Genomic DNA, 114369 nt, shown 5'->3' with positions numbered 1-114369 from the left:
GATTGATGTGGCATGGGAAGCCCTCAAGGCCTCTGTCTCCCACACGCTCGGTAAAGAAGAAGACAGCAATTCCTTGGTGGTGGCCAGCTAAGGGTTGGCAGCGGTTATCAACGTTCCTGAGTGTCCAAGAAGGATTAGGTATCCCGTGTTTGATCCACCCATTGTCTTGCTACTGGCGGGTATTTTTATGGGGTTGACCAGTGGTAAAGCCTTTGAAGCCACCCTCAAGCAGAGCGTCCAAGAATGGAACCGCAGTCGCTCCACCCGCGTTCTGAGTCAATTGCGCGGCCCCCAACTTCAGTTGCCCTACTTGGGGATTTCCATTGGTATCTGGCTCTTCCTGATGGCGGGATTGTGGACCTATGGCTTTGGTGCAGGGCTGAGTATGGTCATTGCCTTTGTGCTGACGATCGCCACCGCCCTTTTGGTGTGGTATCAACTGGGGAAAGTGCTGACGATTTTAAGTACGGGTGGCTCTCGTGCCCTTGATCTCGATGCCCTTGAGGCCAAGGAATAGTTTTTTATAACTCCTAAAGGAGGCGTTGTGGATTTACTGACCCAAGTGGATGAACTGATTGCCAACGCCCCCGATGACCCTGCGACTGTGGCGGCGGTACAGGCGATCGCCCCCATTCTCTACGAGGAAGCCCAGCGCTACGGGCAAACGGTTTACTACGTCCTGCAAACTCCCGATGGTCAGTGGCAGGTGATTACCCTTGAGGAACAGCACCCCCCCCACCAGCAAAAAAACGTCATCCACGCCTATGGTAGTGAAGCCATGGCTCAAGAGGCCTGTGATGAACAAGTGATCCCAGTGCCCATGCCAATTATTCCCCTTTTGTTTCAACTGTTGGCGGCAGAGCCAGTGGATAGCCTGATGATCCTTGAGGCGGATGGCGAACGAGGCTGGGAAGTGGGGCGAGAATGGTTACTAGCTCAAGTGCGCGCAATCCTCAGTGCCCCCCCGGATATAGCCTAGGACGGAAGCTGCTCACCACGAATCGCCAAGTCTAGCAGTTGCATCGGGTGGTAAATGGGCACGGAGCTACTCTGCTCTTGGAGATACTGCCGCAATTGCACGGTGCAGCCCACATTGGCTGAGACAATGACATCAGGGCGAGTATTCAGCAGGTTGCGTACCTTTTGGCGTCCCAATTCCGCCGCCACATCGGGTTGAAGAATGTTGTACACCCCGGCACTGCCACAGCACAGGGCTGCATCGAGGGGTTCGCGCAGTTGCACTTGGGGAATTTGTCGCAGCAGTTGCCGCGGTTCAAGGCGAATTTTTTGGCCGTGGATCATGTGGCAGGCATCTTGATAGACCAAGGTCAAGGGGCGATCGCCCAAGGGGTGGAGCGGTGTCACCAAGCCCTGTTTGACCAAAAAGACCTGCACATCCTCCACCTTTTGCACAAAGTCACGGGCGCGATCGCGGTACTCTGGATCGGCAGCCAAAAGGCGATGATATTCCTTGAGGGTGTGGCCACAACCCGAGGCGTTGATTAAAACCGCATCCACCTTGGCCGCTGCAAAACAGTCAATCATTTGGCGTGCAAGGGTTTGCGCCTGATCCTCCTCCCCTTGGTGATGGGGCAGGGCACCACAGCACCCCTGTTGTGGCGGTAGCACCACCTCAAAGCCATTGGCACTTAAGACGGAGATCGTGGCTTCATTAACTTCCGGCAAAAAGAGCCGTTGGACACAGCCAAGAATCACCCCCACGCGGCCACGCTGTTTCCCTTGGGCAGGCACGACTTCAGGCCAGCGATCGCGAAATGTTTTGGCTGAAAGGGGCGGTAGCATTTGATACATGGCCGCAAGGGACTTGGGCAAGAGCCGTTTCAGGAGTCCCAGCCGCTTTTCGAGATGTGCCAAGCCGAGTTTTTGGTAGAGCCAGAGCGGCCACAGGAGGGCACGCAGCCGTTGGGGATAGGGCAGCGTTTGGAAAATCAACTGCCGCAACCAGCGATCGCCCACAGGCCGCTGATAATGGCGCTGCACTTGAACCCGCGTGGCCGCAATCAACTTATCGTACTCAACCCCCGATGGACAGGTGGTGACACAGGCCAAGCAACCCAAACAGGAGTCAAAGTGCTGTACGACATCCGCCAGTTGCACCTGTTCCTCATGAATGGCATCCATGAGATAGATACGACCACGGGGAGAGTCCATTTCAGTACCCAACACCCGATAGCTAGGACAGGTGGAGAGGCAAAACCCGCAGTGGACACAGGCATCAATCAGGTGTGGATCAGGGGGTGACTGGGCATCAAAGCCAGCCACAGGATCAGTTGCAGTCATTCGTAAGTATTGAAACTTGTCTAGAGATTGCCGACAAAAACGCCAGTGCCAAAGACACCCGTTGCATCCAATTGTTGCTTAAGCTTCCGCATCAATTCAAGGGCGTTGCCGCGATAGTCCCAAGGATCGAGTTGCTGCTTGAGGTTCAGGGGGGCGGCTAAGACGGTGACATAGCCCCGTGGTAGCCCTTGGCGCAGCCTGAGAATGAGTTGACCGAGATGCTCCTCCTGTCCGTGGAGATAGGCGTAACCGACCCCTGCACTCATTTCGCCTCGGCACTCGCAGGCCAATTCCCTTGCCAACTGCTGAAGCTGGGTGAGGGCGGGCAACATTTCGCTTAGAGGCACACCGATTTTGAGAATCACTTGATCGGGGGTGGGGTTGAGGGTAATGCCTAGGGGGGCTTGGGGTTCCAGTTGCAGATTATGGGTCTGGGCAATCTGACTCAGGCGATCGCCCAACGTACCCGCAGCAATCACTTCCCGCAGGGTATGGAATTCCAATTCCAACAGCAGCGTCCCCCGTGGTTCAAGGCGCAACACACACCGCGCGGGCGCAAGGGAACTCGTCAAAATCACCTCAAGTCCCTTGGCCAAAGCAGAGACTTCCCCCCGCAACTGCCAGATTTGTACCGCATCCGGCAGGGGATAGACCCGCAACGTCACCTCCGTTAGGATGCCCAGCGTGCCATAGCTGCCGATCAGGAGTTTCATCAGGTCGTAGCCGGCAACATTTTTGACCACCCGCCCTCCCGCTTTGACGATTTGGCCATCACTGCGAATGAACTTGACCCCCAACAATTGATCGCGCCATGACCCATACCGCTGCCGTAGGCTGCCATTACTTTGGGTGGCCAAGCAGCCGCCAAGGGTGGCCGTTTCTCGAAAGAGGGGATCTGCGGCAATCCACTGTCCTGCGGGTGCTAGGTGGTGCTGGAGCTGCTGAAAGGGAATACCCACTTGGGTGGTGACGGTCATATCGGCAGCCGCATGATCAATGAGCTTCTGCCACGCCGTTGTCCGCAGAAAAATATCTGCCTTGGGGGTGTTCCCGAGCCAATTGAGTTTGGTGCCTGCGCCAATGGGCAACACTCGCCAGCCTTGGCGCCGGGCATAGGCAATCACTTCTGCCCCCGCTTCTGGGGTGGGGGGAGTCACCAGCAGGGCATACTCAGGAAGGTAGGGACGCAGGTGGGGAGCGCGATCGCCCAATTCAGCAAGGGAGTGAACCGCTGCATCCCCCAACAGGGCGCTCAGGGTTTGTTTCATGGATTACGGGTGGGCAGTTCAAAGACAAACCCTTCGTAGTACAGGAGTTGGCCATCCTCACTCTTGACGGGGCGGGCGCATTCACAGATGGTTGTGATGCTGTGGTCAGCGCGATACACCTTGGAAACCAAGTTGCGCACAAAGCCACGAGTTTCAATTTGCTGTTGGAATTTTTCCCAAGCGCTGTCATCCACGTAGGGACGATGATTATGGTGTTCTATATCCGCTAGCCAGTCTTCAGCATCGGCATAGCCATAGATGCGTGCCAAGGCATTGTTGACTTTGAAGTAAACCCCCTCGGGCGAACTTTGGTAAATCCCGACCACGGCTTCCTCAAACATCTGCCGATACTGTTCTTGGGCTGCTTGCAGTGAGGAGACCAAGTCACGCCGCTCCTCGACGATTTCCTGCAACTGCTGGTTTTGCTTTTGCAAGAGGGCATTTTTTTGCCGCAGCTTCCGCTGTAGGAGAGCGATCGTCAACTGATTTTTTACCCGTGCCAGCACCTCCGCCTGCTGAAAGGGTTTGGTGATGTAGTCGGCGCCGCCAATCTCAAAGGCCTTGACCTTGTCAAAGACATCATCGAGGGCACTAATGAAAATAATGGGGATATGCTTGGTCTTGGGATTCTCCTTCAGGGTTTGACAGACCTCGTAGCCATTCATATCAGGCATCATGATGTCCAAGAGAATGACATCCGGGGGTTCGGCCTCAATCCCCATGAGCGCCATTTGGCCACTAATGGCACCGCGCACATCGTAGCCTTCCAGTTGCAGCAGTGTGGTTAAAACTTCAACATTTTCGGGGGTATCATCGACTATCAGAATGCGACCAGCCCCTGAATCAAAGAGGTCGGTGGTCATGCACGGGTCTCCCAATGGCGATCGTTTGTCAGCGCCCTGACACTCCCCATCCTATCAAAGTTTTTTCTGAGCGCCGGCGATCGCCGGCCACTTCCCAATTGGCAAGATCTCCAATACTTTATTTTTCTATAGTAATGATGATGGTGGCACACAGCGGTAAAGATAATCAAGGATAATCAATGACAACAAATTGGGAAAATTTTCGCAAAAACCTTGGGGAATGGCATGGCTCCTTTACGGCGGTCAGCCCTACGGGAGACGTGGGAGCGTCAGTGCCCTCGATTTTGATCCTTGCCGATACTGCTGACGGTCAACGGGTGCGCTTTGAACTGCGACGCTTTGGCAATGGTCTCGATCAGCCCCCCACCAGTGAAACGGTGCAGGAGTATGCCACCATTGGCCGCCAAAATGTCTTTTTTCCGACGGGGGCTTTTTCTAAGGGATCGTTGCAGGTGGCGCCCTTTACCGAGTTTGGTGCGGAGTATGGCTTTGTCATGGGCGATCGCCGACTGCGGTTTGTCCAACTCTTTGACAAAAATCAGCACCTCCAATCCATGACTCTGATTCGCGAGTTTCGTGCCCACAGTAACGCCGTTGAACGTCCTCCCTTAACCGTGGATCAACTCCTAGGGGAATGGCGCGGTACCGCCTACACCGTCTATGCCGACTGGCGATCGCCAACGGAAACCCCGACCCATCTGAGCCTTTGGCGCGAGGGCGATCGGCTCTACCAACTGCTGCAAACCCCCGACCACGAGGTGAAAACAACGGCCACAATTGCTGGTTCACGGCTTCTCTTTAGCGATACGGATCAACCCAAGCAGCTTGTCCTGCTCCCCGATGGCACCTCTAGCCTGACGCCCCTACAGGTGTCCTTTCGTCAACCCTTCTTTGTTGAGGTGGGCTGGTTGTGGGCAGAAGGGCAGCGGCAGCGCCTCATTCGCACCTATGGCGATCGCGGCGAATGGGTCAGTGCGACACTCGTTGTCGAAGAACGGATAAGCTAAGCATCCCCAGCAAGAGGGGTAGCAACCAATCCCCATAGCGAGTGTAGAGGGTCTGGGTTTGCCGCCGCAAAATCGTTGCCGCATGAATCACAAACTCATCAGCATTGGAGAGCCAAACAGTTTCCCCCGTAGGCGCAATCACCGCAGAAAGGCCCGTATTCGTGGAGCGCACGAGCCAGCGATCGCCCTCGACGGCACGCAACACATCATGCCCATGGTGCTGGGTCATCAGTTGGCGACGGTAGGGATCATTGTTGGCAACACTGAGGATAAACTGGCCCCCATGAACCAGTTGCCAGCGGCTGCGGTGGGAAAAGGCAGATTCAAAGCAAATCAGGACAACGGCCTTGCCCCAAGGGGTGGTAAAGACCTGATCAGGGTTCCCCGGCAGGAGGCGCGATCGCAACGTGGATAACCGCTGTACTACCCCCGCCAGCCAATCGGGAATATATTCCCCCAAAAGAACAAGGTTGACTTTGTTGTAGCGACTGTAAATCTCCCCCTGCCCATCGAGGGTCAGGAGCACCTGATGATGCCCCCCTAGCGTCTCCATGAATGTCCCTAACCACAGGGGAACCCCTGCCTCGCGAACAGCGCTGGTGATGGGATTGACTTGGTGTGGTTGCCACAAAATCGGCAGTGCCCCTTCCGGAGTCAAGACGGCATCAACCCCTAGAGCCACCAGTTGGCGATAGCCACGGGGATAGTCCTGCCAAGCGCGGCGGATACCCTCTGGCGTGAGCTTTTCCCGTGTCGGGATATTGCCTTGGATCAAACCCACCCGTAGGGGTTCCCCTTGATCCGCAGTGACACTGACGCCTAAAACAGCATTGAGGGCGATCGCCCCCAAAAGAGTAACAACAAGCCATTGCTTTGCCCATGTGTGCCGCCGCAGACTGAGGGTGACTAAGCCATTCACTGTCATCACGACTGCCGTAATCGTGGTGGGTCCCGCCAGACGACCCAGTTGAAGGAGTCCCGTTGGACTTTGGGTCAGGGATAAACTAATCCACCACAGGGGCGAATAGCTCCAGAGGGCTTCAAGGGCACACCAAAGGGTGACACCCCATAGAAGTTGCCAAGGGGCAGATTGCCGCACCCCATAGCGTGCCATCAAAAAAGCCCAACTCCCACTCAGGACTGCCCCCCAACCACTCAGGAAAAGCCAAATCCCCCGCGAGATTAGCCAACTGGGCACTGGCGCAATGCCAATCCACGTCAAGGGATGCAAATCCCACACCCAGACTAAGCTACTGCCGTAGAACCCTAGTCCCCAACACAGGCCGGCGATCGCTGCCCACAGTGGCGATAAAACCTGACACTGCCACCACAGGGGCACAATTCCTATGAAGGCCAAGAACCACCCGCTTACTGGCGGTAGCGCCAACTGCGTTCCCCAGCCCGCGATGCCTAAACCAACACACAGCAGCCACCTAGGCAATACTTTGGCGTTTGCGTTGCTCTTTGGGGGAAGGAGCCACATGCCAGTGTCCTGCTTTAATCAGTTCCCGTTCCAGTAAAGCAAAAAAGCGTTGGCGATCGCTGCCGCGCACAACGGCTAAATTGTGGGCTTCTGCTAATGCCACGGGGTAACCCCGCCCTTTTTCAATTTGTGCTGCCGTCAACGCAACTGCCTGTTGCCACAGGTCTGCATCCCGCGCCACCCATTGAGGAACTTCCAAACGCACCACTTCCGAGCCACCGTGGAGGTAGGCAACGTAGATGTGATGGTCGCCGTAATGTTCCAGAATGCGACTGCGGCTCCGCCAGAGGGGACTATACTGTTGCGGTGCCAAGTGTGCTTGCCAGAGGAGCACATCCCGCAGGGGATCAAAGACTTGACAAGGGGGGCGATCGCGAGTCGCCTCGAGGCCAGTCTGACTCGTCTGACCACAGTGGAGGGCACAGTTGGGTTCAGGGTAGGGGCAAACCCCCAAGCGCAGAAAATTCACCGTTTCATGACTGCGGGAGGCACTGACATAGCCCACCAAGGGAATTCGCTTCGCACGCAATTCATCCCAAGCAGCTAAGATGGGCGTCAACAATTCCTCACGCACCATTGGCGGCAGTGATTCCCACGCCCAGAAAATCAGTGAACCATCCACGAGTGCTAGGCTGGGGGCTTTCTTGTTTTGCGCTTGAATGAGTTCAACAAGGGCAAGAATTTCCGCTTGAGTGCGGCGGTAGCGTAACCAATCCTCTATGGTGAGTCCCCAGCCCCGCGATCGCCCCAATTCATCGGGGTCATAAACCAACTGCGGCACACTATCTAAATGGGGGCGTTGCCCTTGACCGTAGGCGATCGCCACCCGTCCCACATTAATCAAATAGCAATAGGCAATTTCGTGGTGACTGGGGGCAATTTGCGAGCCATCGGTGGCAAAAATTATGTGTGACCTTGGGGCAGGGGGGACAGCGTGCTTCACCGTCAGGGATTCAATGGGTTCAGCAGCATTAAAGGGAAAGGACTCGCCCCACGCTTGGATGGCTTGGCGATAGTGCTCTAAATTTTCTGCCATTACTGTCAACACTTCGAGGGCACGGGCTTGTTTTTGTTGGCTGGCGATCGCCCCTTGGCGGATCACTTGACCCACCGTTCCCATTTGAGCAGCTACTTTGACGAAGTCCAACACTGTTTTCGTATCTGGAGATACAGCTGTCCTGAAGACCTGCTCCAATACTAAATCTAAACAACATCTCAATAATTGCTCATGGGTACTGAGTTACAGGTGAGCACACTGCCAATCGTTGGAGTCCGTCCCTATACCGAAGACTCTGTTCAAAGTGGATCTGACTAAGCCCATGGATCAGCAAGAACTGCCGGGGCATAATCGCTGGCATCCAGAGATCCCCGCAGTGGTTTCAGTCAATCCCGGTGATGTGTTTCGCATTGAGTGCAAGGATTGGACGGACGGCCAAATAATGACAGCAAAGAAAATGGGGGCAGTTTCCTGACGGATCACTTCCCGAAGGCCGCAAAGGCAGTTTGGGACTAATCTAGTGAACCCGCCTTTTGTCCAGAGTGTCAGCAGCTTGGCCGACGCATTTTTTCAGTGCCAGCGGTAAATCTCTCTTCCGCCTTGCCCCGACCCTCGCGGGGGAGTGACCCAGAACTGGTGCAGCGATCGCCCCAAGAACCCAAGCCTCCCCGCTTTCAGCAGCAATCCTGCGGTCGCCGGTGGATGCTCAATCACTAATTAACCGCTCACACAGGATGAGGTGAGCATTTTTGCCGCTTTTTCAGCCTTGGCTAAACTGACATCCGAACATCTAGCTTCTCTTAAAAGAGCTCTACTGGCCACGCTGAATTCGTGTGAAGAGATCCCTCTGAAAAGAGCTGTATTAAGATTTGTTACAATTAGGAGTTTCGCGTAACTTCAGCTATTGTGAGAGGTACTGTCAAGAGTAACGGATGTATGTCCTTGAAAAAACGGCAGCCCTTTTCTGAAATATGTCATAACATATTGTGCCTAAACACAATAAGCACAAAAATGTGTGACCCGTCCTACAGCGGCGTTGGCTGCTGCAAGGATGTTCGATCCCTGTGAAAGGGGCTTTACCCAATTGATGTCCCATTGTTGTTGAAAGTTGATGATTTTCTACTCGTAGGGGCAATCATGAGAATTGGTGAATTACTACTCAAGGCGGGGTTAATTACACGAGGCCAACTCCAAGTCGCCTTAATGGAAAAAAGCATTTATACCAACTTGCGCTTTGGTGAAATTGTTGCCCTCCATGGTTGGTTGCCCCAAGAAACCATTGACTTTTTTGTAGAAGAGTGGCCAAAACTGATCCAAGACAAGGAAAAACGGCCGATTGGTTTTTACCTGAAAAAGGCAGGCTTATTGACGGAAGAGCAAATAAAACAAATTCTCAAGGAGCAGTGGCAGGTGAACTATCGCTTCGGTGCCTTGGCTGTCCTCAATGGCTGGGTGAAACAGGAAACAGTGAACTTTTTTCTGCAATCCATTAACCCCAATGCCCTCAAAGAAAGGACGCGCATCGAGAAGGCCACACTGTCGGATATCAAGCGCCCAACTCCCCAAAGTCGCAAGCCTTCAAAACAATCCCTTGCCTCCCTGAAGAAGGTGGCCGATCCAGAGGACTTGGCGGAGATCGATCTCGACTTGATTTTGATCTTAATGAGATTGAATGGCTAACTTAGGCCAAGTGCAGCCATTGCTTGACGCCCTAGGCTGAAATAAAAAACTCGCACCAGAGATAACTCCCATGCGAGTGCCGTTACGAATCAGTCTTGAGAGAGGACAATCACACCCCTGTGCTAGCTCATCGTGGCATGACTGCGATCGTAGCTTGTCCAGACATGGGGCTTAATTTTGCCCTGAATTTGGTTCCAATAGTGACCTGCGGCCGCAGGCAATCCCATTTGGGCAATCATTCGCGTGAGGAGGGATTGTTCGCGGTTTTTGATCACTTGGTGGTGATGGGTGAGAATGACCCGCGAAAGTTGATTGAGATCAAGCGCTGGCATATTCACTTCCTTGGCTGTGTTGGCAGCAGTAGTTGCCGTCGTATTCACAGCTTCCGTTTGACCCGTACGGTAGGCAACACCGCGATAGATTAAATCCCGCACAGGTTGAGCTGGGGGATTCACTGCGTGGGTGCAGTGGTAATTCCAACCCCGATATTTGGCTACAACATCGGTTGCTTCACTACGGACTGCCGGAGGAACGTAGTCGTATTGAACGCCGCGATAGGTGAGTGTCGTTGTCATCATCATCGCCCCAAATGATGTACTGGCTAGTTGTTGTCAGCTGAGGCGCGTTCCTTCGGGACCATTGCCCTACTTCCGTCTTCGCTATTCACCCAAACTTTTTGGTGGTTCCTAGCAAAGATGAACGATTTATTTCTGTATCTAATTTAACAGTTTTGCCACCATGAGTGCAAGTGGTTACAAAAATTTACACTAGAAACCTTCTCTTTTGTGCCAGAGGTGCCCTGATCAGGGGAGAACTAACCTAAATCACCTAAACCTGAGCGGCGTTGGTGAGAATGATGTGGCGATCGCGATCGTAGGTGAGCCACTGCTCCTCTTTGAGTTTGCCCAACAGACGTGTGATGGTCACTCGACTTGTGCCAATCGCCGTTGCCAGTTGTTGATGGGTAAGGCGAACAGTGTAGCGTGTGCCCAAGGGATGGGGCTGACCAATTTCTTGCTTTAAGAGCAAGAGTAAATGGCGTAATCGCTCCTCAATCCGGCGATGGCTGGTAATTCCTAAAAGACCTTCCGCTTGCCGTAGGCGACGAGCCAGACCCCGCACAAGGCTTTGGGTCAAGTTGGGTGAGGATTCTACCTCCACCAGTGTAAAGAGCATCAACTCTGCCTTGGAAAGTGCCTTGGCTTGGTAGGCCGTTAAACTGGTCAAGGGTAAACCAAAAGCAGTACCGGGGGTGGCCAGTCCCACCACCACTTCTTCACCATCGGGGTGCAAAAGGTTTAACAGCACGACGCCCCGGCTCACTAGCCAAATGCGCTCTGGCTCCATCCAGATGCTGTCCCCCATGCCAAACGTGTGTAGTCGAGAGGAGGAACGCCAGCGTTCCTCCACGGGGGGAGTGATGGCAGCAAGGGAGACGTTTGCCATGGCAGCAGAACCTCAAGCAAAAGAAACCAATACTTAGGCACATCCCCAAGAAATTGGTAGTTCTTCCAACATTCCCAGTGCCTGTGTTCTGGGTAACGTTAGCAACAACCGCCTATTAGACTAAGGGGTAAATGTAAAAACCAGATGATGGCTCCTTGATCATTTGGTTAAGGCTTGCCGCCCAGCGCAGAGATGGCCTCCAATAAACCGCGAGCTTTGTTCAAGGTTTCTTCGTATTCCCGCTGCGGATCGGAATCCGCAACAATACCAGCACCGGCTTGGACGTGAATGAGGTGTTGGTGGTCGCTTAGCAGTTGCACCACCATCGTGCGAATAGCGATCGCGGTATTGAGTTGACCTTCAAAGTCATAGTAACCATAGGCACCAGAGTAGGGGCCACGGCGGCAGCCCTCCAATTCATAGATAATTTCCATGGCCCGAATTTTGGGCGCCCCACTGACGGTTCCAGCCGGAAAACAAGCTTGGAGCAGATCCCATGCCGTTTTATCGGGCAATAGTTCGCCCACCACATTACTGACAATGTGCATGACGTGGGAGTAGCGTTCAATCACCATAAACTCCTCGACGGTGACACTCCCCTGACGACACACGCGCCCCAAATCATTGCGCCCCAAATCAACCAGCATGACGTGTTCGGCCACTTCTTTGGTATCGGCGAGGAGTTCTGTGGCGAGCTGCTGATCTTCGGCGTAGGTGTGCCCCCGCTTGCGAGTGCCAGCAATGGGACGCACTGTGGCAAGGAGAGACCCACGTTTTTCAGGGTGGTGCTCTGCTTTAACCATGACTTCTGGACTAGAGCCAATGATCTGCCACGTGCCAAATTGAAAGTAGGCCATGTAGGGGGAAGGGTTAATCAGGCGCAAGGAGCGATAGAGGGCAAAAGGATCACCACTGTAGGGGGCACTGAGGCGTTGGGAGAGAACGACTTGGAAAATATCACCGGCGCGGATGTAGTCCTTGGCGCGCTCCACATTGGCACGGAAGGTTTCTGGGGTGGTATTGCTGGTGTAACTGGGGGTGTGGCGACTGGGTTGCCAGGGCAGCTGGGTGGCCTCAGCAGGAATACGGGTTTGCAGTGCGTTCAAAAGCCGCTCTAGGCGATCGCTGGCATAGGTATAGGCCGTTTTCAAGTCCATCTCACGGGTATCAGCATAGACCACCGCCCAAATTTTCCGCTTCACCTGATCAAAAATCAGGATTTGATCCACCTGCATCCACACGCCATCCGGCAAATCCTTTTCAGTGGCAGGATGAATCGGAACCCGCGGCTCAATCCACTGAATCAGTTCATAGCCCCAAAAACCAAAAAGACCGCCAATGCCCCCCGGCAGTTGTGGTAGCTTCACGGGTTGATAGGGGGCAAGGCAATTGGCCAAAATTGTGAAGGGATTGCCCGTAAATGTGGTGACTGAGCCATCGCGATGGGTTTGGGTGGTTTGGTTGCCCCGCGTTTCTAGTACCCACAGCGGATCACAACTGAGGAGGCTGTAGCGAGCCAATTGTTCACCCCCCTCGACGGACTCGAGCAAAAAGTTGTAGGGGCGATCGCGACAGACCCGATACCAAGCGGACACGGGCGTGTCCATATCCGCCACCCACTCCTGATAGATGGGGATGAAGTTACCCTGCTCGGCAAGCTGACAAAAGGTCTGAAAATCGGGGTGCATGGTCGCGTCTGTGAAAACCTTTCTATTTTCTCCCTAAAGGGGGGCAACAGCAATCTCGACGCCAAGGGTAAGGTGCTTCTGTGGTGGCACGTGCAGGAGATCTACCCCCGTATTCAAGGCATTGCGGGGGGCAGTCCAAGGTTCTAGACAGTAGTAGGGTTTGCCCTGAACCGTCCAAAAAACGAGGGTTGTAAACGCTGTATCGTAGCGCAGCGTCAGGCAGTACTGTTGTTGCAGATCACAGACGCGAGCCACTTGACCCGTGAGGGGACGACAGGCCAAATCCAGTTCTGCCGCATGCCAGTCAAACGTGCCGCTAAAGGTGAGGGGTTGTTGCGTTTTCTGATCCACCATGGCATGGATTGGCAGGTCAAACTGCAATTGCTGCTTGTCAGCAACGGCAAAGTAGGGATGTAAGCCAAAGCTAAAGGGCAAGGGGGTGTCACCGGGGTTAGCCACCTCAAGGGCGATCGCCAAGGCATCAGCAGCAAGGGTGTAGGTTAAGGTCAGATGAAAGGCAAAGGGATAGACTTGGCGCGTGGCTGGCGTATCCTGCAATCCCAGCTTCAAGAGATGTTCCTGCTGATCTAACACCTGCCATGGCAAATCCCGTGCAAAGCCATGCTGCTTGAGGGGATAGGTTTGGCCATTGTGGTGAAATGTATCCTCGGGCAAATTGCCACAAATGGGAAAGAGAATGGGAATACCGCCACGCACGCTTAACTGCGGGTTGGCAAAGCGCTCCCGATCCAAGTACAGCAGCTCATGACCTTGCCACTGCCAGCGGCTAATCAGGCCACCGCGCTCTGGAATCACTTCAACGCGAGTACGTTCGGCGTGGAGAGTATAGGGCATTACCATAGCTGGACAGTACGCCTGCTTTTTAGGATACACTCGCGACTACGCTAGAATAGCGACAATGCCCTTGGAGGGAGGCCAATGTCCCTAAGATTTACCCTAAACCCCACCTTACGTTTTTGGTTCAGTGTGTTGCTGGTAACTTGGTTACTGGGGCTACTGGGGCTAGGCTGGTTAGTGCAATCCTTTCTGGTGCTGTTTTTCATCTTGATGTTGACCCCTGTACTCCTTTTTGCAGGGTTACAACTTTGGTTTCGCTGGAAGTTGGTGACGGCGGCTTGCCCAGTGTGTGGCTTTGAATTTAGCAGTTTGAATAATACCCAAACCCAATGCCCCGCCTGTGGCGAAATCCTGATGGTGCGCGATCGCCAGTTTCAACGCTTGACTCCCCCCGGCACCATTGATGTCCAAGCAGTGGAAGTCAGTCATTCAGTGATTGAAGACTAGCCACAGTGGTATGATTAGCCCAAGATTGTTGGTCGCTGGCAAGAGGCCCGATGCGACAATCCCTGTCTATGACTAAATTTGTTGACTAGATTTGCTACAGGATGCCCTATGCGACAACTGAACTTCTTGATGATATTTGTCATTGGCTTGGGCTTAGTTCTCTTTAGTATTCAAAATACCGAACCCGTTAGTATTAAGTTCTTTGAAGGGAAAGTGATTCAAGCCCCATTGTGCATTGAACTCATTGTGGCCATGGGCATTGGTGCCGTCTTTGCTTGGGTCTTTAACGTCTGGGTACAGGTGCAGCGCATCTTTACGATTCGCGTGGAAATGGAAGCCCGCGATGAGCAAATTGCCCACCTTGAGGAGGATGTGGAACGCTACAAAGCTGCCCTTGAGGAGCAACAACGCCTCCTGCCCAGTGTCAGCAGTGCCTCGACGGAAAAGTAGCCGAGAGCCTTGAAAATTCGTTAGGCTAGGAAATGATTAACTTTTGTTATTTTGTGTTAACTCGGCGTGTCCTATGGCTACCTCTCTGGCTGTTGAAAAGAAAAAGTTAAAAAATCCGCCCCTGCAATTGCACTATTTGGGCGATCGCGTGCTGCGTCAACCCGCCAAACGGGTCAGCAAAGTGGATGACAGTATCCGCGATATTGTGCGGAAAATGCTGCAAACCATGTACAGTGCCGATGGCATTGGCTTGGCGGCACCCCAGGTGGGCATCAATAAGCAAATTCTTGTCATTGATATTCATCCCGATGACCCCGAGGCAGAACCGTTGGTGATGATTAACCCGGTCATTAAGGACTTCAGTGAAGACCTTGAAGTCTGCCAAGAGGGCTGCCTGAGTATTCCGGGGGTGTACCTAGAGGTGCGTCGTCCGGCCATGGTGGAGGTGGCCTACAAAGATGAGTGGGGGCGTCCCCAAGTGATCATGGCGGGTGGGCTACTGGCGCGGGCGATCCAGCATGAAATTGATCACCTGACGGGGGTGATGTTTGTGGATCGCGTCGAGAACCAAGCCCTACTGCGCCACGAACTCAAAGAGCATGGGTTTACCGCCAGTGCCGTGCGTCCCATTGCTGCCTAACCCTGAGGATCATCGTCTGTGGCCAAGAGTTATCTATACCTATTGGGTGCCTGTGTGGCAGCGATCGCCACGGTGGGTTGTGTTTTTGAACTGAGTTCGGGAGAAGCCCAGTTGGGAACCATTCCAACTACCGTGATTTTGCTCCTCAGTGTGCCCCTTGGTTTAGTAGCCTTTGTAATGGCGGTGCGCCTTGCCCGTGCCAGCGATCGCCCCTGATGGATTGGAATCTGCTATGACGCTCACCTACCCTGACGACCTGCAATATCTCGACAGCCATGAGTACCTGCGCCTTGAGGGCGATACAGCCACCCTCGGCATTAGTGCCTTTGCCGTCGATCAACTGGGGGATATTGTCTTTGTTGAGTTGCCTGCCGTTGGCGATGTCCTAAAACCCGGCGAACGCTTTGGCACCATTGAGTCGGTCAAGGCCGTTGAGGATCTCTATGCACCCCTCGCAGGAACCGTGATTGAGGTCAATCAAGCAGTCCTTGACAACCCCGAGCAAATTGCTGCGGATCCCTATGGGGAGGGGTGGTTGGTGAAGGTGCAAGTCAGTACCCCCCCTACGGGACTCCTCTCAGCAGCGGATTATCGTGCCCTTGTGGAAGGAGCGTAGGTGGTAACAAGCGGCCTGCAAGTCCTTGTGGATGGATTGGCCACAGGGAGTGTTTATGCCATCTTTGCCCTCGGCTATACCCTTGTCTTCTCGATTTTGGGCATCATCAACTTTGCCCACGGTGCTGTTTTTGCTATTGGCGCTTATCTCACCTATGCCCTCTTAGGGGGACGCTTTGGCTTTAATGGTCTGTTGGCCAATGGACAGCTTCCCGTTGCCTTACCCTTTGCGCTGGCCTTAGTTCTCAGTGCCCTTGGCTGTGGCCTGTTGGGGGTTGGCATTGATTGGGTCGTCTTTCGACCCCTGCGGCAACAGCGCGCCGATACCCTCTTGACCGTGGTGGCCAGCCTTGGGGCGGCTGTTCTCCTCACCAACCTGATCCAGTATTTGGTGGGTGCCGAAGTCTATACCTATCCCGATCAACTCTGGGGGGGATTGCCCCTCACCCTGCGATTGGGGGACATTGCCCTGCGCACTAGTCAATTTGTCATCTTTGCCGTGGCCGTGGTTTTGATGATTGCCCTGACCTATTGGGTCAAAGGGACGCGCATGGGGAAAGGATTGCAAGCGGTGGCCGAAAATCCGACTGCCGCGACATTACTGGGCATTGATAGCGATCGCATTATTCAAGTGACGTTTTTTGTCAGCAGTGCTTTGGCTGCCGTTGCTGGTACCCTCGTCGCCCTGAGTGTCGGGATTACGGGGCCGCAGTTTGGCGTGATCTTTGGTCTCAAGGGGTTAGCGGTGATTGTTCTGGGGGGCCTAGGGAGCTTACCGGGGACAATGTTGGCGGGCTTTTTGCTGGGACTAGTGGAGGCAATGGTGCCTGCCGCTGCTTCGGGGTTTCGGGATGCTGCGGCCTTTGCGATTCTCTTTCTGGTGCTGCTTGTGCGTCCCCAAGGGCTGTTGGGGCAGCCCCCAGTGGAAAAAGTTTAAGGCTGTTGAATTAGTAGTTGACTGCTGTGGCTAGAGCCGTACTGCTGGTGGGCACTAATTCCACCTTCAAACTGACGCCAAATTGGCTTTCAAAGGGTTCTTTTTTGTAGTTGACACTCCAAATTTCCAACTCACAGCGATCGCTAGGATCTGCCGGGTGCACCTGCACACAAAACTCCCGCTGGGAAGCGTGCCACTCACAGGTAATGTGATCCACGGCCCCGATTTGCCGCCGATCCAACGCTGAGGCCAACCGTAGAATCGCACTCAGTTGCTCGACAATTTGCCGTTCTCGCCGTCCCACCAATTGGCGGAAGTTCTCATGCTTTTTCTTAGGGGGGCTTTTGCGGTGATAGCGACAGAGGTTGGCAATGATCTCAATTTCCGTATCGGTGTAGCCGAGCAGACCCCCATGGCGCACAAGGTAGTAGGAATGTTTGTGGTGGGCAGAATGGCTAACGTAGTGGCCAGCATTGTGGAGGATTGCCGCTGCCCAGAGGAGTTCCCGTTCCGCTTCTGTCCAGTTGTGAAGAACCCCTTGGGTGCGATCAAAGAGCGTTAGGGCAAAATTGGCCACCCGTTCACTGCTGGCAAGATTGACATGGAACTTTTGCGCCAAACTGTAGGTACTGCGCTGACGCACCGAGCTTTGATAGCGGAGGCGGTCTTCAATCAGGCCGTGGGTGAGCATCCAGTCCACAATGATGCCTTCCCGCAGGGCGCGATCGCAGGTGATCAGGCTGGTTTGACCCAGCATCTCCATGGCCTCAGCGAGAATCACTGCCCCTGCAACAATAATTTCAGCGCGCCGCTCCGACATCCCCAAGAGTTGACAGCGCTGGTTAAAGTTTAGTCGCCGCAATTTGGCCACAAGTGCCTTTAAGTCCCCTAGCGTCAGTTCATAGCCGCGTAGGGAGGGGGGACAAGCACCAAGGCGATCGCAGGTGTGAATCATCATCAGGCTTTCAATCGTGCCTGAGGTACCCACCAATTGCGGTTTTTCATGGGGGCTGAGCTGCTGCCGCAGGTCTTCAACGGCACGATCCAACATTCCCCGTACATAGGCGCGCAGAGCCGCGTAGTCCTGATCGCTAATGGGATCGCTTTTGACAAATAAGTCCGTCAGGCGTACTGCCCCCACTTTGGTGCTGCTGAGGTAGCGGGGTTCATGACCATCCCCCAAGATTAACTCTGTGGAGCCACCGCCAATGTCAATGATGATGTGGGGCTTGCCGTTGAATTCTAGCCCCGAGAGCACCCCCAAGTAGATGCGCCGCGCTTCCTCTTCGCCGGAAATTAGATCAATGGTCAGGCCGGTCTCTTCCTTGACCCGCTCTAAAAACTCGCGACCATTGGGGGCTTCGCGCACCGCACTGGTGGCCACGCCAATAATTTCTTCCGCCTTGAGACCCGTGGCCAATTCGCGACAGCGGCGCAGGGTGGCGATCGCCCGATTCATGGCCTCTTCCGTCAGTTGGCCGGTAATTTGGCAGCGTTCCCCCAGCCGCACCATATCTTTTTCGGCAGCAATGATTTTGAAGCTGGGTAAACTGGGCTGAATTTGCACCACCACCATGTGAATTGAGTTTGTCCCGACATCAATGGCCGCCAGAATGCGATCGCTGAGATTCACTGCTCGCCACAGGTGGAGATGTTGTTCAGCAGCCATTGGACTTGTATCGAAGGGGACAAACACCCCCTATCCTACCCTAAGTGTTTCCCGTTAGATGATCCTTAATCTTGGCAGCAATACGCGAGCCTAAATAATCAGGAATCACACTGCCATTCGGTCCTAGCAGATAGAGCAATAGCCGCACCCGGCCCTGCCAAAGCATAAAGTTGATATTCACCACCAGCAGTTCCTCTTGCCAAATGGCATGCATCACCTTGTAGAGCAACGCCGGATGATTGGTGGACTCCACCAACAGTGCCGGCAGATGAAAGACCTGATCCTGATAAAAGCTGGTGGTAATTTGCGGCAGGCCTTCGTTGAGGTTAAACTCCATGGCCAGCATTTCCTCAACGGCAAATTCACCACTGAGGGTCTGTTGGAGGGCACGGCGCACGCTTTCACTGCGCTTTTTCGTCAGGGGTTTGCCCTGCTCTGAGAGCACCAGTTTGACAAACACCAGCATCGGTGGTCGCACATGGCCATAGAGCGAGACATTGTGAATTGTCAGCTTGTAGGCGGCCATCACCCCAAAGAGATCACTGAGCAGGTAAGAGTGATTGCGGTGGGCAAAGTGGAGAACGGAGCGATCGCCCTCGGGGACAATCTGAATCACCGCCTGATTGGTCTTATGAATTTGAAACCCCAGTTTCAGGTTTTGCAGTTGGACATCCCGACCAACAAATTGCTCATAAAAGTCCGGAAAGGAGCGGTTGAATCGCTTCAGGACATCAAGGTTACGCAGTTGAAAATCGGAAACCATGGGTGAGAGTCGCTATACTATAGCCTAGGCCGGGTTACACTTGGTCATTTTCCCATCTCCAGCATACTTGCATGAGCTTCTGGAAATCGCTGTTCAATTCGCAACCGACTGCCAGCACCACCACGACGTCCCCTAGTTTAGGTTCTCAGGTAGAGCGGGACAATGGCAGCGAAAGCCAAATTATTTTCAGCAAAGAAAAAGATATTGATGTCTATGAACTCGAAGAACTTTGTGATGCCGTGGGCTGGTCGCGCCGTCCCATTCGCAAGGTGAAAAAAGCAATTCAGCATAGCTTTTTGGTGATCTCGATGTGGGAGCAGCGGGGTGCCTATCGTCGTCTGATTGGCTTTTCCCGTGCTACCTCTGACCATGCCTTTAATGCCACGATTTGGGATGTGGTCGTGCATCCAGAATTTCAAGGGCGGGGTCTGGGCAAAGAATTAATGCGGCAGATAATCAAAGAACTGCGCAGCGAGGACATCAGCAACATTACCCTCTTTGCCGATCCCCATGTGGTGGACTTCTACCGTCAGTTGGGTTTTCGCCCGGATCCCGAGGGGATTAAGGGGATGTTTTGGTATCCCAATTCCCGCTAGGCTCGATAATCAATAACGTAGCCGAAATAATCCTTTGCCATGAGCCAACCCCCCCTCGTCACTGAGGCTGAGATTGCTGCTGCAGGCCTCAAGCCCCAAGAGTACACCGAAATTGTCCGCCGCCTTGGCCGCCATCCCAACCGCGCGGAATTGGGCATGTTTGGGGTGATGTGGTCAGAGCATTGCTGCTACAAAAACTCCCGTCCCCTGCTCAAGCAGTTTCCCACCCAAGGGGCACGGGTACTGGTCGGTCCCGGTGAGAATGCCGGCGTCGTGGACTTAGGGGATGGCTTGCGCCTTGCCTTTAAGATTGAGTCCCACAATCATCCCTCGGCCATTGAACCCTTTCAGGGGGCAGCGACCGGCGTGGGGGGGATTCTGCGGGATATTTTCACGATGGGGGCGCGTCCCATTGCCCTGCTGAACGCCCTGCGCTTTGGCGATCTCAAGGAAGCCAAAACCCAACAATTGGTGAAAGGAGTCGTGGCGGGTATTGCCCACTATGGCAACTGTGTCGGTGTGCCCACAGTGGGGGGCGAGGTCTATTTTGACCCTTGCTATGCCGGTAACCCCTTGGTGAATGCCATGGCCTTGGGCCTCATGGAAACCCTAGAAATTGTTAAATCGGCAGCCAGTGGCATTGGCAATCCGGTGCTGTATGTGGGCTCTACAACGGGTCGTGATGGCATGGGAGGGGCTAGTTTTGCCAGTGCCGAACTCACTGATGAATCAATGAGCGATCGCCCCGCCGTCCAAGTGGGGGATCCCTTCATGGAAAAATGCCTCATTGAAGCCTGTCTGGAAGCCTTTCAAACCGGGGCAGTGGTGGCCGCCCAAGATATGGGGGCAGCGGGCTTGACCTGCTCGACTGCGGAAATGGCTGCCAAAGGCGGTGTTGGTATTGAACTGGACTTGGACAAAGTGCCCGTACGGGAACAGGGGATGGTGCCCTACGAGTTTCTCCTTTCGGAATCCCAAGAACGGATGCTCTTTGTGGCGGCGCAAGGGCGGGAAGCGGAACTGATTGAGATTTTCCATCGCTGGGGCTTGCAGGCGGTGGTTGTGGGTCGCGTCATTGCTGAACCGCTGGTGCGGGTGCTTTACCGGGGCGAGGTGGCCGCAGAGGTGCCTGCCCGTGCCCTAGCGGAAGATACCCCTGTCTATGAGCGGCAGTGTCCCAGTGAGCCACCTGTCTATGTCCAACAGGCGCGGCAATGGTCGGTGGATCAATTGGCGTTACCGGCGCGATCGCCCGCGGAGATTTTGCTCACTCTTCTCGCCACCCCCAGTATTGCCTCTAAAGCATGGGTCTATCGTCAGTACGATCACGAGGTGCAAAACAACACCCTCGTCTTCCCCGGTGATGCTGATGCAGCGGTGATTCGCCTGCGGGGTACCCCAAAAGGGATTGCAGCAACCGTGGATTGTCCCAGCCGCTATGTGTATCTGGATCCCTACGAAGGCGGCAAAGCAGCCGTGGCCGAAGCGGCTCGTAATCTGAGTTGTGTTGGAGCAGAACCTCTGGCCGTTACCGATAACCTTAACTTTGGCAGTCCCGAAACGCCCGTGGGTTACTGGCAGTTGACCCATGCCTGTCGGGGTCTGGCCGAGGCTTGTCGTGCCCTACAAACGCCGGTCACCGGGGGCAATGTCTCCCTCTACAACGAAACGATTGATAGCAACGGCCAACCACAGCCGATTTATCCGACCCCCGTGGTGGGGATGGTGGGGTTGATTCCCGATTTGCAGCGGGTTGTCGGTCAGGGCTGGCGATCGCCCGGAGATGCCATTTACCTATTGGGGTTGCCTCTGACCACGCCCTTGAGTGATCCGCGCCTGAGCCTCGGTGGGTCGGAATACCTTGCCCAGATCCATGGCCTTGTGGCGGGGCGTCCACCTCAGATTGATTTAGACCTAGAGCAGCGAGTGCAGGCGGTGTGTCGCTATGGCATTCAGCAGGGGTGGGTTGCCAGTGCCCACGATCTCAGCGAGGGGGGCTTGGCCGTGGCCTTGGCGGAAAGCTGTCTCAGTGGCCAACGGGGGGCAACGATTCAATTGCCAGCGGGCACCTATCCGCGGTGGGATGTGCTGCTGTTTGCTGAAGGGGGGGCGCGCATTCTGGTTTCGGTGCCGCCAACGGCACAGACGGTGTGGGAAACCTATGCGCAGGCGCAACTGCCCAATGCTTGGACACGCCTAGGGGTTGTTAATGGTGAACATACAGAACTGTGCATTGACACCTGTGACAATTCTCCGCTCATCAAGGTTACGATAAAAGAGTTAGGTATTGCTTGGCGATCGCCCCTGCCGAAGTATTTGGACTAAATGACAGAACAACAATTTGCTGATAAGCCGGAAGAAGCCTGTGGTGTGTTTGGGGTCTATGCCCCGGGGGCGGATGTGGCTCGCCTCGCCTACTTTGGTCTCTATGCCCTGCAACATCGAGGTCAGGAATCGGCGGGAATTGCCACATTTGCGGGTAACACCGTCCACTGTTACAAGGACATGGGCTTGGTCTCTCAAGTCTTTGATGAAGAGATTCTTGGAGGGCTGGTGGGAGATTTGGCTGTCGGCCACAACCGCTACTCGACCACGGGTTCTAGTCGCATTGTCAACGCCCAACCAGTGGTGGTGGACACTCGCCTAGGGCCTTTGGCCTTAGCCCACAACGGCAACTTGGTGAATACCTACGCTCTGCGCGAACAAGTCCTAGCCTGTGATGCCCCTACGGCGGTGTTAGCAAGCACAACGGATTCGGAACTCATTGCCTGGGCGATCGCCCAAGCGGTGGCTACTGGTCAATCCTGGTCAGAGGGGATGATTACTGCGGCTCAACAGTGCCAAGGGGCTTTTAGTCTAGTCATGGGTACCCCAGCGGGATTGTTTGGGCTGCGGGATGCCCACGGCATTCGTCCCCTAGTGATTGGCCGCCTAATGATAGAAGGGACACTCCACTATGTCCTTGCTTCTGAAACCTGTGCCCTCGATATTATTGGTGCGGACTATGTGCGGGATGTGGAGCCGGGGGAACTCGTCCACATTACTGCTGAAGGCATTGGCAGTGTGCAATGGGCAGAATCCCAACGCAAGCTGTGTATCTTTGAGATGATTTACTTTGCCCGCCCCGATAGTGTCATGCAGCGGGAGAGCCTCTATAGTTACCGCCAGCGCCTGGGGTACCAGTTGGGGCGTGAAGCCCCCGCCGATGCCGATGTGGTGATTGCTGTGCCCGATTCGGGTGTGCCAGCGGCCATTGGCTTTTCCCAAGCGACGGGGGTGCCCTACGCCGAAGGCTTGATTAAAAATCGCTATGTGGGGCGCACGTTTATTCAGCCCACCCAGTCGATGCGGGAGTCGGGAATTCGGATGAAGCTGAATCCGCTGCGGGATGTGTTGATGGGACAGCGGGTGGTGATTGTGGATGACTCGATTGTGCGGGGCACCACTAGCCGCAAAATTGTCAAAGCGCTGCGGGATGCCGGTGCAGTGGAAGTACATATGCGGATTTCCTCGCCGCCGGTCACTCACCCGTGTTTCTATGGTATTGACACCGATACCCAAGATCAACTGATTGCAGCCACCAAGTCCGTGGCTGAGATTGCGGCTCAGATTGGCGTGGATTCCCTGAGTTACCTCAGTTGGCAGGGGATGATTGCCGCCACCTACGATACGGGCGATCGCTTTTGTTCCGCCTGTTTTACAGGCAAGTACCCGATTAGCATCCCGGAGCCAGTGAAACGGCAAAAGTTGGTGCTTGAGCAAATTCCCCAATGAGTCTGGACTACGGTCACTGGCCTTCCATCCTCTCTGCCACCGCAGTCAGTGCTGCGGCCACCAGTCTCAGTGAATTGCGCGCCACTCCCCTAGGTTTGGTGTGGTTAGAGCGGCGTCCCCAAGAAAAGGGGCGAGTAGTGCTGGTGCGTCAAGGGCAAGAACTTTTGGCTGCCCCTTGGAGTGCGCGATCGCGCGTGAATGAGTATGGCGGCGGTGCCTACTGGTACCACGGTGATCAAATTTACTTTGTTAATGATGCCGATCAGGGGATCTACGCCCTTGGGGAACCCAGCCCTCAGTTAATCTATCAAGCGGCGAATACGCGCTTTGCCGATGGTTGCGTCGATCCCTGGCGCGATCGCCTGCTATGTGTCGAAGAGGCACATCTGCCAGAGGGTAGCTCACGGCAATCCCTTGTTGCCATTTCCCTATCGGGGGAGCGGACGTCCTTGATCACTGGGGCTGGCTTTTATGCTGCGCCACGCTTGAGTCCAGAGGGTCATACCCTTGTCTGGTTGCAATGGTCAGCACCGCAGATGCCTTGGGATGGCTGTGAACTGTGGGGAGCCATGGTCAGTAGTGACGGTTTCCTTGGTACGCCCTACCGCATTGTTGGCAGTAGTGAGGAATCTGTGCAGCAACCCCAATGGCAAGGAGAGACCCTCTACTACATCAGCGATCGCTCTGGCTGGTGGAATCTCTATCGTTACCGTGATGGCCACCATGAACCGGTTTGGCAGGCCAACTATGATGCCGGTGTGCCCCTGTGGGTCTTTGGTCAATCCACCTATGCTCTTGTGAACGCTGAAACGGCAGTTTTAACCTATAGCGATCGCGGCCTATGGCGATTGGCAGTGGTTTCCCTCACGACGGGGGAATGGCAAACTGTCCCGACGGACTACACTGAGATTCATTCTCTCGTTCGCCTGAGCGATCGCGCCGTTGCCTTGATTGGCAGTTCGCCCCTGTTACCCCCCCATCTTGTTGAGTTCAATCTGGATGACGGCACCACCACACCGCTGCAACCCATTGCTTCTCCTCTGCCACGGGAGTGGATTTCGCAGCCCGAGGTGATGGAATTTCCCACAACTGAGGGTGCAACCGCCTACGGCTTTTTCTACCCGCCCCAAAATCCCCAAGTACAACCCCCGGCAGACTCACGCCCCCCCTTAATCGTGAGAAGTCATGGCGGGCCAACGGCAGCCAGTGGCACAGGTCTCGATTTGCGCATCCAGTTTTGGACCAGTCGCGGCTTTGCGGTGTTGGATGTCAACTATCGTGGCAGTACGGGTTATGGTCGTGCCTATCGCAATGCCCTGCGGGGACAGTGGGGCGTGGTGGATGTGGCGGACTGTAGCGCTGGGGCAGAGTATTTAGTTCGCCAAGGAAAGGTGGATGGCGATCGCTTAGCCATTCGCGGCAGCAGTGCTGGGGGCTATACCACTCTGTGTGCCCTGACGTTTACGACAACCTTCCATGTGGGAGCAAGTTACTACGGCATTGGTGATCTCCTTAGCCTGCTCAAGGAAACCCATGCTTTTGAAGCCCATTATTTTGATCAACTGATTGCCCCCTATCCCGCAGGGGCAGACCTCTACCGCCAGCGATCGCCCCTCTACCATGCGGATCGCCTCACCTGTCCGGTGATTTTCTTTCAGGGGCTAAAGGATGTCGTTGTTCCCCCCAGCCAAGCGGAACAGATGGTAGCCGCCCTTCAGGCCAAGAGCATTCCCGTAGAATATTACACCTTTGCCGAAGAGGGACACGGCTTCCGCCAAAGCAGCACGATCGCCACCGCCCTTGAGGCAGAATTAAAGTTTTATCAAAGGCATTTACTCAACGGCTAGAAGAACAATGTTTACCGGCATTATTCAGGCGATCGGTGTCCTCCAGCAACGCTCCGAGTTCCAGTTGGCAATTAACGCTACCGATGCCCCTTTCCTTGCTGAGGTAGCCATTGGCGATAGTATTGCTGTGGATGGGGTCTGCCTCACAGTGGAAACAGTTGATGCCACCGGTTTTACCGTCAGTGTCTCCCCCGAAACGCTGCAACGCACCACATTGGCGGCCAAAGCGGCAGCAGGCGCAATGGTGAACCTAGAACCTGCCCTGCGGGTGGGGGATAAAGTGGGAGGGCATTTTGTGACCGGCCATGTGGATGGTGTCGGCACCCTACTGGCGATCGCACCCACAGGCACGAGTTGGGAATTCACCTTCTCTGCCCCTGAAGCGGTAGCAACCTACATTATCCCCAAGGGCAGCATTGCCATCAATGGCATTAGCCTCACCGTTGCCCATTGCAATGAAAAAGGGGATGAATTCAGCATTGCTGTCATCCCCCATACCTACGCAGAAACGGCGTTGCAATTTCTTAGGGTTGGCGATGGCGTGAACCTAGAGGCGGATCTGTTGGGCAAATATACCCGCAAGTTTCTCCAGCCTCAAGACGCCTCAACCGCAGTCGAAATTGACCTCGCCTTTCTCCAAGCCCATGGCTACGCCTAGGGTCATTATTTTTTCTTCTTGGCAGTCCGAGACTTGCCACCAGATTTTTTGGTAGCAGCACCAAATCCCTTACTTTCAGCCGTAGGTTCAGCGGCTGGCTCAGGACTTTCGGCAGCAGGCTCAGCCACTGGTTCCACTGTCTGCTCAGAAACTGCGACAGGTTCTGGAGCTGGCTCGTCAGGTGTTGTTTCCGCTGCTGGTTCAGGGGCACTCACTTCAGGCGTTGCAGTTTCAGCCACTTCTGCGGGTGCTTCGGCCGTTTTTGCGGCGGCACTCATGGCTTGGGTTTGGGCGGCCACCTCTTCAGCAAGGTTGGTTTCTTGCTTCTCAATCCCCTCACCGAGGACAAAGCGTTGGAAGCGGCGAATCTGGATATTTTCCCCCAGTTCGGCAATGTGCTCTTTGACCAACTCTTCAACGGTCTTGGACTGATCGCGGATGAAGGGCTGGTTGAGCAGGCACAACTCTTTGAGGGTTTTCTCCAGTTTGCCAGCAACGATTTTCTCCTTGACTTCCGGGGGTTTCCCCTTGAGAGCATCGGAGCCAAGGGCAATCTGGCGTTCTTTTTCCTTGTACTCAGCGGGAATATCATCCACTGAGACAAATTCCACATTGGGGCAAGCGGCAATTTGCTTGGCAATGTCTTGGACAAGGGCTTTGAATTTCTCGTTGCGAGCCACAAAGTCGGTCTCACAGTTCACCTCCACCAGCACGCCAATGCGCCCGCCAGTGTGAATGTAGCTATCCACTAGGCCTTCACTAGTGACGCGCCCGGCCTTTTTACCCGCAGAGGCTAGACCCTTTTGCCGCAACCAAGCAATGGCGGCTTCCATATCGCCGTTGGACTCCTGCAAGGCTTTCTTGCAGTCCATCATGCCGGCACCGGTTTTGTCCCGCAGTTCTTTGACTAGTTTGGCTGAAATCTCTGCCATGATCTGTTCCTCAAGGATTAAGCGTCAGAGTCATCTGGAATATCTAGGGCTTCAGCATCACCATCGTCGCTGGCGGTCATCCCATCGTCGTCCTCATCACCGAGATCCGCTTCTGGTTCGTCCAACTGACCATGGCGGCCTTCGTAAATGGCATCGGCTAGTTTACCCACAATCAGCTTAATCGAACGGATGGCATCATCGTTAGCGGGAATGGGAATATCCACTTGGTTGGGGTCACAGTTGGTATCCAGCAGCGCCACGATCGGAATCCCCAATTTGTGACACTCGGCAACGGCGTTGTACTCGCGCTTGACATCAACAATAATCGCGACATCGGGCAGCCGCCGCATTTGTTTAATCCCGCCAAGGTATTTTTGCAGCCGTGCCAGTTCTCGCCGCAGGGCTGAGGCCTCCTGTTTTGGCCGCAGATCAATGAGGCCATTTTCCTCCATGCTTTCTAATTCTTTGAGGCGATCGACACGGGTTTTGATGGTATTCCAGTTGGTGAGCATCCCCCCCAGCCAGCGCTGGTTGACGTAGTAACTGCCGCAGCGGAGCGCTTCCTGTTCGACAATGCCGGCGGCTTGGCGCTTAGTACCAATAAACAAAAAGCGTTTGCCTTTTTCAGCGGCGTTGCGGATGTAGTTGTAGGCTTCATCCACCAGTTGGGCGGTTTGCACGAGGTCAATGATGTGCACCCCATTGCGAACCGTGAAGATGTAGGGTGCCATCCGGGGGTTCCAGCGGCGGGCTTGGTGGCCAAAGTGAACCCCTGCCTCCAGCATTTGGGCAAGGCTAAGAACTGCCATTGAGTTGTACTCCTATGGGTTAAACAACCATCCGTCCATCATCCGGTGAGGACACCCAAGGGGACGAATGTGAAAGATTTGCAGATTTATTATCATAGCCAATGATCAAGGCTGTTGGAAAGCCCAATCCACAGTGATTTGGTAGCGTCGTGATCTTGACGCTCAGGGGTGGCCAAACTATTCTGAAAGATTCAAGACGGCTGGATGGTGCTGAACGTTGGATATTTCCCGCTTGCGATCGCAATGGCAACAAATTCACGGTGACGAAACCTCTGAAGCCGTTATTGAGCAGCACTTTGTGCAACCGCTCCTGAGTGTGTTGGGCTTTGGCGATCGCGATCGCCTCTCTTCCTTTGACACAGGTGCAGGCATTGCCGATGTGGCAGCCCGTTTCCCCCGCGAGCATCAGCCTCCTTTTTGTCAGACTCAAGTTGACCCCGATTTAATTGTGGAGATTAAACCCCCTGCCCGTCGCTCCCGCAATACCCCCAGTCAAACCGTGGTCTTGAACCTTGAGAATGGGTCTGCCCATCATAGCCGCGCTCTGCAACAACTCCGCCAACTTTTCAGGGGTTGCCATTGCCAAGGAACCGCTTGGGGGTTGATCACGAATGCCCGCCATCTACAGCTTTTTCAACGCCATGGTCACTTGGTCTATCCAGTGACGCCCAACTATGAACTGACGGGCGATCGCCTTGAGGGCATTATCGAAAACCTCAAAACCTGCTTGCGATCGCGCCCCCGTGCCACCACCCTCTGTCTCTATAACCATAAGGGGGGAGTGGGCAAAACCACCACTACGATTAACTTGGGCGCCACCCTTGCTGTGGCAGATGCCGCTGTCTTGCTCGTTGATTGTGACCCCCAAGGGGATCTCAGCCGCGCCCTTGAGCTAACCCCCACCAGTACGACCCTTGCGGCTTGTCTGCAAAACCCTGATGAGCCGATTACGGCTACGATTCGCCCTTTTGACCTGCGCATCCGCACCAGCAGCAGTATCAAATCTGCCCATATTTTTGACGTCATTCCTGCTGCGCCACAACTGCAAAGCATCCTCATTCAGGCGATGCAAACCCAATATCCACCCATTACCCGCCTGCGGGAACTCCTTACCCCCTTGCGCGATCGCTACGACTACATCCTCATTGACTGCCCCAGTGCTTGGCTCTTTTTAAGTAAGAGCGCCGTGTATGCCAGTGACGCCGTTTTGATTCCCACCCGCCACACCGATCTCTCCTCCCTCAACAATGCCGCTCAGGTGATTCACCAATTTCTCTTTAATGAAATTCACACCTTGCGCCGTGAAGGCGGCCCCCTTCCTTTGCCTATTTTCTTTAATGGTGCTCCCACAACCGACAAGGCAATGGCCGTTGCCCAAACAGAAATTGAACGGATTCTCCAGAAACTCCCCCACCTCACTCCCTACTTTTGGCCACAGTATCAAGCCAACGACACAAGCGTATTTGCCATTCCTGAATATGCCATTATTTCCCGTGCCGCCTTTGCCCGTGTTCCTGCTGTCTTCAAAGATAAGCGCGTCTTAGGCTTTTATCAAACATTGGTGCAGACCTATCTTCGCCCCTTAGCTGCTGTCAATGACCTCCCCTAACCAACAACCTTCCTAACAAGATTTATAAAAAATCTGAAAACAGAAATTGCTTGCTCCCCTAAAATGAAATTACCCCTCCCTGAGCAGCCGTCATGACCGAGCCTGTCACCCAATCCCAACTAGCCGAAGTTCTGGAAACCGTCAAGGCAATCCAGTCGCAGTTGACAGAACTCACCCTTGAAGTGAAGGTGGGGCAAGCAGAAATCCGTGAAAAGTTCAACACCATGGAGGCCAAAATCGAGGCCGTTCGCCTAGAAGTACAGAACAATCGCGAGCAGTTAGTGGAGCTAGGGAAACGCCAAAGTTCAACGGACAATCGCCTGTGGGCATTACTGGTGGCACTGTTTTTGATGGTGGCAGGACTCTTGGCCAAAATTACACTGTTTGACAGAGTTTAGAGGAAAATTGCTGTGACTCAGTCCCAATTGGCCGAAGTTCTAGGGCGTGTCATCAGATAGATTGACCATCGAGGCAGTGTTTTGCTGAGGCATTACTGGCGGACAAAGCCTATGCTGCAGATGAGCGGGTGCTAAGACGGCTAGCGGAGAAAGGGTGCGAGGCTGTCATCCGCGCAAGTCTTGTCGTAAACAGCGTCGTGGTTATGACAAAGAACTGTACAAAGCTCGGCACTTGATTGAGAATTTTTTTGCTAGGCTCAAGCCGTATCGAGGGATTGCTACACGTTACGATAAGACAGCGCGAAACTTTTTAGGTGCGATATATCTCGCTGCCGCTGTTATCTGGCTTAACTGATGACACACCCTAGGCCCCACCCCACAAACCAAGTTTTAGTTGGCACAAAACAACCTCTGACGCTGAACTCAAAGCAGGCCTAATGTTGCAAGTAACTGGGTACCAAGGGCAGTGCATCCTGAAACAGGGGTGTGGTTAAGTAGCGTTCACCAAAACTCGGCTGCACCATGACAATTAACTTGCCCGCATTTTCGGGTCGTTGAGCCACCTGAATGGCAGCGCAAAGGGCAGCCCCACTGGAAATGCCTGAAAGAAGGCCTTCTTCACGGGCTAGGCGGCGACCAAAATAAATCGCTTGGTCGTCAGAGACGGGGATCACTTCATCAATGAGTTCTCGTTTAAGAACGGGGGGTACAAAGCCGGCGCCAATACCTTGAATTTTGTGGGGGCCTGGTTTGCCTCCTGAAAGGACAGGACTATTGCTAGGTTCGACAGCGATCGCCTGAAAGCTGGGCTTCTTGGCTTTGATCACTTCTGCCACTCCCGTAATCGTACCTCCAGTACCCACTCCAGCCACCAAAATATCCACTTGACCGGCCGTATCTTGCCAAATTTCGAGGGCAGTGGTTTCACGATGAATCTTGGGATTGGCGGGATTTTTGAATTGTTGCAGCATGAAAGCATCTTCAAGGGAGGCAGCAATTTCTTCGGCGCGACGAATGGCACCACTCATCCCCTCTGTGCCGGGGGTCAAATCCAGCTCTGCTCCATAGGCACGCAGCATAGCTCGCCGCTCTGCACTCATGGTCTCTGGCATAGTGAGAATCAGGCGATAGCCCTTTGCCGCCGCCACCATTGCTAAGGCAATCCCGGTATTGCCCGATGTGGGTTCCACCAAAACCGTCTTACCGGGGGTAATAAGACCCGCTGCTTCTGCCTCCTGAATCATACTCAGGCCAATGCGATCCTTAACCGAGGCCGCAGGATTCATGCTCTCTAGCTTGACAACAATTTGCGCAACGCAGCCTTCCGCTTGGGGAATGCGGTTCAGGCGTACGAGGGGCGTCCGACCAATGAGGGCAGTAATATCGGGGGCAATGTTCATGGGATATCAATCTCCAATTCAAGACAAAAACCTTAGAGAAATTAGATGAATGTCAACCCCAGCCTAGATGTAGTACATGACATCCACTTGCTGGTAAGCCTGCCGCCGATCGCACAAATCTTGAAGGGTATGCTTTTTCAAAACATCATTGGCTGCTGCGCAGGCTTCTAGCCACACTGAACGGATCAGACTACGCTCCAGATCGCCCTTTTCAGGCGGCTTTTGGGCGAGCTTGGACTCAATCCCCTCGATACAGTTGAGCACGTCCAAAATTGAGATTTGCCAAGGTGCTTTTGCCAGCAAGTAGCCACCCCGGGCGCCCCGCTGACTGCGAATCAGCCCCTTGCGGCGTAGGGTCGCCATCAGTTGCTCCAAATAGCGATCGGGAATGTTATGCAGGGCAGCAATTTGGCGAATTTGTAGCGGCTCCGCCTGTTCATAGGCCGCTGACATTTCCAAGAGCGCCAAGAGGGCGTACTCACTTTTGGCAGACAGTTCCACAAGACGTTTGGCACACGCACGACATTGAGCAGATTGCCCAACCCATAGTATATCCTACTTCTTGATCGGGATTTAGGAGATTCTTAAGAATCTTCACCGTGGCGCAGGTTGCAACCTCGAGAATTCACGGCATTGCGCAAACGCCCTTCAGCAACTTCACTCGAAAAACCGGCTAGACTGAAAAGAGGCTCTAGCTTCATGCCCACGTCTGCCCGATGGTCAGAATTCTAGCCATTGAAACCAGTTGTGATGAAACGGCTGCTGCCGTAGTGCGCGATCGCGCCATTGAAAGTAATGTGATTGCCTCCCAAGTGCGTGCCCATCAACCCTTTGGCGGTGTCGTACCGGAAGTTGCCTCCCGTGCCCACTTGGAAAACATTAACGGCGTGATCACAGCAGCGATGAGTGAGGCCGGTTGTGATTGGTCTGCCATTGATGCCGTTGCTGTCACCTGTGCTCCCGGATTGGTGGGGTCGCTGCTCATTGGGGTTACGGCGGCAAAAACCCTTGCCCTTGTGCAGCAAAAACCGCTCTTGGGAATTCACCACCTTGAAGGCCACCTCTATGCCTCCTACTTAGCGGAACCGACCCTTGAACCACCGTTTCTCTGCCTCTTGGTATCTGGCGGGCATACCAGTCTCATTGGCGTTTATGGCTGTGGCGAGTACCAACTCTTTGGCCAAACGCGGGATGATGCGGCGGGGGAAGCCTACGATAAGGTAGCACGCCTACTGGGCTTGGGCTATCCAGGGGGGCCAGTGCTCGATCGCTTGGCGCAGCAGGGCAATCCAGAGGCCTTTGATCTACCAGAGGGAAATATCCGCCTCCCCGATGGCAAGGTGCATCCCTACGATTCCAGTTTTAGTGGGCTGAAAACCGCAGTGGCACGACTCGTGGAGGAGCTGCGTCAAACCCATGATGAATTGCCGGTGGCTGACCTTGCAGCCAGTTTTCAGAAGGCGGTAGCACAGGCCTTGACCAAGCGGGCGATCGCGGCAGCAGTGGATCATGGATTCAAAACCCTCGCCATTGGGGGAGGCGTAGCGGCAAATTCTGGACTGCGACAACACCTGACTGCGGCTGCTGAACCCTTGGGGCTACAGTTGATTTTTCCGCCTCTGCGGCTATGTACCGATAATGCGGCGATGATTGGTTATGCGGCAGTGGATCATTTCCAGCGGGGCGATCGCTCCCCCTTGGAGCTGACAGCCCGTTCACGCCTCAGCTTGCTGGAGATTTCTGCCCTCTATGCAGCCACGCCCCTCGCAGTGAGTTAATGGCGATCGAGCCTAAAAAGAACACCAGTTGACAGACCACAATACTCGGCCCCGATGGCCAATTCATCCCTGCTGACAAGAGCATACCAACAATGGCACTGCCTACCCCTACTAGGGCCGCCAAAACCACGTACTGCGAAAATTGCCGACTCCACAGGCGAGCGCCACAGGCGGGAATCACCACAAAGGCACTAATGAGCAATACCCCCACTGTCTTAATCGAGACGGCAACCACCAAGGCCAATAGGGTGATAAACAGCAGCCGCTGAATCCCCACCGCCGCCCCCCGCGCCACCGCCAAGGCCTCATTCACTGTGATTAACAATTGCACCCGTAACGTGAGCAGGATGAAAGTGCCGACAAGGGCGCAGAGCGTGCCACTCATGACGAGATCGGCTGGGCGCACCGCCAAAATATCGCCAAACAGTAAATTATTTAGCCCCCCCTGATAGCGATCGCTGATACTGAGCAAAATCACCGCCACCGCCAACGAGGCCGAATAGATGATATTCAAGAGGGCATCCGTCCACAGTCGCGTATGCTCGAGCAAATACGTCACCCCGAGGGCAAACACCACGGCAAAGGGCAACAACATCACGGAGGGATTCAATCCTAAAATAATTCCTAGGCTAATTCCCAGTAGCGCGGAATGCCCCAAGGCATCACTAAAAAAAGAAAGTTGCCGCAGGATTGTAAAGCTACCGAGGGCACCCGCCATCCCTCCCGTAAAGATCCCTGCCCACAGTGCCCGCTGCATAAAGGGCAACTGCAACAGCTCAATCATTCGTTCCAAAATCATGGGGACTTCTGTTTAGCGCCTGCCAAAGAGGAATAGAAGAATAATATGCTATTGAACGAGGTGGTTGTGAGGATGGGGCTGCGTGTATCGTCTGCTGGCACCTGCCAAAATTAATCTCTTTTTACAAATTGTTGGCAATTGTTTAGATGGCAGTGGCTACCACGAGCTGGTAATGGTCATGCAGGCGGTTTCCCTCATGGATCGCATTGAACTCATCCCGCGGCGCGATCGCCAAATTAAAGTCCATTGCACCAACCCGGCTGTCCCCTGCGATCAACGAAATCTCGCCTACAAAGCAGCGGCCTTACTCCAGCAGCATTTTCCCGATCGCGATGGCGTTGAAATTTTCATTGAAAAACGAATTCCTATGGGGGCAGGCTTGGCCGGGGGATCCACCAATGGGGCAGCGGTACTGGTGGGCTTAGATCTCCTGTGGCAGTTGGGTCTGACGCAAGCGGAATTGCAAACCTTTGCAGCGCAATTGGGGGCTGATGTGCCCTTCTGTCTGCAAGGGGGGACCGCCTTAGCCCTAGGGCGCGGTGAACAGTTGACGCCCCTAGCGGATTTACAGGGATTAACTGTGATCCTAGGGAAGTATCGCTCCCTTAGTGTGGCTACCCCTTGGGCCTATCAAACCTATCGGCAGGAATTCGCCGCTACCTATGCCCAAACCCCCAACGAGCAGGAAAAAGCCCGCCAAGAGGGGGGATCCGCAACCCTGTTACAGGCCATTCAGCAGCGTGACATCGCCAAATTGGCCGCCAGCCTCCGTAATGATTTAGAGAAGGTAGTGTTGCCCCGCTATCCCTTGGTGGCAGAGTTAAAGGAGCAATTCCTCGCCGCTGGGGCGATCGCCAGCATGATGTCAGGATCCGGGCCAACAGTGTTTGCCCTAGCGCCCTCTGCCGATGAAGGTTACAGCATCATGCAACGGGTACGGCGCGCCCTACCAGACCCCGACCTTGATCTATGGATCTGTGAGTGCTGTCCCCACGGCATTCAGTTGGAGACGCCCTAGGCAAACTCCTCAAGATAGTCTTGAATTTCTCGGCGCCGTTGGGGCTGCCGCAACTTTTGCAGGGCACGGTGCTCAATTTGGCGAATCCGCTCCCGACTCAGTCCCAGCAGTGCCGCAATTTCCGCCATCTCAAGGGCGGGCTGCTCCCCGAGGCCATAGCGCAGTTCCATCACTTGCCGCTCACGGGGCGATAGATCACTGAGGAGTTGCTTCAAAGTAGTACGCAGGGACTCACGCATGATCACTTCATTGGGGGTGGGGGCAGTGGATTCAATTAGCTCCTGCAATTCCGTTTCTTGGTCGGAGCCAACCCGCTGTTCCAAGGCCACGGATTTGGGAACAGCCATGAGCACTTCCCGCACCTGTGACACCTCCAGATTCAGTTCTTGGGCAATGTCCGCTAGACTGGGCATCGCGCCTTGTTGAGCCGCAAGACGCCGTTGGGCACGCTTAATTTTATTGAGTTTTTCCACCATGTGAATGGGCAAGCGGATTGTGCGGCTTTGACTAGCAACAGCACGGGTGACACTTTGGCGAATCCACCAGTAGGCATAGGTGCTAAAGCGAAATCCCTTGGTCGGATCGAATTTTTCAACGGCACGTTCTAGACCCAAACTCCCCTCTTGGATCAGATCTAAAAATTCCACGCCGCGATGTTGATATTTTTTGGCAATATTCACCACCAAGCGCAGGTTGGCTTGCAGCAATTGGGTTTTTGCCCGCTGTCCTTGCCGCTCAATGTGCTGAAGTTCACTTAGGGTCATATTCGCTGCCTTTGCCCAAGCTTGACGACCCGCCTGCACACAGGTTTGCAATTCAGCCACACTCATCTTAAGTCGCGCAGCCCATTGGGTACGGGTAAGGGGACGCCCCAACTGCCGCTGCTGGCGATCGCGCTCCGTAACAGCCGCCACATAGCGCTTGATCTGGGGGTCATCGGACTGATCTCGCACTGCGAGCAGGGCTTGGTACTGCTGAACCTGTTGGGCAAGGCGCAGTTCTTGGCTAGGGGTGAGCAAGGGCACACGGCCAATTTCCTGCAAATACTGCCGCACCAAATCCGTTGTCAATGGACGGTCGGACACGGGTTGAATGGGGGTAGCCACCATAGGACAACTCAACTCACAATATCGAGAATTCAGCTCGATAGTGGTATTCTCTGCCCTTGGCGAGGGGGACGGCAGTGATGGAGCTGGTGCTTAAGTTGTGATATTGATCAACCTTCTGTGCTTTCTGAGGCACCCGTCATAAGCTTTGTGGCTGAAGACGGCTGTTCCTTGAGAATCGTGGTATCAATCACGCAGGGCAACCGGGCAGCCTTGAGACCGCGCTTGATCACGGCAAGGGTTTCTTGAAAGAGGACAAAGAGGGGAAACTGACGATTGGCGCCCTCACTAAAGACATCCCGATGCTGCAAGGGCATATCCCAGCTATAACTGCGACTAAGGAGCACTTGGGATTGGCGCCAGCGGGTCAGCAGTTCCGTAAAGCTTTCCCCTGGCCGATGGATAAAGACCAGCAGTTCAATGTCGGTTTTGACTTTCCACTCGGGATCGCACATGACAAAGACCAGATCACAGGGCACCATCACCGACTTCACCTGGGGACGTTGGTTCGAGGTTGTGGCGGCAGGAACCTGAATATGGGCGATCGGCAGCGGAATCGGAATTAAACTCTCTTGAGGTCGCCGCATACTGGGAATCATTTCTAGGTATGGGCGATATTGCCGCAGGAGTTCTGTCGCATGCAGCGGATCCGTGTAGCGAACCAAGGTGTGTTCGTAGAGGTTGGGGGCGATCGCCATAGCAGAAAGAGCTTGCAACTATTGCTATCCTAGGCGAGGTCACTGCTCCTCAACAAGCCAACAGAACTTTAATTCACCGCTTGCTGTGCCAATTGCTCTAGTTGCGGCAAATTGAGAATTTGGAGTTGTTGCTTGGCCGCATCAATCTTGATCCAGTTTTTCGCCACCAGTTTATCCAGCAGTTGATGGGCTTCATCAGGGCTAATGTTAGCCACATCCGCTAAATCCTTGATGGGCACATTGAAAATCACGGCTGTGTTGGCATTGCCCCCTGGATGCTGACCATAGCGCCGTGCCAAATTCACCAAGACATGGGCTAGTTTGACGGCAGGAGGTTTGTGCAACAGTTCAATGCGCGTATTGGTCAAGCGTAGCCGTTGTGCCATCAATTGCAGCATCCGATAGTGCAGATCCGGCTCATGGCGCAGGACATGGACAAATTTTTGCGCCGGCACAGACAAAACTTCCGCTGGACACAGCGCCACCACATCTGTTGAGCGGGGTGATTGGTCAAGAATGGCCATTTCACCAAAAAAATCCCCCGGCCCAAGGATCGCTAGGGTCATGAAATCCCCATTGGCGAGCAGTCGTCGCACCTTCACCCAGCCTGCGAGGATAAAGTAAACTGCATTGCCCCACGCATCTTCAATTAGAATGGCACGCCCCGCCGGGTAGGTGTTATGCCAAGCCACTGAGAGCATCGAGGAAAGCGCCTCTTGGGAACTGGCACCAAAAAGCGGAAAGAGTTGACTAAAGTTTTCGGTCTCAATACTTGACATAACAACCTTTAGACACCGATGACATATTTCCGCCACTCTTGATGAGTGCCGGTGCGCACGTGTTTCGTGACTTCGAAGTACAAACTACTAATGGGACGACGCGGTGTTTGCCGTAGGGGCATATTTGCTTCTTTAGGGGTGCGATTCCCTTTCTTGACGTTACAGCGAACACAGGCGGTCACAATATTTTCCCAAGTTTCACCGCCACCGCGCGATTTGGGGATGACGTGATCAAGGGTGAGCTCATCCCCGGTATAGCCACAGTATTGGCAAGAATGGCCATCTCGATGCAGGATATTGCGGCGAGTAAGGGGAATTTCTTTGTAGGGAGTGACGACATAATGCCGCAGACGAATGACGGTCGGCAAGGGAAAATTGTTGTAAACCATCTTGCCGTTGTGCTCGACTTGCTCCGCCTTGCCCTTGATTAAAAGGACAACTGCCCGTTGCCAACTCGTAATATTGAGTGGTTCATAGGAGGCATTGAGTACCAGAACCTTCGCCATATCCGTTGACACGCGGCATTCTCTCAGATGGTAGCATATCCTTTGTGATTGGAGTAACACTAGGAAAGATTTTTGCAGTTCCCACTCTCCCCTGGGATCGTGATAGTCTGGCAGAAGCTTCTTCTTCGTTATTTGCGTTTTCAATGGCCACTGGGTCTCTAGCAGCACTGCTGCAACCGGATTTAATTCTTGAAAGCACCATTGAACAGTTGCACCCCAGTCTGTTGGAAAAATATCATCTGCGGGGCATGGTGTTGGATGTGGATGATACGCTCCTCCCCACGTGGGATGAAGATCTGCCGCCGAAAATTTTGGCGTGGCTACTGGAGATCAAGCATCAGATGCCGATCTGGCTAGTGAGCAATAACTTGAACCATCGCCGCATTGAACGTATTGCCCAGCAGGTGGAGTTACCCTTTTTGATGGGGGCGGGCAAGCCCTCGCGGCGTAAGATTCGTCAGGCCGTGCAAGCCATGAATTTGCCCTATGATCAGGTGGCCATGGTGGGCGATCGCCTGTTTACGGATATTCTCGTGGGCAATCGCTTGGGGATGTTCACGATCTTGGTGCAACCCGTTCTTGTCAAGCGCCTTGATGGTAAATCTTGGGTACGCAATCTGGAATTTTGGCTGGCACGACAGTTGGGAACACCGCTGGCGATCGCGCGCCCCGCTGAGAATTAGCCTTTTGCTTGTAAATAATTGACCAGTGCCCGTAACCCCAACAAATAACTATCAGCACCAAAGCCAGCAATTTGACCGATCGCCACCGGCGCAATGTAGGAATGATGGCGAAAAGTTTCCCGTTGATGAATGTTACTCAGGTGAACTTCCACAGTGGGCAGGGCAACCGCAGCAATCGCATCTCGTAGAGCTACGCTGGTGTGGGTATAGGCGGCGGGGTTAATTAAAATGCCTTGGGCACGCCCCATTGCCTCTTGAATCGCATCTACCAAGACCCCTTCATGATTGGATTGGAGGCACTCAATGGTTACCCCTAACTCCTGCGCCAAGGCTGCCAAAGATTGGTTGATGCTCGCTAGTGTCACAACCCCATAAATCCCCGGCTCCCGTTGCCCTAACAGGTTTAGATTGGGGCCATGAAGCACCAAGATATGAAAGGCCAAGCTTAACCTAACCGTTCAAAACTGACTCAATTTTGTTGAATGCTGTCGCTCTATCGGCGATCGCGCACGGGAATCGGAATTGGCTCCAGCTCAGGGGTGGGCTCGGCGCCACCTAGAAGTTCCAACAGTTTTTTTAACCACGATTTGAGGGTGTCAAGCAGGCTCTCTAGATAATCCATTGATGTCCCTACTGTATCGCTATAGAACTTGCAGATGCCCTGTGTCCTGAATAAAGACAAAAAAGGCATCGTAACTTTAAGCTAGCACAATCTTTTTGAATCGGCACCCGATCAATTTAAGACTGGTTAGGACTTCTGGAAGCCAAGGCCATGGCTGGCAGCGTAGCGATCCATAAAGCGAATAAAGCGATCCCACTCTTGGGGGCTGCGCATCGTGTAGGTGGCCTCAATGGCAACGGGCTGACCGTTAATGAACTTGGCATTGACATCACGGGTAACAATTTCGCCTTCTTCGTCCACCATGTACATCCCCGTGATCTCCAAATTGCCCTCTTGGACGATTTTCGGGTTATCAAAGTAAAACATGGCTTGACCACTGCTGCCATCCCGTGCCCGCGTCAAACGCACATCGGGAACCACTTCTTCATCAACGCCACGGATAAATTGAATTTCTGCCATTGCACCAACACTTCAAGCAATACTTCTAGGATACCTGTATCGGGAACAACTTAAAGCAAGAAATCGCGCCGCAGGCTGTAGATCACCCATTCGGGTTGCTCCAGATGGGGTAAGACCCCTGCGTTGGGGATCACGTGAAACTGTTGCAGGCGATCGCGGGCGGTGGCATAGAGTCGCTGACCTAGAGAAAGGGGCGTGAGCTTGGCCTTTTCTCCCCAGAGGATCACGGTGGGGATCGTTAACTGGGGTAAATACTGGCTGAGATCAAAGGAGAGATTTCCCTTCAGGGTCGCCAGAGCTGCCCATTCGGCATTGGGACGACAGGCGGCATCCAAGTAGGCTTCAACAGTTTCCGAGCGTAGCCGCTGCGGATCGGCAAAAATAAATTGGGTGAGGAAGTTGCGCACCGCCAAGGGGTTAGCAGCAGCAACGGTGTAAATGAGGCGATCAAGAATCGGCACCCTCAGCAGGGCATTGGCGATCGCCTGTCCTTGATCTTCACCAAAGTCATTGAATCCACTGGGGCAGACTAGACACAAACGCTCAAAAAGATGGGGTTGTTGAATCGCCAAGCGCACCACAATGCCCGCCGTTAGGGAGGAAGCAACCACCGGCACAGGGGAACCCAGCATGCGCAGCAGTTCAGCAATCATCAGCCAGTAGTCGCTGCTGGTGTAGTCACGGGCGGGGTGATCCGACTCCCCCCAACCAATCAGATCCGGGGCAATAACGCGGTAGCGAGCCGCAAAGGCAGGATACACCTGCGACCACTCGTAGTGGCTAGAACCACCCCCCAAACTGTGGAGAAAGACAAGGGGAGGGCGAGATTGCACCTGACCCCAGTAGCGATCGCTGGGGGTGTAATAGACCATACGGCCACTGCTGGTGCTGAAGCTCTGCTGGACAAAGGTGGGCGGACAAAAGGCCATGCTACTTCAGAGGACGAATCAGGTAACCACAGCGATGTTCACCATCCACAAGCCAATGGGTGCGCTCCACAGCACAATCCCCAAGGGCGATCGCAAACATCTCTAACTCATGATTACAGACGGTGGGAAAAGACTGGGCAACGGCGGAAATTGCACAATTGTATTCCGTAAACAGATAGGCACCTTGGGGTTCACTCACAGGGTAAAACTCTGCCATATACCCTTCCTGTCGCCGCAGGGCCACCAGTCGTGCCAAGCGTTCCGCCAAAGTACCGCTTCCCATTTGCTCGCGATAGGCCAATGCCTTGCGCTGCCAAGCTGCCTGCAATACGTCCTGCATCTGCTCGGGGCCCAGGGTTGCTGCTACGGATTCCAAGAGTTCAACGGCAAAGCCCTTTGTCTGACTCGACTGTTGCCGCAGTTGCAGTTGCCGTAGTTCCTCTCGTCCCGCCTCGCTAATCGTGTAACGGTATTGGGGACGCCCCACCGTACCCGACAGGACTTCATAGGTCACTAGTTGCTCCGCCTCTAGATCTTTGAGGTGCCGCCGCACCGCTTGCGGACTAATCGCCAGCTGTGCCGCCAACTCCTGGGCACTGAGGTGACCATCGCGGAGAAGGCAGTGTAAGATGTCCTGTTTAGTATCCGATGTGAGCGTCACGCAACGCCCCCTTGACTAAAACAACCGTTTTGTTGCTAAATTAGACCTAGGGATAAAGCAACCATCTTGTTGCTTAATATACTCTAAATTTTGGCCATTCCTTCACCCAAGAGAACACTCGATGTCGGCAACGGTACAATCCCTCGTCAATCAGCCCTATAAATACGGCTTTGTCACCCCAATTGAGACGGAAACCATTCCCCGCGGTCTCAATGAAGACATTATCCGCCTCATCTCTGCCAAAAAGAACGAGCCAGAGTTCATGCTGGAATTTCGCCTGCGCGCCTATCGCCAATGGCTGAAGATGAGCGAACCCACATGGCCACGGGTGAGCTATCCCCCCATCAACTATCAAGACATCGTCTATTATTCAGCTCCAAAACAAAAGGAAAAGCTGAAGAGCTTGGATGAAGTAGATCCCGTCCTGCTGGAAACCTTTGAAAAACTGGGGATTCCCCTTTCCGAGCAAAAGCGGCTGACCAATGTGGCCGTCGATGCCATTTTCGATAGCGTGTCAGTGGCTACCACATTCCGTGAGGAGTTGGCCAAGCAAGGGATTATTTTCTGCTCTATTTCTGAAGCGCTCCGCGAATATCCCGAGTTGGTGCAGAAATACTTGGGCAGCGTTGTCCCCATTGGCGATAACTTCTATGCTGCTTTGAACTCCGCCGTCTTTTCCGATGGCTCTTTTGTCTATATTCCCAAGAACACCCGCTGTCCGATGGAGCTATCCACCTATTTCCGCATTAACAATGGGGAGTCGGGGCAGTTTGAGCGCACGCTGATTATTGCTGATGAGGGCAGCTATGTGAGCTACCTTGAAGGCTGTACTGCTCCCATGTTCGATACCAATCAACTCCACGCAGCAGTCGTAGAACTGGTGGCCCTTGACAATGCCGAAATCAAATACTCCACGGTGCAAAACTGGTACGCTGGCGATGAAAACGGCAAGGGGGGCATCTATAACTTTGTGACCAAGCGTGGACTCTGCCTTGGCCGCAACTCCAAAATTTCTTGGACACAGGTGGAAACGGGTTCAGCCATTACTTGGAAGTACCCCAGTTGTGTCTTGGTGGGGGATAATTCCGTGGGTGAATTCTACTCCGTTGCCCTCACCAATCATTACCAGCAGGCGGACACGGGCACCAAGATGATCCACATTGGTAAGAATACCCGCAGCACGATTGTCTCCAAGGGGATCTCGGCAGGGCACTCCCAAAATAGCTATCGCGGCTTGGTGAAAATTGGGCCGAAGGCCACAGGGGCACGCAACTATTCCCAATGCGATTCGATGCTCATTGGTGATACAGCAGCCGCCAATACCTTCCCCTATATTCAGGTGCAAAACCCCACGGCACAGGTGGAGCATGAGGCCTCAACCTCAAAAATTGGTGAGGATCAACTCTTCTACTTTGCCCAGCGGGGCATTTCTGCCGAAGATGCGGTCTCAATGATGATTAGTGGCTTCTGTCGCGATGTCTTTAACCAGTTGCCGATGGAATTCGCGGTCGAGGCCGATCGCCTGCTGAGCCTGAAGCTCGAGGGGAGTGTTGGCTAAAGAAGATTCAAGCCGTTGTTCTCCGTGGCTAAGATTCTTGGGCATCTTAGCCGTTTTTTTTGCTTCGCAGTTGAGACATATAAGTTCTCTATGAGCTTCCGGGAAAGAGGCGCCACACCTTAATGGTTCGGTCTTCACTGGCGGAAATCAGTTGATCTTGACCAAAGACGACACTGTACACCGCGCCCGAGTGTCCCTTGAGGTTACGTAATGGCTGACCAGAGAGAGACCAGAGTTTGACGGTTTGATCGCCGTGGCCACTGGCAATGGTGCTGCCATCGGGACTCACCGCCACGCTAAAGACTTGCCCACCTTCGGTGCCAAACTGATGCTGGAGTTCTCCTGTGGCTAGGTTCCAGACTTTGATACCGTCTTTGTCACTGCCGCTCACTAGTTGGCTGTTGTCGGGGGTGAAGGCGAGGCTATTGACATCGCTGGTGTGTCCTTCGAGGGTGCGCAGGAGGCGGCGAGAGGGCAAATCCCAAATGCGGATCAGCTTATCCACTCCGCCAGTGGCTAAAAAACGCCCATCGGGACTAATGGCAACGCTGAGCATGATGCCCTCATTGCCCTTTAGGGTAGTGATTTCCTGACGGCTAGGGAGATCCCACAGTTTGACGGTGTGATCATAGCTGGCACTGGCAAGGGTGCGGCCATCGGGACTAAGAGCTAAGCCATTCACAAAATCTTGGTGGCCACTGAGGGTGGCTTGGAGCTGGCGATCGCTCACACCCCAGAGTTTGATGGTTTTGTCTTTGCTGCCGCTAATCACGGTTTGACCATCGGGAGTGATCACAAGGGCGTAGATCCAATCGGTGTGACCGGTGGCTTGTCCGAGGGCAGTTCCCGTAGCCAAATTCCAAAAATACAGCTTGCGATCGTCGCCACCACTGACGAGTAAATTGCCATCGGGACTGAGGGCGATCGCGTTCACTTCATCTTGATGGCCGCGCAGCGTCGTAGCGAGGGCAATTTTTTGCCACTTGGAGGTGGTTTCTGTGGGGGAGCCACCATTCTGATCGGGGGAGGGCGTCCAGCGTTGACTGAGTTGCCAATAGGCTAGTCCTGCGACCAAGCCGCTGATGACAAGTGTGCTCAAAAGAAGCCGAAGATCAGAACTGCCTTTGTTACTCATCCGTCCCGTACCCCAATAGCTTGCGAAAGGGCTGTACCCTACATTAACAATAAAGGCTGTGGCACGTTTTTGCGTATGACTTGTGTTGGGCAACCCTATGGGATGGTCATCAATGGATACAACACCCCTTCGCGACTATGAGCGCACGGTTCATTTTGCTGACACGGATGCCGCTGGGGTAGTTTACTTTGCTAATCTGCTGCGGTTTTGCCATGAGGCCTATGAGGATGTCCTTGCCCAGTTGGGGGTGGATCTGCGGCAATTTTTTAGCAACAATGGCCTGATTGTGCCGATTACGGAGGCGCAGGTGCGCTTTTTGAAGCCCCTCTACTGTGGCGATCGCCTGCGGGTGACCATTGACCCCCAAAGACTGGATCACAGCCGTTTTCAACTCACCTATACCCTCTACAATGCGGGGGGCGATCGGGTGGCCATTGCCCAGACACAACACATTTGCCTGCAAGAACGCCAACGGGTCGCCATCCCTGAACCTTTGAGCCGCTGGCTAAAGTCCGCACTAGAGGAAACCAGCGATCGCGAGGATTAGGGGGATAATAGGAAAGATGTTGCGTCATAGCTCACTGCAAGAATGACCCAAACCTTTCGTGTTGAGATCCTGCACCAAGGACAAACCTACACGTTTGAAGCCAGTGCCGATAAACCGATCCTGCGATCGGCCACCGCTGCTGGCATTGATCTCCCCAGTTCTTGTAATGCGGGAGTGTGCACTACCTGTGCCGCCCAAATTCAAGAGGGTACCGTTGATCACGGCGATGCCATGGGGCTGAGTCCCGAACTGCGGGAAAAAGGCTATGTGCTCCTCTGTGTGGCTCGCCCCTGTTCAGATCTCAAACTCATCTCTGAAAAAGAGGAAGAGGTCTATAACTTCCAATTTGGTCAATTCCAGAAAGCGTAGGCCTATGGAGGAGTCCCCCCTGCCCGATGAGCCTCTGAGTCGTACGCAGGTCTTAGTGGCCATGGCGTTGACGGCCATCCTGTGGTTGATTTTGGCGCGGGTGTGGTTATTGACCCCCTTTTCCGCGGGACTTCTGCCGCTGCGCTGGGATGGTTGGGCAGTGGTTTTAGGGATTGTCCTCTGCTTAGGAATTACGGGGATGGGAGCTATTTTGTATCGGCTCTGGCTCGCCTACCGCCATGCGTCGGATACCTACCTGAAACTGGTACTTTCACCGCTGCTGTGGCCTGATTTATTTTGGATTGGCATTCTGCCCGGCCTCAGTGAAGAGCTGCTCTTTCGCGGGGTGCTCCTACCAAGCTTGGGTCTCAACTGGGCAGGGATTATCGGTAGCTCGGTGTGCTTTGGTATTTTGCACGCTGGATCGCGGCAGCAGTGGCCCTATGCCCTGTGGGCAACCATTGTGGGCGGGCTGTTTGCCTATAGTGCCGTCGCAATGAATAATTTACTCCTAGCGATCGTCGCCCATACCTGTACTAATTGGCTGGCGGCTACGCTTTGGAAAGTCTCCTTTTTGCGATCGTCTCCCCATCAACCCTAGCGCTGGTGCCCCAGCACCCGAAAGACCTCCTGTTGCTCAAAGAGTTCAACGAGATCGGGATTAATCTTAAATTCCTTGGCCTCCTGCCACAGAATCTCTAGGGCCGCATCCACGGGTAGGCTCTTTTTGTAGGGGCGATCCTTGGCCGTCAGGGCATCGTAAATATCGGCGATCGCCAGCATCTGGGTTTGCAAAGGAATCTCCGCCGCCCCAATACCTCGCGGGTAGCCACTGCCATTCAATCGCTCATGGTGACCATAGGCAATGATCGGCACATTTTTTAGGTGGGGTGTCCAAGGAATGCGGCAGAGAAACTGGTAGGTATGGGTGACGTGGGCCTCAATGAGCCGCCGCTCCTGTTGGGTAAGATTCCCTCGCCGCACCAAGAGTTGTTCCAGTTCGCTGGCCGTAATCAGGGGATGGAGTTCGCCATCAGTCCCGCGATAATAAAACTGGGTTAATTCCTGAAGGCGGGCAAGGGGTTCTTGATCGAGAATTTGCGGCTCATTGGCCTGCTCGAGCAACTGCCAATAGGCTTCGAGGGTGACCAGTTGTTGGCGGAGTTCCTCATCGAAGTGACGCAAAAAGGCGCAGTGGTGACAGGCCTGTTCTGGGCTATGAACCGTGTGGGGATGACACAGGAGATAGTTCACCTTGGCTTGAGCCGTTTCCATTTCTAGGGTGCGGCGCACGAGGGCAAACCGTTGGCGAATCACCTCCAATTGTTCAGGGTAGAGTTTCTTTTGCTTGTTGAGAATAGCCTCCGGCACACCCACCTTGCCAAAATCATGGAGCAGCGCTGCATAGCGAATCTCTTGCAGTTGGCGATCGCTAAAGGAGACTTCCCGAAAGACCCCCCTTGAGGTTGCATGGGTGATCTCCGCTAAGCGTACTGTCAGTGCTGCCACCCGTTCCGAATGTCCCGCCGTCGTGGGATCCCGCACCTCAATTGCTTGTACTGAGGCGGTGACAAAGCCCTCAAAGAGCTGTTCAATACTTTCCAGCAGATGGTTGCGCTCAATAATCACAGCGGCCTGACTGGCCAGCGATCGCACAATGTGTTCTTCCCAAGGGCTATAGGGTTGGGTGAGAGCCACAGTGGTTTCTGGCGTCAGCAGGGTGTCGGGCGATCGCTTGCGATTAATCAGCTGCAGCACCCCAATCACCTCACCACTGACATTTTGCATTGGTACCACCAGCACCGAGCAGGTTCGATAGCGCAGGGCTTCATCAAAAGAACGATTGAATTGGTACAGCTCGTTTCCCGCTAGGGCATACACATCGGGAATATTCAGGGATTCCCCCGTGAGGGCGGCATAGCCCACCAAGCTATCAGGGGTGAGGGGGACTGTAGTGTCCTGTACCTGCTCAGGGAGAGCAACACTATCATTTTGAGCCGCCTTAAATTCCAGAACTGCCCGTTCGCCCTGAACTAGAAAAATTGTGCCGGCATCGCTAGCAGTAATTTGGCGACTTTTCGTGAGAATGAGATGCAGTAGTTCCTCTAGGGATTGGCTCGCGGAAAGGGCAATGCCAATTTCCAGAAGCTGATCGACCAGCGTTTCGGCACTCGATCCAAGCACCGCTCGTTCAAGGGGACTGACAATCATCGCAAAAGACCCGTGAGGAATGCGCCCATTATAGATGCGTTGCCAGCATGGGGTTGTGATCTAATTGCGGTGGTTGTTGTGGTAAGGAATGCGTGCCCCTGCCCAAGCCAACTTCTCCCGTAGCGTTTGATAGAAAGAGTAGTGATCCCGCAGGATGATAAAGCGTGCCTGACAATCGGCCATCGTCACCTGTACCCGCTGTCCCGGCCAGATGGAGGTGGCCAGTACGCCATCCATCCACAGTTTAGTATTGAGGCTGTGATCATCCAACGGCCAAATGCTCACTGACGAGCGTGCAGGCAAGACAATGGGGCGACTCGAAAGACTCAAGGGGCAAATCGGCGTCACCACAAGCGCTTCCATCCCCGGATGCAAAATGGGGCCATTGGCGGCGACCGTATAGCAGGTGGAGCCGGTGGGGGTGGCCACCAGCAACCCATCCCCTTGGTACTGATCCACCACATCGCCATCAATTTCCATTTCGAGGATGGCGGTGATCATGCGATCGGCAGATGCCGGCTTAATGCACATTTCATTCAGAGCATAGTAGCGATCGCCCACCACTTCAGGATGCAATTTTGATCCCTCAAACACTTGGGCTTGCAGCATCATTCGCTGTTGCATGGCGTACTCATCCCGCTCAAGGCGATCCCAAACCGCCTCCATATCGCGAAACAGCTCTAATGGTTCCGTCAAAAACCCCAAATGCCCCCCCACATTGACCGCCAGAATCGGAACCTCCGCCGCAGCCAGATGCCGTGCCGCCGCCAAGGAAGTGCCATCTCCCCCCAGAACAATGGCCAGATCTATGGGCTCTGTTACCGAGGCCATAAAGACGGGGTAGGGGTTGTCCTTAGGTCCACTCGGCCCCACAAGCACATTGGCGCCACGCTGTTGCAATTGACGGGAGGCGCGATCCGCCCATTCCTTGCTCTGGCGATCGCCGGCCTTGTGCACCACAATGACTTGGTTGAGCTGCATGGGGCTACTGGTTCTCTAGATCCTGCATTCCCTTGGCAATCCGTGCCAACTCTGTTTTTTCATCCACCGCAATACGGGTTGGGGTACCGCTGATAATCCCCTCAAAGTTACGGAACGAATCGCGGATCTCGGCGCCCTTTTCTGTGATGACATACTCGCGAATGCCCTTGTCGTGCCACGAACCCCGCATCTTAAAGACGTTAATTGCCCGGGACATTTCACCGCGAATTTCCACATACTGCAGCAGCAAAATCGTATCTGTGATCGTGGAAATATGGGACTCGGTAATGGAGTTAGAGCCCATAAACTGATCGGTCGTATTGGTGAAAAAGCCGGTGATCTCCTCCTGCTTAGCAAATCCAGTAACCCCAATCACAAACTGACGGAAGGCATTGTTGCTTACCCCCCGCGCCAAAGCAGAAAGGGAGTCAATGGCCACCCGTGAGGGCTTAAAGTCAGCAATCTCGGATTTAATAATCTGTAGGTGATCCTCTAGTCCCGCAGACTCAGGGTAGGCACAAATAATCCGCAACAGATCTCGCCGTTCTAGCTCCTCAAAATCAATTCCCCAAGAGGAGGCATTGCGAGACAACTGCGCTCTTGACTCTTCATAGGCAAACAGCAAGGCTCGTTCCCCCTGCTGGCAGCCTGTCTCCAAGAACTTGCTCACCAACAGGGTCTTGCCCGTACCCGTTGCCCCCGTGGCCAAAATAATGGAATCCTTGAAGAAGCCGCCGCCACACATCTCGTCGAGGGTCTTGACCCCCGAAGACACCCGCACATTGGAGGAGCGCTGGGTAAGACGCATGGCTCCCAAGGGGAAGATATTGATGCCGTTGTTGATCGTAAAGGGATATTCCCCCTTCATGTGGGTGGTGCCCCGCAGCTTGAGAATTTCTACAGTGCGCCGCCGCCGTTCCCCCTCAAGCACATTACGTAAAATCACCACGTTGTCGGAGACAAATTCCTCCACCCCAAAACGCGCCACTGGTCCATATTCATCTACCCGCTCCGTGGTCATAATGGTGGTCACGCCCAGTTGCTTCAGACGAAACGCCAAGCGAAAAATTTCTCGCCGTACCACCGAGGCGGCATCGTACTGCTGAAAAACGGCTGTTACGGAATCAATTGAGACGCGTGTCGCTTTGTATTTGCGAATTGCGTATTGAATGCGCTCAATCAGAGCAGATAAGTCAAAATCCCCAGCCACCTCCTGACCATCGGGATCTGGGGAAGCATCGAGGATAAAGAGCTTACCTTGATCAATGAGGCTTTGCAGATTCCAGCCAAAGCTCAGGGCATTTTTAATAATGTCGTGGGGAGACTCTTCAAATGTAACAAATATACCCGGCTCATTAAAAATCGTAATGCCATTGTAGAGAAACTGAACTGCAAAAAGGGTCTTCCCTGTGCCAGAGGTGCCACTGACTAAGGTGGTGCGTCCCTGGGGAAGTCCCCCATGGCTGATGTCGTCAAATCCCTCAATCATTGTTGGGATTTTCTTGACTTCCGCAGGGGATTGCCCAGTTGTACTGAACTGACTTTCAGGTAGGTTCGTCATAGAAGATTTTTTAGATCAGTATGCTGCCAAAAATTCCAAAAGGTTATTCTAAACTGAGATACTCTAACCACTGCGCCTATTCCAAGCTGAGATCATCATCCGCTGGCTCGCTAATTTCTTCATACAGCAAGTCCAAGCCAATGAGCACCTTCTCTCGGTTGGACAGATCACCAATGATGCGGCGCACCGGTGGGGGCAAAACTTTGGCAAGGGTTGGAGTTGCTAGAATTTTATCCTCCTCCGCTAGTTGCGGATTTTTTAGGACATCAATGACTTTGAGGGCATAAACCCCCTTAAATTCCTTTTCAAGAATATTATTGAGGGTCTTGAGGGCACGCACGGAGTTGGCGGTGTTGCCAGCCACATAGAGCTTGAGAACGTAGGTTTTCCGCAGTGGGGCCATAGAAACTACACCTCACGCGGAATTGAGCGACGGTACATTTCGCACAGATGGGCAATGACATCGATGAGGGTCAGGCGATAATCGAGCAAAATGTCCTCACTACGACCTTCGAGTTTGAGTTGCTTGGAAAAGTTATCCATGAGTTCGACGTGAATCTCTAGCACTTGGGAAACAGAAATATCCGCGAAGAACGCTTTACTAACAAACTCGTCAATATGCTCATTAACTTTGGCATCGGTGTTAAAGTATTCAAGGATAATGGTACGATAAATTGAGCGCAATTCGTCCAGCAGCTTGCGTTTATCGGCAGTGGACATACGGCGGAAGAAAAATTCCGTGTCTCGCTTGTAATAGACCCCTAGGTAGCCGAGCCGCTCCTTCAATTTTTGGGAAAGACGATGCTGCGGATCGACATTACTACTTTCTTTCAGGGCTGGCATGCGAAACATGACATGGGGCGGCACCGCACAGCCCGGACAGAGTTTGACAAATCCCGTAATGGCTTCCTCAATTTGGTGGTTGAGCTGGTGGAGGTTGTCAGCGGTAAGAATGATTTCAGCAATGTGGTAGTGCGGCCCCGGCGGAACGGGTGAGGTGCCGGCAGGAAAGACAATGATCGCGGGCAGGAGTGTGACGCTGTGGTGAAGATAGGTAATGATTTGCGGCGTACCCTCTCCCCATTCTAAAATTAAACAAGCGACATTATTGCGCCGCTGCTCTAGGTAAGTGCAAAACTCTCTCTCGTTGGAAAAGTAAACCAGTTCATCGATGTCGGAGTTGTGCAAACGGACTAATTCTTGGCCAATAGCGGGCGAGTAAACTAAGCCACAGATTGTTAGTGCGGTTGACTGCGCCACGTGCTTTCAGAACTTGAGTTTGCATCTGATAGCATCCTATCACTTTCTCGCTGGTGGTGGCAGTGTTTTCTGGAGGAGTGTTGCCATTTCATTACAAGCTTAGGACCAACAGCCCTGCTCACAAGGACAGAACACACTCAAGAATGGCAAAGCCTGTGTAAAGCGGCATCCTACTTCATTATTTGATGTATCCCCCATTGCAAAAAAGGGCTGTATCCATGAATTCCCTCTCCCTAGCCAGCTTTACTGAACCTGCAATGACGGTGGGGGCAGGTTTGTCTCTCAGCGAGGTGTGCCAGCGTTGGCAAGAAACCCTCCCAGAGACGATCGTCATTGTGGATGAGGGGCAAAAACCCTTGGGAGTGGTGCAGGGCTGGCAGTTGGCGTTGAGTTTGGAGCGGGAAGGGACGTTAGCCGACTTGGCGGTGGGGAGTGTGACGGCTTCTTGGCGATCGCCCGTGATGGTGGTACCCGCAACGTGGACACTATTGCAGTTTCAGGGGTGGTTGCGCAGCCAAGTCCAGATGCCAGCCTATATTGCGGTTGTGGATGCACAGGGTTGTTTTTTGGGACTGCTGGATCAGCAACGCTTGCTCTATCGCTGGGCGTGCCAGCCCCCTTTGCCTTGGCTGGAGGTGATTGAAGAATTGCCTTTGCCGGTACAAATTCAAAACGCCCAAGGGAGAGTCGTTTGGCAAAATCGCGCTTGGTCAGAACACTTAACTGATTTCTTGCCACTGGTGCAGCCTAAATTTGAAGGCATGAATTGTCAGGCACTAGAGGCGCGATCGCGTAGCGGGCCCTTCGGGCGATCGCTCTGGCAGGTGTGTTCGTTTCCCTTGAATTTAACGTCGTTGGACTGGGAGAAGGCAGAAAGCGGTGTCGCGGTGGCGAGCGATCGCTATTGGTTATTTTTTGCCCAACGGCGGCAGGAGTCAGATCCGACGACCCCCACCCGCTTGCACCAACTGCGCCTCCATCAGCAAAAGCGCCTCCTCCTGAGCTTGGGGCATGAACTCAAAAATCCCCTAACGGCGATTCTCAGCCTCACCCAACTTTTGTGGCAGCACCCTCTACCAGAGCAACAGGACTACCTTGCCCTGATCCAGCGTAGCGGTTGGCAAATGAATCGCCTCATTCAGGCGTGGCAGGACTACACCCGTGCCCTTTGGCGAGAGTTGGAATTGCAATGGGAAACCGTAGAATTGGCGGGTTTGTGGTTGCGATCGCAGGAGTTGGCGGAGCATCTCTACAATCTAACCCCGCTAGGTTGGCAGTGGCAGTGGCACATTGATCAGCCCTTGAGCCATGTGTACCTCTACGGCGATGCTCTGCGGCTACGGCAGATTCTTGCCCATCTCTTGGGGTGGCTGATGCTCTTTCCCAGCGATCGCTATGGACTGCGCTTGAGTCGCTGGCAAAATTGGCTGGCGCTGCAACTGTGGGAAGAGGGACATGGCATTCCCCTCAAGGATCACGATCGCCTGCTGCACGAATGCCTCGAGGACTATGCCGAAGTCACCATGGGGCTGATGCTCGCCCGCCAACTCTGTCGTCTCCACAATGGTGAGCTTTCCTTTATTGCCCAAGCTGACGACTCCAGTGAGTGGACAGTGCTACTGCCCTTTGCTGAGGAACTTCCCCCTGAGTTACCCACTACGGCTCAATTGATCCTTTTGGTGAGTAATGATGCCACGTGGATCATGGACACGACTTCCGCATTGCGGCGCAATCACTACGGCTATGTGGTCGCTCGCCATCCCCTTGAAGCGCTGGATAAGCTGGAGCAACTGCAACCCACGGCCATTGTCGTCCGCCCCGCCAGTAGTCTCATTCTGGCTGATGTGGTTGAAAGTCTGGCCACCAGCTCCTTCACGGCCACTGTTCCGTTGATCATCCTCTCCGATGAAGCCACTCCCTTGGGCTTGACCGGTTTTGTACAACGGCTGCCCTTGAGTAGTCATCCCAGCCTGCTGATTGATGTCCTCGATCGCTGGTGTTTCCCGCGATTGGTTGCTCCAGTGGAAGAATCGACTTTTGAGCGTCCCCTCCTCAATCAAACGGTACTCCGCCTCGGCCTCCTCCATGACATTAGCCTGCCCCACCTGCGGCTCCTCGAAGCAGAAGACCTTGAACAGGCCGATCTCTTGGTGGAGATTTGGCAACCCGATGTTCTGATTTGGGATTTGCCCGCTGACGCGGTCGCCCATCTGGAGAATCATCCCAAACTGCGAAAACTCCCCATGATTACCTTGGCCGAAGATAGCAGCCGAGCCATTCATCAATTGGGGGATGTCATGGTCTTTCCCTGCCTCAACCTTGCGGACTTAATGGATGTGGTGCTCCTTGCCGCGACGGTGAAAGCTCAAAGCTGACTCAGCACTGTCCGCGCTGCCGCAATGGTGCGCTCAATATCCGCCTCTGTATGGGCAAGGGAAGTAAAGCCCGCTTCAAACTGGGATGGCGCAAGGTAAATCCCCTGCTCCAACATACCCCGGTGGAAGGCCGCAAACTTTTTCAAATCGGACTGCTTGGCTTGCTCATAGTTCGTCACCGGACCAGCGGTGAAAAAGAGACCAAACATGCCACTGATGTACCCACCACACACCTCATGGCCAAATTCCCGTGCGGCCTCTAACAGTCCTTGGATCAGCTTGCCTGTGATCCGATCCAGTTGCTCATAGCTACCGGGGCGGCTGAGAATTTCCAAGGTTTTAATGCCCGCTGTCATTGCCAAGGGATTGCCAGAGAGGGTACCCGCTTGATACACCGGTCCTGCCGGCGCCACCATCTTCATAATGTCAGCGCGACCGCCATAGGCACCCACCGGTAGGCCACCGCCAATCACTTTTCCGAGGGTGGTGAGGTCTGGTGTCACACCAAATTTTTCCTGAGCACCGCCATAGGCAATGCGAAAGCCAGTCATCACTTCATCGAAGACCAAGAGGGCACCGTACTGTTTCGTCAGCTCCCGCAGCCCTTCGAGAAAGCCAGCATCTGGCGGAATAAAGCCAGCATTGCCGACCACAGGTTCAAGGATCACCCCCGCAATGTCATTGGGATACTGTTCAAAGAGGCGACTAACCGCTTCGAGATCGTTGTAGGGTGCGGTTAATGTGGCGGCGGTGGTTGCTTTCGGCACGCCGGGAGAATCGGGTAAGCCCAATGTAGCGACTCCTGACCCTGCTTTGACCAAGAACATATCGGCATGACCGTGGTAGCAGCCTTCAAACTTGATCACCTTTTCCCGCTGGGTATAGGCACGCATGAGCCGCAGCACTGCCATACAGGCTTCGGTGCCAGAATTCACAAAGCGCACCATCTCGACACTAGGGACAGCGGCAATCACCATTTCCGCCAAGATATTCTCAAGCACGCAGGGGGCGCCAAAGCTGGTTCCCTTTTCAAGGGCGGTATGGAGAGCATCAATGACTTCGGGATGGGCATGGCCGACGATCGCGGGCCCCCAAGACCCCACATAGTCAATGTATTGGTTGCCGTCCACATCCCAAATGTGGGCACCCTTGACGTGATCAAAGACAATGGGCTGGCCGCCGACGGACTTGAAGGCACGCACGGGTGAACTGACGCCACCGGGCATGAGTTTTTGGGCAGCGGCAAAAATTTCTTGGGATTTTGTGGTTTGAAAAACGGTCGTGGTCAACGTCAACTCCCTCAAGCATTGGCGTGCTCACAGTATTATAGGCAATTCTTCTGCCCCTTAACCCGACAAAGGCGCATGTTGCAATTCTTTACGGTTTGGGCGGCTCATTTATGGCGCTTGGGAGAATAACACTGGAGTTGTACCCACAGAACGGCTACCTCTGCAAGATGTCTATGTCCTCCACGCCACTTCTGCCCACCTTCTCCATCATCTTGGAAACTGAGAACTTGGCAAATGCGGATATGGCTGGACTCCACTGTGCCCTCCAGTCCCTTGCTAGCCAGGATTTACCCCCCACTGCCGCCAATGAAGTCCTGCTCTTGGAAACAGGGGATGCTCCCCAAGCGTATCTTGCGCAACTGGCCGAGGCCTACCCTTGGCTGACGTTTTGTGCCGTGCCCAAGGCGCTTGGCTACTACGAGGTGAAAATGTGGGCAGCGGAGAAAGCAACGGGTGAGGTGATTGTGTATTGTGATTCGGACTGTTGCTATGAGCGCAGTTGGTTGCAAAGGATGGTGATGAGCTTTACAGCCAATGAACAGATTCAAGTGCTGGCTGGGGAAACTGCGATTCGGGAGTGTATTTGGCGTCAACCCCAAGCCCGTGCGAGTCATGCTCCCCCAATGGCCTCCGGCACTTCTACTGGCGATTTTTGCTCATTGGCCACGATGACTACTGGCAGCAGCGCTTGTTAGGAAAGCCCTCCCAAAGGCCACGGGTGCAAGATCATCAGGGCTGGCGGGGCAAGTTGAAAATTTTTGGCCAGCGGTTGCGGCGGATGGTTCGCCATGATCCAAAGCATATACTGTTCCTGCCCTCAAGCCCCACTATCTGCTGAAGGCCTACGAAAGAGTTCTCACTAAGCAAGAACCTAAGCATAGCAATAGCGATCGCGCCCGCCCCGCTTGGCGAGATAGAGCTGCTGATCAGCAAGGGTGATGAATTCATTCACCGGTTGGCCAACTTGGGGCAGCAAGCTGACAATGCCCATACTCAGGGTGACGCGATCGCTCACTGAGGAGGCCATATGGGGAATCTCCAAGGCATAGAGAAGCTGTTGGATGCGTTCGGCGACGCGCAGACTGCCAGTGAGATCGGTATTGGGCAAAATCAAGGCAAATTCCTCACCACCGTAGCGTGCGGCTAAATCGGTGGGACGGCGCACCGCTTGGGTTAATATTTTCGCGATCGCGATCAGGCAGTCATCCCCTGCTTGGTGGCCGTAGTGGTCGTTGAAGTTCTTGAAGCAATCGACATCACAAAGAATCAGGGAAATGTTCGTCTGTTCTCGCCGGGCTAACTGCCACTGCTGCTGCAAATACTGGTCAAAATAGCGCCGATTGGCAATCTGGGTGAGACCATCAATGGTCGCAAGGCGAGAAAGTTCGGCATTGGCCAATTGCAGTGAGTCATACAAGTTTGTTTGCTGAATGGTAATTGCCAGTTGATCGGTGAGGGAGAGAATGAGTTGGCGTTCCTCATCTGTCCAGCCGCTGGAATGATTAAAACGCTGAAAGGAAAAAGCCCCCCAAATCTGCTGATTGATCCGAATTGGGGCAATGAGCCAGCCACCACCGAGCACTTGAGCAATTGCACGGTTCACTGCATCGGTGGGATCCAGATTCTCTAGGGCAGGCAGCTCGGCAATTTTTCCTTGGTGGAGGATTGCGGCAATGGGATTATGCTCGTCTGGAATCGTCAGCCCCACGCTAGGGGTTATATACGGTTTGTTGAGAAACTCCACTAGGGGAATCCAGTGGTGCTGTTCTGGCTCGTACTTGACGACAATGGCGCGATCGACCCGCAGGATATGACACACCTGCTGTACCGCCTTGGCAAAGGCCTGATTGAGATCAGGGGCTTCGCGAATCTCCTGAATGAGCTGGTTGAGTTCCCGCTGGCGAACGGCTTGATCTTGAAGGTAGGCCTCGTAGTGCTTGCGATCGCTAATATCGCTAAAGGTGAGAATCACCTGCTCAATACTCCCTGTTGCCGTGACTTCTGGATCAGCGGTCACTTGCAGCCAGAGCCGCTGTTGGGTTTGTTGATTGAGAATGCCCATCACCCCTTGTACCCGTTGCTTTTGAGCAATGGCAATCATCAGCGGAAAAGCCGCTGGCGGCATTGGTTCTCCGGCATCGTTGAGGGCATCCCAAGCCATTTCTGTTGGTTTTTGACCAATGATGTCCGCTTCCTTGACCCCCAGCAGCTCACAGCCCCGAGGATTAATCACTTTTGCGTAGAGATCGGCAGACAGCAGCATCACTCCCACATCTAAATCGTTAATGAGATTGCGAAAGAGTGCTTCCCGTCGGCTGAGTTCTTTGGCGATCGCCACTTGAGTTTCTTCAAAACGCTTGATTTGTGTAATATCGCGGATGACGCAGAGGACTTGATTTTTGCCTTTGTAGCGCAACCTTGTGGCAAAGATATCCACATCAATAATCTGGCCATCGCTACAGCGATGCTTGCTGACACCGTGCCAAGTGGGCTGATGCCGAATCGTCTCTAGGAATTCCTGAAACTGATCGCGGTAGTCGGGGTGCAGAAAATCCTCAGGTTGGAGTTCAAGGCATTCACTACGACTGAAACCATAGACGTCGCAGATGGCATCATTGACCTCAACGATCTGTAGGTTTTCGGTGTCATAGATCACTAGGCCATCGGCCACAGACTCGAAAACACTGCGATATTGAGCCTCGCGCTCATCCAGTTCAGCAAGGGCACGTTTGCGATCGCTAATATCAGTACAGACCACCACACAGCCGACAATTTCTTCCTCCTCATCCAGCAGGGGAAAAAGGTGGCTGAGCATATCACAGGGAGCATCGGTGCGGCAACGCAGCAGAATTTCTTCATCGTTAATGGTTTCTCCGTCCAGAACGCGGTCAATCAGGGCTTCCACCCGAGTCACTGATTCTTGGGGATGGAGCAGTGCCGAAAATGGCATACCGGGCACCACTTGAGCCGCTGCCAGTGTCTTCAAGCCAACCCAATTACTGGTTAAGAGAGTTTTGTCGCGATTGAGAGTCAAAATGATGACGGGGCAATTGTTCACTAACTGCTCATAGCGGTTGCGCTCGCGATCGAGGGCGAGTTGCAGTTGGCGTTGGCTAGTAATGTCATCAATCAGGGCAATTAGCAGGTGAGGCTCACCATGGGCATTGCGCACACAGGAGAGGGTTAAATTTCCCCAGACGGTGTGCCCTTTTTTGTGGCGGTAACGCTTGACAATTTGATAGGTGTTGCGCAGTCCCAGTTGACACTCTTGGACGAGAGCCGCCTCCTCAGGCCAATCTTCAGCAAAGGTCAGATCATGGGCGGTGAGATTTGCCAGTTCAGGAGCGGTGTAGCCGACAAATTGACAAAAAAAGGGATTGCAATGCACAAGGCGGTAGTGGTTAGCAGGGCTAGTGACAATAATCCCGACTTGGGCATTTTCAAAGACCGCACGCCAGGGATACTCACTTTCTCTGAGGGCTTGCTCTGACTGAATTCGTTCTGTTTCATCCACAATGATGCCCTCAATTGCATAGGCTTTGCCAGTTACGTCATAGACTCCCTGACCGTACTCATGTACCCAACGCTCCGACCCATCAGCACAGAAAATACGGTAGCCGACACTAAAGGGCAAGCCCTTGGCAAGGGCCTCATGGATTGTGCAATCAACGCGATCGCTATCTTCTGGATGCGTAATACTAGCGTAGCTACGAACCTGATTGTGCACCAGTTCGCTCGGGAGATACCCCGTCAGCTCAGTGAACTTGGGACTTAGGTATTCCATCGTCCACGAAGCATCGATGGCACAGCGATACACCACGGCGGGTAGGTGATCTACGAGGTTGCGATAGCGTTGTTCGCTTTCCCGCAGGCGCATTTCCTGTATCTTTTGGTCATGGATATTGACCATGACGCCGATGATGGTTGTGGTGTTTGGTGGTTGCTGCCGATATTCCCAGCGATCGCGCACCCACACATACGCACCATTGGCATGGCGCAGGCGATATTCCAAATCGCAGGGTGTTGCTCCCCCTTGCTGAGGGATGGCTTGCCAAAAGCGCTCTTGATCCTCTGGGTAGATGAGTTGCTGCCACGCTCGCAGGGTTTTGGGCAATTGCTCTAGGGGGTACCCCAGCACCCCCTGACTGTCACCGTACCAATAACACCACTCCCCTTGGATTTCCCAGAAGAGCTGTTGACCTATCTCCGTCAGGGTGTGAAATCGCTGCCACCATTTTTCCAGTTCATTAACCCGCGCTTCTTGGAGCAGCCAATGGCGATAGCGTTCCGTAATTTCCGTTAGGGTCAGGGTCCAGCCGTGAGCATCAGCGGTTAAATCCAGTTGCCACCACTGCTGTTTGCGCGGATCATAGCAGTCCCATTGTGCCGGGGTTTGGGTGTTGAGCACCTGCTGGAACCGCTCTAGGGAGAGGTCAAAGTTGGCGGACAGTAGCTCGATGACGGAGAGGCCCGCTAAATCGGTACTAGCGTGGTTCAATAACCGTTGCGCCGCAGCGTTGGCATAAAGAATGGTGCCCTTCCGATCGCCCGCCAAGACAGGATGAGGTAAATGGTGCAGATGATTGGCAAGGGAGAACTGCTGTGAGTTCATGGTTCGGTCAAAGGAGTGTGAGGAAACAAGGAACACAGTCAATAGCTACAGGGCGACGTTAGCGATCGCCAAGGGGCTGGGCATGGTGAAACAATCAATTCTTTAATGAATAGGTGATTTCACGAGGAAGATGTCTTAGCGCCGTCCTACCCCTATGCTATCGCTTTGCTAAGACAAGATGATTGATAGTCAGGTAGAGGATTTCAGATCTGCTTTTGCATAGGCGGAGCGCTTGGCGAGAACTGATGATTGGCTCAAAACCAAACATAACCGTTTCTAATTGTTCGATTGCCGAGGAGTGGGGCACATGCCAGTTTTGCAGACCATGGAAACCGTTGATACCCCCCTACTAGCCGCTGCTCAATCCATCTATAATCTCTACCAGCAGGTTCATGGGGCAAAAACGGTGCCTGCGGGTGTCGCTGTTAATCGGCAAACCCTGCGGGGCTATGTGCTGTTTACTAGTCAACCAGTGCTGCTGCCCCAAGAATGCTTTATTCCCTACGATCATCTGCCGGAAGTAACACGCCTATAACTGCACTAACTTTTTTGACCTTTGCTAGCTACTGCCTTGTCTTTGGCCTTGGGGCAGCGGTGGGGAGCTTTCTCAATGTTGTGATCTACCGTGTGCCGAGCGGGCGATCGCTCCTTTATCCGCCGTCTCGCTGCCCGATCTGTTTGACCACACTCAAGCCCTGGGACAATATCCCAATTTTGGGCTGGCTATTCCTGCGGGGGCAATGTCGTTACTGCCATGCACCGATTTCTTGGCGGTATCCTGCGATTGAGCTGTTGACGGCACTGCTGTACGTCCTGATTGTGGCTGTGAGTGGCTGGCAAGTGCAAACCCTTGTGCTCTGGCTGTTGAGTGCGTGGCTCTTGGCCTTGGCCTTGATTGATCTAGACACGATGACGCTGCCCCATCCCCTGACAAAATGGGGGTTGATTGTCGGCCTGCTCGTGAGAGGGTTAACGACGGGTCTAGGCGGACTCACGGAAAGCATCATTGCCGCAGTGATTGGCATTTGGCTCTTTGATCTGATCCGCTGGGGGGGGGCGATCGCCCTTGGTCAGGAGGTCATGGGGGGAGGGGATAGCAAACTGGCAGCGATGATCGGGGCTTGGCTAGGTTGGCAGGGATTGCTCGTTACCTTTTTCTTGGCCTGTGCCCTCGGTGGCCTGATGGGTGGACTGGGGATTGCCCTCGGTTGGATTCAGCGGCGGCAACCGATTCCCTTTGGCCCTTTTTTAGCAGTAGCGGCTATTGTCAGTGGTCTCTTTGGCCGCCAATTGATTCATCTTTATCTCGAAACCTTTTTGCCCGGCGTGTTTGTGCGCTAACTCTTATCAAAGTAAAGACAACTTGACAAGATAAGCCGAAATTCCCTGACAAGGGCGACAATAAAACCCCATAGGCGGGCATCCACCACCCGCTGGCGATCGCTCAGATCGGCAACTTTCTCATATTAGCGCGCATTCCTCTCACTTCCTCAAGGAGTTGACCCATTTCAGAGCGGGTGGCTGGCTCAGCCATGGCTATTCTCGTAAATCCTGCCAATGGGGTGCCTTATTCCCAGAGTACAATCCAGTATGATGAAATAGTATTCTTGCCGTTTGTTGCGCTCCGTTGAGACTTTGCTCCAATGACCTCGTCCCCCTCTGCGTCGGCGACAACTGCCCTCACAGGTGATCAAATTCGCCAAAAATTCCTTGAGTTCTATGCCGCTAAGGGACACACGATTTTGCCCAGTGCCTCGCTGATTCCAGAGGATCCGACGGTGCTGCTGACGATCGCCGGCATGCTCCCCTTCAAACCAATTTTCCTCGGCCAAGAAGCCCCGAAAGTGCCTCGCGCCACCACTGCCCAGAAATGTCTGCGCACCAATGACATTGAAAATGTGGGTCGCACTGCTCGCCACCACACGTTCTTTGAAATGTTGGGCAACTTCAGCTTTGGCGACTACTTCAAGGCGGAGGCCATTGCTTGGGCATGGGAATTGATGACCACGGTTTATGGTTTGCCCCCGGAACGGCTCTTGGTGAGCGTCTTTGAAAATGACGATGAGGCCTATGACATTTGGCATCGCCAAGTGGGCTTGCCCAAGGAGCGCATCCAGCGCATGGGAGAGGAGAGCAACTTCTGGACGGCGGGGCCAACGGGTCCCTGTGGCCCTTGTTCTGAGATTTACTACGACTTCTATCCGGAAAAGGGACTAGCTGACGTTGATCTCGATGACGATCGCCGCTTCATTGAACTCTACAACCTAGTGTTCATGGAGTTGAACCAAGACGATCAAGGGCGCCGCACCCCCCTCAAGGCGAAAAACATTGATACCGGTATGGGCTTGGAGCGGATGGCGCAGGTTCTGCAAGGGGTGCCCAACAACTACGAGACAGACTTAATTTTCCCGATTATTGAGGCGGCAGCGCAGCGAGCCGGGATTCAGTACCGCAAAGCCAATGCCAGCACCAAAACGTCCCTCAAGGTGATTGGCGATCACACCCGTGCCGTGGTTCATCTCATTGCCGATGGCGTTACCGCCAGTAATGTGGGGCGTGGCTATGTCCTGCGGCGATTGATTCGGCGCATTGTCCGCCATAGTCGGCTGTTGGGGATCAATGAACTGGTGACCCCTGCCTTGGCTCAAGTGGCGATTGATCTGGCTGCCAATGTCTATCCCAATGTGCGTGAGCGGCAGGCAGTGATTCTCAGCGAACTCCAGCGGGAGGAGGAACAGTTTCTTAAGACCTTGGATCGGGGTGAGAAGCTCTTAGCGGAGATGCTCGCTCCATTGAAGACAACTAAGGGCAAAAAACGCAGTAAACCACAATTGGCAGGGCGCGATGCCTTCGTTCTCTTTGATACCTATGGCTTCCCCTTGGAGTTGACCCAAGAGATTGCCGCCGAGCAAGGCATTGGTGTGGATGTGGCTGAGTTTGAGGCCTGTATGGCCGAGCAGCGGCAACGCTCCCAAGCCGCTCACGAAACCATTGATATTACCGTTCAAGAGGGGATTGACTCCCTAGCGGATCAACTGCATCCGACGCAGTTTCGTGGCTATGACGAGTTTAGTTTGACCACGACCGTAACAGCGATTTTGGTGGCGGGTCATCCGGTAACAACGGCAACGGCAGGGACTGAAGTGCAGGTGATCCTTGAGGAAACTCCCTTCTATGCTGAATCCGGTGGCCAAATTGGCGATCGCGGGTATCTTGCCAGCAGTGATGCGCTAGTGCAAATCCACGATGTGCAAAAGCAAAAGGAAGTGTTTGTTCACTACGGCAAAGTGGAGCGGGGCAGCCTCAGCGTTGGCGATCGCGTGAGCGCCCAAATTGATCTCAGTTGTCGGCGGCGGGTACAGGCGCACCACACCGCAACGCACCTCTTGCAGGCGGCCTTGAAAAAGCGGATTGACGAGAACATTTCCCAGGCGGGGTCACTGGTGGCCTTTGATCGGTTGCGGTTTGACTTTAACTGCCCCCGTGCCCTCACTCGCGAAGAACTGCAACAGATTGAAGATCAAATCAATACTTGGATTAGTGAAAGCCATGCCACCCACACCAGTATCATGGCGCTCAATGAAGCCAAGGCCAAGGGGGCGATCGCCATGTTTGGTGAAAAATACGGCGAGCAGGTGCGGGTTCTCGATATTCCGGGCGTTTCTATGGAACTCTGTGGTGGCACCCATGTCCACAACACTGCTGAAATTGGCCTCTTTAAGATCATTAGTGAAAGTGGCGTGGCTGCCGGGATTCGTCGCATTGAAGCCATTGCAGGACCAGCGGTGCGTGACTATTTGCAACAGCGCGATAGCATTGTCCGCGAGTTGTGCGATCGCTTCAAAGCCAAACCGGAAGAGATTCTAGATCGCATTAGCCAACTCCAAGCGGATCTCAAAGCCCAGCAAAAGGAACTGGAACACCTCAAAGCTGAACTAGCCCTCGCTAAAACTCAAGCCCTCTTGGAGCAGACTGAAGCCGTCGGCAATACCCACATTCTCATTGCCTCCTTAGCAGGGGTGGATCCCCAAGGGCTAAAAACCGCCGCTGAATGGCTCCTGAATAAACTGGGTAGTGGAGCTGTGGTGTTGGCCACTCAACCGGCTGCTGACAAAGTGAACCTTTTAGTCGCCGCCAGTCCGGACGTTGTAGAGCGGGGGGTTCATGCCGGTCAACTGGTGGCGGAACTCGCCCAAGTCTGTGGTGGCCGCGGTGGTGGGCGTCCCAACTTTGCCCAAGCGGGGGGATCTGAACCTGAAAAGTTATCCGAGGCGCTGCAATTGGCGCACTCTCGCCTCAAAGGGATTCTCGAATCCTGATATATTGAGCTTCTGTTTCTCACTCAGCAGCACTATGGCCTTTGTTAACGCAAACTACCTCAAACTCAAGGCAGGGTATCTCTTTCCGGAAATTGCCCGCCGTGTCAATCAATTCTTGCAAGCCCATCCCGATGCCCCCCTGATTCGTCTCGGCATTGGGGATGTCACCGAACCGCTGCCAGCGGCCTGTCGTCAAGCGATGATTCAAGCGGTGGAAGAAATGGGCGATCGCGCCACCTTCAAAGGCTATGGGCCTGAGCAGGGGTATCCTTGGCTACGGGAAAAAATTGCCGCCCACGACTTCCAAGCCCGCGGCTGCGACATCGATGCCAGTGAAATTTTTATTTCCGACGGCTCCAAGTGCGACACAGGGAATATCCTCGATATTTTTGGCGACGGCAACCGCATTGCCGTTACCGACCCCGTTTATCCCGTCTATGTGGATACCAATGTCATGGCAGGGCACACGGGGGAAGCCAATGAACGCGGGGAGTACGCTGGACTGGTCTATTTGCCGATTACCGCTGAAAACTACTTCACCGCCACGCTGCCCAGTGAACCTGTGGACTTAATCTACCTCTGCTTCCCCAACAATCCCACCGGTGCGGTGGCCACACGGGAGCATTTACAGGCGTGGGTGGACTATGCCCGTGCCCATAAAGCAATTATTTTCTTTGATGCCGCCTACGAAGCCTTTATTACCGATCCCGCTATTCCCCACTCGATCTATGAAATTCCCGGTGCCCGCGAGTGCGCCATTGAATTCCGCTCCTTCTCGAAAAACGCCGGTTTTACGGGAACCCGCTGCGCCTTTACGGTGGTGCCCAAGGGTCTTAAGGGGCAAACCCCCAGTGGCGAGGCCGTCGAACTCTGGGCGCTGTGGCAACGGCGGCAATCCACGAAGTTTAATGGTGTGTCCTACATTGTGCAGCGGGGCGCGGAGGCGGTTTACTCTGAAGCCGGTCAAGCCCAAGTACGGGAACTGGTGGCCTTCTATATGGACAATGCCCGTCTCATTCGCGAAAAACTCACCCAAGCGGGCTTTGCAGTCTATGGTGGGGTCAATGCTCCCTATGTCTGGCTGAAGACGCCCCAAGGGATTGGCAGTTGGGACTTTTTCGATAAATTGCTGCACACTTGCTATGTAGTGGGTACCCCCGGTGCTGGTTTTGGGGCAGCGGGTGAGGGCTATCTGCGCCTTTCGGCCTTTAATAGTCGGGAAAATGTGGTTGAAGCCATGGATCGGGTGGTGGCAGCCTTTGCCTAAGAATTCACCTAGAATCAGGACAAGGCTCATCAAAGCGGTTGGAGCGGCTTTAAACCCTTTTAGCATCACCGATGACGGCAAAACATTGGGGCGAACAGGCGGCTAAACAGGAGGGCATTCTGCTGGGGTTGTTCACAGCAGCTGGCTATGCCTTTTTTACCCTCTTACCCGATAGTCACAGTCTGATGGTGGCGTGGCCTTGGGTCTTACTCTGGCAAGCCGCGCTGGGGGTGCCTCTGCTCTGGTTTTTGCAGGTGTTGGCCTATCAACGGCGGGTGCAGCCCTTGGGAAATGGCTTTGATGGCGTAGTGCTATTACTCCTGTTGGCATTGGCGATTTCAGGGACGTGGAGTGCTTTTCCCCATCAGGCTCGCTGGTATGGCTGGGCACTCTTGGGAAGCATCGCTGTCCTTTATCCCCTCGGGGCTTGGTTGCGAACCCCAGAACGCCGCTGGCAAATCGTGCGCTTTCAAGGCTATCTCACTGCCCTCGTGATTCTTGTCAGTTTAGGCCTTTGGCTGGGCACGACGATCGCCCCCGCAATTTTGAATAGCCCTCAAGGATTCACCCCCCATTTGAATCCAGATACCCTAGAACTACGCAACTGGGCACCCTTTGGTCACCAAAACTACGTGGCGGGCTACCTGCTGCTGGCATTACCCTTGGTAGGACTGTTGGCCATAGAAGCAGAAACCAGTGGATCGCGCCGGTTTTGGATGGCGGTGCTGCTTTTGGGTCTAGTTACCCTCTATACAACATTTTCACGGGGGGGCGGCCTCGGCTTACTGGCAATGGTCATTCCCCTTGGCGTGGGTTGGGTTTGGCACTATCGCCGCCAGCGTCGCTTCTGGTGGGGATTTTTGGCTTTGGTGGGCTTAGCGGTGGTCGCTTTGGCCAACGATCGCCTGCGCCGCAGCTTAGTGGCTCTCTGGCAGGGAGGACAAGGGAGCGAACTGGCCTACCGCTGGATTACCAGTATTGTTGGCTGGCGGATGGGGGCCGCACATCCTCTGAGGGGCAATGGCTTAGGTAGTGTGCCCCTGTGGTATCAGCACTATCGTCCGGGCTGGGCTGGCCGTGAAGCGGAGTGGATCTATCAACTCCACAGTACCCCCGTACAACTCTGGGCCGAACTTGGGCTTTGGGGCATTGCCGTATTGCTCTTGGGGGTGGGGCTACTGGTCTATTGGGCAATGCGCTACCGGCGCTGGTGGCCGAACTTAGCACAGCGGGAACAACGGCTGGCGATCGCCCTCTACTTTGCGCTTTGGGGCTACGGCGTGCTCAGTCTTACGGATTTTCAACTGGACAATGTCGGCATTGGTGGCCTCTTCCTAATTGAACTCACCCTCTTAACAACCCTGATTCGCACAGGCCAAGGGCAAGCTCCTCCTCAACGGTTGCGGGTACGCTGGGCACTCTCGCTGGTGGGCGTGGGTTTAGGAATCATCCTAGTGATGGTGGGTTGGCTGACACCGATTCACCGTGCTTGGGCAAGTAGCAGCGAAGGTTTTCTAGCCCTCTTGGAAACCCCTCCCGACTGGAATCGCTTTACTGAGAAGCTCTTCCATGCTCAGGAACTCGCCCCTTGGGAACCCTACTATCCGCTGCAACTGGGGTGGAACTATGGCCAGCGGGGCATGATGGCAGACAATCCTGAAGCACGAACCAACCTCTTGCGCACAGCAATGGTTAACTTTGAGAAGGGAATTGAGCTGTCTCCCTACCTAGAGTTTGGCTACAGCAACTTGGCGTGGCTCTACTGGCGAGATGCTAATTTTGGCGCAGCAGCACAGACATTTGCCAAAGCGGCTCAACTTGTACCGGCTAAACGGGGCAATTTTCTGGGTCTCGGCTTAGCCCTCATTCGTAAGAATCAACCGCAACTCGCCACCCAAGCCCTGATCCTTGAGGTGCTGCGCCATCCCATCTTCATCACCAGTCCGGCTTGGCGGGTTGCTCCCCTCGCACCCTTTTATCAACCAGTTCTGACGGCGGTCACGGAGCGTTATCGTCAGCTTGAGCAGGACATTGCCAGCGATCGCCCCTCAGGCGCCTATGTGCGTCAAGTGTCAACCCTCCTCCGCTGGTGGCAAGGGGAACTCCCTCGGGACACCGACCCCCTAGCTGCATGGCTACAACCCTTGGCCAACCCCCAAGAGGCAACATTGAAGGCTCCTGCAACGCTGCAAACCTTTCTCAAGGCATGGGATGACCCTAACAACCGCCGTGACCTCTTGGCCTCCATTTGGTCGGGTAGCCCGGAGCAACTGGAACAGATGGTGCGCTCCATAGCTGGTCAGCCAACACCCCTTGAGTGGTTGCGTTCGGCGGCTCCTGCTGTTGCTATTACCTATAGCCGTAGCGGTTTTGGGGTGAATAGTCGCCACATTGATGGCCGTCAACCCACCGACTTTTTCATTGCCATTGACAATTTGCCGATGGTAACGTTGTTTGCATCGCTGTGGCCAGACAACACCTTTTTGCCTGAACTGGATCAAGCCCTAGAGGGCGATCGCCAGCGGCTTTTTGCTGCTCTTAACCAAAGGCTCTAACGGCAAACCCCCGTGGGTCGCTCAATTTGGGTGGTGGGGGGATTGGCAGCAATGTCTAAGACAATCTGTAGGCTTCGCACGGCTGCACACTGGTCTTGGGGCAAAGGCATGGGCATTAAGGGCCGCGTCACCCCTGCAAGAACATATTCCCGTTGCGGGCGCAGCTCAAAGAGCCGTTGACCATTCTCCGCCAAGCCTCTGACTGTGATTTGATCCGCCTCGATATGCACATTGCCCCGATTACTGACAGTCATTTGCAGGGTTCCCTGCTGCACTTGGGCATTGAGGAGTTGCCCCTGCCGCCGAATGACCGCTGGTTTGATAAATACGGGTAGGCTATGCACCGTTACGAGGCGCGTTTCTGAGCCGATTCCTTGAGGGGCTGGAGGAATTTCTGCAACTAAAAGCCGATATGTCCGCTCGACATCAGCAGCCGGCAAGCGATGTCCAATGCGAATTTCAGCCCGTCCGCCCACGGGCAGATGCAGGAGGTTGGGAAAGGCGACTAGCTCTAGGCTATTTGCGGGTAAGAGATGGAGTTCATCTTCCCCCGTTGCCCGCTGTTGCCACTGCTGCACCCGCACCTTAAAGTCGAGGGGGACATTGCCCGTATTAGCGATCGCCAGTACCGTAAAAGGTTCTTGGGGTGCCAGTTCAATCTTCAGCGCACTCAAGCGATATTGAGCCGTCTGCGCTGTGGACATGCCAAGAATCAAGCTAGGGAGAGGAATTAAAGGAGCTAAGAAGCGCCAGAATCGATTGAAGATCATGAATGGCGGGGCATGGATTTGAACCATGGACCTTCGGGTTATGAGCCCGACGAGCTACCAGACTGCTCTACCCCGCGTTGCTCTAGCTTATCCAAGATAGCGTATTCCCTAGAGGATTGGCAAGCGATCGCTAGAAGATTTATAAGATCCTATCAATACCCTAAGTTTTTTCTGGGTCAACTGTAGCAACCCTTACTTCCATCATCCCGACAAACACATATAAAGAAAGTATTAAGATTACCTAGGTCTTTTTAGACTAACTCCTTGAGCAATGCTGCTACCGCCTCTTCTCCTCGATACTCTGAGGGAAATTTATCAGCGCCAAGGCTCAGCCCTCTCTGCCAGTCCCCTGCGAACTGAAAATCAGCTTCTTCCCCTGATTGAGGGACTCCCAGAAGCAACCCGTGCCACCCTAGAAACATTGCTGATGTCCTACTCTCGGGCTAAGGCGTCTCTCCCTATCAATTTGGCCTACCTCTTGGCACTAGAGGGTGAAATCCTGAACCTGCTTGGCGTGACATCCGCAGTACGCCCCTTGTTTACGCCACCAGTGGTACAAACGCTGCAAAACTATCTGCCATGGTTTAGGAAGGCAAGCCAGATCGTCCAGAATCACCTCGGTCGCGCCCTTGTGCGTAACTACTGGTTGATTACCCGCCCGACTCATCCTTGGCTGCGCACGATTCGGGTTGAGACCTTTTACACTGAGCAAGTACCTGCTCTCGATCGCTACCTCAACGAGGAGCAGCAAGACCTGCTACAAACATGGTTAGAGCAATTTCTTCTCTACTGTTATCGCCTTGTACCCACACTGCCAGCGGAGGCGATCGCAGCGGGAATTCCGGTGCCGCCTCAGTTGCTACAAGCAGCCGCCTAACTCAAGAGGATTTCGCTAAAATTTTGGTGTCCATCGGCCATCAATTGATGTTGTGGAGCACATTCTGCTGCTAGAGGATGAAACGGAGCTAGCCGATCCCTTGGGTCACATCCTGCGCCAAGAGGGCTACCACGTTGACGTGGCCTACGATGGTGAAACGGCTCAAGCCTACTGGCAAACGCAGCGCCCCTACCACCTCTTAATTTTGGATTGGATGGTGCCACCGCCTACGGGGCTAGAACTTTGTCAACGATTGCGCCAAGCCGGTGATGAGACTCCCGTTCTCTTTCTCACTGCTCGAGACACGGTGGATGACAGGGTGCGGGGTCTGGATGCCGGTGCTGATGATTACTTGGTTAAACCTTTTGAACTGCGGGAATTGCTGGCACGGGTACGAGCACTGCTGCGGCGGCGACATACCATGGGGTGTGCAGCCCCGATTCTTTGCTGGCAAGATTTGCGTTTAGATGTCGAAGGTCGTCTGCTCTACCGGGGGCAACAGTGCATCTGTCTCTCGGAAAAGGAAACGGCACTTTTGGCGCTCTTCCTCAAGCACCCGACGGAACTCCTCAGCCATGAATTGATTGCCAGTCAACTGTGGCCGGATCAGCCCTGCGTCAATCGCAACCTATTGGCTGCCCAGATTCGGCTGCTACGGCGCAAAATTGAGCATGCCGACGAACCCTCTCTAATTCAAACGGTCTATGGTCAAGGCTATCGGCTACGCCCCGTTGCGGCACCGGCAAGCTAAGACCACTGTTGCCGTATCTTGGAAAGGAACGTGCTAGATACAATAGATAAGCTGTTCTTTCGGGAAAACTGTTGTGGACGATCGCTACGACCCCCAAGTGATTGAGGCCAAGTGGCAACAGGAATGGGCTGCCCGCCAGATCGATCGCACCGATACCGATCCGCAAAAGCCGAAATTCTATGCCCTCTCAATGTTTCCCTACCCCTCTGGGAATCTGCACATGGGGCACGTTCGCAACTACACCATTACTGATGTCATTGCCCGCTGTCGGCGGATGCAGGGCTATCGCGTGCTTCACCCCATGGGGTGGGATGCCTTTGGCCTGCCGGCAGAAAATGCCGCCATTGAACGGGGGATTCATCCTCGCGTCTGGACACAGCAAAACATTGCCCAAATGCGCCAAGAACTCCAGCGCTTGGGTCTGTCCTACGACTGGGAACGGGAAGTGGCCACCTGTCACCCCGACTACTACCGCTGGACGCAATGGCTCTTCTTGGAATTCTTTGAGGCGGGCTTGGCCTATCAGAAGGAAGCGGCGGTGAACTGGGATCCCGTGGATCAAACAGTGTTGGCCAATGAACAGGTGGATAGCGAAGGGCGATCGTGGCGATCGGGCGCCTTAGTGGAACGGCGACTGCTTAAGCAATGGTTTCTGAAAATTACTGCCTATGCCGAGGAACTGCTGAATGACTTGGAACAACTGACCGGCTGGCCAGAGCGGGTGAAATTGATGCAGGCCAACTGGATCGGCAAGTCCACGGGTGCCTATCTGGAATTTCCAATTGTTGGCAGCGATGAGAAAATTGCTGTTTTTACCACCCGTCCCGATACGGTCTATGGGGTGACCTACGTGGTGCTGGCGCCCGAACATCCCCTGACACCGAAAGTGACCACTAGCCGCCGCCGCAAAACCGTCGAAGCCTTTATTGCCAGTGTCCAACAGCAAAGTGAACTCGAACGCACAGCGGGCGATCGCCCCAAGCGGGGTGTGGCCACCGGTGGCAAAGCTCTGAACCCCTTTACCGGTGAAGAAATCCCGATCTGGATTGCCGATTATGTCCTCTACGAATACGGTACCGGTGCTGTAATGGGCGTGCCTGCCCACGATGAGCGCGATTTTCAGTTTGCCAAGGCCCACAAGCTCCCCATTCGCCAAGTGATCATTCCCCCAGACGGCAAAGCCAGTGCCCGCCTCAAGGCTGCCTATACGGAGCCGGGGAGATTGATCAACAGTGGTCCATTTGATGGCATGGACTCCACCGCAGCTAAAGCAGCCATTACCGAATACGCAACCACCCAAGGCTGGGGACGGGAGCAAGTGCAGTATCGGCTGCGGGATTGGCTCATTTCCCGCCAACGCTATTGGGGTGTCCCCATTCCCATCATTCACTGTCCGCAGTGTGGAGCGGTGCCTGTGCCGCGCTCAGAATTACCCGTGCTGCTCCCCGAGGAAGTGGAGTTTACCGGTCGTGGCCCTTCTCCCTTGGCGAAACTTACTGCATGGCGGGATGTTCCCTGCCCGAAATGTGGTACCCCTGCCCAGCGGGAAACGGACACAATGGATACCTTTATTGACTCCTCTTGGTACTACTTCCGCTACGCCGATGCTCGCAACAGTGAAGCCCCCTTTGACCCAGCAGCCATTAAGGACTGGTTGCCGGTGGATCAGTACGTGGGGGGGATTGAGCACGCCATTCTCCATTTGCTCTACTCGCGCTTTTTCACCAAAGTTTTGCGCGATCGCCAGCTTGTCCATGTCAGTGAACCCTTCCAACGTCTGCTCACCCAAGGCATGGTTCAAGGACGCACCTACAAAAATCCGCGCACGGGCAAGTACATCATTCCTAGCCGCATCGCCGATCTCAGCCAACCCACTGACCCCGACACAGGGGAAGCCCTAGAGGTCGTCTATGAAAAAATGTCCAAATCCAAGTACAACGGCGTTGCCCCCGGTGATGTGATTCAGAAGTACGGGGCGGATACTGCCCGCATGTTCATCCTTTTCAAGGCGCCCCCCGAAAAAGACCTCGAGTGGGACGATGCCGATGTCGAAGGTCAGTTTCGCTTCCTCAACCGCGTCTGGCGCTTGGTGCAAACCTTCAAAACCAAGGGGGGTCAGCTGGGTCAACCCCTGCCTGCAAGCCTCACTAAAACTGAAAAAGAGCTGCGCCGTGCCATTCATACCGCAATTAAAGAAATTAGCGAGGACATTGAGGGCGACTATCAATTAAATACCGCGGTTGCCGAACTGATGAAACTCACCAATGCCCTCAGTAGCGCCGATTACTATACCTCTGGCGTGTATAGCGAGGGCATCCAAACATTGCTAACCCTGCTTGCTCCCTTTGCCCCCCACATCAGTGAAGAACTCTGGCACCAACTGGGCGGCACCGACTCCATCCACCGCCAGCCTTGGCCAAAAGCAGACCCCACTGCCCTTGTTGCCGATGAAATCACCCTTGTCATTCAGGTGATGGGCAAAACCCGTGGTGCGATTCAAGTCCCTGCCACGGCTAGTCAAGTGGAACTGGAGGAAGCCGCCAAGCAGTCGGAGATTGGCCAACGCTACCTTGCCGGTAAAACCATTAAAAAAGTCATTGTCGTGCCGGGCAAGTTGGTGAACTTTGTCCTAACTCCTTAAACACTAGCACTTTGCTGTAGTCCACTTGGTCTGCTGAGGACGCCCCATTTTTCCCATAGGATTTTGCAGAAGCTAGCGGAGTTTGGCGTAGTGTGTCTAGGATCGAGTCTAAGGGGGTCGATCGCTTCCTAAAAGCGTCTAGGATAAGGACTGTAACCATTTGAGCGGCAACTATGGGTGAGGCAAAACGGCGCAAGGAAACCCTTGGTGAGGGCTACGGTCAAGAAAAGGGGGGCTGGCTCCGGAAGGAGCAACTGCTGCTAATCCAGAAGTGGGTAACGCGGGGTACCTGGGTAGGGATTGGCCTGCTGGTAGTCATTTGGCTCACGGTTCGCTTTATTGGCCCCAGTTTGGGATGGTGGGAATTGACAGTGAATTAGAACTGGCATGTTGGATCTGTTGGCAGCATTGGCATGGTACTGGGGACAACCGCGCTTTGAGGCGTTAAAAGCAGTGATATTTCCCTATGAGGCTGCGCTGCATCAGTATCGCGATCGCTACCTGCAAACATTGGCACAGGAGGGTTTTTCTCCCAATCAACAGGGCATCTGGGTTCAAAGTGCCCACCAGTTATTGGTCAACCACCAGGGTGATCGCCCCCTTGCCGCTGCCTCTGTTACCAAAGTGGCAACCAGTCTGGCGGCTCTAGATAAATACCCCTTTGACTATCAGTTTCTGACTCGCATCGGCACCACAGGCACGCTGCAAAATGGTGTTCTCAGGGGGGACTTGGTCTTGATTGGCGGCAATGATCCCCTCTTTGTCTGGGAGGAGGCGATCGCCATCGGTAATGCCCTTAACCGCCTTGGAATTCGTCAAGTGCAGGGGAATCTAGTCATCGTTCCCCCTTTTATGATGAACTTTTACCCTGAACCCCAGACCGCCGCAGCGCTCTTCAAACTCGCCCTAGATCACCGCCGCTGGACACCCGAAATTCAAGCCGCCTATGAACAGCACCTCAAGGGGCAACCCCGCCCCCAAGTAAGTATGACGGGTGAAACACGCTTCCAAGGCACGATCCCTGCGAGTGTTACCCTGCGCCTCGAGCATCGCTCACTCCCCTTGGGGGAAATTGTGCGGCAAATGAATATCTACAGTAATAATGAGATTGCGGAAACGCTAGCAGAAATGGCAGGGGGTGCTGCAACCGTAGCTCAAGTGGCCGCCCGTAAAGCCAATGTACCCCCCAGTGAAATTCAACTGATCAACGGCTCAGGTCTGGGGGAGAAGAATCGCATTTCTCCCCGGGCGGCGTGTGGGATGCTTTTGGCGCTTCAGGAGATGCTCGCTCAGAAAAACCACAGTTTGGCGGATGTGCTACCCATGGCGGGGCGCGATCGCGGTACGTTAGAGTATCGTCAACTACCGGCGGCAACCCTAGTAAAAACGGGGTCTCTTTGGAATGTGAGTGCGTTGGTTGGCGTCTTACCCACAGCAAAATACGGCACCGTCTGCTTTGCGCTTCTCAATGGCGGAGACAACCTAGAAGGGTTTCGGCAGATACAGGATCGCTATGTGCAGCACTTGAGTCAAACGCTACAAGCGACGCCAAGACCGGGTGCTGAATTCCACAGCCAAGCCCCTGCTCCGCGGTTTGGCGACCCGCAACGCATCCAACTCGTGACGGCTCAATAGGCAATGACGGCTCAACAACTGGGAATTGTTGTCCAAGGTTCCCTCAGTCAGGGCTTAGAGGTACGACTGTGTGGCAACGTCTCTGTAGAAGAACTGCGGGTCGGCCAATTTTTGGTGGTGCAAGGCCAGCGATCGCGCTTCTTTTGTCTGCTGACGGATGTCGTGCTTGGTACGGCCAATCCCCGCATTCTGCTCAACCCCCCCGCCCTTGAGGATACCTTTTTGCAGGAGGTCTTAGCCGGCAGCGGCACCTTTGCCACGCTCAGTGTGGCTCCCATGTTGATGATCCTGAACGATGAACAGGAATTGCGACCCGTGAAAACTATCCCTGCCCATTTTAGTCCTGTCTATGACGCCAGTGAGCGGGACTTTCGCGCCGTATTTGGCTGGGAAGACGATCCGCAGCGGCGCAACTTTGCCATTGGCACTCCCTTGGATATGGCAGTCCCCATCTGTTTGGATTTGGATCGTTTTGTCGAGCGCAGCAATGGCGTATTTGGCAAGTCGGGTACTGGCAAGTCCTTTTTAACGCGGCTGTTGCTGTCGGGAATTATCCGCAAACAGGCGGCAGTGAACTTGATTTTTGATATGCACTCGGAGTATGGCTGGGAAGCCACCCGTGAAGGCAAGCAACTGAGTACCGTTAAGGGATTGCGGCAACTGTTTCCCCGCCAAGTCAAGATCTATACCCTTGACCCTGAATCCACCCAACGGCGGGGGGTACGCGATGCCCAAGAACTCTACATCGGCCTTGATCAAGTAGAGGTAGAGGATCTGGCGCTGGTGCAGGGGGAACTCAACCTTTCAGAAGCCAGCCTCGAAAATGCCATTATTCTGCGCAATGAGTTTGGCAAGGGCTGGATTACGCGGCTGCTGATGATGACCAATCAAGAGATTCAGGAATTTTGTGAGACGAAAATGGGCAGCAAAGCCTCGATCATGGCGCTGCAACGCAAACTGACACGGCTGGAACAACTGAAGTACCTACGGAATACCTGTGCTAAGAACTACATTGGCCAAATTTTGGAGACCCTCGCTGCCGGCCACCACGTAGTGATTGAGTTTGGCTCCCAAGCCAATATGCTCTCCTATATGCTGGCGACGAATATTATTGCCCGCCGCATCCACCAAGCCTATGTGCAGCAGTCGGAGATTTTTTTGCAAACCAAAAATCCCAGCGATCGCCCGCGTCAACTGGTAATCACGATTGAGGAGGCTCACCGCTTCTTGGATCCGGCCACGGTGAAGCAAACGATTTTTGGGACGATCGCCCGCGAAATGCGCAAGTACTTTGTCACGCTCCTCGTTGTTGATCAACGGCCTTCGGGCATTGATAGCGAGATCATGTCGCAAATTGGCACCCGCATCACCGCACTCCTTAACGATGAAAAGGACATTGAGGCCATTTTCACTGGGGTGGCGGGTTCGCAGCAGTTGCGATCGGTGTTGGCCAAGCTGGATTCTAAACAACAGGCGCTTGTGCTGGGTCATGCGGTGCCGATGCCTGTGGTGATCCAAACCCGCAGCTATGACGAAACCTTCTATGCCGAGATCGGCGATCGCGATTGGGAGGAACTACCTACACCCATGTTATTGGAGGCGGCTCAAGCGGCGAAGTCAGATCTGGGGATCTAGCCTAGAGCTTTAGAATTGATCCTGAATCAACTCTCAGTGAGGAAAACACTGTGGCGCACACCATTGTCACCAATACCTGCGAAGGGGTTGCCGATTGCGTTGAGGCGTGTCCGGTGGCCTGTATTCATCCGGGGCCGGGCAAAAATGCCAAGGGCACCGATTGGTTCTGGATTGATTTTGCCACCTGTATTGACTGTGGCATTTGTTTGCAAGTGTGTCCTGTGGAGGGGGCAATTGTGCCTGAAGAACGCCCTGATCTGCAATTAACCCCCACCACCCCATGAGTGTTTATTGGCTCGATCGCGTGCGGCTTTTGGGGAGCGATCGCCTGCAACAGGTACAACTCACGAATGGCAAAGTGACGGCGATCGGCACTGACCTGATTCCCCCCGATTGCTCTGAGGTGCTGGACTTCGGCGGCGATTATCTCTCCCTTGGGGGCGTCGATCTGCAAATTAACGGTGCCTTGGGCATTCCCTTTCCTTGGTTAAAGACCACCGAACCACTGCCAAAAATTGGCCGCTATCTTTGGCAAGAGGGGATTGATGCCTACGCCCCGACGATTGTGACTGCTCCCCTCGCGGAAATTCACACTGCCTTGAGGGTGCTCCACGAATACGCGCCCAATGCGCAAGAGTCTGAAGCCAAAATCTTAGGTGTGCATTTGGAGGGGCCTTTCCTCAATCCCCAGAAGCGGGGTGCACACCCCCAGCAGTATCTGCAACCCTTGACTTTTGAAGCGGTTAAACAGGTTCTAGCAGAGTTTAGCCGCTCGGTCTGTATTCTTACCCTAGCACCGGAACTGGATGCCACTAATCAGGTTCTGGCCTACTTACGTGGCTTGGGAATTACCGTGAGTTTAGGTCACTCTTTAGCCACAGTGGAGGAAGCGCAGGCGGCTTTTGATGCCGGTGCCACAATGATCACCCATGCCTTTAATGCCATGCCCCCTCTGCATCATCGCGAGCCGGGACTGTTAGCAGCAGCCTTGACAGATCAGCGCGTTTGGTGTGGCGTGATTGGCGATGGGGTGCATGTTCATCCGCAAATGCTGAAGGTGTTGTGGCAGTGCGCGGGCGATCGCCTGTTTTTGGTGAGTGATGCCCTTGCTCCGCTGGGGTTAGGCGATGGGGTCTATCCTTGGGATCAGCGGCAGATTGCAGTGAAAAATGGTACGGCACGACTGGCTGATGGCACCCTCTGTGGCACCACTGTGCCGCTGTTGGCAATGGTGGGACGCCTAGTGGATTGGGGAGTTTGCGATTTTGAAGCAGCGTTGACCCTAGCAACGGTGAATCCTCGCCGCGCCATCGGTTTGACGACAGAACTCCTACAGCAGCCGGTGACCCATCTTCTGCGCTGGCGATCGCCCCACCACTATGAACGACTGCCCAGCGAGCTACATCCCCCCTTGCTCAGCCATGATTGAGAGCACCATGAGTACCGCATAAAGGGCACCACCGAGCAATCCCGCAATCACCGAAATCCAAGTAAATAGCTTGGCCTTGTTTGAGGCCTCCAACGCCCCGGCGCGATCGCCGACTGCTAACCTTGAATTGACTTGGGCAGCAAAAATAATAGCGACAATACCGAAAGGCAAACAGCAGCAAATCGTGGACAGAATCGCTGGAACCATGTAGTTAGGAATGTTTTCATTTGAAGGGTTCATTGTTAAATTTCCTTAAAAATCAGGTTTGAATAGGGTTTAAAAAATTGACAGCAATTGATTAGCGATCTTTGAATAAGCACAGGCTAGCCTATTTTTTCTCTAAAGGCAATCATCTCCCTTCCACTTTTGTCAAGAGTTGCCCTCAGTCACCGCAAACGTCGGTAGGGTATGGCAAACTAAAGAGGAATTCACTTAGCTTGCAACACGGAAATTGATCGTGCCTAAAATGCTTGCCCGTTTAACCCTGAGTCTGGGTCTTGTTCTCCTGAGTGGCAGTCTGGCAACGGCACAGGTGGTGTTACCGCGCACCCTTGAACTCAATGCCAAGGAGATGGAGCAAAATGGCTTTATTGTGGCTCAAGAAGCCCTACAACTGGCACAGTTTCGGCAATTTCAAGAGGCGTTGGTGCGAGCCAAGCTAGCAGTGCAGTTGGCACCCCAAGCCCACGAAATTTGGGCATTACTGGGGGGACTCTACCTCACGGTCAATCAACCCAAGGATGCAGTGCCAGCCCTAGAGCAGTCTTTGAAACTCAATGATAAAAATCCGGGGGCTTATTTCAACTTAGGCTCTGCCCATTTTCGCCTAGGGCACTATGGAGCCTCAGTGCGGGCGATCGAGCAGGGATTGGCACTGAAACCCGATGCCACAGAGGAATGGTTCAACCTTGGCAATGCCTATCTCAAATTGGGACAAAAGGATCGGGCAATCGAGCAATACCGCCGCTCATTGCGCTTGGATCGTCAGTTTTGGCCAGCCTATACCAACATTGGTCTCGTGCTCTATGAACAAGGCAATATCCGCCAAGCAGCCAAGAACTGGGAACAGGCAGCAGACATTGACCCCAAAGCCAGTGAGCCGAAACTTGCTTTGGCCACAGCCCTGTTGCAACTGGGAAATGAAGCAAGAGCACTACAACTGGCGGAAGAAGCCCTGCGCCTCGATAGCCGCTATGGCACGGTGGAGTTTCAACGGGAAAACCTCTGGGGCGATCGCCTAGTGGCCGATACGCAAACCCTATTGGCCAAGCCCCCTCTGCGGGCACTGCTGAGCCAACTCCAACCTGAGCAATCTGTCCTTCCTCAGCCCTAGAATGATTGAGATTCGTGCGGCAGAGATCACCGACCTGCCCAGTGTGGCTCAACTCGTGGCACTGAGTTTTCACCCCGGTGGTGGTTGGCAAGCCCTTTGGCGCAGCTTTGTCCAGTTGGGGATGGAGCAGGATTTGCGCGATCGCTGGCAGCGCGAGCGTCCCCACTACCACTGTTGGCTAGCCCTCCTATCCACAGGTCAATCTGCTCTATGTGTGGGGAGTGTGGAAATGCAGCTCCGTGAGATCAAGGGTGAATCCAAACCTTATCTCTCCAATTTGGCGGTGCATCCGGACTACCGGCGGCGTGGCATTGGTCGGCGGCTATTACACACTGTTGAGGGCAGCCTTTGCTCCGCCTATTGCGATCTCTATCTGCACGTCCTTGCTCACAATCAAGCGGCGCAGCAGTTATACGCCCGCTGTGGCTTTGCAGTCGTTGAGGAAGGCTTCACCTTTTGGGGAGAGCGGAAATTGCTCCTACGGAAGTCCCTCGCGGGCGATCGCCCCTATTCCTCGTCAGCCATTTCCTCGTGGGTATGAGTCACCGTATTGGCAGAGACGGCTACCCCTTGGTCTAGCTTTTGCCGCACCTGCTGTTCGACCTCTTGGGCAAAGGCAGGGTTCTCCTCCATATATTTAATTGTGTTGTCGCGGCCTTGGGCAAGATTTTCGCCGTTGTAGGAATACCAAGCTCCTTTGCGGCTAATCACACCGGTTTCCTCGGCCATATCAAGAATGCAGCCGAGATTGGAAATGCCCTTACCAAAAATGATGTCAAACTCAGCAATGCGAAAGGGTGGCGCCACTTTGTTTTTGGCCACCTTGACTTTGGCGCGAATCCCAAATTCCTCCGTTCCCTTCTTCAGAGTTTGCACCCGCCGAATATCTAGGCGCACTGAAGCATAGAACTTGAGGGCAGTTCCCCCCGTCGTCGTTTCTGGGTTACCGTAGGTGACACCAATTTTTTGCCGCAATTGGTTCAGGAAAATCACGGTGCAGCCTGTTTTACCAATATTACCGGTAATTTTGCGCAAGCCTTGGCTCATGAGGCGCGCTTGCAGCCCCACATGGCTGTCGCCCATTTCCCCTTCCAGTTCAGCGCGGGGCACCAAGGCCGCAACGGAGTCCACCACCACAATATCTACGGCTGTCGAGCGCACCAGTTGATCAACAATTTCTAGACCCGTTTCCCCAGTGTCTGGCTGAGCCACCAGTAGGTTTTCAATGTCCACGCCGAGGGCAGCCGCATAGGTGGGATCAAGGGCATGTTCAGCATCGACAAAGGCAGCTACACCACCGGCTTTCTGGACTGCGGCCACCGCATGAAGTGCCAAGGTGGTTTTCCCCGAACTTTCAGGGCCATAAATTTCAATGATCCGCCCCTTCGGCAGTCCACCCCCCAAAGCAAGGTCAAGGGTGAGGGCACCGCTAGAGATGGTTTCCACCTTCATGCGGGTGGCATCCCCAAGGCGCATGATGCTGCCCTTACCAAAGTTGCGTTCGATTTGGGAGACGGCAAGCTCAAGGGCTTTGCGTTTTTCGGAGGCAAGGGTGGTGTCACTCATAGCAAGCTGAAGAAGTTGGCACTTTTCTAGGTTAGCGGATTGGCGAAATTGATGGCTTAAGCTGCGGGGGTGAGTTAGATCAGCTTGCGACGCACAACGATGGCATTATCACCCACCACCGGATTGCGGACAAGCAGGTGACCTTCGGTATCCACCACAATGACGGTCTGATACCCCAAGTCATGGGCAGTTTGCCAAAGGTTCTGGGCTAGTTGATCCTGCTTTGTAGGACTGAGATCATACCAACTGTTGGCCAGCATCAATTCCAAGCGCTGTTCGCTGGGGGTGAGGGTCAGGGTGGGATCAAGGGCGTTGCTGTAGCGATCGCAAAGGGCCAGCAATTGCTGGCGGACGGTGAGGCTGTCACTGACGAAGGTGGAAGGAGCGATCGCCCTTGGTGACGGAGTGGGTGTTGGTGTCGGCTGAGGTATTGGGGCGGGTGTTGCTGCCATGGGTGTGGGTGCCGGGCGGGGTTGCACAAGGACACTGGGTTGGGGACGCTGGGTTGCTTTCACCGTTGGCTGGCGAGGAGATTGCAGCCAACTGAGGGGATTCAACCAGAGCAAAATGAGGAGTAGGGCGATCGCGATCCCAGTTAGAGTAGCGCGGTTATACCGCTCCTGGAGATGGTTCGGCAGCCGTTGCTGCACCCAGCCCATTCCCTGCCACCATAGGGCTGCCCCTCGACCGACCCATGAACGTTCGGGATTCAGCTGCTCTGGGGCGATCGCCCGTTGTGTGGCTACCTTCTTGAGTTGCGCTGTGGCCTTGCTCAGCAGTTCACTGATCCCCTGAAGTGTGGCGATCGTTTCCCGTAACAGCAGGGGGAACAGTTTTTGCCAAAGGGTGGGCTTGGGGGTCATTTGGGCACGCCAATCGATTGGATAAACTATTTTTGATCCTACGGCATCAGATCGCCGCAAATGGCTGCTGCAAAACCGCCGCTGACTGCTACCATGATCCCAAGACAAAACGAGATAACAACGTGAAGGGCATTCAGCAATTTAATATTGAAGGATTCCAGCGGCAAATTCGCAGTGCCCCCGTGCCTGTGATCGTGCATTTTTGGGCCCCTTGGTGTGGCCTGTGCCGCCTCATTGATCCCCTGCTGGATCAACTGGAGCAGTCACTGCCGCACCGGCTGCAAATTCTCAGGATCAATGCTGATGAAAACTTTGCCCTCAGTCGTCACTTCCAACTGACGAGTCTGCCAACCCTTCTTTTTTTCGATCGCGGCGAATTGGTGCAGCGGTTTGATCCCGCCCTTGTCAAGGGGGACTTTCGTCAAGCCTTGCAGCAACTGCTTGCCTACTCCTTTCCTAGCCTCTTGCCCGCTGAGTCCCACCGCTCCTAAGGCGAGAATTTGCGATGGCCAAGCTGCGTCGCCTCAGTCAGTTTTTAGAGGAACGCTGGGTGACCCCCGCCTACGCGGGACTGCTGCTATTGGGCATGAATCTCTTTCTTTTTGCGGCAGCCATTAATTCGATGGCGGGTTGGCTGTACGTGATTACGGGGATCATTTTTGGTCTGCTCTTGGTGGCCGCGATTCTACCGCCGCGCTATTTGCGGGGATTGGTGCTGGAGCGAGCCAAGGTGGCGCCAGTTCATGCGGGCGATCGCCTACGCCTGACCGTCTTTCTGACCAATGCCACCCAAACGCCTCGCCACAATTTGCAAGTGATTGACCCCGTTCCCCGTGATCTATGGTCAGCCACCCAGAGAAAATGTCCCCAACAGGCAATCGCGGAACTGCCACCGCAGCAAACCATTCCTTGGCACTACGATCTGATCCCACCCCGTCGGGGCATTTATGAGTGGTCGCAGCTAATCCTCCGCACCGCTGCCCCCTTGGGCCTCTTTTGGTGTCAGCGCGCATTTCCCGTACCGCAGCAGGTGGTGGTTTATCCGCAAGTTCTGCAATTACAACAGTGTCCTTTGCTGGATCAACTGGGGCAAGAGATTTCCCAAGAGTGGCGCGATCGCCAGCACCATCTCCACGTTGCCCAAGAGGGGATCACGCGTGCCTTACGTCCCTACCGCTGGGGTGATCCTTTGCGTTTAGTCCATTGGCGCACCAGTGCTCGCTATGGCGAACTGCGGGTACGCGAGTTTGACACCTTTAGCGGTGGGAATGCGGTGACCATTGCCTTGGATACCCGTCCCCATTGGATTGGGGAGGACTTTGAGCAGGCGGTGATTGCGGCGGCTAGCCTCTACCTTTACAGTTTGCAACAGCAAATTCCTGTCCAGTTTTGGAGTCCCGCCACGGGGATGCTCCACGGTCAGGCAACGGTACTGCGGGCCCTAGCAGCGATCGCCCCCAGCGACACCGATGCTGAGTATCCCATCGATTCCCTTGTCTGGCTCACCAGTCAATGGCCTAGTCCTGAACCTTTGCCCCCCGGCAGTATCACTGTGCTCTGGGGAGAGCCACCCTCACGACGGCAAGGGGCAATTCTGTGGATTGATCGCGATCGCCCCCTCGGCAGCCAATTACAAACCCCTGTCAGCTACCCCCTGTCTTAGGGCAGCGGGCGCCACTCACCACTGCTAACAAAGGCAGCCCAAAAATAGGGAATTTGCTTACTGGGGTCATTCATTAACTGCAACTGCGCTTGCCGTAGAGCCTCACTGCGTCCCTTGCCAGCCGCTAGATTTTGATAAAAGGCAACCATCAGTTGTTGGGTCGTGGTGTCATCCACCTTCCAGAGGGAACTCACTTGGGTACGCGCCCCCGCCAAGGTAAAGGCTCGCCGCAAGCCATAGACACCATCGCCATTGAGAATATCGCCGCGCCCCGTATCACAGGCGGACATCACCACTAACTCGGTACCATCAAGGTTAATGCCGGTGACTTCAAAAGCCGTTAACACGCCATCATCCACCCCACTCTGCCGTTGATTGAAACCCGCCAAGGCCAAGCCGGAGCGCAACAGTGGATTTTCCCCCCTAAAGGGAGTATTGGCATTGAGACCACGGGTATGTTGCAGGACTTGGGGAGATAGCGGCGGACTCTCTAGGAAAAATCCATGGGTGGCGAGGTGAAGTACCCGCGGCCGCTGCGTTTGTTTGATGGCAGTTTCGGTGGCACTGCTGCCCGTGAGGATCTGCGCTTGGGGCAAGAGCGTGCTTACGGTTTTCACCTCCGTGGCGGTTCCGGGTAACTCCGTAAATGTCAGGCTGCGCAAATCCAGCGATCGCGGGTTCACTCCCCGCTGACTACTTGCCACAGCACGACCACTCCCTTGACTAAACGTGGGATTACCCACCACCAAGGGGGGATTGGCGGGTTTAACCCGCTGTTGCAGCCGCAGCAAGTCGCGTCCTGAGGTGAGCAGCGTGATCGTATAGGACTGCACCAGATAGCGATCCTGCCGATCCACCAAGGCCTCAAAGGGGAGAGTATTGAGCTGACCATCGGGTGCTACCAGCAGATGGGTACTGCCCGCTAGGAAGGGTTCCAGAGGAGCCAAGAGGCGCTCATAGGCCGCCTTCAAAGAGGGCTTCGTTACCGTAGCGGGCAATCTTGGATCCGCCATCCGCTGGCGTGCTGCCTTAATAACCGTATCGAGATCAGCGACGGTACCCAAGTCACGCCATTGGGGAGCACCCCTATTTTTCAGGGCATAGAGGGCGTAACGGGGCGCTTCCCAGCGGTTGGCTTTCGGGTTGTAGGGCACATACTGGATAAACTCCAACAGCACAGCATTGGCGGGAATCGCTTGCTGCACCGCACTGAGGGTGACGGGGGTAACGTCTAAACGGAAGCTGACATTTTGACTCACCAGTTGCGCTTCCAGTTGGTTGGCACGCTGTTCGAGTTGGCTAATTTGGCTGGCCGGCGGTGGGCGATCGCGTACAAAGGTGAGGCTAGCAATCTGTGTTCGCACACGAATTAATTCATCCAGTTGCTGCTGCCCCGAGGCATCCAGTTGATTACGTAGGCGACTGGCTGTTGCCGCTAAAACATCCAACAACCGACCTTTACGGCGCAAAATGGTAGTCAAGGCGAGGTTGGCCACTGCTGGATTCTGGGGATTCCCCTGTAAATGGAAGGAAATGGCGGTGTTGGTGGAGTCCTGAAACGTGGCCAGATAGTTGCGCTTGTATTCCTCGGAACCAACCACGAGGTTGCGGCTGAGGTTGACCTCTTCAATCTCAAGGGCGCGGTTGAGAGCGGTTAAGGCCTCGTTGATCATTCCCTGCGCCCAGTAGGCTTTTGCTAAATTGGCAAGACTTAGCGCCAAATAGGGATGCTCGCCACCGAGGGTACGCTGCCGCAGGGCAATACTGCGTTGATAGAGGGGAAGCGCCGCCCCATAATTCCCCTGTACCCGATAGAGTTCAGCCAAGTTGTTGAGGCTAGTGGCAACATCGGGGTGATCTGTCCCCAGTACCTTTTCACGGATCGCCAAACTGCGTTGGTAAAGGGGAAGCGCCGCGCCATAATTGCTCTGAGCACGATAGAGTTCGGCAAGGTTATTCAACACCGTTGCCACCAAGGGATGTTCTGCCCCTAAGGCGGGTTCGAGGAGACCCAGACTGCGCTGGTAGAGGGGCAAGGCTGTGGTTAGGCTGCCCTGCAAATGGTACATCACTGCCAAGTTGTGCACACTCAAGCCCACATCGGGATGGGTCTTGCCAAGGGCTTGTTCACGGATGGCAAGGGCGCGTTGATAGAGAGGCAGGGCCTCACCGTAGTTGCCTTGATCGGTGTAGAGGTTGGCGAGGTTATTGAGGCTGGTGGCAACATCGGGATGATTGGCGCCAAGGGCTTGTTCACGGATGGCTAAGCTGCGCTGATAGAGGGGAATCGCCTCACTAAAGTTGCCCAGTTCCTTGTAGGTGACAGCAAGGTTATTCAAAGTTGCAGCCACAGTGGGGTGATGGGCACCTAAAACCCGCTCAGCGATCGCCACCAATTCCCGCGAGGGTGCCACTGCTGCGCCATAATTCCCCTGTTTTTGCAACTGCTCAATCTGATTTGTGAGGGCAATGACATGATTACTATCGCCGCCAAAAGAGGTTTTGCGAATCACGTCTAGTTCACTGACGGCGGCACTATAGCGCTGTTGTAGGGCATCCAACCGCTGCATAATATCGCGCAACTGTTGGGCTTCATTTTGTGCGAGTCCCCGCTGGTAAAATCCTGTGGTTGTGGCGATCGCCAACAGAAGCGCAAAACAACACCGATGACCCGACATCCGTCTCATAAAGCACCTGCCGCTGCTGCTTCTTTATCCTAGACAGCCAAGCGTCAGAATGTGTTTCCAATGTAACGACAAATTACAGTTATCCCCTAACCCCTAGGCGTTGCCTATAATAGAAGTGTTACGGTTGTTAACAACTCACGACAATCTCTCATTTTCAACCGAACTTAGCAATAGCAATAGCAGCCTTAATGCTTGACGGACAGGGTTTTCGGCTATTCTTGGGAACACTAGCAAAAACAACAATCGCAGTTAGGGTAAGCTTATCTAAAGGTCATCAATTTGTAAAGAAGTGTGATTCATTTTTCAATTCTTTATTTGTATTGATGAGAATGAAGTGCCTATGAAGTATTTCCACTCACCAATCATCCCAACTGATCAATGTTTCTTTAGGTGATTTTCTGCGTCAACTCAGCCGAGAGTATTTTTATGGATAGTGATGGTTATTTACCAGAGATTCTTACCCTTCTAAGACAATTGCTACCTTTGTTGATTAGCCTTTTAGATGATGCCTTTGCCCTTGTCCTGACCCGCCTCGGTTGCCATCTTCCTTGGCTCGAGAAGATCATGCCTTTTGTCCTCAGTGGAGTGACGCTCTATGTGATTATTCATGGCGGTAAGGTGATCCACGAGTTTTGCCAGCAGAAATGGGAATCACCTCAATCCCCGAATGTATCCCCGTTGCAATAGTGTTAGGAAATCCCCACAAATCCCACTGCATTTTGGTAGTCATTTTTACAATCGTGGGCGATCGCCGTTAAGATCGAGGTGAGGCCTATGACCGGTTGAATGTGGGTGTGGGAAGCGCACGGAAGCCTGTGTCGCCGTGAACAACGGTGAATTCGAGGCAACCTATGGAACTGCAACGTTCAGTCCCCCCAGCAATTGAACAAGAATTTATTCGACGTCAGGTGGTGAGTCAACTCCTGCAAGCGCGTTTGCGGGCAACTTGTGGGCTGACGCAGACCCCGACACCCCTTCCCCTAGCGACATCAACGGGCGATCGCCCGCCCCTACGGCCATTACAGGAGCCAAGGAATACCAGTGTGATCGAGGCTAGCCAACCCTAGAGGCGACCACGGGCTTTTAGCAGCAGATAGCGATCCACCAGTTGCTCACTCATTTGATCCGCAGGCGCGTCAAGGACAAGAACCCCCTGTTGCTCCAAGTGGGCAAAGGCGCGCTGGCGCTGGTGCAGGAGATCGAGAGCGACGGCTTGCTCGTAGAGGCTGGAAATTTGATCTACGGAGCCTGTGAAGGGGCGGTGGGCAAGGGTTTCAATGTAGCGATCGCGCAAAGCAACGCAGAAGGGTAGAAAACGCGGCGTGAGGCGAGCCATGGCTGCGAGGAGTTCTTGGGAAGCCACCTCATCAATGACTTCTGTAAGAACCACCACAAGGGCACGGCGGGTATAGTGTCCCAAGATCGCGCTGACGGTGCCCACATAGTCGGATTCTTCGAGAATGGGTTCACAGCGATACACCTGACTTAGAATCTGCCCCAGATGGGAATCGCCACTTTGAGGCGCAATCCACGTGTGCAGTTGCTGATCAAAAATCCCCAAGCCCACCTTATCCCCCCGTCGCAAGCCCGTCAGCGCCAGTGCCAATGCCGCGTTTAAGCCCCAGTCAAAGCGTTTCAAACCAGCGACAGTAGCGGTCATCAAGCGGCCTCGATCCAGCAGAATGATCAGGGGTTGATCCCGTTCGGGCTCCATGGCGCGCACAAGAGGCCGTCCGCGGCGGGCACTCGCTTTCCAGTCCATGAGGCGCAGATCATCCCCCAGATGGTACTCCCGCAATTCGGCAAACTCGGTGCCCCCCAAGGCATAGCGTCGCCGCCGCAAGCTGCCACTGGATTCTAAACTGAGGCGAATCGAGAGCGATCGCAAGCCCATCAAATCGGGATAGACTTCCACCTCAGTCACAACGGGTGCAAACCAGCGTCGCCACGCCAAGCCCCAAGAACTGCGCAGCCGCACATCGCAGCCTGACCATTGAAAGGCACCCCGTCGCGGTGGAAACACATGGTAGAGCAATTCCAACGTCCTCTGGGCTGAGGCCGCCAAGGCAAAGTAGGGGATTTCACCCGTAAACTCAGCAGGCATATAGTCGTAGAGTTCAACCCAGATCTGCTCATTCAAGGAAACCTCACCACGGGTGTGCAGCCTGAGGCGAATCGGGTTTTGCCGACCAATGGAGAGCCGTGACTCACAGGCGCGATCGAGGGTCAGTTGCCAGCGACCGATGCGGATATAGTCCCACAGGGACAGGCCGAAAATGAACAGATCGTACAGTCCCATCAGGAGCCATCCCAGCCCCAGAGGCCAGTGGTGCAACCATTCCCGCAACTTCCCTTGGGGAACCGCCTCGGCGATCGGCCATAGCTCTGCTGGCAGAAAGCTGGTCAGCACTGGAAAGAGAAGCCCCAGCAGCAAGAGGCCATAGAAGCGAACCGTGGGCACCCAGCGGGGGCGATGGCGACCAAACTGATAACTGGCAGGTGCTTTCATCGAGGAACAGCAACTTTCGCGAGAATACCTTGGATCACTTGGGGCAGCGTGGTGCCGTCTAACTGGGCTTCGGGCTTGAGGATTAAGCGGTGTTGCAGTAGCGGGGTGGCGATCGCCTTCACATCCTCAGGGGTAACATAGGCGCGATCCTCTAACCACGCTTGGGCTTGGGTGGCGCGTAACCAGCCCACTGCCGCTCGTGGGGAAGCCCCCAACAGCAGTTCAGGATGTTGACGACTGGCCTGCACCAAGGCCAACAGATAATCCAGCACCGCAGGCGCCACATGGACTTGCCGCACTTGCTGCCGTGCTGCCAAAACTTGCTCAACGGTAATCAACGGCTCCAAATTGAGTTGATCGAGATCCCGCGCCTCAAAGCCCCCAAGGGCATTTTCAAGCATTTGCCGTTCTGAGGTTGGCTCTGGGTAGGGAACGACTAGCTTAAATAGGAAGCGATCCAGTTGGGCTTCGGGCAAGGGATACGTCCCTTCAAATTCCAAGGGGTTTTGGGTGGCCACTGTCCAAAATAAACCCGAGAGGGGCAGAGTGGTGCCGTCAAGGGTTACCTGCCGTTCTTCCATGGCTTCGAGGAGAGCCGCTTGGGTCTTAGGCGGTGTGCGGTTAATTTCATCCGCCAGCAGCACTTGGGTAAAAATTGGCCCCTTGCGCAGGCGAAATGTGCGACTGTTAAAGTCAAAGATACTCGTACCGAGAATATCGGCGGGGAGGACATCGGGAGTGAGTTGGATACGGCGAAATTCCGCTGCAATCAGGCGAGCGAGGAGCTTCACAAGGAGAGTTTTAGCAGTTCCTGGCACCCCCTCAAGGATGACATGGCCTTCGGCGAGGAGCGCCACAACCAACCCTTGGGCGATCGCCCCTTGACCGACAACAATCTCATTGAGACGCTGCTGCAGGCGATGAAAAAGCTCTTTCACACGCGTTCTGTTACTGCTAAACTCTCCCAATGCTAGCAGAGGTCTTGACAATCTCCCCTTGATGACAATCAATAAATTATCGTCTAGGAAAATTGGCTAGAATACAGATCGAGGGACTTTTGGCAAACCTGTGACGACAACAACTTCTCCAATTGCCACCGCTGCCCAACAAATCGTCCAGCATCCGCAGCACAGTCGTCTTTTTAAGCTACTGTATGCCCTGCAGCAAAATCAATGGCCGACTCAAGCGCCGCCGTGGACCGTCAGCGATGTGCAACAGGCCGTGATCCAAATCCTTGAGCAGCTGAAAACCCCCACCCTTTTGGGACAACGCCTAACGGCCATTGTCAATAGTCTCAACAAAGCACCAGCCTACCAGATTCTTTCAGCAGCACTCCTGCAAATTTTGGTGCCCCTCTACACCCAATCCCCAACGGCCACACTGACCATCGAGGCGCCAACCCTCAGCACCGCCGATCTCTACGATTTGCGCTTGGAAGTCACTCGCTACTGTACCCCCCTGCAGATGAAGCTTCTTGTGGCCGCTCTGTTGACCACTAAACCGGTGCATGCTCAAGGCCTAGAGCGGTTTACCCTCATTGATTTACTGCAACGGCTGACCCGCCGCTATGGGGATTTAGAGATCTTGCAGACGCAGATGGCCGCTGCTTTGGCGCGCTTGCCCGATGACCCTCTCTATGCCAGTGGCGGCGATCGCCTGATCAAACTGCTGACTACGCTCTATCAACGCTATCAACAAAGCCCCGCCCCAGACATGACCCTTGGCACTACCCCACCCACCGTTGCCCCACCAGATCCCTCAGAAACCGAGGAAGAACTCACCTGCCAACTGCTCCCCCACAGTCAATAAACGCTAGGGAAGGGCTGGCCTGCTGGTAAAGAGATTCTGTACTTAGCGGGGAATCCTTGGCGATCGCGGTAGAACAGAAGGGAAGGGCTGACTACTAATCGCGTTAATTCTTTGCGAGGATTCCCACAATGACCAGTCTCATTCCGCCCGGTTGTCCCACGGTGCTGACGGAAGACGATCGCACCGGTACGAGTATTGAAACGCTGCGCCGCGCCTTTATGGATAATCTCTTCTTTATCCAAGGGCGATTCCCCGAAGTGGCGACGAAAAATGATTACTACTTGGCCTTGGCCTACACCGTGCGCGATCGCCTACTGTTGCGCTGGTTGAATTCTGCCAAAACCTATCGAGATCAAGAAAGCCGCACTGTTTGCTATCTCTCCGCCGAATTTTTGCTAGGGCCACACCTCGGCAATAACCTGATTAACCTCGGACTCTATGAGGCCGTTGAAGAAGCCATGCGGCAAACGGGTTTGAACCTCAAGGAACTGCTGGATCAGGAGGAAGAGCCGGGCTTGGGCAATGGTGGCTTGGGTCGCTTGGCCGCCTGCTATATGGATTCCCTCGCCACATTGGAAATCCCCGCCATTGGCTACGGCATTCGCTATGAGTACGGCATCTTTGACCAAGAGATTCGCGATGGCTGGCAAGTTGAGATTACGGATAAGTGGTTACGCTACGGCAACCCTTGGGAAATTCCGCGACCAGAGTTGATTTTGCAGGTGAAGTTTGGCGGCTATACCTATAGCTACACCGATGATCAGGGTCGCTATCGGGTCGTTTGGGAACCCCACCAAGTGATTCAAGGGGTAGCCTATGACACCCCAATCTTGGGCTACAAGGTGAATACCGCCAATCTTTTGCGTCTATGGCGGGCAGAGGCGGTGGAGTCCTTTGACTTTCAAGCCTTTAACACGGGCGATTACTACGGTGCCGTCAACCAAAAAATTGCCTCGGAAAACATCACCAAGGTGCTCTATCCCAACGATGAGCAATTGCAGGGCAAAGAACTGCGGCTGATGCAGCAATATTTCTTCTGCTCCTGTGCCCTTCAGGACATGATCCGCCTCTACAAGCAATCGGGGAATAAGGATCTCAGTCGCTTCCACGAGAAGTTCACCGTGCAGTTGAATGATACCCACCCGGCGATTTCGGTGGCAGAACTGATGCGCCTGTTAGTGGATGAGCATCTCATGCCTTGGGAGCAGGCGTGGGACATTACTTGCAAGACATTTGCCTACACCAACCACACCCTCTTGCCCGAGGCACTGGAAAAATGGCCGCTAGATCTCTTTGGCTCACTACTACCCCGCCACTTGCAAATCATCTACGAAATTAACCAACGCTTCCTCGATCAGGTGCGCCTGCAATATCCGGGGGATAACGATCGCCTACGGCGGCTGTCGATTATTGATGAAAGTGGCTGTCGTTATGTGCGCATGGCACACTTGGCAGCGGTGGGGAGTCATGCCATCAACGGAGTGGCGGCGCTGCACTCAGAACTCTTGAAACAAACGGTGCTCAAGGATTTCTACGAACTGACGCCGCAGAAATTTTCCAATAAAACCAATGGCGTCACCCCTCGGCGCTGGATGGTGCTCAGTAATCCCGGATTAACTCGCCTGATTACCGAACGCATTGGCGAAGATTGGGTGAAGCACTTGGATCAACTGCGGCGATTGGAACCCTTGGCAGAGGATCGCGACTTTGCGGCTCAGTGGCGATCGGTGAAGCATGGAAACAAGGAACGCCTTGCGGAATACATTCGCGATCGCGTGGGAGTAACGGTGGATCCCCACTCCCTCTTCTCCATTTTGGTGAAGCGCATCCACGAATATAAGCGGCAGCACCTGTGTGTCCTCAATATCATCACCCTCTATCAGATGTTGAAGGACAATCCGCAACTGGAGATGGTACCCCAAACGTTTATTTTTGGCGGTAAGGCGGCGCCGGGCTACTACATGGCCAAGCTAATCATCAAGCTCATCAACTCGGTAGCCGACGTGATTAACCGTGATCCAGCGGTGCGCGATCGCCTGAAGGTGGTCTTTTTACCCGACTACAATGTGACTCTGGGACAGTGGGTCTATCCCGCAGCGGATCTCTCCCAACAAATCTCAACAGCGGGCTACGAGGCCTCAGGCACAGGGAATATGAAATTTGCCCTCAATGGGGCGCTGACGATTGGCACCCTCGATGGTGCCAATGTGGAGATTCGCGAAGAAGTAGGAGCAGAAAACTTCTTCCTCTTTGGCAATACGGTGGAGCAATTGCAGGAATTGTGGCGTAACGGCTACCGTCCGTGGGAGTTTGCCAATAATAACCCGATACTGAAGCGAGTCCTTGACCTCATCGGCTCTGGTTACTTTTCCCATGGGGATACGGAACTCTTTCGCCCAATTGTGGAACACCTCTGGCAAAACGATCGCTATTGCCTTTTGGCAGACTACCAAAGCTACATGGACTGCCATCAACAGGTGCTTCAGGTCTATCAAGATCAAGCCCAATGGGCAAAAATGTCGATTCTGAATGTGGCACGGATGGGCAAATTTTCTAGCGATCGCGCCATTCGCGAGTACTGCCAAGACATCTGGCACGTTGAACCGGTGAAAATTGTTCTACCGGAAACGTCCTATATGACGCCCGCTGTGCAGTAGGCTGGCCGTCTCTGGCTCAATCTGAAATCACCCTGATGCTCCCCCTCTGCGCGAGGGGGTTTTTCGCAGCAAAACGTTAAGGTTCTCGAGGCTGGTAATCTCGACAGTCTTGGCAGGAGCCTTGAGGGTTCACAGCACACCGCAACAAGGGTGAAAGCGCATTCCAGCGGCAGGTGGGATCTCCAATCACCCACTGGCCATTGACAAGATGGCGATCGCTGGTAGTATCGCTGTGCTGCACATAGAGGGCAATTTTTTCCAGCTGATAACGTCCGCCACGAAACCGGTAGCGATGACGGCGTTCTAACACGGTATAGGTTTCCCCTTCATGATCCACATGGCAACCAGGTTGGGGTGTCCAGTCGAGATAAACATGACCCAGCGATCGCCGCGGGTTGATCAGGTGCAACTCTGTCGGTAAGTCAGATGGGGTTGCCATGGCTTCAGGTTGATCGCGGCCTTAGGATCGCCTGTCAACTGTGTTGGGCATAACTAACGATCAATCTATCGTATCCTAGCAGTGGCAACATTTCCACCTCCCGTAATTTTTTATGGCAAAACTGTCCACTGACCTCGAACGTGCCTTTTTGAGTCCTGTGCCCAGCCCCAGCAATGGCGAGGTGTTAACGCAGCAACTGGTGTCCTTGGGGGATATTCTGCAGTTGGCGGGAGAGCGAACCTTCGGCTTTTTGCTGGCTGTACTTTCATTGCCCTCGGCGCTGCCTATTCCAGCCCCCGGTTACTCCACCCCCTTTGGCATTGTGCTGTTACTGTTGGGCTGGCAATTGCTCGTGGGTGCCTCAACCCCTTGGTTACCCCCGCGGCTGCTCAAGCGCACGATGCCGCGATCCCAGATTCAAAAGATTGTGCGCACAGCTTTGCCTTGGCTGCGGCGGATTGAATTGATCTCCCGTCCCCGCTTGCGCCCCATTTGCACGACCCGAGGCGGACGTTTGGGGTTGGGAGTTGCCGTGTCACTGATGGCAATCTCGATGATTTTGCCCATTCCCGGCACCAACACCATTCCAGCGATGGGCATTTTTACGATTGGCTTTGGTCTTTTGGATGACGATGGTTTGATTAGTCTGGCAGGGGTGGCTATTTCTCTGATTGGCTTAGCGGTGACCACCTCCATTCTGGTTGCCCTTGCGTGGGGGGGGAATAGTCTCCTCGATGTATTGAAGGCTTGGCTGCATCCGTAATATAGGAGGTAATCTCCTTCCCGACTCAAAGCAAATGAGAACCTTATCCCCTCCCAAGTCCTGTGGCCGATGGTTGAGTGCCGTGGGGGCGATCGCGCTATTAGGGTTGCAGCCCCTCAAAACAGCCGCCAATACCTCGGCAGAAGACTTACCGCCAGCGGTTGCGGGGGCGATCGCGCTGCCGGTCAATGAAAAACAAGTCGTGGTGAGTGAGCAACCCTCGGCAGTGGGCTTAACGGTACCCAGCCTCTGGTGGGCAGTGCAGCAGTTTGGGGATGGGGTGATTCAGCGCTGGCAGGCTTTTCCGGCCATCACAGCGCCGGGGGGTAGAGTTGAAGCCTTTGTGTCGCCGTCTGCTTGGGGACGCCTGCCCTATTTACGGCGTTTTGCCCTGATCAATCAGTTGGGCAATGCCAGTCGCAGCTTTGGTTATCAGTTGATCCTGCGCGATCGCGCAGCGCGCCCTTCGGGCGATCGCCGGCAGGTCATTTATGGTGCCTACACCTGTCAATTTGATGCCCTACCCCTTGAATACCTGCCAGAAGTCACCGATGCCGCAGGCAACCCGATTCCTTTTTTCCCAGCCAGTACCGAACTCGACTGTCAAGTATGGGTGAATCCCAATATTCCCGTCATGTTCCCAACTCAAGGACTTCGCTAAAAGGACTGTATCTAGGCCAGAGTCGCCTTTTCCATCACTGTTAATAATTCCTGCCATAACTTTTGGGTCACAGGCCCTGGACAGGCGGGAAAGATCACCTCATCCACTTGGCGAATCGGCATTAGCAGGCGCACCGATGAACTCAGAAAGCCCTCACTGGCTCTCGCTAGCTCCTGTGGGGTGAGAATCACTTCCCGATGGGGCATGCCCAAGTTTGCAACGATCTGCAACAGCGTCGCTCGCGTAATTCCGTGGAGCATCCCAACAGCAGTGGGGGGTGTCTCGACCACACCCTCACGGACAATCCAGAGGTTACTGGTCGTGGCCTCGGTCATCTGCCCTTGGGCATTGAGAAGCAGGGCGTCGTCAAACCCAGCTTGCTGCGCTTCCAATAGCGCCAAGATATTGTTGAGGTAATTGCCCGTTTTGGCGGCTGGATCAAGGGCAGCAGTGCTCGTGCGTTGCCGCTTGGCAATGGTCAGGCAAATTCCCTGTTCGCTCAATGTTGGTTCGGGGGCGATCGCCATCAACACAATCAATAACCTTGGTTGGGTCGTTGGTTCTGGCAGTAACCCAATCCGCTGGTCGGCGCCACGGGTCACGACAATCCGAATGTAATATTCTCCCACTGGGGCAGCCGCTAAGGTGCGTTGCACTTCTTGGGTAATGTACTCATCAGACCACGGCACGCTCATGTAGAGATAGGCCGCTGAAGCACGCAACCGTGCGAGGTGCTCTGGTAAGGCAAAGGGAATCCCGCGGTAGGTACGCATCACTTCATAAACGCTATCGCCGTAGAGAAACCCGCGATCAAGAACAGAAATCGAGGCCTCTGGCGTAATCACCCCATCCAAATTGCAGAGCAACACTCGCCCTCTCCCCTAGGGTTGGCGTTCCACTTCGGCTTTCATGCGCTCAAGGGTTTGATGCATTTGATCAAACATGGCTTGGGCAGACATACCAAACTGGCTGAGTTGGGTCTCCAATTGTTTGATGGTCATCTGCGCCATGAAGTCATCGGACAACTCAAACCGCTTCATAAAAATACGGTAGCGCTCCATGAGTTCTTCCATTTTTTCGATATAAATTTTCTTGCCTTCGCGGTCAAACTTGCCGTACTCGGAGCCAAGCTGCATCAACTGCTGGTAGTCCTGAAACAGGCGTTGTGCTTCCTGTTGAACAATTTCTGAATCAAAGAATCCCATATGACTCTGCCCGATACAGCAACAACCCAAATGCCAACGCTTGACCGTTTGGTTTGTTATCTAGTTGCATTCTATCAAAGGCACTTTAGGCGGGGGGAAGAGGGAAAACCGATCCTTCACTCAGGGTTTGCGCCCAAGCGATCGCCGCCAGAAAACTCTGTGGGTCTGCCATCCCTGTACCCGCAATATCAAAAGCCGTACCGTGATCCGGGGACGTGCGAATAAAGGGCAAGCCAATCGTCGTATTCACCGCTTCCCGAAAAGCGAGCATCTTCACGGGAATCAACCCCTGATCATGGTAAAGCGCGAGGTAGGCATCGTAGGCAGTTGCCGGGGCAGGGCGTCCCCACCACGCATCGGCAGCTCCAATCCAGAGGGTATCAGGGGGCACAGGACCAATCAGTTCAACTTGGGGATACTGCTGCTGGGCTGCTGCGAGCCATGGAATCAGCCAAGTCACTTCCTCTTGGCCTAAGTGTCCCTGCTCACCACTGTGGGGATTCAAGCCAGCAATGGCAATGCGAGGCCGCTCCAGATGCCGTCGCTCCCTCAGAAACTGCACAAGGAGCGCGAGTTTTTCATTGAGGCGTTCGGGGGTCAGTGCTTTGGGCACCTCTTGCAAGGGGATGTGGGTCGTCGCGAGTAAAGTGGTCAGCACCCAGTTGGTTACGGGCGATCGCCCCAAGAACACCATGCCCACGTTGGCGGTTCCTGTAAAGTGAGCCAGCACTTCTGTTTGACCGGGAAAAGCATAGCCTGCCGCCTGCCAACTGGCCTTAGAAATCGGTGCCGTCACAATGCCTGCCACCTCGCCAGCGATCGCCCGCTGAATGGCTGTTTCTAAGTAGGCAAAGCTCGCCGCCCCACTCACCACACTCGGTTGCCCCGGCACAATCACCGCATCGAGGGGATGCTCCCAAATCCGAAGCTGGGCAGGATCAATGGCCACCTGTCCCTGCTGGCAGAGGCGAGCGTACGTTTCCTCTAATACTTGGCCTGTACCAGCAATAAAAAACTGCCCTAACATTTCTGAGGGCAGGTGAGCTAGGGCTTTCAGGAGAATTTCTGGGCCAATGCCCGCTGGATCCCCAAGGGTGAGGGCAAGGGACATCCTAGGCTTCTTGAAGAATCGGCTCAGCCGTATCGTCTTCAGTGGCTTCGGGAATGTCTTCAATGACTTCCTCAGTGGTCTCTGCGGTGGCCTGCTGCTGTTGTTGCAGGAGTTGCTGACGATAGCGCTCTGCCATCTCTTCAGCCTTTTCATAGACCAACTGCGGATTTTTCACCATGTCACCGGGTTCTGGCTCCAGTTGCTTGGTGGACAGGGAAATCCGACCCCGCTCAGCATCAAGGTCAATAATCATCACCTTGACTTGGTCATTGACATTGAAAACACTGTGGGGCGTATCAATGTGATCGTGGGAAATCTCGGAAATGTGCAGCAGACCGCTAACCCCACCAATGTCAATGAAGGCACCGTAGGGCTTAATCCCACGCACGGTTCCAACCACCACTTCGCCCACTTCCAGTTTGTTCATCTTGCGTTCGACAAGGGCACGGCGGTGGCTGAGGACGAGGCGGTTGCGCTCTTCATCCACTTCTAAAAACTTCAGGGGTAGCTCTTCACCCACCAATTCTTCTTTGTTGACACGGGTGCTGATGTGGGAACCGGGGATAAAGCCGCGCAGCCCTTCAATGCGCACAAGGGCACCCCCACGGTTGGTGGCAAAGACCTGAGAACGAACGGTGGCATCTTCCGCTTGCAGTTGGCGAACGCGCTCCCAAGCCCGCATGTACTCAATACGGCGAATCGACAGCGTCAGCTGCCCTTCCTCATTTTCATCCGCCAAGATAAAGAACTCACGGGTTTCGTTCGGTTGCAGGACTTCTTCCGGACTGTCAATCCGGTTGATAGACATTTCTTGGATGGGGATGTAGGCAGCGGTTTTCGCACCGATGTCAATCAGGGCACCCTTCGGTTCGATGCTAAAGACGGTGCCAGCAACAATGTCGCCGGGGTTGAAGTGGTAATCGTACCGGTCGAGTAAGGCTGCAAAATCAGCATGCGTAAAGCCCACGTCTAACGTTTTTTCCTGATTGACCATGCGAGTGTTTTCCTAGCTCCTTTAACGAAAATGGGGGTGTATAGTGAGTTATCAAGCGGGCAGAAGTGGGTGCCATACGCAATCATACCAGCGATCGCTCGAACACTTTCTGACTGGATCTACAATGTTAGCCTAGAGTTTGCCCGTTGGCTAGCGGCATCGCTAAAATTTTGGTCATTGATGAAGATAAGTGTTAATTTTTGTGTACTACTGAGGAGTGGGCATGGGGCGATTGAACCGCCGACAGGTCAAGCAATTTTGGCAGGAGTTCCGCCAATTTGCCTTAAAGGGGAATGTGATTGATCTGGCGATCGCTGTCGTGGTGGGGGGTGCCTTTAGCCGCATTGTCACCTCCGTGGTGGAAGACCTGATGATGCCTTTGATCAATCCCCTGATTCCGGGGGGCGACTGGCGCGAGCTTACGGTCGGGTCGGGGATTAGAATTGGCAAGTTTTTGGGCAGTTTGCTCGACTTTGGGGTGATTGCCCTGAGCTTGTTTATTCTTCTGAAGCTGCTTTTACCCTTGCTACCGAAGAAACCCCCTGCGTCAGAACAACGGGAGTGTCCCTACTGCTTGGAATCAGTGCCCCTCAAAGCAACTCGCTGTCGTGCCTGCACCTCTGAACTCCCCCCCCTGTAGGAGTCCTCAGCAATGCGATCGTGGCAACGCTGGATCGGTGGGCTGTTGGTGGGGCTATGGCTGGCCATCCTCACCAGTTGTGGAACAACGCCGCCTACCCAAGGCACCCAGATTGAATTCTGGACCATGCAACTGCAACCGAAATTTACTGACTACTTCCATCGCCTGATTGCGGAATTTGAAGCCCAACATCCCGATGTCCATGTGCGCTGGGTGGATATTCCTTGGACGGCAATGCAGACCAAAATTCTCATGGCAGTATTAGCGGGCACTGCTCCCGATGTGGTGAACCTGAACCCCGACTTTGCGGCATTGTTGGCAGGACGCAATGCGTGGCTCAATCTCAATGACTATGTGCCGCCAGCCGTGCGCGAGCGTTATCTACCGAATATCTGGCAGGCAACGACGTTAGAGGGCAAGAGTTTTGCCGTGCCTTGGTACCTCACCTCGCGGGTAACGATTTATAACAAGGCGATTCTTGCCGCCGCTGGGATCGATCGCCCCCCGCAAACCTTTGCTGAACTTGCCAGTGTTGCTAAAGTCGTGAAGGAGAAAACGGGCAAATACGCCTTCTTTATCACGATGGTGCCCGAGGACTCTGCCGAACTGATGCAGGCCATGGTACAGATGGGGGTAAAGCTTGTCGATGATCAAGGTCGTGCTGCCTTTAATTCCCCAGTGGGTAAAGCCGTCTTTCGCTACTGGGTCGATCTGTATCAACAGGGACTCTTGCCGCCACAGGTGCTGACTGAAGGCCACCGCCAAGGTATTGAACTCTATCAAGCGGGACAAACGGCGCTATTGATGACCAGTCCGGAATTTTTGAACGCGATCGCCACCAATGCCCCCAGTATTGCAGCGGTTTCAGCCCCTGCTCCCCAGTTGACCGGAGACACTGGCAAGAAAAATGTTGCTGTGATGAATTTACTGGTGCCCCGCCAGAGCCGCCATCCCGAACTTGCCGTAGAATTTGCCCTCTTTGTCACCAATAATGCAAACCAACTGGCCTTTGCCAAGGAAGCCAATGTTCTGCCTTCTACACAAGCAGCCTTAGCAGATTCCTACTTCTGTACCATTGGCGAAAATGCCACCCCTGTGGACATTGCCCGATCCATCAGTGCTCGTCAAATGAGCCAAGCAGAGGTTCTCATTCCCCCCCTGCGGGATATTAAGGAGCTACAACGACTCCTCTACGAGAATTTACAGGCAGTTCTCTTGGGACAAAAGACAATTGATCAAGCACTCAAGGATGCAGAAACCGCATGGAATAGCCGTTTGGGATAAATGCTCCCACGTATCAAATCTCTACCTGTATGCCAAGCTCCACTACTTGTTCAGGGGGCAGACGAAAGTAGATCATGGCATCCTCAGCATTGCGATATAGCCAAGCAAAGACAACCTTTTGCCAGTAGGTCATACCGGGGGCGTGGGTGGGGATGATTGTGCGACGGCCTAGGAAGAAACTCATCGGTTCGTTGAGGGGGAGATTGAGGACACGTTGGCAAGTTTCAAGGGCGAGTAGGACATCGGGGCGATCGCGAAACCCCGAGGTAAGGATGATTTCATAAATACCGACATCCGTGACTGTATAGGCCAATTGTTCTGACAAGGGCACATGGGGTAAATTCGCAGTTGCTAAATGGATAAAGATTATCTGCTCATGCAACACATGATTGTGCTGAAGGTTTTGAATAAAGGTCGGTGGAATGGTGTGGGGAAGTGGTGAGAAGAAAACAGCAATCCCCGGCACACGCGCAACCCCTTGACTGAGCAGTTCCTTGAGGGAGAAGTGAGTATTTGCTTGCAGCAGTTGCTGGCGCAGCAGAACCTGACCTTGTCGCCACGTCACTAAGAGCATATAAATAATCCCGCCGAAAACAAGGGGATACCAGCCACCGTGGGGAATCTTGAGGGCATTTCCCATCAGGAAAGCAATTTCAATTACTAAAATACTGACCCAAACAAGGCTAATTTGCAGAATAGACCACCGCCACAAGTGCCGCGCCACCAAAATCAGGCAGAGAGTCGTAACTACCATGGTTAAGTTAACTGCCAAACCATAGGCACCCGCGAGTTCTGATGAGTTTCTAAAGGTGATGACCAAGAGCAGAACCGTAACCAATAGCAACCAGTTGATTACAGGAATATAAATCTGGCCACGGTGATGATCATCCGTGACATCAATGCGCAGCCGGGGCAGATAGCCCAACTTAATAGCCGCAGCAGTCATTGAAAAAGCCCCCGAAATTACCGCTTGAGATGCAATAACGGTGGCCAATGTACTGAGAATGACTAAGGGCAAAACGCTCCACTCAGGCACAAGTTGGAAAAAGAGATTATGGGTAGCCGTTGGATGCTTGAGAATGAAAGCACCCTGCCCCAGATAATTGAAGGCAAGGGCAGGAAAGACTAGACGATACCACGCCAAGCGAATCGGCTGGACGCCAAAGTGTCCCATATCGGCATACATCGCCTCGGCACCCGTCAGTGCCAGAATAACCACTCCCAATAGAAAAAGAACTTGGCTGGGATGGGTGCGAAAGAGTTCTACTCCCCACCAAGGATTGAGGGCGTTCAGAATTGTGGGGTGCTCGAAGATGTGAATCGCGCCAAGAATGCCCAAGGTCATAAACCAGAGGAACATGATCGGGCCAAAGACCTGCCCCACTTGGGTGGTACCGCGATGTTGAAACCAAAACAACCCCACTAAAATGACCCCCGTTAGCGGAACTGTCCAAGTTGCAAACTGGGAACTGAGCACCTCTAGCCCCTCAACGGCAGAGAGAACACTAATCGCAGGGGTAATGGTGCTATCTCCATAGAACATGGCCGCCCCCACGAGACCGAAAATGATCACCCAGCGCCGCCAGTGGGGACTAAGGCGAATTCGGGAGAGGACAAGTGCCGTCAGGGGAAAGATGCCGCCTTCACCGCCATTGTCAGCACGCAGGGCAAAGATTGCATACTTGAATGTTGGAATGAGGACAAGCGACCAGAGGATCAAAGAGAGAATGCCGTAGATATTGTCCGGAGTAACCGTTAGGGGATGAAGGGGATTGAAGGTTTCTTCAAAGGCATAGAGGGGACTGGTCCCTAGGTCACCATAGACGACACCGAGGGCACCCAGAATGAGGAGCCTTGAGGGCTGGTGGGCAGCATTCGTTTTTGTCATGGCCGGATGGAGTATGTTACCGACTTAAGCTATCGAAGCGAATATTGGCTTGAGCCATGCGTTTGAGGGCTTCCCCTAAACGATCGCGATCGGCAATGAGGCTAATGCGCACGTATCCTTCACCCCCTTCGCCAAAAGCATTGCCGGGGGTCACAACAACGCCTGTCTCCTGAAGCAGTTTGAGGGCAAAATCGGTCGAACTCATGCCCACGGGTACGGGCACCCACAGGTACATGGTTGCTTGGGTTGGGGTGAGTTGCCAGCCCAGTTCATTCAAGCCTTGAATCAGAAAATCCCGCCGTTGGCGATAGCGATCGCACACAGAGGCAATGTAGCTATCGGGCAGGCTCAAGGCCACCTCTGCCGCTTTCTGTAAGACGGAAAAAACCCCATAATCTAAGTTCGTTTTCAGGGTACGCAAGCCCTGAATAATGTGGCGGTTGCCCACCACAAACCCCACCCGCCAACCGGCCATATTGTAGGTTTTCGAGAGGGTATGGAACTCAACGCCGATTTCCTTGGCACCGGGAATTTCCAGTAAGCTGGTGGGTTGATAGCCATCAAAGGCTAGTTCGGCGTAGCAAAGGTCATGCACTAGAAGGATTTGATAGTCGCGGGCAAAGGCAACGACTTCTTCAAAGAAAGAGCGGGGGGCGATCGCCGCCGTAGGATTGCTGGGATAGTTGAAGTACAAAACCTTCGCTTGACGGGCAATGTCACTGGGAATCTCACTGAGATCAATGAGCCAGCCCTTTTCTGGTTTCAGAATCAGGGGATAGATGTTGGCACCGGCAATCGCGGGTCCACGAAAATGGGCAGGATAGGCCGGGCTAGGCACAAGAACGACATCCCCCGGATTGACATAGGCAAGGGCAAGGTGCGTCAGTCCCTCTTTTGATCCCAACAGGGGTAAGGCTTCACCATCGGGATCAAGGGAGACATTGTAGCGGCGCTGATACCAACGGGTAATGGCTTGACGGAAAACCGCTGTGCCTTCAAAGGGAGGATAACCGTGGTAACTAGGTTCCTCAAAGGCGGCGATCGCTGCTTCAATCACTGGACGCGGGGCAGAGCCATCGGGATTACCCATCCCCAAGTCAATGAGGTCGAGTCCCTGCTGGCGGGCTTTCAGCTTCAGTTCATCGAGACGCGCAAAGACGTAGGGCGGCAATGCCCCCAAGCGATCGGCCGGCTGAATCCACTCTAACCCCATCTAGCGGGCACTCCCATCTAAGACTGTGGCACTGTAGCCGACCACGGTGGACACCATTGCTTCTAGCAGCAAATCAGGTGTCACCGCAAAAGGCAAATAGTGAATATCGGAGTGGGGAGCGCAGGCAACGGTTGCAGCGTGCTGGAGTTGCGCCAAGCTGGCCTCTTGGAAACCCAAATCCTCTAAACTCAGGGGCAAACCCACCTGTTCATAGAACTGGCACAGCTGATGGCGAGCGCTAGCAGCTAGCTGACTGCCTTGAACTAGCTCTTCCAAGCGTAGTTGCACCAGAATACCGTAGGCCACTTTTTCTCCATGGAGGGTGCCCCTACTTTGGGGTAGTTGGGTCAGACCGTTGTGCACCGCATGGGCTGCCACCGTGCGGCATTGGGCACCCCCCAAACCCCCAATCATCCCTGCCATGAGGACACTGGCATCGACGACATTTTCCCAAGCGGTACTGCCCACATTGGCCAGGGCCTCAGCGGATTGCTGCAAGAGAAGATCGCGCAATACTCGGGCTTGCTGTACCGCAGCCACAATCAGCGTTTCTTGGCGGTGGCCACTACTCACCGAGGCCTCATACCACTTGGCAAGGGCATCGCCAATGCCGGCAAGCAGGGTTCGCTTCGGCGCCGTTTGAATCAGGGCGTAGTCCAAGAGCAGCAGATCCGGGCAACGGTGGAGTGTCACATCGTAGGCAAAGGCACCGGCCTCTGTATAGATATTGGAGAGGGCTGTCCAAGCGGCACAGGTGGCTGCGGACGTGGGGATCGTCACTACGGGCAAGTGTAATTGATGCCCCAAAAGTTTAGCGGTATCTAGGGCTTTGCCACCGCCAATGCCAATGATGAGATCACTGCCTTGCGCCTCTTGGCGGAGCTGGGCAAGGGTGGATTCACTGCACTCACCATGGAATGTCCCCACGCTGAAGGTGAGATCATGGGAGCGGGCGATCGCCTGCCACTCCTGCTCAAGCTGCTGATACCGCTGCGGTGAAACCACTAAAAGGGGATGATGCCCCAATTGAGCAATGGCTTCCCCCGCTTGGGAGAGAATGAACCAACCACGATAGACGTGGGTAGGTGCAATACAAAGGGGTGAAAACGAAGCAGCAGTCACAGGCCGTATAAATAAGGACTATTTAGAGCATCTGCGGCAAAAATAGAGTCATTTTCGCTCTAGCCGTAGAGATCTATCTTAGCTGCTCTTCTTCTGACTTTCCGTTTGCACGTACAAAATAATCAAGAACACTGTTGGCACCAAGACAAACATGGCTGTTGCCACCAAGCCAAAAGGATTGACTTCCATGGTATGTACCCCACAACGCTGGCTTTTATTTTATCAATGCTGTGTCCCCCTTGGGGCGATCGCCCTTGGCCAAGGTCAGCCTCAGGGATTGGGCAATTTTTTGGGCGGTGATGGGAGCTAGCAGGATACCATTGCGGTAGTGGCCAGTGGCCAGCCAAGTGTGGTCGTCTATTTTTTCGATGATGGGTGCCGGGCGATCGCTCGGGCGGGGTCGCAGTCCCTGCCACTGTTGAGTTAAGGGAGCCGTTTTCAAAACTGGCCAAAGTTCGATGGCTCTCCCATGCAGTTGATCAAGGGTTTGCGGATTCGCGGTGAGGGTGTTGAACTCCACGGTGGCACCCACCCACACCCGCCCCCAAGGCAAGGGGACAAAATGAATTCCTTCAGCGGTCATTACTGGTGTATTTGCATCAATATCACAGGCAAACTCTAGGGCTTGTCCTAAAACCGGTTCCACAGTGACAGAGCGATTCAGGGCTTGCGTAAGGGGTGTTGTTCCCAGACCCGCCGCTAGGATCAGGTATTCAGTCTCGATGGCTGCTTGATCGAGCTGTAAAATCCATCCCCCTTGGAGCGATCGCTGGAGCTGTCGGACAGGGCTTTGATACAAGAACTTTACGCCCCGTTGATGAGCCGCTTGGCGCAGGGCTTGAGTCAAGGGTTTAGGGGTGACTTGGCGATCGCCCGTTGCCCAAAGTGCGCCGTGAATGTGGTGGATATCCACAAGGGGATATTGATCTTGGACTTCTTTTGGCGAGAGCCACTGCACCCCTTGGGGAGCCTGTTCCTGCAACCATGCTTGGGTGGCGATCGCCTCGTCCTTAGTGGTACAGATTTCGATAATGCCGCAGCGCTGGTAGGGAATCTGAACCCCCGTTTCTGCCGCCAACTCCGGAATGAGGGTTTCATAACGTGCCAAACTGGCCTGCCGTAGTTGAAAGTTGCGTCCACGTCGCCGCCGACTGAGGTGGACAATGAGAACACCAAGAGCCGCACCGGTCGCTTGCCAATCTTCCTCCCGTTGTGCTTCAAGGACAAGAATCGGCGTTTCCGCTGGATCAAGCACACGACTCAGTTCGTAGGCGATCGCCGAGCCAACCACCCCGGCGCCCACAATGGTCACTGTTGCATTTGCTAGCAGCACCGTCACAGTGTGGCAACTGTATTAACTAATTCCCAATTTTCATTTTCGGCAATGGCGCGACTGACACGGTCAAACCATTCAAAGCAGTGATTATTTTTCTTGAGGGTCAGTTCCTTATTCTTGAGCACCAGATCAAACTTGGTGACATCCTTTTGGGGCGTGGTTTTATCAATCAGGACTTCAACCGTGACCAGTTGGGACATTGAAATGGCATCGAGCGCGCTCTCCCGTGCCACGACGTAATCATCCCCCACATGGGTTACCGTCAAATCGCAGGCTTCTAGGGTTTGCACCAGCTCTTCCTTTAGCCGTGCCCGAGGGAGTGCAATGGTAACAACACGAGCATATCGAGCCATAACCGCCAAGTGGTAAACTAATAATTCGCGAACAATGGTTCTAGTGTAATCACGGAACAGACGGGGCGCTCTCGCTGCTGGTGTTCCTAGGAAATCACAGGGAATTGAGCATTACCCCCATTGTAAGGTGACCTGCATTATATGGCAGGATGCCGCGATTATATCAAACCTTTCTTCAAAATCGCTGAATTCATGCATCCCTACACTGGTTTGTTTATTGTCCTAGAGGGGGGAGAGGGTGCCGGCAAAACGACCCAAATGGGGGCGATCACCACATGGCTAGAGGACAGTGGCTGGCTGGCAAAATTACGATCCGCTGACATTGATCCGCCCTTGCTGCTGACCCGTGAACCGGGGGGAACGCCCCTTGGCCAAGGCCTGCGGCAACTGCTGCTCCATAGTGATTTAGAGATTGATCCCATGGCAGAACTCCTGCTCTATGCCGCCGATCGCGCCCAGCACGTGGCGACGAGTATCCGCCCCCAACTGCAACGGGGGGGCATTGTCCTGTGCGATCGCTACACGGCTTCCACCATTGCCTACCAAGGCTATGGGCGAGGACTGGACTTGAGCCTCATCGAGCACATCAACCAGATTGCCACCGCTGGACTGATGCCGGATTTAGTTCTCTGGCTGGATCTGCCGGTTCAGGTTGGCCTTGCCCGCACCCAACGGCGGGGCATAGCGGATCGCCTAGAGCAGCATGCGGTGGCCTTTCATGAGCGAGTTCGTCAGGGATTTATGGCCTTGGCTAAGGCAGGGGGCGATCGCTGGCAGCGAATTGCGGCGGATCAACCCACTGATCAGGTGAGTGAAGCTATTCAAGATTGTCTAGCGGCTCATCTGCACCGCTGGTTTGAGACCTTGAGCCAGCGCCGTACTGGGGGCGATCGCGAATTGGAATAGCTCTCGTCCTTCCTGAAAAATTTGCTCAATGGGCAGCATCTGGCCACGGGTGGTCATAAAGCGGTGATCAGGTGTCGCACAAATCGTTGAGCCATCCTCAAGTTCATACTCATACACGGGACGGAAGCCCTGAAAGTGCCATTGGGCAATGGGCTGGGTATAAAGATGCCCTTGGGGATCAAGGCTGTAGACCTGACAGGCCAACTGTTCCTGCACCAAGCGGCGAATCGGGACAGCCCCATATTCCACCGTCATCACCGCCGTCTCCCCACTCAGACAGTATTCAGCAAAATCCAGCATCTGCTTAAAGAGTTCTTGGGCCACCGCACTGGGCACCCCATTTTTAGCCGCTCCCTCAATGAAGAGGGCTTCGTGTTTTTCCATTTCCTCTTTTTTCTTTTTGCCCATCGCGCGGCGGAGCAGATCCGCTTGACCCAGAGAATAGCCCGCCAAGTCCTGTGCCATCCGCATGATCTGCTCCTGATAACAAAGAACGCCGTAGGTTTCCTGCAAAATGGGTTTCAAAAGCTCATGTTGATATTGAATGGGTTCCCGCCCATGCTTGCGGTTAATGAATTTGGGGATCAGGCCTGCATCCAACGGTCCCGGTCGATAGAGTGCCAGCACCGAGGAAATGTCCTCCAAATTTGAGGGCTTCAGTTCTCGAACAATTTGGCGCATCCCCGAGGATTCCAATTGGAAGATCCCCTCCAGTTTGCCTTCAGCAAGGATTTGGTAAGTCTTGGCATCATCGAGGGGGAGGACATCCAAATCAAGGGTTTTACCGTGGTTTTTCTGGATCAACTCCCGCGTTTTTTGGATCATTGTCAGGTTCTTCAGACCCAAAAAGTCCATCTTCAGGAGGCCAAGGGATTCCAGATCCTCCATGAAATACTGGGTAATCACCGCCCCATCGTTATTGCGTTGCAGCGGCACCAGTTGATCCAAGGGTTCTGAGGCAATGACGACGCCGGCCGCATGGACGCCATAGGTTTTGTTGGTACCTTCAATACGCATCGCCATATCAATCCAGCGGCGCACCAGCGGATCACTGTCGTACTTTTCCTTGAATTCTGGCGAGGGGGTGTCATCGGAGATCATCACCGCCAATTTGACCGGTTTGCCCCGCACCACGGGAATCAGCTTTGCCATTTGATCCGCTTGGCTATAGGGAATATCCAGCACCCGTGCCACATCCTTGAGCACCGCCTTTGAGGTCATGCGGTTGAAGGTGATGATCTGGGCGACGCGATCGCTGCCGTATTTTTCGGTGACGTACTGGATCACCTCCTCGCGGCGGTCAATGCAGAAGTCCGTATCAATATCGGGCATGGACTTGCGCTCCGGGTTCAAAAACCGCTCAAAGAGCAAGCCGTGGTGTACGGGATCAATGTTGGTAATGCGCAGGGCATAGGCCACAAGGGAACCCGCCGCCGATCCCCGCCCTGGCCCGACGGGAATATTGTGGTCGCGGGCATATTTGATGTAGTCCCAAACCACGAGGAAATAGTTCGAGAACCCCATCTGTTGCAGCATTTTCAGTTCATATTCCAGTCGCTGCCGGTAGGTGGGATCCAACTGCTGGCGATCGCTGAGGTGAAATCGCTCCAACAGTCCTTGCCACGCCACTTGCTCTAGGTAGGTATCGGCTGTATGACCAGCAGGCACCGGAAACTCTGGACTTTGGGGTTCACGAAAGATGTTATAGGGTTCAATCTTGTCGGCCACTTCAAGGGTATTCGCCAAAGCCTCTTCAATGACCTCAGCGGGCAAGTGATCCCGAAACAGGCGAGCCATTTCAGCGGCGGATTTCAGGTATTCCGTACCGCTGTAGCGCATCCGCTTCTCATCGGCGAGCAGCTTGTTGGTCTGGATACAAAGTAGAGCGTCGTGGGCTTCAACGTCATTACAGGAGATAAAGTGGGAGTCATTGGTGGCAATAATTTTGATCCCCAACTCGCGGCCAATGCGCACCAGTTCAACGTTGACCACCCGATCCTCTTGACTGCCGTGGTCTTGGATCTCAAGGTAAAAATCCTCACCAAAGGTCTCTTGATACCAAGCAGCAACACTGCGTGCCAAATCCGGCTTACCCTGCAAAATGGCTTGGGGAATCTCACCGCCGAGGCAAGCACTGGTGACAATGAGTCCGTCGCGGTATTGTGCCAAGAGTTCTTTGTTGATGCAGGGGCGAGCAAAAATGCCTTTGCCTTGGAAGCCCTGGAGGTGGGAGATGGTGGTGAGTTTGCAGAGGTTGTGGTAGCCCTGTTTATTTTTGGCCAGCACCACTTGGTGAAAGCGGGGTTTGCGCTCCTGCTTGGTGATGTCGCCATTGATGACGTACATCTCATTGCCAATGATTGGCTTCAGGGGTTTGCCGCGACACAACTTTAACAGCTCAACGGCGCCGTACATCACCCCGTGATCCGTGAGGGCGATCGCGGGCATCCCCAATTCCATTGCCCGTGCCACTAGGTCGGGAAGCTGACTTGCACCATCCAGAAGACTGTAATCACTGTGAATATGCAGACCGACGAAGGACATGGGCAACGGTTATCAACCTAGGAGAAACGCAGGGGACTAGGACAACTCAGGCAAGCTATTGAGATAGGCCTTGAAGTCCGCTTCAGCATCACGGAAGCCCTCTTGAGCCACGGTGACACTATTGAGATCCGCCCCCTGATCAATTTTCAGGAAGTCATCCGTCAGGGCACGGGTCAAAGCTGTGGGGGTGGGTTGATCCTTTGCCAAGAGATTGCGGTTGAGGGCACGCATATCCATCAGCATTTCACCGAGAGGGCCGCGCATAATGTTGCGGGCTTCCTGCCAATCCCCTTTGGCCACACTGACCTCTAGGTCGGCAAAGCGTTCAGCATTTTTCTCAATGTCACTCAGGTAGTCTTGAATGCGAGTAATTTGCAACTCACTATAGGTGGGCGGAGGGGTGGTCGTGGCACTGGGGCCGCCACAGCCGACTAAAATAATGGCAACAACGCTTAATAGGATTGAAATTAGGGATTTTCGATTTAGGCGCAGCATAGAACCTCAGCAGTCAATGGTGTCGTAAAAAACACGGTTCTATTCTGCCATGATCCCGTCGCGATCGCCGCCAGCACCCCCTTGGGTCAGATCGGAAGAGCCATCACTGACACTCAGAGGGCACCCCCACACCACTGTCGCCTGATCGTAGATCACCATCCCCGGATTGGCGCCCTTCGGTTTTTGCACATACTTGCGGCGCGTATAGACCACGGGTACTTGGGCACTGGCACGGGCTTGACTATGGTAGGCCGCCAAATTCGCCACGTATTGAATATCTTTCTCACTGGGCACCTCCCCCGCTGCGAGGCGGAGAATCACATGGCTACCGGGAATCTCTTGGGTGTGAAACCACCAATCGTAGGGACTGGCAACGCGAAAGGTGAGATCGTCATTCTGACGGTTGTTGCGCCCCACGAGAACCGTGAAGCCACTCGGTGTCGTATAGCGTAGGTAGGGACTGGGCGTGGTAGGGGGACGATAGTAATCGGGCGCCGTCAGGTATCCCTGTTGAATCAATTCAGCGCGAATTTCCTCAAGGACATCTAAGGATGTGGCCGTAGTGAGGGTGGCCGCCACCTGATCCAGATAGGCCAGTTCCCCTTCAGCAGCGGTGAGGAGCGGCGTAATGTGCTGCTGGGCACGTTTGAGTTTCTGCTGTTGTTTGTACAGCTCCTGCGCCGTTTGGATGGCGCTCTTCTCTGGCGAGAGGGGAATGGCGAGGGGTTCTTGGGTGGCAAAGTCCGTCACGATCAGTTCAGTCATGCCGGGTTGCCACAGGTGGGCATGGGCCATGAGTAAATCGGCTAGGTAGCGTTGGCGATCGCCCCCAGCAGCGGCGGCCAATCGTTCTCGAAAGCCCTCAATTTTAGCGATCAGTTTTTGCCGTTGTGCCTGTAGGCTCTGGTGCAACTGTTGCTGAAGTTGCTGCGTTTGCTGTTGCTGTAGTTGGTTTTGGTAATAGGTGGCGAGAATTTCGTGAATGCTGAGGGTTGAGGGGGTCTGCGTCCCAAGGGGGGGAATGACGCGATAGCCCGTTGATGTAAATTGGGGGACAAAATGCCCGCTCTCTAAACACGCCAGCCAGTGCTGCCAATGGTCAAATAGCCGCCGCCATTCTTCAGCGGTTAGCTCTGTGGTGCGACTTTCTAGGGGCAATGCGGCATCCGCCAGTAGTTGCTGTACCAAGGCTGGACTCAGTCCCCGATAGGCCTTCAGAAGTTGCTGCCGCAGCAGTCCGGGAATCACGCTTACCTGTTGTTGCCACTGCTCAAAGGGAATCTCGCAACTGGGCAACGCGGCCGTTAGGGGGGGTGGGGGCACATAGGGTTGACCGGTCAGAATTGGGCGCAAGCGGGACTGTTGGGCATTGACTTGGTGGGCAGCAGTAACAATTTCCCCGGCAGCGTTAACCAGAATCACGTTGCTGTACTTGCCCATGATCTCGGCATAGAGACGCCACTGCGTTGCTTCCTGCGGACGAGGGGCAAATTCCAAGACCACGACGCGCTCCCAAGGGTTGACTAACCCCACCCGCACAAGGGCAAGGCGATTGAGTTGGGCATGGAGTTGCTGACTAAAGGTAAAGGTGTCGGGTTGGCGGGGGGGCGGTGGTTCAAAGGCAATGCGTGCCGCTTGGGGATGCCAACTGAGGGTCAGCCAATCCTGTTTTTTCAGCGTGCGCAGCGCCAAGGCAATCGTGTGGCGATCGCGCTGGTAAACCGTTTCGAGCCGTGCCGGTAGCCAATGTTGGAGATCGGCACAAACAGCACGCAGGGTCGTCAAATCAACGGGTTGCACCGTCCAAACTCCGCAGAATTTTTTGAGGGAATCGGCCCCAAGCTATACTAGTGTAGCCACTCTCTGGCCTTTTGCCACCGCGTGTTTGCTATGGCACTTTCCCGTCAATATCCACCCCCCTTACCACTGGCTCAGCCTTGGCGACGGGCGATCGCCACCAGCATTGACTTTATCCTCATCTGGTTGACGAGTGTTGTCGGTATCACGCCGGGAGCCGCCATTCAGTGGGGGCAACTGTTTGTTTTTGCCATCGTTTGGTGGTTGCTGCGGGTGGCAATGGTGAACCGCAATAAGGGTCAAAGCCCCGGCCATTGGCTGATGAATGTGCGCCTGTTGGATCAGCGGCAGCGGACACCGGATCTCCTTTCCCTCAGCAAGCGAGAACTGGTGATTGGTGTCGGGGCACTGTTGACATTGGCAGGCTGGGAGTCCTATGGCCCGAGTATGGCGCTGATTATTTTGGCACTGCCCTTGGCCGTTGACTGTAGCTTGGCGTGGATTGATGAAGAGCACCGCACGCTCCACGATCGCCTTGGCGGCACAAAGGTGTATCGCTGCCAGCGGGGCTTTGCCCTTGATCGCAAGCTCATTGAATTGGTGAGCAAAATCCGCAAAGATCTGCCATAATTAGAGATCGGCTCACTGGATAGATAGGCAAGACCATGGCTAAAGCAAAAGGCGCCAGAATCATTATCACCCTAGAATGCACAGAGTGTCGCACTAATCCGGCCAAGCGATCGCCTGGCGTATCTCGCTACACCACCACCAAAAATCGTCGCACCACCACAGGGCGGTTAGAACTGAAGAAATTTTGCCCCCACTGCAACAAGCACACCATTCACAAAGAAATCAAGTAATTAGAGGACAGCTATGGCATTTTATCGGCGACGCATTTCTCCCATTCCCCCTAGACAGCCCATTGATTACAAGGATGTTGATTTACTACGGCGTTTTATCACTGAACGGGGGAAAATCTTGCCGCGGCGGGTGACTGGTCTCACGGCCAAGCAACAGCGACAACTGGCAGTGGCCATTAAGCGGGCACGGATCATGGCACTCTTGCCGTTCTTGAATCTCGAAGGCTAAAAACTCGCGATCGCTAATTGGTTTTTGCGCAGGGGTAGGTTGAGGCTTGCCCCTTTATTTTTGCTTGCTCTCCCTGCTTAAGTGTGCAAATATGAGAATGGTTATCATTCATCTATTTCTCTATGACTATCCAAGCTCACCTTAAACGCTGGGGGCTGCTGGTAACTCTGGGGGTATTTTTGGGCAGTTGTGCCCCCCAAGCCCAGTCGCCACAGGAGCAGGAGACCTCACAGGCAGAAGCCCAATTCACAATTGTGACGACTTTCTTACCCATCACTGCCTTTACAAAAGCGGTCGCAGGCGATCGCGCCACTGTTGAGCAACTCTTGCCGGCCAATATTGACCCCCATGACTTTCAAGCGCGGCCTGAGGATGTGCGGCTGCTGGCCACAGCAAGGGTTTTGGTCAAAAATGGCCTTGAGATGGAAACCTTTTTAGACAAACTGATTGAAAATGCCGCCAATCCCAATCTCAAGATCATTGATACCAGCGCGGGGGTGGCCACCCTTGCCAGCGAAAAGGATGATCACGATCACCACCACGACCACGTTCATGATGACCACGGTCACAGCCACGGTGAATTCAATCCCCACATTTGGCTAGATCCCCAGCGCGCCATGCAGCAGGTGAAAAACATTCGCGATGGTCTGATTGCTGTGGATCCCGAAGGGGCTGCCATCTACAAGCAAAATAGTGCCGCCTTTATTCAGGAGTTAGACGCCCTAGATGCCCTCGCCCGGGAAAAACTCACTCCCTTTGCGGGCAAAACATTTGTGGTTTATCACGATGTGGCGCCCTATTTTGCCGAGAGTTATAACCTGAAAGCAATCTATCTCGTGGGCATTCCGTCGGTTAATCCCTCACCTGCGGATGTGCAGCGGGTGATGCAGGCGGTGCAACAAAGTGATCTGAAAACGCTCCTGACGGAACCGGGGCAAGAACAGGTCTTTGACAGTTTAGCGCAGGATTTGGGCGTAAAAGTGAGTGTGTTTGATCCCCTAGAGCGTGCTCCCACTGCCGCTGATCTCACGCCGACCTACTTCCTGCAAAGAATGGAGCAAAACATTCGCAATCTGGCTGAGGCTTTTGGGGCGCAACAGCAAGCCTATCGTCGTCCCGATGCGATCGCGGTGGTAGGGACATGGTGGATGCAGGTGAATAGACCGTTAGGGGCAGCACTGTGAACGAATACCTGCTAGAGGTGGCAAACCTCTCGGTGCGGCGGGGCGATCGCTGGGTGGTGGAAAATGTCTCCTTTACCCTCGCCGCCAATACGAATATGGCCATTATTGGTCCCAATGGGGCGGGCAAAAGTAGCCTGATTCAAGCCATTTTGGGCATTATTCCCTACCAGCAGGGGCGGGTGACCCTCTTGGGCTATGGTATGGGCTATCGCCGCACACTCCCCTATGTCCGCCAACAGGTAGCCTACTTGCCGCAAAATTTTCAGTGCGATCCACGCATTCCGATCACCGTGGCTGAATTTGTGGGTTTGGGCTGGGGGCAACCTACGTGGCAGTGGCCTTGGCAGCACCGACAGCAGCGCGATCGCGCCATCTTGGAAAGTCTCCAACGCCTGCACCTCGAGCATCTTGCGACACAACCCATGAGTTCCCTTTCCGGGGGCGAAACAAAACGCGCCCTCTTGGCCTATTGCTTGGTGCAACCCCGTCGTCTCCTGATTTTGGATGAAGCTCCCGCTGGCTTAGATCTCCGAGGTGAGCAACAATTTTATGACCTCCTAGAGACCCTCAAGGTGAGTGAGGGCTGGGCGATTTTACAAATTTCCCATCACTTGGAGCGGGTAAGGGCAACCTGTGATCAGGTGCTGTATCTCGATCGCTCTGTCCAAGGACTGGGAACCCCCGAACGGGTGCTGCAACAGTTTGCTGCTTAAACGGGGGATTCTCTCCTAGCAAAGAAATCCAGCAGAATGCGCTGGTGGATGGCGCCTAAGGGGCGATCTTCGCCGAGGGTTTGGGCATAGTGAACCCCAGCCACCACAGAATCGTAGGGTACCAAGTCCATGCCCTGTCCTTCGTTGAGTACCAAGTTTTCCAGTGCACACGTCAAAGGGCCTGTGAAAATATAGCGATGCACTTGGGGATCGCCGTACTCTCCAAAAAAGGTGAGGTGAGGTGGGCAGTAGCCAATCTCCTCATAGACTTCCCGCTGGACACCCGCGAGCGGTGCTTCTTCGGGTTCAAGATGACCGCCAAAAAGTCCCCAGTGGCCGGCATACAAGATATGGGGATAATCATCTCGCAGTTGCATGAGAACGCGATCGCCTTGGTAAAGAACCGCAAGGGCAACGGGAACAATTGGGCTTGCTGGCATTGTCTTGCAAAATGTGTCGTTAGGGCTACTCTACCCTAGAAACGTAAAGCCAATCCTAAAGCAGATTAAAGGTAAAATGAAGAGTACAGCAGCAAAAACAAATCAACAGCCGCTAAAACGTTAAGCAAGGGGTAGCCAGAGGTAAAAGTCGCGCT

The 114369-nt window shown here is 54.1% G+C and carries 114 protein-coding genes, 1 tRNA gene, 2 pseudogenes and 1 riboswitch (1 of these 118 only partly in view); of the genes and pseudogenes, 61 read left to right on the top strand and 56 right to left on the bottom strand.

The window, feature by feature from the left end:
- The 3 genes in view from M0644_RS05825 to M0644_RS05815 are tightly spaced (at most 54 nt apart) and all read left to right on the top strand, a layout consistent with a single transcriptional unit that may run on beyond the window.
- Positions 1-91 carry the final stretch of an AarF/ABC1/UbiB kinase family protein gene (locus M0644_RS05825; protein WP_149818996.1) on the top strand. Its footprint begins 1619 nt before the window's first position, so the window shows 91 of its 1710 coding nt (coding positions 1620-1710); the start codon falls outside the window, past its left edge; its stop codon occupies positions 89-91.
- Positions 92-145: 54 nt separating this feature from the next.
- Complete coding sequence (locus tag M0644_RS05820) at positions 146-517, top strand: hypothetical protein (protein WP_149818994.1); 372 nt, start codon at positions 146-148, stop codon at positions 515-517.
- Positions 518-544: 27 nt separating this feature from the next.
- The gene (locus tag M0644_RS05815) at positions 545-979 is read left to right on the top strand and encodes a hypothetical protein (RefSeq protein WP_149818992.1); all 435 of its coding nucleotides are present in this window, start codon (positions 545-547) and stop codon (positions 977-979) included.
- Here M0644_RS05815 and M0644_RS05810 read toward each other — a convergent pair.
- The 3 genes from M0644_RS05810 to M0644_RS05800 are packed head-to-tail and all read right to left on the bottom strand — an operon-like array spanning position 976 to position 4432.
- Entirely contained in the window at positions 976-2301 is a 1326-nt protein-coding gene (locus M0644_RS05810) for a (Fe-S)-binding protein (RefSeq protein WP_286627000.1), read from the bottom strand. The genes M0644_RS05815 and M0644_RS05810 overlap by 4 nt on opposite strands.
- A 20-nt stretch (positions 2302-2321) precedes the next feature.
- On the bottom strand, positions 2322-3569 hold the full coding sequence (locus M0644_RS05805; protein ID WP_286626999.1) for an FAD-binding oxidoreductase: 1248 nt from the start codon (positions 3567-3569) through the stop codon (positions 2322-2324).
- On the bottom strand, positions 3566-4432 hold the full coding sequence (locus tag M0644_RS05800) for a response regulator (protein WP_149818986.1): 867 nt from the start codon (positions 4430-4432) through the stop codon (positions 3566-3568). The genes M0644_RS05805 and M0644_RS05800 overlap by 4 nt, the downstream gene beginning before the upstream one ends.
- Before the next feature lie 179 nt (positions 4433-4611).
- Between M0644_RS05800 and M0644_RS05795 the strand changes: the two genes are divergently transcribed.
- Positions 4612-5439: a DUF3598 family protein gene (locus tag M0644_RS05795; protein ID WP_286626998.1), complete on the top strand. Its 828-nt coding sequence runs from the start codon at positions 4612-4614 to the stop codon at positions 5437-5439.
- Here the strand turns inward: M0644_RS05795 and lnt are convergent.
- Together lnt and M0644_RS05785 are read right to left on the bottom strand one after the other, a co-directional pair.
- Positions 5402-6922, bottom strand: coding sequence for an apolipoprotein N-acyltransferase (gene lnt / locus M0644_RS05790; RefSeq protein WP_286626997.1), 1521 nt, complete (start codon positions 6920-6922; stop codon positions 5402-5404). The two genes, M0644_RS05795 and lnt, sit on opposite strands and share 38 nt — an antisense overlap.
- Positions 6873-8072 (bottom strand): DNA double-strand break repair nuclease NurA, encoded by a 1200-nt coding sequence (locus tag M0644_RS05785; RefSeq protein ID WP_149818981.1) that lies wholly within the window; start codon positions 8070-8072, stop codon positions 6873-6875. The genes lnt and M0644_RS05785 overlap by 50 nt, the downstream gene beginning before the upstream one ends.
- A gap of 130 nt (positions 8073-8202) precedes the next feature.
- Between M0644_RS05785 and M0644_RS05780 the strand changes: the two are divergent.
- From M0644_RS05780 to M0644_RS05770, 3 genes and pseudogenes are all read left to right on the top strand, one after another.
- Positions 8203-8432 (top strand): annotated as a pseudogene (locus M0644_RS05780) (acetamidase/formamidase family protein); the annotation flags it as partial.
- A 60-nt stretch (positions 8433-8492) separates the two neighbouring features.
- Complete coding sequence (locus M0644_RS05775) at positions 8493-8636, top strand: hypothetical protein (protein WP_226972024.1); 144 nt, start codon at positions 8493-8495, stop codon at positions 8634-8636.
- Positions 8637-9056: 420 nt separating this feature from the next.
- Positions 9057-9599: a hypothetical protein gene (locus M0644_RS05770; RefSeq protein WP_286626994.1), complete on the top strand. Its 543-nt coding sequence runs from the start codon at positions 9057-9059 to the stop codon at positions 9597-9599.
- A gap of 122 nt (positions 9600-9721) precedes the next feature.
- Here M0644_RS05770 and M0644_RS05765 read toward each other — a convergent pair whose 3' ends face one another.
- From M0644_RS05765 to M0644_RS05750, 4 genes are all read right to left on the bottom strand, one after another.
- Positions 9722-10174: a DUF4278 domain-containing protein gene (locus tag M0644_RS05765; protein WP_286626992.1), complete on the bottom strand. Its 453-nt coding sequence runs from the start codon at positions 10172-10174 to the stop codon at positions 9722-9724.
- 44 nt (positions 10175-10218) lie between these two features.
- Positions 10219-10303, bottom strand: a riboswitch (Glutamine riboswitch).
- A gap of 124 nt (positions 10304-10427) precedes the next feature.
- Complete coding sequence (locus M0644_RS05760) at positions 10428-11045, bottom strand: Crp/Fnr family transcriptional regulator (protein WP_286626990.1); 618 nt, start codon at positions 11043-11045, stop codon at positions 10428-10430.
- 167 nt (positions 11046-11212) lie between these two features.
- On the bottom strand, positions 11213-12733 hold the full coding sequence (gene trpE / locus M0644_RS05755; RefSeq protein WP_286626988.1) for an anthranilate synthase component I: 1521 nt from the start codon (positions 12731-12733) through the stop codon (positions 11213-11215).
- 33 nt (positions 12734-12766) lie between these two features.
- On the bottom strand, positions 12767-13594 hold the full coding sequence (locus M0644_RS05750; RefSeq protein WP_286626986.1) for an aldose epimerase: 828 nt from the start codon (positions 13592-13594) through the stop codon (positions 12767-12769).
- 78 nt (positions 13595-13672) lie between these two features.
- Between M0644_RS05750 and M0644_RS05745 the strand changes: the two genes are divergently transcribed.
- The 6 genes from M0644_RS05745 to M0644_RS05720 all read left to right on the top strand — a co-directional run bounded on the left by M0644_RS05745 (position 13673) and on the right by M0644_RS05720 (position 16680).
- A complete protein-coding gene (locus M0644_RS05745; protein WP_149818969.1) occupies positions 13673-14038 on the top strand; it encodes a hypothetical protein in 366 nt (121 codons plus the stop codon).
- Between the two features lie 108 nt (positions 14039-14146).
- Positions 14147-14488: a LapA family protein gene (locus tag M0644_RS05740; RefSeq protein WP_149818967.1), complete on the top strand. Its 342-nt coding sequence runs from the start codon at positions 14147-14149 to the stop codon at positions 14486-14488.
- Between the two features lie 73 nt (positions 14489-14561).
- Positions 14562-15128, top strand: coding sequence for a peptide deformylase (def, locus tag M0644_RS05735; protein WP_149818965.1), 567 nt, complete (start codon positions 14562-14564; stop codon positions 15126-15128).
- 18 nt (positions 15129-15146) lie between these two features.
- On the top strand, positions 15147-15344 hold the full coding sequence (locus M0644_RS05730) for a hypothetical protein (RefSeq protein WP_286626984.1): 198 nt from the start codon (positions 15147-15149) through the stop codon (positions 15342-15344).
- Between the two features lie 16 nt (positions 15345-15360).
- The gene (gcvH, locus tag M0644_RS05725) at positions 15361-15744 is read left to right on the top strand and encodes a glycine cleavage system protein GcvH (RefSeq protein WP_149818961.1); all 384 of its coding nucleotides are present in this window, start codon (positions 15361-15363) and stop codon (positions 15742-15744) included.
- Positions 15745-16680 (top strand): branched-chain amino acid ABC transporter permease, encoded by a 936-nt coding sequence (locus M0644_RS05720; RefSeq protein ID WP_149818959.1) that lies wholly within the window; start codon positions 15745-15747, stop codon positions 16678-16680.
- A 10-nt stretch (positions 16681-16690) separates the two neighbouring features.
- Here M0644_RS05720 and M0644_RS05715 read toward each other — a convergent pair whose 3' ends face one another.
- Together M0644_RS05715 and M0644_RS05710 are read right to left on the bottom strand one after the other, a co-directional pair.
- Positions 16691-18349, bottom strand: a complete 1659-nt coding sequence (locus M0644_RS05715) for a Ppx/GppA phosphatase family protein (protein WP_286626982.1) — start codon at positions 18347-18349, stop codon at positions 16691-16693.
- Between the two features lie 40 nt (positions 18350-18389).
- The gene (locus M0644_RS05710) at positions 18390-19112 is read right to left on the bottom strand and encodes a hypothetical protein (RefSeq protein ID WP_149818954.1); all 723 of its coding nucleotides are present in this window, start codon (positions 19110-19112) and stop codon (positions 18390-18392) included.
- 71 nt (positions 19113-19183) lie between these two features.
- On the opposite strand from M0644_RS05710, the gene M0644_RS05705 reads away from it, so the two are divergent.
- From M0644_RS05705 to M0644_RS05685, 5 genes are read left to right on the top strand one after another with little or no spacing between them, the layout of a single operon-like run.
- Complete coding sequence (locus M0644_RS05705; RefSeq protein ID WP_149818952.1) at positions 19184-19708, top strand: GNAT family N-acetyltransferase; 525 nt, start codon at positions 19184-19186, stop codon at positions 19706-19708.
- Between the two features lie 39 nt (positions 19709-19747).
- Positions 19748-22033, top strand: coding sequence for a phosphoribosylformylglycinamidine synthase subunit PurL (gene purL / locus M0644_RS05700; protein ID WP_286626981.1), 2286 nt, complete (start codon positions 19748-19750; stop codon positions 22031-22033).
- Positions 22034-23482, top strand: coding sequence for an amidophosphoribosyltransferase (gene purF / locus M0644_RS05695; protein ID WP_286626980.1), 1449 nt, complete (start codon positions 22034-22036; stop codon positions 23480-23482).
- Positions 23479-25329: a prolyl oligopeptidase family serine peptidase gene (locus tag M0644_RS05690; protein WP_286626979.1), complete on the top strand. Its 1851-nt coding sequence runs from the start codon at positions 23479-23481 to the stop codon at positions 25327-25329. The genes purF and M0644_RS05690 overlap by 4 nt, the downstream gene beginning before the upstream one ends.
- Before the next feature lie 7 nt (positions 25330-25336).
- Positions 25337-25987, top strand: coding sequence for a riboflavin synthase (locus M0644_RS05685; RefSeq protein ID WP_286626977.1), 651 nt, complete (start codon positions 25337-25339; stop codon positions 25985-25987).
- A gap of 5 nt (positions 25988-25992) precedes the next feature.
- Here M0644_RS05685 and tsf read toward each other — a convergent pair whose 3' ends face one another.
- Together tsf and rpsB are read right to left on the bottom strand one after the other, a co-directional pair.
- Positions 25993-26919: a translation elongation factor Ts gene (gene tsf / locus M0644_RS05680; RefSeq protein ID WP_286626975.1), complete on the bottom strand. Its 927-nt coding sequence runs from the start codon at positions 26917-26919 to the stop codon at positions 25993-25995.
- 17 nt (positions 26920-26936) lie between these two features.
- On the bottom strand, positions 26937-27728 hold the full coding sequence (gene rpsB / locus M0644_RS05675) for a 30S ribosomal protein S2 (RefSeq protein WP_286626973.1): 792 nt from the start codon (positions 27726-27728) through the stop codon (positions 26937-26939).
- A gap of 217 nt (positions 27729-27945) precedes the next feature.
- On the opposite strand from rpsB, the gene M0644_RS05670 reads away from it, so the two are divergent.
- The 3 genes and pseudogenes from M0644_RS05670 to M0644_RS13125 all read left to right on the top strand — a co-directional run.
- Complete coding sequence (locus M0644_RS05670; protein ID WP_286626972.1) at positions 27946-29337, top strand: ParA family protein; 1392 nt, start codon at positions 27946-27948, stop codon at positions 29335-29337.
- A 92-nt stretch (positions 29338-29429) separates the two neighbouring features.
- Complete coding sequence (locus M0644_RS05665; protein ID WP_149818940.1) at positions 29430-29735, top strand: hypothetical protein; 306 nt, start codon at positions 29430-29432, stop codon at positions 29733-29735.
- 83 nt (positions 29736-29818) lie between these two features.
- A pseudogene (locus tag M0644_RS13125) lies at positions 29819-30090 on the top strand (transposase); the annotation flags it as partial.
- Positions 30091-30169: 79 nt separating this feature from the next.
- On the opposite strand, the gene cysK reads toward M0644_RS13125, so the two are convergent.
- Both cysK and M0644_RS05650 read right to left on the bottom strand, forming a co-directional pair.
- Complete coding sequence (gene cysK / locus M0644_RS05655) at positions 30170-31135, bottom strand: cysteine synthase A (RefSeq protein WP_149818938.1); 966 nt, start codon at positions 31133-31135, stop codon at positions 30170-30172.
- A 63-nt stretch (positions 31136-31198) separates the two neighbouring features.
- Entirely contained in the window at positions 31199-31636 is a 438-nt protein-coding gene (locus M0644_RS05650; protein WP_149818936.1) for an Rrf2 family transcriptional regulator, read from the bottom strand.
- A gap of 215 nt (positions 31637-31851) precedes the next feature.
- Between M0644_RS05650 and tsaD the strand changes: the two genes are divergently transcribed.
- Positions 31852-32913, top strand: coding sequence for a tRNA (adenosine(37)-N6)-threonylcarbamoyltransferase complex transferase subunit TsaD (gene tsaD / locus M0644_RS05645; protein WP_286626969.1), 1062 nt, complete (start codon positions 31852-31854; stop codon positions 32911-32913).
- On the opposite strand, the gene M0644_RS05640 is transcribed toward tsaD, so the two are convergent.
- Entirely contained in the window at positions 32858-33712 is an 855-nt protein-coding gene (locus M0644_RS05640) for a metal ABC transporter permease (RefSeq protein ID WP_286626967.1), read from the bottom strand. The two genes, tsaD and M0644_RS05640, sit on opposite strands and share 56 nt — an antisense overlap.
- 82 nt (positions 33713-33794) lie before the next feature.
- On the opposite strand from M0644_RS05640, the gene ispE reads away from it, so the two are divergent.
- Positions 33795-34730, top strand: a complete 936-nt coding sequence (gene ispE, locus M0644_RS05635) for a 4-(cytidine 5'-diphospho)-2-C-methyl-D-erythritol kinase (protein ID WP_206199976.1) — start codon at positions 33795-33797, stop codon at positions 34728-34730.
- Here the strand turns inward: ispE and M0644_RS05630 are convergent.
- The 4 genes from M0644_RS05630 to M0644_RS05615 form a co-directional block, all read right to left on the bottom strand.
- A complete protein-coding gene (locus tag M0644_RS05630) occupies positions 34727-35839 on the bottom strand; it encodes an RNA polymerase sigma factor, RpoD/SigA family (RefSeq protein ID WP_149818928.1) in 1113 nt (370 codons plus the stop codon). The two genes, ispE and M0644_RS05630, sit on opposite strands and share 4 nt — an antisense overlap.
- 107 nt (positions 35840-35946) lie before the next feature.
- Entirely contained in the window at positions 35947-36534 is a 588-nt protein-coding gene (locus M0644_RS05625) for a hypothetical protein (RefSeq protein ID WP_399374362.1), read from the bottom strand.
- A gap of 68 nt (positions 36535-36602) precedes the next feature.
- Entirely contained in the window at positions 36603-37313 is a 711-nt protein-coding gene (locus tag M0644_RS05620; RefSeq protein ID WP_149818926.1) for a Crp/Fnr family transcriptional regulator, read from the bottom strand.
- Between the two features lie 8 nt (positions 37314-37321).
- On the bottom strand, positions 37322-37819 hold the full coding sequence (locus tag M0644_RS05615; RefSeq protein ID WP_149818924.1) for an HNH endonuclease: 498 nt from the start codon (positions 37817-37819) through the stop codon (positions 37322-37324).
- A gap of 143 nt (positions 37820-37962) precedes the next feature.
- On the opposite strand from M0644_RS05615, the gene M0644_RS05610 reads away from it, so the two are divergent.
- Entirely contained in the window at positions 37963-38502 is a 540-nt protein-coding gene (locus M0644_RS05610; RefSeq protein WP_286626962.1) for a YqeG family HAD IIIA-type phosphatase, read from the top strand.
- Here the strand turns inward: M0644_RS05610 and aroQ are convergent.
- From aroQ to sufR, 5 genes are all read right to left on the bottom strand, one after another.
- Positions 38499-38945, bottom strand: a complete 447-nt coding sequence (aroQ, locus tag M0644_RS05605) for a type II 3-dehydroquinate dehydratase (RefSeq protein ID WP_190278250.1) — start codon at positions 38943-38945, stop codon at positions 38499-38501. The two genes, M0644_RS05610 and aroQ, sit on opposite strands and share 4 nt — an antisense overlap.
- A 50-nt stretch (positions 38946-38995) precedes the next feature.
- Complete coding sequence (locus M0644_RS05600; protein WP_286626960.1) at positions 38996-39124, bottom strand: hypothetical protein; 129 nt, start codon at positions 39122-39124, stop codon at positions 38996-38998.
- Positions 39125-39250: 126 nt separating this feature from the next.
- Positions 39251-39583: a photosystem II reaction center protein Psb28 gene (gene psb28 / locus M0644_RS05595; RefSeq protein WP_149818920.1), complete on the bottom strand. Its 333-nt coding sequence runs from the start codon at positions 39581-39583 to the stop codon at positions 39251-39253.
- Positions 39584-39633: 50 nt separating this feature from the next.
- Positions 39634-40512 (bottom strand): alpha/beta fold hydrolase, encoded by an 879-nt coding sequence (locus M0644_RS05590; protein WP_286626959.1) that lies wholly within the window; start codon positions 40510-40512, stop codon positions 39634-39636.
- Between the two features lies 1 nt (position 40513).
- On the bottom strand, positions 40514-41173 hold the full coding sequence (gene sufR / locus M0644_RS05585) for an iron-sulfur cluster biosynthesis transcriptional regulator SufR (RefSeq protein WP_149818916.1): 660 nt from the start codon (positions 41171-41173) through the stop codon (positions 40514-40516).
- Between the two features lie 121 nt (positions 41174-41294).
- Here sufR and sufB point away from each other — a divergent pair, with 121 nt between their 5' ends.
- Positions 41295-42731, top strand: a complete 1437-nt coding sequence (gene sufB, locus M0644_RS05580; protein ID WP_286626958.1) for a Fe-S cluster assembly protein SufB — start codon at positions 41295-41297, stop codon at positions 42729-42731.
- An 88-nt stretch (positions 42732-42819) separates the two neighbouring features.
- On the opposite strand, the gene M0644_RS05575 is transcribed toward sufB, so the two are convergent.
- Positions 42820-43830 carry a WD40 repeat domain-containing protein gene (locus M0644_RS05575; protein ID WP_286626957.1) on the bottom strand — a complete coding sequence of 337 codons (1011 nt, stop codon included), beginning with the start codon at positions 43828-43830 and terminating at the stop codon, positions 42820-42822.
- 148 nt (positions 43831-43978) lie between these two features.
- On the opposite strand from M0644_RS05575, the gene M0644_RS05570 reads away from it, so the two are divergent.
- The 3 genes from M0644_RS05570 to M0644_RS05560 are packed head-to-tail and all read left to right on the top strand — an operon-like array spanning position 43979 to position 45383.
- A complete protein-coding gene (locus M0644_RS05570) occupies positions 43979-44413 on the top strand; it encodes a thioesterase family protein (RefSeq protein WP_286626956.1) in 435 nt (144 codons plus the stop codon).
- 42 nt (positions 44414-44455) lie between these two features.
- Positions 44456-44782: a 2Fe-2S iron-sulfur cluster-binding protein gene (locus M0644_RS05565; RefSeq protein ID WP_149818908.1), complete on the top strand. Its 327-nt coding sequence runs from the start codon at positions 44456-44458 to the stop codon at positions 44780-44782.
- Between the two features lie 4 nt (positions 44783-44786).
- On the top strand, positions 44787-45383 hold the full coding sequence (locus M0644_RS05560) for a CPBP family intramembrane glutamic endopeptidase (protein WP_286626955.1): 597 nt from the start codon (positions 44787-44789) through the stop codon (positions 45381-45383).
- Here the strand turns inward: M0644_RS05560 and M0644_RS05555 are convergent.
- The 5 genes from M0644_RS05555 to M0644_RS05535 all read right to left on the bottom strand — a co-directional run bounded on the left by M0644_RS05555 (position 45380) and on the right by M0644_RS05535 (position 50795).
- Complete coding sequence (locus tag M0644_RS05555; RefSeq protein ID WP_149818904.1) at positions 45380-46993, bottom strand: HD family phosphohydrolase; 1614 nt, start codon at positions 46991-46993, stop codon at positions 45380-45382. The two genes, M0644_RS05560 and M0644_RS05555, sit on opposite strands and share 4 nt — an antisense overlap.
- A gap of 60 nt (positions 46994-47053) precedes the next feature.
- Positions 47054-47974 (bottom strand): NAD(+) kinase, encoded by a 921-nt coding sequence (locus tag M0644_RS05550; RefSeq protein WP_286626953.1) that lies wholly within the window; start codon positions 47972-47974, stop codon positions 47054-47056.
- A gap of 4 nt (positions 47975-47978) precedes the next feature.
- A complete protein-coding gene (gene kaiC, locus M0644_RS05545) occupies positions 47979-49535 on the bottom strand; it encodes a circadian clock protein KaiC (RefSeq protein ID WP_286626951.1) in 1557 nt (518 codons plus the stop codon).
- A gap of 76 nt (positions 49536-49611) precedes the next feature.
- On the bottom strand, positions 49612-49938 hold the full coding sequence (kaiB, locus tag M0644_RS05540; RefSeq protein ID WP_286626948.1) for a circadian clock protein KaiB: 327 nt from the start codon (positions 49936-49938) through the stop codon (positions 49612-49614).
- Positions 49939-49943: 5 nt separating this feature from the next.
- Positions 49944-50795 (bottom strand): circadian clock protein KaiA, encoded by an 852-nt coding sequence (locus M0644_RS05535; protein WP_286626947.1) that lies wholly within the window; start codon positions 50793-50795, stop codon positions 49944-49946.
- A gap of 218 nt (positions 50796-51013) precedes the next feature.
- Here M0644_RS05535 and M0644_RS05530 point away from each other — a divergent pair, with 218 nt between their 5' ends.
- Positions 51014-53170, top strand: a complete 2157-nt coding sequence (locus tag M0644_RS05530; protein WP_286626946.1) for a histidine kinase dimerization/phospho-acceptor domain-containing protein — start codon at positions 51014-51016, stop codon at positions 53168-53170.
- Here M0644_RS05530 and hemL read toward each other — a convergent pair.
- A complete protein-coding gene (gene hemL / locus M0644_RS05525) occupies positions 53161-54396 on the bottom strand; it encodes a glutamate-1-semialdehyde 2,1-aminomutase (protein ID WP_315863025.1) in 1236 nt (411 codons plus the stop codon). The two genes, M0644_RS05530 and hemL, sit on opposite strands and share 10 nt — an antisense overlap.
- 236 nt (positions 54397-54632) lie before the next feature.
- On the opposite strand from hemL, the gene M0644_RS05520 reads away from it, so the two are divergent.
- A complete protein-coding gene (locus tag M0644_RS05520; RefSeq protein WP_286626944.1) occupies positions 54633-55154 on the top strand; it encodes a glycosyltransferase family 2 protein in 522 nt (173 codons plus the stop codon).
- A gap of 176 nt (positions 55155-55330) precedes the next feature.
- Here the strand turns inward: M0644_RS05520 and M0644_RS05515 are convergent, their stop codons facing one another.
- On the bottom strand, positions 55331-59071 hold the full coding sequence (locus tag M0644_RS05515; RefSeq protein ID WP_286626943.1) for a PAS domain S-box protein: 3741 nt from the start codon (positions 59069-59071) through the stop codon (positions 55331-55333).
- A gap of 307 nt (positions 59072-59378) precedes the next feature.
- Here M0644_RS05515 and M0644_RS05510 point away from each other — a divergent pair, with 307 nt between their 5' ends.
- The 5 genes from M0644_RS05510 (at position 59379) to M0644_RS05490 (ending at position 67212) form a co-directional block, all read left to right on the top strand.
- A complete protein-coding gene (locus tag M0644_RS05510) occupies positions 59379-59606 on the top strand; it encodes a hypothetical protein (protein ID WP_225901554.1) in 228 nt (75 codons plus the stop codon).
- Positions 59561-60412, top strand: coding sequence for a prepilin peptidase (locus M0644_RS05505; RefSeq protein ID WP_399363006.1), 852 nt, complete (start codon positions 59561-59563; stop codon positions 60410-60412). The genes M0644_RS05510 and M0644_RS05505 overlap by 46 nt, the downstream gene beginning before the upstream one ends.
- A 302-nt stretch (positions 60413-60714) precedes the next feature.
- Entirely contained in the window at positions 60715-63390 is a 2676-nt protein-coding gene (alaS, locus tag M0644_RS05500) for an alanine--tRNA ligase (protein WP_286626941.1), read from the top strand.
- Between the two features lie 34 nt (positions 63391-63424).
- On the top strand, positions 63425-64657 hold the full coding sequence (locus tag M0644_RS05495) for an LL-diaminopimelate aminotransferase (RefSeq protein WP_149818884.1): 1233 nt from the start codon (positions 63425-63427) through the stop codon (positions 64655-64657).
- Between the two features lie 71 nt (positions 64658-64728).
- Positions 64729-67212 carry an O-antigen ligase gene (locus tag M0644_RS05490; protein ID WP_286626939.1) on the top strand — a complete coding sequence of 828 codons (2484 nt, stop codon included), beginning with the start codon at positions 64729-64731 and terminating at the stop codon, positions 67210-67212.
- Here the strand turns inward: M0644_RS05490 and M0644_RS05485 are convergent.
- A complete protein-coding gene (locus M0644_RS05485) occupies positions 67209-67916 on the bottom strand; it encodes a molecular chaperone (RefSeq protein WP_286626938.1) in 708 nt (235 codons plus the stop codon). The genes M0644_RS05490 and M0644_RS05485 overlap by 4 nt on opposite strands.
- A 69-nt stretch (positions 67917-67985) precedes the next feature.
- A tRNA-Met gene (locus M0644_RS05480) sits at positions 67986-68059 on the bottom strand.
- 194 nt (positions 68060-68253) lie between these two features.
- Here M0644_RS05480 and M0644_RS05475 point away from each other — a divergent pair.
- The 8 genes from M0644_RS05475 (at position 68254) to nagA (ending at position 76950) form a co-directional block, all read left to right on the top strand.
- Entirely contained in the window at positions 68254-68859 is a 606-nt protein-coding gene (locus M0644_RS05475; RefSeq protein WP_286626937.1) for a hypothetical protein, read from the top strand.
- A 52-nt stretch (positions 68860-68911) separates the two neighbouring features.
- Positions 68912-69610, top strand: a complete 699-nt coding sequence (locus M0644_RS05470; RefSeq protein ID WP_149818876.1) for a response regulator transcription factor — start codon at positions 68912-68914, stop codon at positions 69608-69610.
- Positions 69611-69683: 73 nt separating this feature from the next.
- A complete protein-coding gene (gene leuS, locus M0644_RS05465) occupies positions 69684-72251 on the top strand; it encodes a leucine--tRNA ligase (RefSeq protein ID WP_286626935.1) in 2568 nt (855 codons plus the stop codon).
- Positions 72252-72424: 173 nt separating this feature from the next.
- Positions 72425-72631 carry a DUF2839 domain-containing protein gene (locus tag M0644_RS05460; RefSeq protein WP_286626933.1) on the top strand — a complete coding sequence of 69 codons (207 nt, stop codon included), beginning with the start codon at positions 72425-72427 and terminating at the stop codon, positions 72629-72631.
- A 7-nt stretch (positions 72632-72638) separates the two neighbouring features.
- On the top strand, positions 72639-73886 hold the full coding sequence (locus M0644_RS05455) for a D-alanyl-D-alanine carboxypeptidase (protein ID WP_286626931.1): 1248 nt from the start codon (positions 72639-72641) through the stop codon (positions 73884-73886).
- Positions 73887-73889: 3 nt separating this feature from the next.
- Positions 73890-75521 (top strand): helicase HerA domain-containing protein, encoded by a 1632-nt coding sequence (locus M0644_RS05450; protein WP_286626930.1) that lies wholly within the window; start codon positions 73890-73892, stop codon positions 75519-75521.
- 50 nt (positions 75522-75571) lie between these two features.
- Positions 75572-75805, top strand: a complete 234-nt coding sequence (locus M0644_RS05445) for a ferredoxin family protein (RefSeq protein WP_149818865.1) — start codon at positions 75572-75574, stop codon at positions 75803-75805.
- Complete coding sequence (gene nagA / locus M0644_RS05440; RefSeq protein WP_149818863.1) at positions 75802-76950, top strand: N-acetylglucosamine-6-phosphate deacetylase; 1149 nt, start codon at positions 75802-75804, stop codon at positions 76948-76950. Before M0644_RS05445 ends, nagA begins: the two co-directional genes overlap by 4 nt.
- Here nagA and M0644_RS05435 read toward each other — a convergent pair.
- On the bottom strand, positions 76921-77190 hold the full coding sequence (locus tag M0644_RS05435) for a CD225/dispanin family protein (RefSeq protein ID WP_149818861.1): 270 nt from the start codon (positions 77188-77190) through the stop codon (positions 76921-76923). The two genes, nagA and M0644_RS05435, sit on opposite strands and share 30 nt — an antisense overlap.
- A gap of 226 nt (positions 77191-77416) precedes the next feature.
- Between M0644_RS05435 and M0644_RS05430 the strand changes: the two genes are divergently transcribed.
- Both M0644_RS05430 and M0644_RS05425 read left to right on the top strand, forming a co-directional pair.
- The gene (locus tag M0644_RS05430) at positions 77417-78283 is read left to right on the top strand and encodes a tetratricopeptide repeat protein (protein ID WP_149821693.1); all 867 of its coding nucleotides are present in this window, start codon (positions 77417-77419) and stop codon (positions 78281-78283) included.
- Position 78284: 1 nt separating this feature from the next.
- Complete coding sequence (locus M0644_RS05425) at positions 78285-78824, top strand: GNAT family N-acetyltransferase (protein WP_286626929.1); 540 nt, start codon at positions 78285-78287, stop codon at positions 78822-78824.
- Here M0644_RS05425 and recA read toward each other — a convergent pair.
- Both recA and M0644_RS05415 read right to left on the bottom strand, forming a co-directional pair.
- On the bottom strand, positions 78791-79849 hold the full coding sequence (gene recA, locus M0644_RS05420) for a recombinase RecA (RefSeq protein WP_149818857.1): 1059 nt from the start codon (positions 79847-79849) through the stop codon (positions 78791-78793). The two genes, M0644_RS05425 and recA, sit on opposite strands and share 34 nt — an antisense overlap.
- 74 nt (positions 79850-79923) lie before the next feature.
- Positions 79924-80712: a hypothetical protein gene (locus M0644_RS05415; protein ID WP_286626928.1), complete on the bottom strand. Its 789-nt coding sequence runs from the start codon at positions 80710-80712 to the stop codon at positions 79924-79926.
- A gap of 17 nt (positions 80713-80729) precedes the next feature.
- Here M0644_RS05415 and M0644_RS05410 point away from each other — a divergent pair, with 17 nt between their 5' ends.
- Complete coding sequence (locus M0644_RS05410; protein ID WP_226972021.1) at positions 80730-81203, top strand: co-chaperone YbbN; 474 nt, start codon at positions 80730-80732, stop codon at positions 81201-81203.
- Positions 81204-81217: 14 nt separating this feature from the next.
- A complete protein-coding gene (locus M0644_RS05405) occupies positions 81218-82375 on the top strand; it encodes a DUF58 domain-containing protein (protein WP_286626927.1) in 1158 nt (385 codons plus the stop codon).
- Here the strand turns inward: M0644_RS05405 and M0644_RS05400 are convergent.
- The gene (locus M0644_RS05400) at positions 82372-85062 is read right to left on the bottom strand and encodes a CHAT domain-containing tetratricopeptide repeat protein (RefSeq protein ID WP_286626926.1); all 2691 of its coding nucleotides are present in this window, start codon (positions 85060-85062) and stop codon (positions 82372-82374) included. The two genes, M0644_RS05405 and M0644_RS05400, sit on opposite strands and share 4 nt — an antisense overlap.
- A gap of 426 nt (positions 85063-85488) precedes the next feature.
- Between M0644_RS05400 and M0644_RS05395 the strand changes: the two genes are divergently transcribed.
- Both M0644_RS05395 and M0644_RS05390 read left to right on the top strand, forming a co-directional pair.
- Complete coding sequence (locus tag M0644_RS05395; protein ID WP_206199935.1) at positions 85489-85749, top strand: hypothetical protein; 261 nt, start codon at positions 85489-85491, stop codon at positions 85747-85749.
- A gap of 164 nt (positions 85750-85913) precedes the next feature.
- Positions 85914-86129, top strand: coding sequence for a hypothetical protein (locus tag M0644_RS05390; protein ID WP_286626924.1), 216 nt, complete (start codon positions 85914-85916; stop codon positions 86127-86129).
- On the opposite strand, the gene M0644_RS05385 is transcribed toward M0644_RS05390, so the two are convergent.
- Positions 86126-87571 carry a DUF58 domain-containing protein gene (locus M0644_RS05385; protein WP_286626923.1) on the bottom strand — a complete coding sequence of 482 codons (1446 nt, stop codon included), beginning with the start codon at positions 87569-87571 and terminating at the stop codon, positions 86126-86128. The genes M0644_RS05390 and M0644_RS05385 overlap by 4 nt on opposite strands.
- Positions 87568-88509: a MoxR family ATPase gene (locus tag M0644_RS05380; RefSeq protein ID WP_286626922.1), complete on the bottom strand. Its 942-nt coding sequence runs from the start codon at positions 88507-88509 to the stop codon at positions 87568-87570. Before M0644_RS05380 ends, M0644_RS05385 begins: the two co-directional genes overlap by 4 nt.
- A 130-nt stretch (positions 88510-88639) precedes the next feature.
- Here M0644_RS05380 and M0644_RS05375 point away from each other — a divergent pair, with 130 nt between their 5' ends.
- Both M0644_RS05375 and M0644_RS05370 read left to right on the top strand, forming a co-directional pair.
- Positions 88640-89380: a hypothetical protein gene (locus M0644_RS05375; protein WP_286626921.1), complete on the top strand. Its 741-nt coding sequence runs from the start codon at positions 88640-88642 to the stop codon at positions 89378-89380.
- A 128-nt stretch (positions 89381-89508) separates the two neighbouring features.
- Entirely contained in the window at positions 89509-92037 is a 2529-nt protein-coding gene (locus M0644_RS05370) for a glycogen/starch/alpha-glucan phosphorylase (RefSeq protein WP_286626920.1), read from the top strand.
- Positions 92038-92113: 76 nt separating this feature from the next.
- Here M0644_RS05370 and M0644_RS05365 read toward each other — a convergent pair whose 3' ends face one another.
- Complete coding sequence (locus M0644_RS05365; RefSeq protein ID WP_149818841.1) at positions 92114-92476, bottom strand: DUF6464 family protein; 363 nt, start codon at positions 92474-92476, stop codon at positions 92114-92116.
- A gap of 112 nt (positions 92477-92588) precedes the next feature.
- Between M0644_RS05365 and M0644_RS05360 the strand changes: the two genes are divergently transcribed.
- Together M0644_RS05360 and M0644_RS05355 are read left to right on the top strand one after the other, a co-directional pair.
- The gene (locus M0644_RS05360; RefSeq protein ID WP_286626919.1) at positions 92589-93239 is read left to right on the top strand and encodes an exopolysaccharide biosynthesis protein; all 651 of its coding nucleotides are present in this window, start codon (positions 92589-92591) and stop codon (positions 93237-93239) included.
- 34 nt (positions 93240-93273) lie between these two features.
- Entirely contained in the window at positions 93274-93900 is a 627-nt protein-coding gene (locus M0644_RS05355; protein ID WP_149818837.1) for a hypothetical protein, read from the top strand.
- Between the two features lie 11 nt (positions 93901-93911).
- Here M0644_RS05355 and M0644_RS05350 read toward each other — a convergent pair whose 3' ends face one another.
- The 4 genes from M0644_RS05350 to M0644_RS05335 form a co-directional block, all read right to left on the bottom strand.
- Positions 93912-94769: an aminotransferase class IV gene (locus M0644_RS05350; protein WP_286626916.1), complete on the bottom strand. Its 858-nt coding sequence runs from the start codon at positions 94767-94769 to the stop codon at positions 93912-93914.
- A 12-nt stretch (positions 94770-94781) separates the two neighbouring features.
- A complete protein-coding gene (locus M0644_RS05345) occupies positions 94782-95105 on the bottom strand; it encodes a DUF1825 family protein (protein WP_149818833.1) in 324 nt (107 codons plus the stop codon).
- Between the two features lie 85 nt (positions 95106-95190).
- Positions 95191-96216: a 4-hydroxythreonine-4-phosphate dehydrogenase PdxA gene (gene pdxA, locus M0644_RS05340; protein WP_149818831.1), complete on the bottom strand. Its 1026-nt coding sequence runs from the start codon at positions 96214-96216 to the stop codon at positions 95191-95193.
- 1 nt (position 96217) lies between these two features.
- Positions 96218-97210: a 30S ribosomal protein S1 gene (locus M0644_RS05335; protein ID WP_149818829.1), complete on the bottom strand. Its 993-nt coding sequence runs from the start codon at positions 97208-97210 to the stop codon at positions 96218-96220.
- A 223-nt stretch (positions 97211-97433) separates the two neighbouring features.
- On the opposite strand from M0644_RS05335, the gene mscL reads away from it, so the two are divergent.
- Positions 97434-97850: a large conductance mechanosensitive channel protein MscL gene (gene mscL, locus M0644_RS05330; RefSeq protein ID WP_286626914.1), complete on the top strand. Its 417-nt coding sequence runs from the start codon at positions 97434-97436 to the stop codon at positions 97848-97850.
- 12 nt (positions 97851-97862) lie between these two features.
- Positions 97863-99134 (top strand): ABC transporter substrate-binding protein, encoded by a 1272-nt coding sequence (locus M0644_RS05325; protein ID WP_286626913.1) that lies wholly within the window; start codon positions 97863-97865, stop codon positions 99132-99134.
- Positions 99135-99147: 13 nt separating this feature from the next.
- Here the strand turns inward: M0644_RS05325 and M0644_RS05320 are convergent, their stop codons facing one another.
- The 6 genes from M0644_RS05320 to M0644_RS05295 form a co-directional block, all read right to left on the bottom strand.
- Entirely contained in the window at positions 99148-101022 is a 1875-nt protein-coding gene (locus M0644_RS05320) for a potassium transporter Kup (RefSeq protein ID WP_286626912.1), read from the bottom strand.
- A gap of 16 nt (positions 101023-101038) precedes the next feature.
- Entirely contained in the window at positions 101039-102235 is a 1197-nt protein-coding gene (locus tag M0644_RS05315) for an aspartate aminotransferase (RefSeq protein ID WP_286626911.1), read from the bottom strand.
- Positions 102236-103366 (bottom strand): iron-containing alcohol dehydrogenase family protein, encoded by a 1131-nt coding sequence (locus M0644_RS05310; RefSeq protein ID WP_149818819.1) that lies wholly within the window; start codon positions 103364-103366, stop codon positions 102236-102238.
- Between the two features lie 69 nt (positions 103367-103435).
- A complete protein-coding gene (gene psbM, locus M0644_RS05305; protein WP_149818817.1) occupies positions 103436-103546 on the bottom strand; it encodes a photosystem II reaction center protein PsbM in 111 nt (36 codons plus the stop codon).
- A 25-nt stretch (positions 103547-103571) separates the two neighbouring features.
- Positions 103572-104696 (bottom strand): FAD-binding oxidoreductase, encoded by a 1125-nt coding sequence (locus M0644_RS05300; protein ID WP_286626910.1) that lies wholly within the window; start codon positions 104694-104696, stop codon positions 103572-103574.
- A complete protein-coding gene (locus M0644_RS05295; protein ID WP_149818813.1) occupies positions 104693-105046 on the bottom strand; it encodes a hypothetical protein in 354 nt (117 codons plus the stop codon). Before M0644_RS05295 ends, M0644_RS05300 begins: the two co-directional genes overlap by 4 nt.
- Positions 105047-105238: 192 nt before the next feature.
- Here M0644_RS05295 and tmk point away from each other — a divergent pair, with 192 nt between their 5' ends.
- The gene (gene tmk, locus M0644_RS05290) at positions 105239-105952 is read left to right on the top strand and encodes a dTMP kinase (RefSeq protein ID WP_315863024.1); all 714 of its coding nucleotides are present in this window, start codon (positions 105239-105241) and stop codon (positions 105950-105952) included.
- On the opposite strand, the gene M0644_RS05285 is transcribed toward tmk, so the two are convergent.
- The 3 genes from M0644_RS05285 to M0644_RS05275 are packed head-to-tail and all read right to left on the bottom strand — an operon-like array spanning position 105878 to position 110791.
- Positions 105878-108496, bottom strand: a complete 2619-nt coding sequence (locus M0644_RS05285) for a DNA polymerase III subunit alpha (protein WP_286626908.1) — start codon at positions 108494-108496, stop codon at positions 105878-105880. The genes tmk and M0644_RS05285 overlap by 75 nt on opposite strands.
- Positions 108497-108532: 36 nt before the next feature.
- A complete protein-coding gene (gene psbQ, locus M0644_RS05280; protein WP_149818809.1) occupies positions 108533-108991 on the bottom strand; it encodes a photosystem II protein PsbQ in 459 nt (152 codons plus the stop codon).
- Between the two features lie 39 nt (positions 108992-109030).
- Complete coding sequence (locus M0644_RS05275; protein ID WP_286626907.1) at positions 109031-110791, bottom strand: NFACT family protein; 1761 nt, start codon at positions 110789-110791, stop codon at positions 109031-109033.
- A gap of 90 nt (positions 110792-110881) precedes the next feature.
- Here M0644_RS05275 and M0644_RS05270 point away from each other — a divergent pair, with 90 nt between their 5' ends.
- From M0644_RS05270 to M0644_RS05250, 5 genes are all read left to right on the top strand, one after another.
- Positions 110882-111418 carry an RDD family protein gene (locus tag M0644_RS05270; protein ID WP_226972044.1) on the top strand — a complete coding sequence of 179 codons (537 nt, stop codon included), beginning with the start codon at positions 110882-110884 and terminating at the stop codon, positions 111416-111418.
- 35 nt (positions 111419-111453) lie between these two features.
- On the top strand, positions 111454-111648 hold the full coding sequence (gene rpmG, locus M0644_RS05265; protein WP_149818803.1) for a 50S ribosomal protein L33: 195 nt from the start codon (positions 111454-111456) through the stop codon (positions 111646-111648).
- A gap of 13 nt (positions 111649-111661) precedes the next feature.
- On the top strand, positions 111662-111877 hold the full coding sequence (rpsR, locus tag M0644_RS05260; protein WP_286626906.1) for a 30S ribosomal protein S18: 216 nt from the start codon (positions 111662-111664) through the stop codon (positions 111875-111877).
- A gap of 122 nt (positions 111878-111999) precedes the next feature.
- Positions 112000-113061: a metal ABC transporter substrate-binding protein gene (locus tag M0644_RS05255; RefSeq protein ID WP_286626905.1), complete on the top strand. Its 1062-nt coding sequence runs from the start codon at positions 112000-112002 to the stop codon at positions 113059-113061.
- Positions 113058-113774, top strand: a complete 717-nt coding sequence (locus M0644_RS05250) for a metal ABC transporter ATP-binding protein (protein WP_149818799.1) — start codon at positions 113058-113060, stop codon at positions 113772-113774. Before M0644_RS05255 ends, M0644_RS05250 begins: the two co-directional genes overlap by 4 nt.
- Here M0644_RS05250 and M0644_RS05245 read toward each other — a convergent pair.
- On the bottom strand, positions 113771-114214 hold the full coding sequence (locus M0644_RS05245; RefSeq protein ID WP_149818797.1) for an NUDIX hydrolase: 444 nt from the start codon (positions 114212-114214) through the stop codon (positions 113771-113773). The genes M0644_RS05250 and M0644_RS05245 overlap by 4 nt on opposite strands.
- Positions 114215-114369: the final 155 nt, after the last annotated feature.

Origin of the sequence: Thermosynechococcus sp. B1, from assembly GCF_030322985.1 — a bacterium.
GTDB lineage: Bacteria > Cyanobacteriota > Cyanobacteriia > Thermosynechococcales > Thermosynechococcaceae > Thermosynechococcus.
The sequence above is the reverse complement of the archived record's forward strand: the minus strand, read 5'-3'. Positions and strand labels throughout refer to the sequence as shown.

Coding starts and splice junctions, on each gene's coding strand:
- M0644_RS05810 (WP_286627000.1), bottom strand. CDS start 2,301: ATGACTGCAACTGATCCTGTGGCTGGCTTTGATGCCCAGTCACCCCCT.
- M0644_RS05805 (WP_286626999.1), bottom strand. CDS start 3,569: ATGAAACAAACCCTGAGCGCCCTGTTGGGGGATGCAGCGGTTCACTCC.
- M0644_RS05800 (WP_149818986.1), bottom strand. CDS start 4,432: ATGACCACCGACCTCTTTGATTCAGGGGCTGGTCGCATTCTGATAGTC.
- M0644_RS05795 (WP_286626998.1), top strand. CDS start 4,612: ATGACAACAAATTGGGAAAATTTTCGCAAAAACCTTGGGGAATGGCAT.
- lnt (WP_286626997.1), bottom strand. CDS start 6,922: ATGTGGCTCCTTCCCCCAAAGAGCAACGCAAACGCCAAAGTATTGCCT.
- M0644_RS05770 (WP_286626994.1), top strand. CDS start 9,057: ATGAGAATTGGTGAATTACTACTCAAGGCGGGGTTAATTACACGAGGC.
- M0644_RS05765 (WP_286626992.1), bottom strand. CDS start 10,174: ATGACAACGACACTCACCTATCGCGGCGTTCAATACGACTACGTTCCT.
- M0644_RS05760 (WP_286626990.1), bottom strand. CDS start 11,045: ATGGCAAACGTCTCCCTTGCTGCCATCACTCCCCCCGTGGAGGAACGC.
- trpE (WP_286626988.1), bottom strand. CDS start 12,733: ATGCACCCCGATTTTCAGACCTTTTGTCAGCTTGCCGAGCAGGGTAAC.
- M0644_RS05750 (WP_286626986.1), bottom strand. CDS start 13,594: ATGGTAATGCCCTATACTCTCCACGCCGAACGTACTCGCGTTGAAGTG.
- M0644_RS05745 (WP_149818969.1), top strand. CDS start 13,673: ATGTCCCTAAGATTTACCCTAAACCCCACCTTACGTTTTTGGTTCAGT.
- M0644_RS05740 (WP_149818967.1), top strand. CDS start 14,147: ATGCGACAACTGAACTTCTTGATGATATTTGTCATTGGCTTGGGCTTA.
- def (WP_149818965.1), top strand. CDS start 14,562: ATGGCTACCTCTCTGGCTGTTGAAAAGAAAAAGTTAAAAAATCCGCCC.
- gcvH (WP_149818961.1), top strand. CDS start 15,361: ATGACGCTCACCTACCCTGACGACCTGCAATATCTCGACAGCCATGAG.
- M0644_RS05715 (WP_286626982.1), bottom strand. CDS start 18,349: ATGGCTGCTGAACAACATCTCCACCTGTGGCGAGCAGTGAATCTCAGC.
- M0644_RS05710 (WP_149818954.1), bottom strand. CDS start 19,112: ATGGTTTCCGATTTTCAACTGCGTAACCTTGATGTCCTGAAGCGATTC.
- M0644_RS05705 (WP_149818952.1), top strand. CDS start 19,184: ATGAGCTTCTGGAAATCGCTGTTCAATTCGCAACCGACTGCCAGCACC.
- purL (WP_286626981.1), top strand. CDS start 19,748: ATGAGCCAACCCCCCCTCGTCACTGAGGCTGAGATTGCTGCTGCAGGC.
- purF (WP_286626980.1), top strand. CDS start 22,034: ATGACAGAACAACAATTTGCTGATAAGCCGGAAGAAGCCTGTGGTGTG.
- M0644_RS05690 (WP_286626979.1), top strand. CDS start 23,479: ATGAGTCTGGACTACGGTCACTGGCCTTCCATCCTCTCTGCCACCGCA.
- M0644_RS05685 (WP_286626977.1), top strand. CDS start 25,337: ATGTTTACCGGCATTATTCAGGCGATCGGTGTCCTCCAGCAACGCTCC.
- tsf (WP_286626975.1), bottom strand. CDS start 26,919: ATGGCAGAGATTTCAGCCAAACTAGTCAAAGAACTGCGGGACAAAACC.
- rpsB (WP_286626973.1), bottom strand. CDS start 27,728: ATGGCAGTTCTTAGCCTTGCCCAAATGCTGGAGGCAGGGGTTCACTTT.
- M0644_RS05665 (WP_149818940.1), top strand. CDS start 29,430: ATGACCGAGCCTGTCACCCAATCCCAACTAGCCGAAGTTCTGGAAACC.
- cysK (WP_149818938.1), bottom strand. CDS start 31,135: ATGAACATTGCCCCCGATATTACTGCCCTCATTGGTCGGACGCCCCTC.
- tsaD (WP_286626969.1), top strand. CDS start 31,852: ATGGTCAGAATTCTAGCCATTGAAACCAGTTGTGATGAAACGGCTGCT.
- M0644_RS05640 (WP_286626967.1), bottom strand. CDS start 33,712: ATGATTTTGGAACGAATGATTGAGCTGTTGCAGTTGCCCTTTATGCAG.
- M0644_RS05630 (WP_149818928.1), bottom strand. CDS start 35,839: ATGGTGGCTACCCCCATTCAACCCGTGTCCGACCGTCCATTGACAACG.
- M0644_RS05625 (WP_399374362.1), bottom strand. CDS start 36,534: ATGGCGATCGCCCCCAACCTCTACGAACACACCTTGGTTCGCTACACG.
- M0644_RS05620 (WP_149818926.1), bottom strand. CDS start 37,313: ATGTCAAGTATTGAGACCGAAAACTTTAGTCAACTCTTTCCGCTTTTT.
- M0644_RS05615 (WP_149818924.1), bottom strand. CDS start 37,819: ATGGCGAAGGTTCTGGTACTCAATGCCTCCTATGAACCACTCAATATT.
- M0644_RS05610 (WP_286626962.1), top strand. CDS start 37,963: ATGGCCACTGGGTCTCTAGCAGCACTGCTGCAACCGGATTTAATTCTT.
- M0644_RS05600 (WP_286626960.1), bottom strand. CDS start 39,124: ATGGATTATCTAGAGAGCCTGCTTGACACCCTCAAATCGTGGTTAAAA.
- psb28 (WP_149818920.1), bottom strand. CDS start 39,583: ATGGCAGAAATTCAATTTATCCGTGGCGTTGATGAAGAAGTGGTTCCC.
- M0644_RS05590 (WP_286626959.1), bottom strand. CDS start 40,512: ATGGCCTTTTGTCCGCCCACCTTTGTCCAGCAGAGCTTCAGCACCAGC.
- sufB (WP_286626958.1), top strand. CDS start 41,295: ATGTCGGCAACGGTACAATCCCTCGTCAATCAGCCCTATAAATACGGC.
- M0644_RS05570 (WP_286626956.1), top strand. CDS start 43,979: ATGGATACAACACCCCTTCGCGACTATGAGCGCACGGTTCATTTTGCT.
- M0644_RS05565 (WP_149818908.1), top strand. CDS start 44,456: ATGACCCAAACCTTTCGTGTTGAGATCCTGCACCAAGGACAAACCTAC.
- M0644_RS05560 (WP_286626955.1), top strand. CDS start 44,787: ATGGAGGAGTCCCCCCTGCCCGATGAGCCTCTGAGTCGTACGCAGGTC.
- M0644_RS05555 (WP_149818904.1), bottom strand. CDS start 46,993: ATGATTGTCAGTCCCCTTGAACGAGCGGTGCTTGGATCGAGTGCCGAA.
- M0644_RS05550 (WP_286626953.1), bottom strand. CDS start 47,974: ATGCAGCTCAACCAAGTCATTGTGGTGCACAAGGCCGGCGATCGCCAG.
- kaiC (WP_286626951.1), bottom strand. CDS start 49,535: ATGACGAACCTACCTGAAAGTCAGTTCAGTACAACTGGGCAATCCCCT.
- kaiB (WP_286626948.1), bottom strand. CDS start 49,938: ATGGCCCCACTGCGGAAAACCTACGTTCTCAAGCTCTATGTGGCTGGC.
- M0644_RS05530 (WP_286626946.1), top strand. CDS start 51,014: ATGAATTCCCTCTCCCTAGCCAGCTTTACTGAACCTGCAATGACGGTG.
- hemL (WP_315863025.1), bottom strand. CDS start 54,396: ATGCCCGGTGGCGTCAGTTCACCCGTGCGTGCCTTCAAGTCCGTCGGC.
- M0644_RS05520 (WP_286626944.1), top strand. CDS start 54,633: ATGTCCTCCACGCCACTTCTGCCCACCTTCTCCATCATCTTGGAAACT.
- M0644_RS05515 (WP_286626943.1), bottom strand. CDS start 59,071: ATGAACTCACAGCAGTTCTCCCTTGCCAATCATCTGCACCATTTACCT.
- M0644_RS05510 (WP_225901554.1), top strand. CDS start 59,379: ATGCCAGTTTTGCAGACCATGGAAACCGTTGATACCCCCCTACTAGCC.
- M0644_RS05505 (WP_399363006.1), top strand. CDS start 59,561: ATGCTTTATTCCCTACGATCATCTGCCGGAAGTAACACGCCTATAACT.
- alaS (WP_286626941.1), top strand. CDS start 60,715: ATGACCTCGTCCCCCTCTGCGTCGGCGACAACTGCCCTCACAGGTGAT.
- M0644_RS05495 (WP_149818884.1), top strand. CDS start 63,425: ATGGCCTTTGTTAACGCAAACTACCTCAAACTCAAGGCAGGGTATCTC.
- M0644_RS05490 (WP_286626939.1), top strand. CDS start 64,729: ATGACGGCAAAACATTGGGGCGAACAGGCGGCTAAACAGGAGGGCATT.
- M0644_RS05485 (WP_286626938.1), bottom strand. CDS start 67,916: ATGTCCACAGCGCAGACGGCTCAATATCGCTTGAGTGCGCTGAAGATT.
- M0644_RS05475 (WP_286626937.1), top strand. CDS start 68,254: ATGCTGCTACCGCCTCTTCTCCTCGATACTCTGAGGGAAATTTATCAG.
- M0644_RS05460 (WP_286626933.1), top strand. CDS start 72,425: ATGGGTGAGGCAAAACGGCGCAAGGAAACCCTTGGTGAGGGCTACGGT.
- M0644_RS05455 (WP_286626931.1), top strand. CDS start 72,639: ATGTTGGATCTGTTGGCAGCATTGGCATGGTACTGGGGACAACCGCGC.
- M0644_RS05450 (WP_286626930.1), top strand. CDS start 73,890: ATGACGGCTCAACAACTGGGAATTGTTGTCCAAGGTTCCCTCAGTCAG.
- nagA (WP_149818863.1), top strand. CDS start 75,802: ATGAGTGTTTATTGGCTCGATCGCGTGCGGCTTTTGGGGAGCGATCGC.
- M0644_RS05435 (WP_149818861.1), bottom strand. CDS start 77,190: ATGAACCCTTCAAATGAAAACATTCCTAACTACATGGTTCCAGCGATT.
- M0644_RS05430 (WP_149821693.1), top strand. CDS start 77,417: ATGCTTGCCCGTTTAACCCTGAGTCTGGGTCTTGTTCTCCTGAGTGGC.
- M0644_RS05425 (WP_286626929.1), top strand. CDS start 78,285: ATGATTGAGATTCGTGCGGCAGAGATCACCGACCTGCCCAGTGTGGCT.
- recA (WP_149818857.1), bottom strand. CDS start 79,849: ATGAGTGACACCACCCTTGCCTCCGAAAAACGCAAAGCCCTTGAGCTT.
- M0644_RS05415 (WP_286626928.1), bottom strand. CDS start 80,712: ATGACCCCCAAGCCCACCCTTTGGCAAAAACTGTTCCCCCTGCTGTTA.
- M0644_RS05405 (WP_286626927.1), top strand. CDS start 81,218: ATGGCCAAGCTGCGTCGCCTCAGTCAGTTTTTAGAGGAACGCTGGGTG.
- M0644_RS05400 (WP_286626926.1), bottom strand. CDS start 85,062: ATGAGACGGATGTCGGGTCATCGGTGTTGTTTTGCGCTTCTGTTGGCG.
- M0644_RS05395 (WP_206199935.1), top strand. CDS start 85,489: ATGGATAGTGATGGTTATTTACCAGAGATTCTTACCCTTCTAAGACAA.
- M0644_RS05390 (WP_286626924.1), top strand. CDS start 85,914: ATGGAACTGCAACGTTCAGTCCCCCCAGCAATTGAACAAGAATTTATT.
- M0644_RS05385 (WP_286626923.1), bottom strand. CDS start 87,571: ATGAAAGCACCTGCCAGTTATCAGTTTGGTCGCCATCGCCCCCGCTGG.
- M0644_RS05370 (WP_286626920.1), top strand. CDS start 89,509: ATGACCAGTCTCATTCCGCCCGGTTGTCCCACGGTGCTGACGGAAGAC.
- M0644_RS05365 (WP_149818841.1), bottom strand. CDS start 92,476: ATGGCAACCCCATCTGACTTACCGACAGAGTTGCACCTGATCAACCCG.
- M0644_RS05360 (WP_286626919.1), top strand. CDS start 92,589: ATGGCAAAACTGTCCACTGACCTCGAACGTGCCTTTTTGAGTCCTGTG.
- M0644_RS05355 (WP_149818837.1), top strand. CDS start 93,274: ATGAGAACCTTATCCCCTCCCAAGTCCTGTGGCCGATGGTTGAGTGCC.
- M0644_RS05345 (WP_149818833.1), bottom strand. CDS start 95,105: ATGGGATTCTTTGATTCAGAAATTGTTCAACAGGAAGCACAACGCCTG.
- pdxA (WP_149818831.1), bottom strand. CDS start 96,216: ATGTCCCTTGCCCTCACCCTTGGGGATCCAGCGGGCATTGGCCCAGAA.
- M0644_RS05335 (WP_149818829.1), bottom strand. CDS start 97,210: ATGGTCAATCAGGAAAAAACGTTAGACGTGGGCTTTACGCATGCTGAT.
- mscL (WP_286626914.1), top strand. CDS start 97,434: ATGGGGCGATTGAACCGCCGACAGGTCAAGCAATTTTGGCAGGAGTTC.
- M0644_RS05325 (WP_286626913.1), top strand. CDS start 97,863: ATGCGATCGTGGCAACGCTGGATCGGTGGGCTGTTGGTGGGGCTATGG.
- M0644_RS05320 (WP_286626912.1), bottom strand. CDS start 101,022: ATGACAAAAACGAATGCTGCCCACCAGCCCTCAAGGCTCCTCATTCTG.
- M0644_RS05315 (WP_286626911.1), bottom strand. CDS start 102,235: ATGGGGTTAGAGTGGATTCAGCCGGCCGATCGCTTGGGGGCATTGCCG.
- psbM (WP_149818817.1), bottom strand. CDS start 103,546: ATGGAAGTCAATCCTTTTGGCTTGGTGGCAACAGCCATGTTTGTCTTG.
- M0644_RS05295 (WP_149818813.1), bottom strand. CDS start 105,046: ATGGCTCGATATGCTCGTGTTGTTACCATTGCACTCCCTCGGGCACGG.
- tmk (WP_315863024.1), top strand. CDS start 105,239: ATGCATCCCTACACTGGTTTGTTTATTGTCCTAGAGGGGGGAGAGGGT.
- M0644_RS05285 (WP_286626908.1), bottom strand. CDS start 108,496: ATGTCCTTCGTCGGTCTGCATATTCACAGTGATTACAGTCTTCTGGAT.
- psbQ (WP_149818809.1), bottom strand. CDS start 108,991: ATGCTGCGCCTAAATCGAAAATCCCTAATTTCAATCCTATTAAGCGTT.
- M0644_RS05270 (WP_226972044.1), top strand. CDS start 110,882: ATGGCACTTTCCCGTCAATATCCACCCCCCTTACCACTGGCTCAGCCT.
- rpmG (WP_149818803.1), top strand. CDS start 111,454: ATGGCTAAAGCAAAAGGCGCCAGAATCATTATCACCCTAGAATGCACA.
- rpsR (WP_286626906.1), top strand. CDS start 111,662: ATGGCATTTTATCGGCGACGCATTTCTCCCATTCCCCCTAGACAGCCC.
- M0644_RS05255 (WP_286626905.1), top strand. CDS start 112,000: ATGACTATCCAAGCTCACCTTAAACGCTGGGGGCTGCTGGTAACTCTG.
- M0644_RS05245 (WP_149818797.1), bottom strand. CDS start 114,214: ATGCCAGCAAGCCCAATTGTTCCCGTTGCCCTTGCGGTTCTTTACCAA.